Source organism: Halomonas sp. AOP30-A1-24, assembly GCF_052378165.1.
Classification (GTDB): Bacteria; Pseudomonadota; Gammaproteobacteria; order Pseudomonadales; family Halomonadaceae; genus Vreelandella; species Vreelandella citrativorans.
On the sequence record NZ_JBQSXL010000006.1, the window covers coordinates 1 to 115,343 of the forward strand.

Sequence of the window (115,343 nt, forward strand, 5' to 3'; positions counted from 1 at the left end):
AGCTTCAACCCTCGCGCTTTGCGCCGCTCGGCAAGCTGGGCGGCGGAAAACAGCAGCAGCTTGTCTTTATCTCTTGGGGTTAATTCCATAGGGCGCCTCCATCAGAATCGATTAAGTTAACCAAATACGTGGAATATGGGCCTCGCGCTCAATCCAGCGCGGGCGCAGCAATTGCCAGGCCTGTTCGCACAGCGCCCAGGCTTCATTTCGTGAGTCACCCAGATAGCGCAGCAATAAAACGTCCTGGCGCACCGTTACCGCCCAGCGTGGGTTATCCGGCAGGGCATTACGCAGCTCCTCAATCGCCGCTGGCGCATCACTCATTCCCACCGCCCAAAGCGTGGCCTGCACCGTAGCGCCGCCCTGCCCCCAGCGCCCCATAAAGCGCGGGTGTAACGGGTCTAACGGCTGGCGTTCTAGCCACAGCGGCTTGCCATCCAGCGTCAAACGAAAATACTGCTCAATGCGTCCTGATAAGTATGGCAACTCGCTCGCCGGGCGGCCCAAGGCCATGACTTCCCAGCCTAAACAGCGAGCACTGCCGTGAAGATCAATATGGGTACGCTGTTCGCCTTTAGAGCCATCAAAGGCAATGGTTTCCTGAGGTAGCCACTCAAGCGTTGCGCCATCGGCGACCTCAAGTTCAGTGCGCTGGCTCCAGGCCACGCCTTGGCTATCGGCCTTATAAAGCTTATTCGCCGCCGGGGTGGTCAACAGGGCATGTGCGCCCTGCTCGACGTGAGCCTTGATGGTGAGCGCGTCGCCGCTGACCAATCCGCCGGGTGGGTGCAGTACGTAGATATGGCACGCCTCCTGGCTGCCTTCAGGATAAAACGGCCGCTGGACCCGAAGTGGCCCTTGGTGGCGTGCCTGGATTAACCGCGTGGCGCCATCGCGCTTGGCAAAACGCAGCGCCAGTGAGGCCGCCCAGTGGCGTTCCTGGTCAAAGCGGTGGCCGGAGCCCGCAAGCGGTGGGGCGAGTTCGCGCAAGGTCATGGAAGACAGTCGCATCCTTTTGAATAGGTCATAGCCTTTCAAATGCAAGGAATGCGCCAAAATGGGGAAAAGTGGACTTTTACTATCGCTGCAAAGTTTTAGCCGTCATAACCCATCAGCACTAACGGCTTTTTGCACCAAAAAAGATCATTAAAAGGGTCGGCCGCACCAAAAATAACAAGTAGTTAACCGCCCCTTGTGTGGCAAAAGACCACACGCCCAACACTTCTTATTTGGGAACTTTCCGATACTATTGGGCCATCCTCCGTCAACAGCTTGTCTGTTGCCCACCAAGGTAGATGGCTTCGTGCAGTTACAATGCTCAGCAAACAAGCTCTGGTATCGCATTGCGCTTTGTATGGCGTTTGTGGCGATGCAGCTGCTGTTAGTTGGGCCGCTGATTTCACAGTATCAGTCCGATGGGCAACATCACGCGCATCACGAAGCTAGTCATCACTCTAGCCATCAAGGCGGCGGTCATCATCAACATACTGCCCCTCAAGCAAGCCACCATCATCATGCGGGCCATGCTGAAGAAGTAGAACCGATATTCAACTGGTTCCACCAATGTGGTTACTGTGCCATCTGGCAACAGTTCCCAACGGCGCATACCTCTCTCCCTCCGATCAGCTTACAAGCGTTTATTACGCATAATAAGCTGCTGACGCAACCGACGCAGGCTATAAAGTCCTGTGATAACTACCCCCACGCGCTAACGCGCGCTCCGCCCTTTTTTCGGATCGTGTAACGCCACATCGTCAGCCTTTTTAGCCTGAAGTTTGCTTCTGGCTGGCGTCTGTCTACACCCAAAAAAGGGATCATCATGCCGCATCTAACTATTGGGCATGGCGTCGTTACGCCTGCCCGCTTAAAAAAACGTTTTCAACGACACGTACTGACATTAAGCGTCGCTGCCGCATCGAGCGTTGTTGCTCAAGGCGTATGGGCACAGGCGACTGCCGCTCACCACGAGCATCATCATGCGTTAAACACGATGGTCGTGACCGCTGTACCGCTAAGCTCACCGCTCACGGTGGAAACCGACCCGCGTATACCGCGGCAACCGGCCCCTGCCAGCGACGGCGCCGACTATCTTCAGACCATCCCTGGGTTCTCTGCCATTCGCAATGGCGGCACCAACGGTGACCCGGTGTTCCGTGGCATGTTTGGCTCACGTCTTCGCGTGCTGACCAATGGCAGCCAAATGCTAGGCGCCTGCCCGGCAAGAATGGATGCGCCTACGTCTTATATCTCACCTGAAAATTACGACAGCCTCACCGTCACCAAAGGGCCGCAGTCCGTTCTGTGGGGCCCCGGCGCTTCAGCGGCAACGGTGCGCTTTGACCGCGGCCCGGAGGAGTTCGATGAAGCCGGTGTGCGAGTGGATGGCAGCGTCATGCTGGGTACCTATGGGCGCTTTGATCGCCGCATTGATGCCGCTTTAGGCAATAAAGACGGCTACCTGCGCATTACCGGCAATCAATCCGAAGCTAATGACTATCAGGATGGCGATGGCAACGCCGTGCCCTCGTTATGGGATAAGTGGAACGGTGACATAGCGCTTGGATGGACACCCGACAACGATACCTGGCTTGAAGTCACCGCAGGCCGAGGAGACGGCGAAGCGCGCTATGCCGGGCGAGGTATGGATGGCAGCAAATTTCTGCGCGAAACCGTGGGCATCCGTTTTCAGCGCGAGAATTTAGGTGAACACTGGAAACGTCTGGAAATGCAGGCCAACTATGCCTATGCCGACCATATTATGGATAACTTCACGCTGCGCTCACCGGGCAGCATGGACATGGGTGGTGGCATGGACATGGGCAGCGGCATGGACATGGGCGGCGGCATGGACATGGGTGGTGGCATGGACATGGGCGGCGGCATGGACATGGGTGGTGGCATGGACATGGGCAGCGGCATGGATATGGATGGCGGTATGGACATGAGTGACGGCATGGCCATGCGGCTAGACCGTCGCACCCGCAGCGCGCGCGTCGCATCAACGTGGGAGTGGGAAAACACCACGTGGACGGCCGGTGTCGATGTCGAGCATCAGGTACATCGCAATCTGGATGGCGAACACTGGCAGCCCGACTACGAGCAGACCCAGTTTGGCGCCTTCAGCGAAGTCACCCGTTTTATCGATGAACGTGACCGTCTTATTGGCGGCGCCCGCGTAGACCGCTATCGCGTCAGTGACGAAAGCCTGGACACAGCTACCGCAGGCCTCACCCGCCGCGACACTCTGCCCAGCGCTTTTATCCGCTATGAGCAGGATTTAGCCTCAGCACCGGTCACCTGGTATGCCGGGGTCGGGCATGTGGAACGCTTTCCCGATTACTGGGAATTGAGCTCTAGTCAGGCAGGTCCGGCCGGTAGTTTGAATGCCTTTGGCGGTGTTCAACCCGAAAAAACTACCCAGCTGGATATCGGCGCGCAGTACAACGACCAGCGCTTAAGCGCATGGGTGTCCGGGTATGCAGGATACGTTCACGATTTCATCTTGTTTGATTACAACACCGCGGGCATGAGCGGTACTCAAATCGATAACATTGATGCTCAGATTGCGGGTGCCGAAGTGGGCGCTAGCTATCAACTAACCGACAACTGGGTAAGCAATGCCTCGCTGGCCTATGCCTGGGGGCGAAATGCCAACGACGATGAGGCATTACCACAGATCCCACCGCTGGAAGCCAAGGTCGGCCTGTCCTATGCACACGATGACTACTCTGTGGGTGGCCTATGGCGTGGTGTTGCGGCACAAAACCGTATTGCGCTCGAAAAAGGCAATGTCGTCGGCCAGGATCTGGAATCGTCGTCAGGCTTCGGGGTGTTCTCGCTTAACGGCGCCTATCAAGCAAGCAACCACCTAACGCTAAGTGTGGGGGTGGATAACGTTTTCGATACCACCTACACCGAACACTTGAATCTAGCGGGTAATGCGGCCTTTGGCTATCCCGCTGATTTGGATCGCGGCATTAATGAGCCTGGCCGCATGGTGTGGGCACGGGCCGACTTCAGTTTCTGATTCACTCAGGTGCTCAGTAGAGCACCTGTTTACCCTTACCGCTTAAACCACCAGGCTAGATGCTTGGTGGTCTGGAGAGACTTCATGTCGACCACGTCACCCCCACAAGAAGGTCAACGCAAGACCTTCGACCTTTATCGCGCCGTTTGGCGCTGGCACTTTTACGCAGGCTTACTGGTTCTGCCGTTCATGATCACCCTGGCAATTACTGGGGGCCTTTATCTTTTCAAGGACGAACTGGATGCACTCATACACGCTGATGTGAAGCGCGTAGCCGTTCAAGAGGCGACGCTCCCTCCCTCTACGCTGGTAAGCGCAGCCCTTACGGCTCACCCTGGCACTGCCGTAAAATTCACCGACCCCGCCACGCCGAAAAGCTCGGCGGAGATCACAGTGAATACTGCCTCGGGCGAGCGGTTAGCCGTTTACGTCAATCCGTATACTGCCAATGTGCTGGGGGCGCTGGATGACCGCGGCACGGTGATGTGGACCGTTCGCTATCTGCACAGTTTGAAATACTTTGGACCTACAGCGCGCAAACTGATTGAAATAGCCGGCGGCTGGGCAACCCTGCTAGTGCTCACCGGCATTTACCTCTGGTGGCCACGGCGTAAAGGCAAAGGCGGCGTGATTAGCGTGCGCGGCAAGCCAAAAAGCCGCGTGTTCTGGCGTGATCTGCATGCCGTGCTGGGTATTTTTGTCGGTGGGTTTATCGTCTTTCTGGCGATCACCGGAATGCCTTGGTCGGGCGTGTGGGGCGCGCAGGTTAATCAGTGGGCTAACGGTAACAATTTCGGCTACCCCTCTGGTGTGCGCGTTGAAGTGCCCATGTCGGAAGAGCGTTTAAACGCGCAAAGCCCGACAAACTGGTCACTCGAACAGGCACAAATTCCAGAATCCACACAGGGACCAGGCCAGGCAACGAGCATTGGCCTTGACGGCGCTGTCGCCATCTTCGATGAGCTGGGATTGCATCATGGCTATGCGGTCAGCCTGCCCACCACAGAGACCGGCGTGTACACCGGATCAGTCTATCCTAATGACCTTAGCCAACAGCGCGTGGTGCATCTTGATCAGTACAGCGGCGAGCGCTTGATCGACATGAGCTACTCCGATTACGGGCCCCTGGGTCGCTGGTTGGAATTTGGTATCAACGTGCATATGGGCCAGCAGTTTGGTCTGGCCAACCAACTGCTCTTTTTGACCGTGTGCGTGGCGATTATCCTGCTGGCGGTATCGGCCGCAGTAATGTGGTGGAAGCGCCGCCCCTCACGCGCAATGGGCGTACCGCCACTACCGGCAGACAAACGCGTTTTCCGGGGTCTGATTGCCATTCTGGCGATAGGCGGATTGATTTTCCCGCTGGTAGGCGCGTCGTTGATCGTCATGCTGCTGCTTGATTGGCTGATTGTGCGCCCGCTCCAGGAGCGGAGGCTGGTTAACCAGCCAAGGTAACACCTCAGTTTCTATCACTCCCTCTTTCTGGCCCCCTTGGGGCCAGAAGCTCAGGTTTATCTAAATCTCAATTTACGCCTCTCGCTCTATCTTTCCCGCTACTCACACGCGCCACAGAATAGCCACTATCGGTATGCCTTCAAGTATCGAACGATGCCAGCGCAAGACCCGTTGATGCCTTGGCCAACTAAAGCGATACATTAATAGCGCATTTGCGCTTATTGCCTCATAAACTCATGCCTATTTCAGTCTACCTCAGCACGTTTATCCGCTTGACATTAAATTATTTGCGCCACAAACTTAGCCGAGGCTATACTTGTTTCCACAGCGCAAAATGATTACACGGAGTAACACTGCTTCGTCTACTATCTACCTCATGTCGAGTCTGGAGCTTAATAATGGCAACAAAACATGCTGTGATTCTATTGGGAATGCTGCCTTTCAGTACCTTGGCAGCGGCTGATGAAACGCCCCTCAACGTGGTGGCAACCATTGGCATGATTGCCGATGTGGCACAGGAGGTAGGCGGCGAATGCGTTAGCGTCCAGGCCATGATGGGCCCCGGGATCGACCCGCATCTTTTCCAGGCCAGCGCCAGCGATGTTTCGCTGTTGCGCGGCGCCGAACAGATTCTTTACTCGGGCTACGCCCTGGAAGGCCAGCTGGGTTCGGTGCTGGAAAATTTCTCTTCGCGCACCCCGACGCTTGCTGTCGCGCCCTCTTCGATCGACCCTTCATCGCTGATTACCGCGCAGGATATCTACGGCATCGATCCGCACCTGTGGATGGATGTTTCGCTTTGGGCGCAAACGCTGCCGACGCTAAGCGATACCTTTATTGAAGCGCGCCCCGACTGCGCGGATACTATTGAGGCCAACACCGAACGATACCAGACCGAACTGTTGGCGCTCCACAAGTGGGTCAAGGAGAGTATCGCGACCATTCCCGAGAGTCAGCGCGTGCTGGTGACCGCCCACGATGCGTTTAGCTACTATGGGCGCGCCTACGATATCGACGTTGAAGGTATTCAAGGCATCAGCACCGAAACCGAAACCGGCATTGCCGATATCCGCAACATGGCGACGAGTGTGGTAGAGCGCGACGTACCGGCGGTGTTCGTTGAAAGCACCATCAATCCGCGCACCGTCCAGGCGGTGATCGACGCGGCCAAGCAGCGTGGCCATGACGTTGTGGTTGGCGGCGAGCTTTATTCCGACGCCATGGGCGATGACGGTACCGTCGACGGCACCTATATGGGTATGATCTACCGTAATACCCAGCATATCGTTAACGCACTCGGCGGCACACTTTCCCCACTGCCCGATGAGCTCAACGACTGGGCAAGCGAGTGGCAGCTCGACCAACAGGGATAAAAGGGCATACTCTCGATGGTAACATCTGCAAGTGCCGAGCCCGCTCTCAGCATCAACAATTTGACCGTGAGCTATCACAACCAGCCCGTGCTTTGGGATATCAATCTCGATATCCCGGCGGGCGTGATGGCGGGAATTGTCGGCCCCAACGGCGCAGGCAAAAGCACGCTGATCAAAAGCCTTTTAGGGCTGGTGCCATCGCTTTCCGGCGAGGTGCTGGTGCACGGCAAGCCTTATGCCGCCCAGCGCAAGCGAGTGGGCTACGTGCCCCAGCGCTCGAGCGTGGATTGGGACTTTCCCACCACCGCGCTCGATGTGGTGACCATGGGCCTTTACGGGCGCCTTGGCTGGTTCAAGCGCCCCGGGCGCCGAGAACGTAAAGAGGCGATGGACGCGCTCGACATGGTCAGCATGAGCGAGCTTGCCCACCGCCAGATCAGCCAGCTTTCCGGCGGCCAGCAACAACGCGTGTTTCTGGCCCGCGCACTGGTGCAACAGGCCGACGTTTACTTTCTGGACGAACCCATGGCCGGGGTCGATGCCACCACCGAACGGGCGATCATCGATATACTGCGCCGCCTGCGTGATGCGGGAAAGACGCTTATCGTCGTCCACCACGATCTGCAAACTGTCGGTACCTACTTCGACTGGCTATTGCTACTGAACGTGCGCGTGATTGCCAGTGGCGACGCCAAAGACGTTTTCAAGATCGACAACCTCCGCCAGGCCTACGGCGGCCAGATCGCGCTGCTGGGTGACCACGAGTCATTAACGTTTCCCGCCTCAAAAGTGACCTGACCCATGCAGTGGCTCGAACTTCTATCGGATTATACCTTTCAAAACGTGGTGATCGGCGCCTCGCTTCTGGGCCTGATCAGCGGCCCCTTGGGCTGCTTTGCGGTGCTGCGCCGTCAAAGCCTGCTGGGCGACGCCATCTCCCACGCGGCTCTTCCGGGAATATGCCTGAGCTTCATCATTACCGGCAGCCGCGATATTGGCGGCATCATGATCGGCTCGCTTGCTACCGGCTCTCTTGCCGCGCTGATCATGCTGCTGCTCACCCGCAAAAGCCGCCTGAAAACCGATGCGGGGCTAGGCGTTTGCCTGAGCCTCTTCTTTGCCGTTGGTATCGTGCTGCTCACCTACATTCAAGGCACCAGCAACGCCGCCCAGGGCGGGCTTGAGGCCTTTTTATTCGGCCAGGCCGCCGCCACGCTGCGCTCGGATCTGTGGGTGATGGGTGGCGTGACGCTGGTAACGCTTTCGCTGCTCGCCGCCTTCTGGAAGCAGGCCAAGCTGGTCACGTTCGACGCCGAGTACGCCCGAACGCTTGGCATGCCCGCCACGGCCATCGAGGCGACACTGACCGCCATGGTCGCACTGGCGGTGGTGGTCGGCTTGCAGATGGTCGGCGTCATTTTGATGGCGGCGATGATCGTTGCCCCGGCGGCGGCCGCGCGCCAGTGGAGCCGCCACCTGGGCACCATGCTTGCCATCGCGGCGGGCGTGGGTATCGTCAGCGGAGTCTCCGGCGCGACGATCAGCACGCTGTCGCGCGGGCTTGCTACCGGCCCGCTGATCGTACTAACCGCCACGGCCATCGTGCTGCTGTCGCTGGCGCTGGCGCCAGGGCGCGGGCTTTTATGGGGCATCATGAAACACTACCTCCAGAAAGCCGAGCTTCAAAAACGCCAGCTTCTCTACACGCTATATAAACACCCGGCCCGGCCTGCATCACGGCGTTTATCGCTGAGCGCACGGCTCACCCTTGCCCTGTTAAAACGCCAAGGCTACCTGACCCGCTCACAAGGTGAAGCGGACTGGGGGCTGACGACAACAGGGCAGGCAAAAGCGCGCCAGGTGGTCGCCACGTTCGAGGAGGTCGCGCCATGATCGCAGAGCTTCTCAACAGTACCGCGCTTCCCATCATTCTGGTCGGCGCCATGGTGGGTATCGCCTCATCAGCGGTGGGCACGTTTTTGGTGCTGCGCGGCAACAGCATGCTGTCGGATGCCATCAGCCATTCGATCGTGTTCGGCATCGTGATCGTCTGGATACTGACCAAGCAGCAGAGCGGGCCGGTGCAGCTCATCGGCGCCGCGCTGACCGGGCTTTTGACAGTATTTCTCACCGAGGCGCTGGCCAATACCAAGCGGGTGAAGCAGGACGCCGCCATCGGACTGGTGTTCCCAGCACTCTTCTCCATTGGCGTGTTACTACTCAATATCTACGCCCACGACGTGCATATCGACACCCACACCGTGCTGTTGGGTGAAATCGGGTTTGTCTGGCTGGATACCGTCGAGCTTTTCGGCCTGCCGATTCCCCAGGCGCTGGTCTCGATGAGCGTAATGACGCTGCTCAACTACGCGTTTATCGGGCTCTTCTATAAAGAGCTGAAGCTCGCCACCTTCGATCCCGCGCTGGCCAAAACCTTTGGCTTCATGCCGACGATCCTGTTCTATGTACTTTTGATGCTGACCAGCTCCACCGCCGTGGCGGCCTTCGACGCCGTGGGGGCGGTGCTGTTCATCGCCTTTGCCATTGTTCCCGCCTCCGCCGCCTATTTGCTGACTGACCGCCTGTGGATGATGTTCATTTTCGGCGCGCTGATCTCGATCGCCTCGAGCATTTCCGGCTATTTCCTCGCGGTGCATTTCAACGTCTCCATCGGTGGCATGATGGCGGTAATGACCGGCGTATTTCTGATACTGGCCTTTTTGGGCGGGCCGCGCTACGGGCTGATTACCCAAATGCTGAAGCGCCGCCGGGCGCGGCAGGCGCCGATGGAGCCGCCTTCATTGTTTTGAAAGGCTAAACGCCAGACCAGGGCGCCACTTGCAACGACGAAGACGCACGCTTTTATAAAGGCCCTATCCACGTGAGCGCTCGTTCAGTATTACTAGCGCACCAGTAATAAGCGCTCGCATACCTTCCTCTAATTCCGCCTCCATTTCGGCCTCCTCCAGGCCGCGGCTCGCCCCCTCGACAGGCTCTTTCCCCACTACCGAATAAATCGTATCGGCGACGGAAAAGCATTGAAAAGCTATAGTCGCCAGAAGCCAGCGAGCTTGCTCCTGGGAGATATCATAAACCTCAGCAATATGGTTTTGATGTGCACGAATTTTTTCAATCATGGGCTGAGTGGCAGCCAAGCGACGGATCACATAGGGCGTTAATCCTGGGTGAGCTTTGACAAACTCGCTTATCGATGCGGCAAAAGTGGATAGATACTCTTTCAATTCCCCGGGCGCATCATTGGAAGCTCGTGGAATATTCCAACGTTGAAATATTTCTTCGGCCACTAAGCATTTCAGCGCCTTTAAATTGGGCACATGCTTATAAAGCGCCATATGGCTGATGCCTAGCGCGCTGGCCACCCCGACAAAGGTGATGTTGGGTAGGCCGATTTCGATACCCGCATTCGCAATACGCTCAAGCGTGATGGTAGGCGGCCGCCCGCGTGCTTTAACTGGCTGTTGCGTGGTCATATTGCATCCTTAATCGCTGACGTTCCTTATCTAGCCACTCACTCACTTTAGGGTCAATTAGTTGATTGGCATGCAATTATATTAATTAGTTTATTGCCATGAAACTAATTATCTATTAGCCTATTTAAACGCGACTAATTCTCGTTACAAACTACTGCTATGCAGGTTCGATAATCCCCTATGGCCGAGTCATAACGCTTCATGAGCACGCACGATACATCGAGATCCCAAGGTAAGAGCCCCATCAGCCAAGTGTTGGCCCCTATACGCACACGGCTTTTTGCCGCGGCAATGCTGGCGGGCATCGGCACGATATTAACGATGGTGCCGCTTGCCGGTATGGCACATATCGCCAAGATTCTTGTGTCTGATCCAGGCGCCGCCTGGGAGTTATCAACCTCCAGCATGCGTGAAATCGGCTGGGTGGTAGCAGCCAGCATCGTGAGCCTCTTTGTCGGCATGGGGTGCATGTTTCTCGGCGAGCTGGTAGCGCACCTGGCGGATAACAAACTCACCTACCAGCTACGCTTGGCTGTTATGCGACGCTTGTCCCAAGCACCGCTTGGCTGGTTTACCAGCCGCGCATCCGGCGACGTAAAACAGGCGATGCAAGACGATATTGCGACGCTGCACAGCCTGACCGCGCACTTTTACACGGCGGTAGGACGCGCGTTTGGCGCCTTACTGATCTCGGTGGTCTACCTGATCATGCTGGATTGGAAAATCGCCGTTATTACGTTACTGCCTCTTCCCGGTTTCTTTCTTTTCCTGCGCCGACTCATGCAAGCCAGCAAAGCCAATATGGGTGAGTTTATTGCCCAGCTTGAGCGCATGAATAACGCCATTAATGAATTTGTCTGCGGCATTCCCGTCGTCAAGGCCTTCGGTACGACCGGACAAGCCTATCGTGGCTACCAAGCAGCAGTGGATAGCTTTGCCCATGCATTTGAGCAATTTACCCGCCCTCTGGTCGCTTCTATGGCACATGTTCATGCGATGGTGACAACGGTGACGATATTGGGACTGGCGCTCACGGTTGGCATATTTTGCGTCGCCAACGGCTGGTCAGAACCGGTCGATCTGTTGCCATTCATTCTAGTAGCCCCCGGTATCTGTGCTCCGTTACTGCTGCTGCATACCTTGCTGCACGACTTAGGCAGTGCCGTTGGCGCCGCCCAACGCGTCATGGCACTGCTTGAAACGCCGGTATTGCCATCAATCCCCTCCAGTGAGTGCCAGCTCCCCAACGATCATGAAGTTCGCTTTGAAAATGTCAGTTACGTCTATAACAATGCCCAAAACGGGCTATCGAACCTGCACTTTACTCTTGCACCTGGCAGCGTTACGGCGATTGTTGGCCCTTCGGGGGCAGGCAAATCCACCCTGGCACGCCTGATGCTGCGCTTTTTTGACCCCACCCATGGGCGCATTACGTTAGGCGGGGTGGATCTGCGCCATCTTGAGATGTCAACGCTCTACCAGCGGATTGGTTTTGTTCTGCAGGACGTGCGTCTGATCCATGCCAGCATTCGAGACAACATTGCGTTGGGCCGCCCTTCGGCCAGCCAACAGGAAATCGAGGATGCCGCTCGCGCGGCGAATATTCACGAACGTATCGCCGCACTCCCTAACGGCTATCGATCGATGGTTGGCGAGGATATTCAACTGTCAGGTGGCGAGCAACAGCGCGTCAGTATTGCCCGCGCCATGTTACTTGATCCGCCTCTATTGGTGCTGGACGAGCCGACAGCAGCGGTTGACGCCAGCAATGAGCTGGCCATCCAGCAGGCTCTGTCGCGTTTAACCCGGGGGCGGACGCTTGTGATTATTTCGCATCACCTAAAGTCGATCATCCACGCCGACCATATTCTGGTACTCGATGGCGGCACGGTTGCTGAGCAAGGCAATCACGACCAGCTACTGGCCAGCAATGACCTTTATGCTCGCCTTTGGGCACTGGAAGAGAAAACAAACTCACTGGAATCGAAGGTGGCAGCGTGCTGAAAATGCTCAATCAACTGCTTGGCGAAGACACCGCGCTCTTGCGTCGCTATCTCGGTCTGGTCACTGTCTATGGTGTGCTAAGCGGTCTGACCATCTTGGCCCTTATCCCTCTTCTCTATTACCTCCTGATTGGCCAACTCAGTGTGGCCACCACATGGCTAGTAGTGCTGCTTTTCGGCATCCTAATCTGTTGGGGAGTGCGATGGCACGTGGAGCAGGCAGGCGTCCGTGTCGGCGTCGCCATCTTGCAGTCGGGCCGCCATCGCCTTGGCGAACACGTGATCCATCTGCCGGTTGGCTGGTTTACCGCGACAAATACCGCGCGCCTTAGCCATGTAACCACGCAGGGTATGATGGCGGTGGCCCAGCTTCCTGCTCACGTCTTTACACCGGTGATCAGCGGGCTTGTCACGCCTATCGTTCTCCTTGCCGCGCTATTGGTGTTGCATGCACCGCTGGGCATTGCGGCGCTGGTCGCGCTGCCGCTACTTTTGGGGGTTTTATTACTCACCGCCAAGCTTGCCCAGCATGCCGACAGGGCCTTCCAGCAACACTTTTCTGATACCAGTCAGCGCATGGTCGAGTTCGCCAGTGCCCAGACAGTCTTACGCGCCTTTAGTGGGAACAACCACAGCACACGCTTCTTAGAACAGGCCATGGAACAACAGCACCGCTCGGGAACAAGGCTGGCTTGCCTATCGGCACTTTCGGCGCTGCTCAATGCCTGGGCAGTGCAGACAGTCTTTGCCGTGCTGCTGATCGTCACAACCCTGTGGATCAATACGCTTTTGGAAGGATCACTGACGGCAGCGAGCATTATAAGCGTCATCATTGCGCTGGTACTGGTAAGCCGGTTCGTCGAACCGCTGCTGGACATCGCTCAACACAGCGACATTTTGCGTAGTGCAAGGGGGCAACTCGAAGAGATCCAGGCGATTTTCGACGCTGCCCCCCTAACCGAGCCAACGGTCCCTCAGCCACCGCGCGATGCCTCCATCGAATTGAGAGCCGTCCGCTTTCGCTATGCGCCGCATGAGCCCGACGTGCTCAACGGGGTTAGCCTATCTATCACGCCCGGTAGCATGACCGCATTGATCGGTGAGTCAGGTTCAGGCAAGACCACTCTGGCGCGCCTGGTCGCGAGATTTTTCGATGCAGATCACGGTAGTGTGCTCGTCGGCGGCGTGGACGTCCGCGATATGTCTAGTACCCAGCTGGCGGATCACGTCAGCCAGATCTTCCAGGAGAGCTACCTGTTTGCCGGCAGCATTGCTGACAATATTCGCTTTGGCCATCCCGACGCCAGCGATGCCGACCTGATGGACGCCGTGCGTCTGGCCGGTGTCATCGAGATCGTCGAACGCCTGCCCCAAGGATTGGACACACCAGTGGGCGAGGGAGGCGCCCGCCTTTCCGGCGGCGAACGGCAGCGTATCGCCATCGCCCGAGCACTCATTAAGAATGCGCCCATTCTGCTGGTGGATGAAGCGACTGCCGCACTGGATGCGGAAAATCAAGCCATCATTACCCAGGCGCTGGTGCGACTGAGAGGCCAACGTACGCTATTGGTGATCGCCCACCAACTCTCTACGGTGAGCATGGCTGATCAGATCATCGTGCTAGATGACGGACGCATCATTGAGCAAGGCGCGCCCGATGAACTGCTCGCTCAGCAGGGGCGATACGCCACGTTTCTTGACCAACGCCAAACCACCAAAGGGTGGCGCATCACCCCGGATAAAACGGGAGAAACCTCACAGTGATGCGCGTGTATCTGCCTCTCCTGTTTGTATTGCTGTGCGGGATGTCATTACTGACAGGCGCGCGGCAGATAAGCGGGTACCAACTTATCACCCTGTCAGATGATGCTTGGTTGACGTTGACGGCCAGCCGACTGCCGCGCCTGATCACGGTGTCCTTGACCGGAGTGGGCCTCGCGATTTGCGGTGTGATTTTGCAGCATATCGTGCGCAATAAGTTCGTGGAGCCCGCCACCTCGGGTGGGCTTGATGCCGCCAAACTGGGCATTCTCGTATCGCTGTCTCTAATGCCTACGGCTGGCGCTGGATCACGAATGCTTGCAGCCCTGCTCTTCTGCTTCGCTGCGAATGTTGTCTTTATCGCTATCGTTCGCCGCATCAAGTTCACCAACACGGTACTGGTTCCCGTCATCGGTTTGATGTACGGCGGCGTGCTAAGCGCCCTAGCCGAGTTCTACGCCTACCGCCTTGACATCCTCCCCTCCCTCAGCTTGCGCTGCCGCCTTGCGGCGGAAAGGAAGGGGATTCCCAGGTCGTTACCTTCCTGGTTCCTGCTTCGATGTTCGTTGCCTTCAATGCCTTGGCACTGCTGGTCTTACACAAACTCCACAGGCGTACATTCCCGAGTGCCCCTCGGTATGATCTTTCAACCATCTGCACCGGCTAATAGCGCGGTGCCTGCTTGCAGAATGTTGCGGGCCGCATTCACGTCGCGGTCGATGCCCTGAGTACCGCAATCTGGGCAGTCCCAGGTGCGAACATTCAGCGGTAGTGATTCCAGCACAAAGCCGCAGCTATGGCAGCGTTTTGAGCTTGGGTACCAGCGATCAATCTGGACAAACTGCCTTCCCGCCCAGGCCGCCTTGTAGTCAAGCTGGCGAACCAACTCCCCCCAGCCAACATCACTGATGGCGTTAGAGAGATGGCGGTTTTTGACCATGTTCTTCACCTGCAAACTCTCCGCTGCAATCACTTGGTTCTCGTTAACGATCTGGCGGGTGAGTTTATGCAGGTGGTCACGGCGCGTGTCAGCGATCTTGGCGTGACAGCGAGCGACCTTTAACCGTGCCTTGGCTCGGTTGTTCGAGCCTTTTTGCTTACGGCTGAGGCGCCGCTGCGCCTTCGCTAGCTTTCGGGCATAGCGGGCAGTGTGGCGGGGATTATTCACCCGATGGCCGTCACTGGTCACGAACAGGTCTTTGATCCCCAGGTCGATACCGACCATCTTGAACGTAATTGGCAGCGCCTCAGTGTCTACCTTGCACAGACAGCTAATGAAGTAACGGCCTGCTGCATCCTTGGATACCGTCACTGTGCTCGGTGCCGCAGGCAGGTCGCGGCTCCAGCGGATGTTTAGCGGTTCACGGCACTTGGCGAGCGTGATCTGCCCGTCACGGTACGAAAATGCCGAACTGGCAAAGGTGGCTGACTGCCGGTGCTTCTTCGATTTAAAGCTGGGGTACCGCGCCCGCTTGGCAAAGAAATGCTTGAACGCACTTTGTTGATGGCGCAAGCATTGTTGCAGTGGCACCGAACTAACCTCGGCTAGAAAGGCGGTGTCCGGCTGCTTCTTTAACTGTGTTAGGAACGCGCTGGCATCGTTATAGCCGATCTTTTCCTGACGCTGATAAAACGCGTCGGTGCGATAGCGCAGCACCGCGTTCCAGACAAACCGCACGCACCCAAACGTCCGCGCCAGCAAGGCTGCTTGCTCAGGCGTGGGATAGAAGCGGTATTGGTAGGCGCGTTCGGCTTTCATGCTTTACACTTTAGACGAAATATTGTAAGGATGCAAAACACAAGGCGTCCTGGCGGACGCCGCGCTATCCATCCTCGCACTAAAAGTACGAGGTTTTCCGCGCTAACTGATAAGGTCGTCGCGGTTATTTCCGCTGTTTGGGTTGTGCTCGAATCCGGGGCGTTTTGAGCCGGGTTTAGCTGCTGGGGCAGGCTTGCCCCCTGCTTGTCCTCCTGCGGCCCCTGTAGCGGCCGGGGAGGGGCTTTGCGGGGTGATTTGCCCTGCGCCTTTCCTTTGGTGTCCATCGTCTTTTGCTCCCGTGATGTACCGGACGACGTAACGGTTGAACTGGGAGTAGCTGATACCTAGTTCATCCTCGCCGCCGCAGTCGTCATAGACCGTGCGCTGTTCGTTACCGGCCTCGATCAGCGTCTTGAACTGATCGAGGCGAGCCAGAAACGCGACACGTCCCGCGCCCCGGCGGGGCTTGCTGCTAGGCGTGTCTGCCATGCCTGTTTCCTCCTATTGACCGCCGCGACTCAATCGCGGACGGCCCATCATACACGCTAATGCGATTCTGCGCGAATCAGTGCGATTGAGTGCGACTGTACGCGATTCTATGCGATTGAGCAAGCCATTTAATGCGATTGTACGCGATGATATGCGATTCTATGCGATTCGTCGGCTTTTCCGGCCTTTGGGCCGGTTCTGGGTGGATCGTTTAGCTACTGTCGCATACAATTGCATAGAACTAGACGGCAAGATATGTGTTGTACGGGTACGGGCAAGCCCGTCCCCATCCAACACCGCCCCTTATTCGCCTTCGGCTCAACGGTATCTTGCTCTGCGAGGCCCACAGCCGCTGCCGCGTCTAAGAGCGAAAAGCAACAACAGGAGCGCAGGCAATGCCAGAGAACACCAAAGAAAAGGCCCAGCCTCGGCGGCGCGGTAAGCCGATAGAGGTGTGGGTGACAGACGACGAGAAAGCGACCATCACAGAGCGCGCCGAAGAAGCGGGCATGTCCCGTTCGGGCTACCTGCGCGCCCTTGGGTTGAACACCCCAATAAGGTCGGTCGTTGACCTGGCCGCCGTTGCGGACTTGGCCAAGGTCAACGGCGACCTTGGGCGGGTCGCTGGGCTGCTGAAACTTTGGCTCGCAGAGAAACGCGGCCAAGCTTGAGTAAGTCCGCAATCGCCTCATCGTTGCTGTGTGCCGCTTAGGGTGTCATTTCGCCCCCAGCCGGAACCGACCCCGCACAAGACGTTGGCTCCCCCGAGACCTTGATCCACTTACCCTCAGTGATCGAGACCTCGCATTCATCTGTCATCGCCTCAACAATACACCGCGCAAATGTTTAGGGTACAAAACACCTGCAGAAGTCTTTCGGCAGAAACTCTTCGCAAACAGACATCGTTTTGCGTAAACTCAAACCGAAAAGTCGCGCTTCAGCCTGACCTCACACGCCGGAATATATTGCAGACTTCAATGCTCGTTTTGGCAAGGAGCCGCGCAATCCTAAGGATATGCATCGACCGCTGGCCGCGCATGAGAACATCGATGGTGCGATGTGCCGGAAGGAAGTACGGACACTGTCGCAAACACTGACACTGCGTTACGACAAGGTGCTGTTCATCCTGGAGCCGACGGAGTTTGCAAAGCGGCTGGCTCGACAAAAGGTGATTGTCTGCGACTATCCGGATGGCCGTCTGGAGATCATGTATGGTACGGACACCCTGCCCTACAGAACATTCGACAAGCTTCGTTCTGTTCATCGCTCGCCTGTTGTCGAGAACAAGCGACTGGATGACATGCTTTCGATTGTGGCCGAGATGCAGGCAGGCCGGGAACTGCAACGCAGCCAGAGCGGTCCCCGTCGCACAGGTCAGACGAACCATTTGTTTGGCGTGCCTGATGGCAGTGTCGGGAACGGGTATCAGAAGCGCGAGCGCAAATCGCGCACCGCTTACATGAACGATCCTGACGTTATTGCGCGCCGGGAAAAAGCGTTGGCTCGGTTGGCTGCGACGGAGTGAAATGGCCAGATCAATGACATTTGGCACTCTCAGAGCTAAAGCCGAAGGGCACCTATCGACCCGCCCCCATTCCTCGCTTGCAACTCTGACCAGCCTCTCGGAATGGGGGCTGAACGTCAGCACCTGTCGCATCTCTATCTTGCTGGAGATAGCGTATCCCTAACTTGCCAAAACACATTATATAACCGGGGTACATTCTATTTTAAACTGCAACATGCCAATGAATTCATGTGGTTAGCCATGGAGGAAATTGGATGTCGAATTGCTACTCACAGATCACATTGGCGGAACGTCGCCGGTTATTTGAGCTGAAACAGCTTAAACTCCCTCTCGGCGATATTGCGCGGCTGATGGGCCGTCATCGCTCGACGATCTATCGCGAGATCAAGCGCAACAGCTTTTGGGATGCCGAGATTCCAGACTATAATGGCTATCATAGTGTTTTTGCCGACAACATCAGCAAAGACCGCAGAACGCGGTTGCGCAAGCTCAGACGTTACCCAGAGCTGCGCAAGTTCGTCATTGAACAATTGGAAGCACACTGGTCACCAGAGCAGATCTGCGGCCGACTGATTAGCCATGGTCTGAGCGCGATACGTCTATGCGCAGAAACGATCTATCGCTTCATTTACTCAAAGGAAGAATATGCGTTAAAGCTGTATGAGCATCTGGCCGAGATGCGCACAAAGCGCTGCCCACGCGGCACCAGAAGATCGCGCAGCTCCCGCATTCCAGAAGCGTTTCGCATTCATCAACGTCCTGATTTTATTGGCAATCGTCTGCAATTCGGCAATTGGGAGGGTGATTTGATCATCTTTGATCGTGACCTCGGAGAAGCCAATGTCATGACACTTGTTGAACGCAAAAGTCGTTACTTCGTCATCATTAAAAACAGCAGTCGGCACTCAAAGCCTATCATGAACAAAATCATTCAGGCCTTTGCAGCGCTGCCTTATCATGCACGCCGCAGTTTTACCTTTGATCGTGGTTCCGAGTTTATGGGTTATAGGGCTTTGGAGGATGGAATGGGGGCAAGAAGCTGGTTTTGTGATCCAAATTCACCCTGGCAAAAATGCACTATTGAGAACATCAACAAGCGCATCCGACGGTATTTACCCAGCAATACGGATCTGGCGCAGGTCAGCCAGGCTCAGTTAACCGCCCTCGCCCATAAGCTCAATGCGACCCCGCGCAAGTGTCTTGGATTTAAGACACCCGCAGAGGTGTTTGCTAAACTTTTGCAGGAAGCAGCTTAATCAGATACCCTCACCGCCGGCATAATGCAGTTGGGGTAACTTTTCCACCTCAAGGAAATCCCCGAGCCGTAGGGCGGAGAGATCTCAAGGTTCCACGATGTCAAATTCGAAGCCTTCATCCTGCTGCAGGAGACAGACCGGAAAATAGGCTCGCTGATCAAAACGATATAAAAAGTCTCTTCAATGGGTTTGCCAAACTGACTCAGACCTGTGCTATGTTTGATTTAGCGTTAACATGTCATGCTGTGTGTATGGAATAATCGGCTACTGCGCACAAGGTTTGAATGGGGCGGCAGGTATTTTTTGCCGACGTGCATGTTTGGCGATCCGCAGGAGAAGCGTGAGTGAGTGATAAGACCGCGACAGTCCAGTCAAGACATCGGGCATATGAGAGTTTCATCAAACTCTTGCTGGCGGGCGATTTTCATCCCGGCCAGTTCGTTTCGCAACGGCAACTTGTCAGTATAACAGGGCTTCCGCTCGGCGCGATACGGGAGCTTATTCCTCGCTTGGAGGTGGAGGGCCTTATCAAGACGGTGCCACAACGCGGTTTACAGATCGCGCATGTCGACCTCAATCTCATTCGTGAGGCATTTCAATTTCGTCTTTTCATTGAGCGGGAAGTTGTCGCTGTTTTCTGTCAGGAGGCGTCAGCGGAAATCTTGCTGTCCCTGCGCAGGGAACATATCGACTGGAACCTGCACGATACGATCATCGGTTCGCTGAACAACGAAATCATTTGGCGTAAATATCAGACCAACAATATCAAGATGCGTCTCATCAATCAGGAGCGTTTTCGCATCGCTGGCCGCGTCATTCCTGTCATGGAAGAGCATCTGAAAGTGCTGGAAGCCATTGAAACGCGCACTCCGCAATTGGCAATGGATGCGATAACGGTCCACATCAACAATGCGCGCTCACTGGCGCTGAAGATTTAACGAGACCGGCAAATTTGGAAACGGAAAAGGGCCATGCTTCAAGCGCAGCCGCCGTCGCTGCATGATCGCCCTCGTGTCTCACATATACGAAGCAAGGGGCGTGTATTTCGGTCGTAAACGGAAAGACTGGGAAAAGTGGAACCCGTTTTCCCGAAAAGAAAAACGAAAACAAAAGAACCCAGAGTCTGTCTGGGTCATAATGAACCAGACAGACTCTGGAAGAGCTGCGTGTCGGAGTGTAATTTCGCAAGATTATGTACACCCATCGGCCAGGGGATCAGGCGGAGGGTACCGGGACCGGATCGTGCACCTATTCCATGTATAAATTTTTCAGACCGAGCCTCTCACGCAAGGTGGATGGGCCTGTCTTTTCCGGTAACATACCGGCCTGCCGCAAAAGCGGCATGACCTCGTCTATAAAACCGTTCAGGCATGTTCCGGCAAGGCTGAAGCCGTCAATGATTCCAGCACCATGCCACTGGGTGATCCTCTCGGTCACAGCTTCCGCGGTGCAGGTGTTGGTAGAACCTAGAACGGGCATGATCCGCACGTCTGCGCGATCCCTTGCATGGCTTTTCAGGCGGAGGCTCATCTCGTCCGCGAATTTTGCGGTCGCTTCGAGGTCCATCGCCTCGGCAATCACGACATCGGCAAAGCGCGCCGCCATATCCATGTCATCCTCCGTCACCACGCTGTGAAACAAGACCGGCCTGCCCTGCGGCGGGCGCGGAACGTCCAGCGGCCCCTTGACCGAAAAATAGTGTCCACGATGGTCGATGGGGCCGTTCCCCTCTCCGTTGACTTTCACTCGCCCGTCAGAACGTATGACGATGGCATCCGGGGACCAGCTATCCCATAACTGGTGGACCACTTCGAGAAATTCCGCATCCCGTGCGGCAACGGCCTCGACAGGCGGACGGCTCAAATCGCCATATTGCTCCTGTTGCTGATCTGCCGACGGCGTGATGTGCCAGCCAGCCCTGCCCCGGCTGATATGATCGATGGTCGCAAGCCGCCGCGCAACGTTATAGGGCTGGCTGGTGCGCGGGGAGACGGCGGCGGCAAGACCGATGCGATCGGTTGCAGCCGCCAGCGCCGCAAAAGCCGTAAACGGCTCGTATGGAAGGAATGCACATCCTTCCCGCACCAGGCCCGCATTGTTCGCATCCCTGAAGACGAGCGCGTCGATCCCGCCCGATTCGGCGCGTTTCGCCAGTGTCAGGAGAGTTTGGAGAGCGCCGGGACGCGCGGAAACGCCATCCACCGCGGCGAGACTTTCCGGCCCGAGAATATAATTGAAATGAAGCTGTTTCATATTTTCAATGTCCCTTTGCAGCGAAGCGCCGGTTGTCGGGGCGCGCCAGACCGAAATGGTCGCGCAGCGTCGTTCCCGCATAGCGGGTGCGATAGAAACCGCGCCGTTGCAGGATGGGGACCACTTCTTCGACAAACAGGATATTCGCCTCAAGAGAAGGCCACATCAGCGTGAAGCCGTCGCAGGCAAAGCCCGTAAACCATTCGCTGATGAGGTCGGCCGTCTCAAGCGGCGTTCCAGCGAAAGCCAGATGCGCGCCCTGTTGCAGCACCTGACGCGGGGTCAGGCGATGCTTGCGGATCATGTCGAGATAAAGATCCGATCTTCCACGCATTCCGTTGGTGAATCCCTGCTCGGGCAGCAGATCGAGAGGGATCGGCTCGTCGGGCGGCAATTGCGAAAGGTCGATGCCGACCATTTCCTTCATGCGCGCGCCCGCATTTTCACCCGCGCCCTGTCGCGCCGCCAGAAGGGCTTCGGCCTCCGTGCGGGTTTTCGCAACGATCGGCATCAGGCCCGGCAGGATATTGAGTTGATCGGGCGTGCGTCCGAAAGCGGCCATGCGGCGGCGAATATCGGCATAAAATTCCTGTGCGATGGAAAGGACCGGCTGGGCGGTGAAGATGACTTCCGCCCAGCGTGCGCCGAAATCCCGTCCCGCCTGCGACGAACCCGCCTGCATGCGCACCGGGCTGCCCTGTATGGGGCGCGGTATGTCGAGCGGCCCCTGAACCTCGAACCATTTTCCACGATGATCGAGGGCCGGAACGTTCCCGGGTGAGGCGTGGAGCATGCCCTCAGGCGTACAGGAGAGCGCATCTTCATCGAGGCTGTCCCACAGCGCGGTTACGACCTCGATCACCTCATGGGCACGCTCGTATCGCGTATCGTGTTCGAGATGTTCGTCGCGGCTGTAATTGGCGGCGACCGTGCCGATGGCCGTCGTCACCATGTTCCAGCCCGCGCGGCCATTGCTGAGGCGGTCGAGGCCTGCGAACATGCGCGCGAGATTATAAGGCTCGTTATAGGTGGTCGAAACGGAGGCGATCAGCCCGATATGCCTGGTCACCGTGGAAAGTGCTGAAAGAAGGGCTATGGGTTCCAGCGAAAAGCCCGGACGGTAGGTGTAGAAATCGGCGATGAACATGGCGTCCATCAGCCCTTTCTCGGCCAGTTGCGCACGCTCCTCAAGCTGGCGCATATCGAAAAGACGGGACGGCATATCCCCCGCAATGCGCCATGCCAGATCGAGATGATCGATACAGGAATTGAAATGAAGCTGTCGGTTCGGATGGCTCATGTGCGCATACTCCGGCGGATAAGATAGATGAGATAAGGGGCGCCGATCAGCGCAATGACGGAGCCTGCGGGCAGTTCCCCCGGCGCAATGACGAGCCGGGCAGCAATATCGGCGAGCCCGAGAAGAAGCGCACCGACCAGCACCGAAACGGGCAAGACCGCGCGCAGGGAATGGCCGCATAAAAACCGCGCCAGATGCGGCGCCAGCAGGCCGACATAGCCGACAGGCCCGGTCTGCGAAACGCAGATGGCGGCAACCGTGACGCCCGTCGCTCCGGCGGCGAGCCTGACGGGCGCGATCGCAGCACCAAGGCTGCGCGCCGTGATGTCGCCGAGCGAAAGCAGTTCGAGTTTCGTCGCCACCAGCATCGCACAGATGAAACCGGCAAGAAGCGTGGGAAACAATATCTGCACCGTGGACCAGTTGGCCCCGTAAAGTCCGCCGATGAGCCACACCATCGGATTGTCGGTAAAGCGGGTCTGCATGACCAGTATCTGCACGAATGCGCCGCAAAGGGCGGAAACGGAAATGCCGATCAGGATGAGAAAGGTCGGTGTCAGCCTCGTGCGCCATGCAAGGATATAGACGGTGGCCGCCGCAAGCATTCCACCGGCAAGTGCCGCCATGCCGATGCCCGTCGCGCTTGCTGCGGGAAACAGCGCCACCATGAGAAGAATGCCTGCCGTCGCCCCGCCATTGACCCCGACAATCGACGAATCCGCCAGAGGATTGCGCAATGCTGCCTGAAAAAGCGCGCCGGCAAGGGCGAAACCCGCACCGGCAAGACAGGCTGCGAGAATACGCGGGCCACGCATGTCCCAGACGATCTTCTGCATGAGCGGCGCAGCCTTGCCGGAGAGTGCCTGCATGACCTGCATTCCCGACAGCGGCAGACCGCCGACGAACATGAGACCCGCAAGCAGCGTGAGGCCGATGAGGAGCAGAAGGGCCAAAAGCAGGATCGTGGGGGAAACATGTCCGGCTCGGCCGAAATCGAGCGATGAAGCCGCATTCATCTGCCCGCCCCGGCTGCGGCGCAGGACGAGCCACAGAAGCCATGGCGCACCGAGGGCTGCCGTAATGGCCCCCACGGGCGGTGCGCTGGTCAGGCTTCCAAGCATGTAGGTGATGCTGTCGGCGGCAAGCAACAGGCTGCTGCCCCAGAGTGCCGCGGCCGGTATCAGCGCGGCATGCCGTCTGACCCCCGCAAGCTTGACCAGATGCGGCGCGACAAGACCGACGAAGCCGATGGGACCGGTGGCGGCGACGGAAGCGCCCGTCAGCACCAGCACGACGATCAGGGTCGCGGTGACGAGCAATGCGTGTTTCTGTCCGAGGCTTCTGGCCGTATCCTCGCCGAGCCGGGCAATATCATATGCGCGCGACAGCGTGAAAGCCGCAATGAGGCAGAGGACGATCCATGGCCAGACGAGTTGCACATTGCTCCAGCCGTTCTGCCGCAGCGAACCCGCACTCCAGGTAATGAGAAACCGCGCCTCGCTCTCGTAGAGCAGCAGCAGCGCGCCGGTTATGCTTGAAATCGTCATGGCGACGATCAGTCCAGCAAGAAGAATGCGCAGCGGCGTGGCGCGAAACCCGCCCGCCAGCAGATAGACCATCAGCACGGCAACCAGACCGCCGCAGACCGCGACGGCGATGGGCATGAAAACGATCAGGGCCGGTGCGAATATGGTGGCCAGCGCAATGAAGAAAAAACTTCCCGCGCTGATGCCGAGAATGCCCGGCGACACCATCGGATTGCGCAGGATGCTCTGCATGAGCGCGCCGGAGACGGCGAAGGCGCTGCCCGCAAGCACCCCTATGGTGGCGCGCGGCAGGCGAAAGCCGCTGACGACGTCGCGCAGCAGATCGTCATTATACGCAAAGGAGCGGATGATGTCGCCAACCCCGATCCGGGCCTCGCCATGCGCCATATTGAGCGCGAAAGCGGCGACGAGCGCCATGACGCCCGCCCCGATCATGCCCAGTTCGCGCAAGCATTGCCGCGGCACGCTCACGTCAGAAGCGCCTTGCGGACATCGCGCAGAAACAGCCGCGCGCTCAGCGGGCCGTTGTGGATCAGCCGGTAGGGAATGGGCTGAAAGCGGTTCTCGCGCACGAAACGCAGATTGCGCCACACCGGCGTCGCCATGAGATTGGCCACACCCTTCTCATTGAAGGGCATGTAGAGAAAATCGGCATCCTGCAAGGCGATCAGCGTTTCGGCGGTGGTGACGTTGAAGCCTTTTTCGAGATAGCGGTCGTCATCATAGGCATAGGCGAAGCCGCAACGCTGCAAAAGCTGCGCCGGCAGCGCATTGCGATTGAAGAGCATGATTTCGGCCCCTGTGACGCCGGCATTGACATTGCCCAGCACGACAGGACGCTTGTCCAGCCCTTTCGCGACGACACTTTGCTTCATTTCCGCAAGCGTTTCATCGAGAGACGCGAGGAAATCGCCGCATTCCGCTTCCCGTCCCGTCAGACGCGCGACGGCACGCAGCGTCTCGACCATATTCGCCATCTGGTCGGGTTTTCCGGCTGGATAGGAAAGGAATGCCGCCACCGGCGCGATTTCGCCAAGCAGGGTGCGACTTTTCTGGATGCTGTTGGCGCTGCCGAGGATCAGATCCGGCTCAAGCGCCATGATGAGTTCGATATTGGGTGCGGAAGACAGACCGAGATCGGTCACCTCGTCCGAAAGCCGGGGCTCGGCATCGCCGGTGAAGCGGCGATAATTGGCGGGGCCCGTCATTCCGACCGGTTGCAGGCCCAGCGCCAGAAGAAATTCCGCACTCTGCTGGTCAAGCGCCACCACCCGCCGCGCCGGCTGCGCCAGGCATGTTTCACCCAGTTCGCTCACCGCACAGACGCGCGCCGCAAAAGCCCCTTGCGTGGATGCGGCGAAGGCGGCGAAGGCGGCAAGCCCGCAAGCGAAGCTTCTTCTCGACATCATCATCAGATTTTGCGCGGGATACCCGGTACTTCTAGTGCCGGGAGGGATAGCGCGTCGCTCGCAGAGCGACTCGGTTACGCCACCGCCTGTCCCGCTCCTCCTTTTAGTTGGTGGATAGTCGGGGTGAGGTGATAGCCGTAGCCATCACCGCGTTGTATCACGGTGCAGTGTTTGTGCGAAATGCCCTGCACGGCACCCTGGTCGGTCTGGATATTGAAACTGCCGGTTTTGCGCACCGCGACGCGGCCCGTATAGGTACCGGCCTTTTTGCCGCTAGGCACCACGGCTTTCACTATGTCGCCGGTTTGAAAGCCCCGCACCTGCTTCTGGCGCATCAGATAGCCACGCGGAAAACCATATTTCGTCAAGCGGGTGCGCTGGTAGTTGCCGCGCCCGGTGCATTTGATCGTTAGCGTCGGGGCTGTCCAGTCGTGCAACCTGCCGAAAGCGCCCACACAAGCCGCATCCAGGGCGTGAGTCTTAGGAATGCCGAGTCGCTGACGGTTGTATTTAGTGCGACCACCGCTGGCGACTGCCACCGGCAGTCCCGTCGTTTTAAGCGCATTAAACAGTGCCCAGCGCGTGGCATTAACCGCACTGGCATCGCGCAGCGGTTGCTTGAGCTGGCGTTGTACCCGCTCCAGCCGTGCGTCCGCTGATAAGCCGTTAGCCTTGAGGCGTTTTCTCAGCCCCTTGTCACGGGAGAAAAAGTCCGCCAACGGCAGCGAACCCTTAGCCTGATTGCAGGGGTGGCAGCTAAGGGTCAAGTTGCTGACCCGGTTGGAACCACCGCGTGAACGCGGCACCACATGCTCAATCTCCAGCGGTGTGTCGCCGGTGCCACAATAGGCACACTCACGGCCCCATTTTGCCAGCAGGTACTCGCGTACCTCGTAGCCCAGCAAAGTACCTTGCTGGTACTCGACCCCGCTAATCTCCGGGTTGTCGAGCTTCTGGGTATCAAAGCGCACCAACTCCTGGCTGATGGCCGTGACGGGGGCTAGCTTGCTGAGTCGTTCTACCCAGGCCATGACCGTATCCACTCGATGTTGCAGGCTGGGGGCCAGCCAGCCTTTGGGCTTGGTGCGATTGTTGAAGCGCGGGGCGCGATAACGCAGATTCTTTGACCGGCGACGCCGCCGAAAGCCACGGCGCTGCTCCAGTGACTTCTTGATCTGATAGCCACGATGCACCAGGTCAAATAAGCACAATACATGCCGTTGCGGGCCGTCTGATTCGGTGCTGTCCGTTTCACGCATCAACGCCAGCCCGGTCGTTTTGCTGCCAGGGTCGATGCCCAGGCGAAGCGGTTGCGTGTCACCACCCACCCGATCTTTCAGCCGGATCGTGAACGGATAGCGCTTATGTACCACGGCACGACCACGCGCCAACAGCAACCGGGCGCGCTTTTCGCTGCACGGCATCAGTGGCCGCTTGTGTTTATCCCATACGAAAACCGCCATGCGATTTCCTCCTAATCAATGCCCTTACGGGCCTGGTGTCGCAGGGCTTTCGCCCCGTCTCCCCTCGGGAAGGTTGATAACCGGCTCCTGCCAACGATATGGCTATCGGCAGCGATCAAGACCTTCGGCGTTTTACCCTGCGCCAGCATGATCCTGACCTTTCAGAGCGCCAAACTGAGGAAGCATTTGGCGGTGAGTCTTGGCGACCTGTTATCAACGTAGCGGGTTGGCTACCGCTTTCCCTGGTCAACCGGGCTTGCTTTTACAAGCCTCCGGCTTCAGCCGGAGGTAATTGACTGCGGCACACTTCTTTCCATAACGATCTGTTCTTCGGCGTTTTGTGCGGGGACGATCTGTCTGGGAACGAACCATGGGCATCCCGAAACGGGATCGTCATGTATTTCCGCCTCGATCTCGAAAACCCGGTGCAGGATCGACGGGGTGATAACGTCCCGCGGTGCACCGTCGGCGACGATGCGGCCATCGCGCAGCGCAACGATGCGATCGGAATAGCGCGCCGCCAGATTGAGATCGTGCAGCACCATGACGATGGTGCGGCCATGCGCGCGGTTGAGTTTGCGCAGCAGTTCGAGAACGTCGAGCTGATGCGCGATGTCGAGATAGGTCGTCGGCTCGTCGAGAAACATGATCTGCGTCTGTTGCGCCACCGTCATGGCGATCCAGACCCGCTGCCGCTGCCCGCCCGAAAGCGCATCCACCGGCGTATCGCGCCACGGTGCGACGCCGGTCATAGCCATGGCGTGCTCGACCGCCGCCCGGTCTTCCTCCGTCGTCAGGCCGAAAAGCCCCTGATGCGGCGCACGGCCATAGGCGACCAGTTCGTGAACATTCAGGCCCTCGGGAACGACCGGCCCCTGCGGCAGGATCGAGAGCCTGCGCGCGATGTCGCGCGTCCGCATCTCTCGAATATCCCTGCCATTGAGCAGAACCTGTCCACCCAAAGGGTCGAGCAGCCGACCCAGCCCCTTGAGCAATGTCGATTTGCCCGACCCGTTGGGGCCGACAAGCGTCGTCACCGTGCCTTTCGCGATGGAAAGACCGACGTCATGAACGATGGTTTTCGTCTGATAGGCCAGATCGAGGCCTGCGGCCGCAATCGAGGTCTGGTCCGGATCGACTGTCATGGCGTAAACACCGGCACCGGCGGTTCGTCCGAACCGCCGGTGCGCTCCTGTCAGAATTTGATATTGAGGGAACCGATGATACTGCGCCCGTCGACATAATCGCAATAGCTGGCGCTGGTGCAGCCGCCGACAGCTTTTTTGTCGGCAAGATTAGTCACCGACACCGCCAGTTTCGACCCGTCTAGATTGGGCGAAAGCCTGCCGAGCTCGTAGGCCAGCATCGCATCGCCCAACGTATAGGCCGGAATGGGCTTGAGATTGTCGTCATCGGCATACATGCTTCCGACATAACGCACGCCGCCACCCAGCGTCAGGCCGTCGAGAACGCCTTCGCGGAAGGTGTAGTCGAGCCAGGCCGAGGCCATATGATTGGGCGTATTGGTCGTCCTGTTGCCCTCATAGCCGTCATTGCTGCTGGTAACCTCGGCATCCATATAGGTATAGCCGAAGGAGGCATTGACCTTCTCGGTCAGGCTGATCTTGCTTTCAAGCTCCAGCCCGCGCACACGCACTTCGCCGGTCTGTACCGAAAAATTGCCGCAATCGGGCAGATTGGGCGCCGCCGCGCAGGTATGCTCATTGTCGGCCGTGGTCACATTCGTCCGCTTGAGATCATAGAGCGAGGCGGTGGACACGCCATTGAACCATTGCGGTTCGTATTTCAGACCGATTTCCCATTGCTTGCCTTCGGTCGGCTTGAAAGTCTCGCCATAATAATCCGTACCGGAAGTCGGCTCGAACGATGTCGAATAGCTGACATAGGGCGCAAGACCGTTATCGAAGAGATAGAGGAGACCGGCGCGGCCCGTCAGGGCATCGTCACGCGTTTCCGTTGTCAAATCGGTGAGAAAATTATCGTTGGTGGTGTTCGCCCAATCCTGACGCAGGCCGGTCAGCAGGCGCCAGTTGCCCAGAGACATCTGGTTTTGCGCATAAACACCATATTGCTCCAGCACGACATTGTTGTCAGTGCGGCGCGCCAGCGTGGGCAGGCTATAATTGCCGTAAACCGGATCGAACAGATTGAGATCGAGACTGGAATTGGTTCCGGAGAGTGAAAGATTGTCCGAGGAAAACCGGCGATAATCGAAACCGGCGATCAGTTCGTTGCGGGTATCACCAATGTCAAAATCATATTTCAGGCTGTTGTCGGCTGCGATGCCGCGCGTGGTCGCCGCCTGATTAAGCGCCGGCCGGCTGACCGTTTTCTGATCGGCTTTCAAGGCACCGAGTCTGAAGGAGGTCGAATTGACATCGACATAGGTGAAACGCAGGTTCTGGCGAAATTCCAGATCCTCGTTCAGCTTGTGCCTGAAATCCGAACCGACATAATATTGCTTGCGGTCGTAATCGCAGAAAGTTGGATCGCAGGTATAGATCCCGCGCGGAAACTGACCGTTGATATTGGGCAGGATGGTTCCGACCGCAGGCAGATAGCTGCTCGAATTACCTTCCGGATCGCGCTGCAACGCCGCCCTCACCGTCCAGTTCGTGTCCTCCGAAGGACGCCAGGTGAAAGACGGAGCGATGGCGTAGCGCTCTGTCTCGCCATAGTCCGAATCGAGATCGGCCCTGCGGCCGACGCCGGCAATGCGATAGCTGAACGTTTCATCCGCGGAAACGCCGTTCCAGTCTATGGTCGTTTCAAGGTGTTTGTCGGTGCCGACACTAAAGCCGATCTCGCGGTCGTTATTGCCCAGCGGGCGCTTGGACACCATATTGATCAGGCCGCCGGAACCGTTCTGGCCATAAAGTACCGAAGCGGGCCCCTTGAGAACCTCCACACGCTCCAGCAGAAACGGGTCCACCTGCGCGACAGCGAGCGTACCCGAAGGTGTGAGCTGGGTTCCGTCAAGGTAGATATTATTGATGCTGTAGAAGCCGCGAATGCGGATTCGGTCGAAATAGCTGGTGCTTGGCTGGAATTCGGTCACCACACCCGGCGTATAGCGCAGCGTTTCCGCAAGCTTGGAGGGTTTCAGCGTCTCGATCTGCCGTGCCGTCACCACATTGATCGTCTGCGGCGTTTCCAGAATGGGCGTGTCGGTCTTAGTCGCGGTCGCGGAGCGATGCGCGACGAAGCCTTGCGCAGGGCCCCAGGCGTTCTCGCCCTGCCCGTTGACCACGATGGTCGAAAGAACGGTGGACCCATCGGGCGCAATGCCTGCGCTCCCCTCCCTCGGCAGCGGTTCCAGAGTGACGGTGTCCGAAGATGTGAACCGATAGGAAAGGCCGGTGCCTGCCAGAAGACGGCTAAGCGCCTCCTCACGGCTCATATTGCCACGCACCCCTTTCGTCTGCTTGCCGCGAACCAAATCGGCCGGATAAAGAACCTGAAGATTGGCATTGTCGCCGAAGCGCGAAATCGCAGCCCCCAGGGGACCGGCAGGCACCGAATAAGAGGCCGGGACGGTTTGCGCCATGCTTTGGGTGGCGTAAAGCGTAACCGCCAGTAAAGCCGAGGACGATGCAAGAAGGGCAATCGCCATCTTTCGCATATGCGCCTTCATGGTCCCGACGGTCAGAAATCCGGTTTGCCGCATCATTTCCTTCTCCCTCTCCTGTCTGTTTGCAGCCCGCTCGGGATGCTTTCAGAAGGAAGACGTATTCCGCGGCATTCCACCTCACCCTAAATATGAAAAAAATTATCAGGAATTATGCGGATGACGTTTTGACTCAAAACGGGATTACGTCCCACGCAGCAAAACGAGATAATCCGTAAGCCTCACCGCCCTGACCGGCAAGGTCTCGGTTATTGTGGTCAGCACCGCATCGGGTTCGGCAATATTGAAAATTCCGCTCACGCGCAGATCCATGAGCTTCGCATCGAGAATACGAATCGTACCGCTGCGGTAGCGGTTCACATCGGCGACGACCTGCTGCAACGGACGATCCTCGAAAATCAGCTTGCCGCGACGCCAGGCCAGGTCGCTTTCCACATCGACACGCGCGATTTGCTGCATACCGCCGGGGCCGTAGGAGACGCTCTCTCCCACGTTCAGGACAGCGGACGACCCGTCCGGCGCGGTCACTGAAACCGCGCTTTCCTCCACCGCCACGGAGGCATTCCCACCCCATTCGTGCACCGAGAACCGGGTGCCGAGCGCCGTTGCCGTACCGGAAGCCGCCTCGACGACGAAGGGACGATGGGCGTCCTTCGCGACAGCGAAAAAGGCCCGTCCGCCAGCGTCAGGCTCCGCTGCTCGCCGGTGCCGGTGCTGTAATCGGCGAGAAAACCGGCCGGTAATCCATTAATTGCCGTAACGGCCGCAAGACCCGCCGCGGTGGCAAGTCCGCCTGCAAGGAAGGCACGGCGGCCTGGCCTGCGCCCGAGCGGCGGCTTGCGCATGGTGAGCGGCAATCGCGGATCGGCCACCTTATCGAAATCGGACCATATACCGGAAATGCGCTCATATTCAGCGCGGTTGTCATCGGAAGCCGCAAGCCAGCGTCTATGGGCGCGCAACTCGGCATCGCCCGCATCGCCCGAATTGACCCTGACAAACCATGCAAGGGCTTCGTCTTTCGCCTTCTGTTTTGACAATATGCGTTCGTAGCCACCGCCGTTCAACGGGTTTTCCTCTCGAAATGAGGTTCCCGGCAATTGCCGGTCTTAACCCTGTTGACGAATCTGCAATCGCTACACCTCATCATCGCACATGGCTTTTTCATCAGTTCAGCCTTTCATCCAGTCTGGCTCGAGCGGTCGCAAGCGCCTTGATGATGAGTTTTTCCACGGCACTTTTCGTTATTCCGAGCCGCTCGGCGATCTGCGAATGGCTGAGACCGTCGAACTTATGCATGAGAAAAACCTCCCTCTGCCGGGGCGGAAGATTTGCAACGACGTTTTCGAGAATGGCGATGCGTTGGCGGAAATCGGCCGTCTGCTCCGGCGAGGCATCTGCGCAAAGTGAATCACGATCGCCCAGTGGCTCGAAATAGCGCGTTTGCGCGCTTTTTCTGCGCAAATGATCGATGGCGATATTGTCCGCCATCCGGAACACATAGGCCCGCAGATTCTGCACATCCATATCCGGCGGCATTTTTTCGGCACGCAGATAGGTATCCTGAACGACGTCGTGAATATCCGTGGCTGTCCCGAAGCGGCGCGCAAGATGCTTGACCAGATCGCCATAGCTTTCCGTCAACACCTGAACGATCGTTTTTTTCTTATTTTCAGCCACGTCGACAAGACCGGAAACAATGAGTGGGAGGAAGAGACTATCTTGGCGTAAGCCTCTTAGACGTAAGCTCTGTCTCCGTCAAACTGGATTATCATCGTCATATTTCAGCATACAGATACGACTGCGTGAGAAATGCCTGCCTTCATCCGGCTTTACCCATCAGACCGCCTGCCAGTCCATGCGGCGGATAACGATCTTTTCCACTTCCTAAATTGGCCATTAAGATCACGCCGACACCGATCACCAGCAACATCGACAATCGAAATCGGCGCGCTTGCAAAAAGGTTGTGCACCGGCGGGTAGATAGGTGAAGGCCAGTTGCGCCAGCACGACGACGCCAATGGCCGCGAGAACGACCGGCGTCCGCTTCATGCCGACAAAACTGAAAGACGAGGCATGAAGATAACGGATTTTGAAAAGATAGAAGATTTCCATCACCACCATCGCATTGATAACTGTAGTGGTCAACTAATTCCGGACAGTTTGTTAAGTCTTTTTTCAGCTAGCTCCGGTGGCAGGCCGGCGTTGTAGCTGTGCGGACGCTGCCTGTTGTAGTAGCTCATCAGATAGCGGCCTATGTCTCTCGTTGCTTCATACAGGTCGCGGTAACCCTGCTTAGGCATCCATTCGCTTTTAAAGCTGCGGAACACCCGCTCCATTGGGGCGTTATCCCAACAGTTCCCTCGGCGGCTCATGCTCTGAACCATTCGTTTGCGCCATAGCTGCTGCTGATAAGCCAGGCTGCTGTACTGGCAACCTTGGTCGGAGTGGAACATCACGCCTTTGGGCTGGCCTCGCAGGTTATAAGCCATGTTCAGTGCTTTGATTGTCAGCGCGCTATCAGGCGACTGCGATGTGGCCCAACCGATTACCCGTCGGGCATACAAGTCAATGACGACCGCCAAGTAAGCCCACTGCTTACCCACCCACACATAGGTGATATCACCGCACCAGACCTGGTTGGGAGTCTGAACGTTAAACTCACGCTGCAGATGGTTTTCAACCATCGGATGTGCAGCGCCCGCCGCTTTGTAGTTATGGCGGCCTGGCTGTTTGCTGGCCAGCCCGGCCTCTTCCATGAGTCGAGAGACTTTATAACGGCCCACCATCAGGCCCATTAGTGCCAATTGAAAAACAACCGTTCGGCTGCCCGCCGATTGGTTGCTGGCATTGAACAGTGCTGCCACCGTTGCGCGCAGGTGAATCCTTTCAACATCGATTAGATCTTTTCTTTGTTCCTGTTCGTAATACGTGGAAGCAGGTAAGCCGAACAGGCTGCAAAGCGCACGAACCGGCAAACGGTGTTTGAACGAACCAATCAGCGCTTGAGCTTGAACTCGTCCGTCATCAAGAGCGCGGTAGCCTTTTTTAGGATGTCTTTCTCCAGCTCAAGACGATCAACGCGCTTCTGAAGCTCTTGGATCTGCCTTTGCTCCGGCGTTAGCGCTTTGCGTCCCTCGGAGATGATTCCCAGCTTTTCCTTCTTGTACTGGTCAATCCAGCGACGCATCGCTGTGGGCCCAATATCCAATGCATCACAGGCTTCTGTAACGGAATAGCCTTTGTTTAGTACCAAGTTCACGGCTTCAAGCTTGAACTCCGGGGTAAACGCTCGACGTTGATTCAAAATAGACACCTCATTCATGGCGCTACTATAGCGCCTCTATGGAGTGTCCGGATTCATTAAGCCACTACAAACCAGTGTTCTGGCGACATCGAGTTCATATCCACGGCTCGCGGCATACTGGGGTCGTTTGCAGGAGGGGGCGGAATCCTACGCTAAGACTTTGGCCAGCGATATTCTCCGGTGAGATTGATGTGCTCCCATCCGAGAGGTGAGACGTGAGCCAGAACATCGGGCGATATCAGTTTTCCATCGCGTTTCTGGTTAGCGACGACTTCACCCAGCTTCATGGTGTTCCAGAAGATGATAATTGCCGCGAGCAGGTTCATGCCAGCGATTCGGTAGTGCTGGCCTTCGGCGGAACGATCGCGGATTTCGCCCCGGCGATGGAAGCTGATGGCCCGCTTCAGCGCGTGATGTGCCTCGCCCTTGTTGAGCCCTATCTGGGCGCGGCGTTGCAGATCGGCATCCAGAATCCAGTCGATCATGAACAGGGTGCGTTCGATGCGGCCGACCTCGCGCAAGGCCGTGGCCAGTTCGTTCTGCCGCGGATAGGAAGCGAGCTTACGCAAGATTTGGCTGGGCGCGATGCTTCCAGCGGCAATCGTAGCGGCGATGCGCAAGATATCAGGCCAATTCCGCTCGATTATGGCCTGATTGATCTTTCCGCCAATCAAGGTCTTCAAATGCGTCGGCGCGGACGAAGGATTGAATGCATATAGCCGCTTGGACGGAAGATCGCGAATCCGCGGGGCGAAGCGGTAGCCGAGAATGGCACATGCGGCAAATACGTGATCGGTAAAGCCACCCGTGTCGGTGAAATGCTCGCGGATATTGCGACCGGCATCGTTCATAAGCAGACCATCGAGGATGTATGGAGCTTCGCTCGCCGTTGCAGGAATCACCTGGGTTGCGAACGGCGCATACTGATCCGAGACATGACTGTAGGCTTTCAGGCCCGGGGTATTGCCATATTTAGCGTTGACCATATTCATGGCCTCACCTTGCTCTGTGGTGACAAAGAACTGACCATCGCTCGAAGCCGACGTACCCATGCCCCAAAACCGGGCCATGGGTAACGCCGCTTGCGCTTCGACAACCTTGGCCAGCGCCCGGTCGTAGGCTTCGCCTTCGACATACCATCGCCCTATGCGGATCAACTCCCAGAAAGTGTGGGTGTTCGTCGCGTCGGCCATCTTGCGCAGGCCGAGATTGACCCCCTCCGCAAGGATGACGTTCATCAGCCCGATCCGGTCAGCGCAAGGCGCTCCGGTGCGCAGATGCGTGAACGCTTCCGTGAAGCCAGTCGCTGCATCCGCTTCCAACAAGAGATCGGTGATGCGCGTGGGCGGGATCTGCTTGTAGAGATCAAGCACTAGATCTTCGGCGCCTGTCGGCGCGGCGGCTTCGAGCTTCTCAATATGCAGGACGCCGTTTTCGAGCGACCCGCCGGGAATCGTGCCCGAGCGTGCCGCACGGCCAAGCTCGCGCAACCGCATGTCGAGGCGAGCGTGCCGGTCTGCCAGCCATTCCTCCGGCCGCAATGGTACGGCGAGACGGCCGCTTTCCGCCACGGCTTGCGCCGGAACAAGTGCGTGTTTCAGATCGCCATAGCGCCGGGACTTGGCAAGCCAAACGTCCCCGGAGCGGAACGCATCGCGCAAATGGAACAGCACCGCGATCTCCCAGAGGCGACTATCACCAGCCGTCTGGGCACGAAGATGGCGATGCCATTTGGAGCTCGGTCGCAGGAAGCAGGTCAGCGCGGGATCGTTCAAACTAGTACGCAGGGCCGTCACCGCTTCTAGAAGCGGCAGCGCGACTGGCGCAGCCCGCAAATCGAGCAAGCGCAACATGCGAGGAGCGTACCGGCGGAAACGGTGATAGCCGTCGAGCACATGATTGAGCGGATCGGCAGTCATGGTGGCGGTTAGCCTGGCAGCCATCGCGACAAGAGTTTTAAATCCATCCCACCCTGATCCGCTCGCGATAACGTCGTTCAGCGACTGGCCGTCATCTCGTGCATCGACCAGGGCCCCTCCAATTGCAGCGAAGGATTTCAGGGTGTCGCGCACCGCGTTCGCCTCGTCAGCGACCTTCGCTTGGCAAATGCGCTCCGACGCCCGGTAGAGACGGCCGACGATCCGGTCGTGGGTTTCGACCACGGCATCAGCAAGCATCGCCTGCCATTCAGACGCGCACACCGCCAGAATCGCAAGCCGCCTGTCTTCCGGGAGATCACGCATGCCGTCGGCGTAATACCGTTCGCCCTGCCTGCGCAAACGCGTCACCCGATGAGCAGGAACACCAGCAAGCATATCCTCGGGAAGATCGACACGTTGCAGATACTCGAGCCGGTCGAGCAGCCGGTTGGCCGACGACGAGTTCGAGCCGAGCTCGAACTGACGCAGCCATACGAAACGGGTCACCCGATCGTCAGCCGTCTCCTCTAGCAATGCCAGTAACTGTTCCCGGATAGGCATGGACAACCGATCGGCAATCCGCGCCTCGATTTGCCGCTCGGCATCGACCAGAGCCGTGGCGCAGAGGCGCTCGATCGTGGATGTCGCGGGAAGAACCGTGCGGGTGCGACGGCATTCAGCCACAAAGCGACGGGCAATATCCTCGTTCGACACCGCTATCTCGGCTTCCCGGAACAGCCAGTCCTTCAATTCGCGCGCACCACGTCCAGAGAATGTGCGGAATCCGTAGAGCGCCCGCAACTCCGCCAGATGCTCATGTCGCGTCTCCTCACGGGCGGCATAGTCAACCAGATCCTCGGCATGCAAGCCGAGTTGTGCGCCGATAAATTCGACGACCTCTGCTGGAATCAGTTCGCCGGGTGCCAGCACCCGACCGGGATAGCGCAGGACGCATAATTGCAGGGCGAAGCCGAACCTGTTGTGTGGACGGCGGCGAAGCTTGATGTGGCCGAGGTCTTCATCACTCAACGTATAATGCTTGAGTAAATCCACCTGCGAGATTGGCAGACGCAGCAGCGCGTCCCTTTGCCGATCAGTGAGAGTGACGCGACGCGGCATCCATGTTCCTTTATCAAAATTCGAGGATGTTCAAGACGCTTTGTTTATGAAGCTGGTTGAGATACATTTCCAGCGATCAAATCATTTGTGGCAAACGCACCGCCTCAAACCACCGTTTGTGTAACAGGGAATAACAGGCAATGAACCAACGTGACCCGGATGAGAACGGTTGGCTTAGCTCTTCTCAAGCGTGGATCGACAGAATGCCAGATGCCGGCGATTTCGCGCGCGAGTTCATCCTCGACAAGCCGATGCTGGAACGAGCCGAATTGTCGGGCGCGGCAAAAATGTTGGATATCGGCTGCGGCGAAGGACGGTTTTGCCGTATGGCAAAGGAGATCGGTATCGATGCTGTCGGAATTGATCCAATCGAACCGTTTATTGAAAGAGCACGAAACCGTGATCCAGCTGGTAAATATCTCAACGCTTTTGCCGAGAAATTGCCTTTCTATGATGAAGAGTTCGACCTCGCAGTATTCTACCTGAGCCTTATCGACATTGACGACATACACACGGCGGTTCGAGAAGCCACTCGCATTCTCAAGCCCGGCGGAAGAATTCTGATCGCAAACCTGACAAGTTTCTGCACTTCCAATGGCACAATTGGGTGGATCAAAGGCGAAGACGGTCGTGCGTACCATCCTCTTGGAAACTATTTTGGTGAACGGGCAGAGTGGTTCGAATGGGATGGCTTGCGAGTGCGAAACTGGCATCGCCCCTTGAGCACTTACATGTCTGCATTGCTTGATGAAGGCTTGAAACTGACGTTCTTCGATGAACCGAGACCATCTAGGGGTCCACAAGACAGGGTGCAAAGGTATCTCACGACGCCATTCACCATGGTCATGGAATGGCGGAAATGTTAATCGGCTATGGACGCATTTCCAAAGCTGATGGGTCTCAGTCGCTCGACCTGCAACGCGATGCCTTGAGCGCTGCCGGCGTCGAACAAAACAAGATCTATGAGGATCGCGCTTCCGGCAGCCGTGAGGATCGCCCTGGTCTGACCGCCTGCCTCAAAGCATTGCGTGACGGCGATGTGCTGGTTGTCTGGAAGCTTGACCGTCTCGGGCGGTCTCTTGCCCATCTGGTCAACACGGTGAAGGATCTGTCTGATCGCAATATCGGTTTGCGGGTGCTGACCGGAAAGGGCGCTCAGATCGACACCACAACAGCATCCGGCCGCATGGTCTTCGGCATTTTCGCAACCTTGGCCGAGTTCGAGCGTGACCTGATCCGCGAGCGCACCATGGCCGGTCTCGCTGCTGCAAGAGCGCGCGGTCGCAAAGGGGGCCGAAAATTTGCCCTCACCAAAGCACAGGTCCGTCTCGCACAGGCCGCCATGGCGCAGCGCGACACTTCCGTTTCCGATCTTTGCAAGGAACTTGGGATCGAGCGCGTCACTCTCTATCGCTATGTCGGCCCGAATGGCGAACTAAGGGACTACGGTAAGCGCGTTCTCGGCTTAACGTAGGATTTCGCCCCCTCCCGCAAACGCCCCCAAGATAAACCGCGACGACCAGCGATAGGACAGCGGCAGACTGTCGAGCATGTCGAGAATGCCGGGGTACGAGTTTCCGGGGAAACCTTCGATAGCCACACACGACACAAACTTGTCGCCGACCTTGGGCGTGTCGCCCGGCCACAGCGTGGGATAGCCAAGCCACGCATCCAGATACATCGGGCAGTCAGGAATACGCAGCGCGATAGGTTCGTCTGTCAGCGTGTAATGCAGGTAGTTCACCAGTTCATCACTCTGATAGGCGTCTTCGCCCTCGCCCACTGTAATCGTCGCCATACGGCGCATATGCAGCAGATCGCCGACACCATCGTGCAGGTCATCGAGCTTTTTCTTGAAGTCCAGTAGCAGGCGGTCGGCCGGGTCGCTGTCGTCTACGCCATCATCGTCGTAGACCATTTCGGCCAATTTCGAGTCGCGGCGACTTGGCGGGAGGTAGGTCAGAATCAGCGCATATTCACTCTCGAATAGCGATTGATCCTTGACGAAAGTTGACCGCCGTTCGGCGTCAATCAGAGCCGTGATCGGCTCAGGGAAATGAGATTCATCCGGGGCCGGATAGCCCGGCGATGCCAGCCGGGACGCATCAGTCCAAACCGACCAACCAGAGCCGAAGCGCGCCAGATATTGATTGACCAAGGCGGTCAGGTAGTTGCGTTCTGACGTGGTGGCGGATGCTGCATCATCACCACGAAAGAAGAAACCAGCCATCAGCGAGCCGTCCTTGCCCAGCACTACGCCTTCATCAATCAGCGCGGCGTAGTTGAGCAGGTCGGGCAAGCCAGCGGCTTTGCTACGGAAGGGTGCTAACGCAAGCATGTCCGCTCCTTATCAGTAGATACGTGGCGACTTGGCCACACGATGGGGCCGTGAGAACGGCCCGTAATAGTTCCCGTACTTGAGCTGGCGAACGTAGACCTTGCTCATGTTCGGGTCAGCCTTCGCCATCTTGCGAAGGCCGTAGACGCAAACCAACCAGATGCACGTTCCGAGGATCGTGGCGGGCCAGTTCATGGCCGACACGATCAGGCCGCCCGCAACAAGCATGGAGAACAGCATTAGCTCGCGCTCGCCACCCCATACCTGTTGCGGCCGGTGCAGTGCCCGGTGGAAAGGCGTCAATCTACGCGCTTCCTCGACTTGCATTAGCGACCCCCTGCACCCGGCAGTGCGGCGGCCTGCGCTTTCGATGCGCTGGCCAGATCGTCAGCGGTGATTGCTGCGTCAGCCGGGATTACTGCGCCCGAGAACATGGTGCCGGTAAGCAGGTTTTTGGCGAAAACGATGATGCAGACAACGAGGATCACGTAGATGATGCGGCGGGTAAACTCGGAGATTTCACCGCCCCAAATCAGGGTCGCGCCGCACGCGATGATGCCGAGCAGTGCAATACCGAAGGCCACGGGGCCGCTGATCGACTGGACGAGCTTGGCAATCGGGCCTTCCCACGGCAGACCCGAGCCGCCGCCCTCGGTGGCGTTTGCCGCGTGCGCGGGTTCGGCACCAAAGAGAAGGGCCACGCACAGAGCGGCCATCAGCCAGAAGTAAGGGCTTGTCAGTACGGCCCGAGCCTTCGATGCGAAGGTTGGAGCCGACGACGCCACAGGCGAAGCGAACAGGGCATTTGTAGTCATGTGATGATTTCCTATATCGGTTGGGTGATGTAGTTGGTGCCGTCGTGTCCGCTAACGGTTACGACTTCCTTGATGCGCCGACCCGTGGCCGTCTTTTCAATCGCAATGATTAAATCGACGGCCTCAGCGATCAGTGCTTGCATCGGCGCTGCCGTGGCTTCCGCCACAAGCTGTTCCATACGGATCAGGCCAGCATTCGCCGAGTTTGCGTGAACAGTGGCCGCCCCGCCGGGGTGGCCAGTGTTCCATGCCTTGAGCAACGCAAGCGCCGAGCCGTCGCGGGCCTCGCCGACCAGAATCCGGTCAGGGCGCAGGCGCATGGTTGCTTTCAGAAGGCGGGTCATATCGACGTGATCGACAGCCCGCAATGGGACTACGTTCGGGGAGCTACATTGCAGCTCGCGCGTGTCCTCGATGATGACAATACGGTGCTCAGGGGTGACGGCATCAATCTCGAAGATGATGGCGTTAGTGAGCGTGGTTTTGCCGGTTCCTGTACCACCCACAACAAGGATGTTGCGGCGTTCACGAACGGCTTTCTTGATCGCGGCGCACTGCGCCTCGGTCATGATCCCCGAACTGACGTAGTTGGGCAGGGTGAATACGATGCTCGCCTTCTTACGAATGGTGAAGGTCGGGCCGGTGACGACTGGCGGTATCAGCGCCTCGAAGCGTGAACCGTCAAGCGGCAACTCGCACTCAAGAATCGGGTTTGCCGCCGTGATGTTGGTACGCAGCGACGACGCCACGGTGCCCATCAGCGACTCGGCCTGCGACTTGGCCATCGTCCCGATTCGCTCCATTGGTGCCCCGAGCCATTCGCACCAAAGCGAACCGTCCGGGTTGAGCATGATTTCAATTACTTTTGAGTCTTCCAGCAGCTCACAGACCTGCGGCCCGAGTTCACGACGCAGCTTTTCAACAATGCGGCGGTCGTGCTCGGCCCTTTGGTTGGCGAGATTAGAAGTTCTCGGGTCGGGAGATTTTTCGTCCATTCCTTTCGTCCTTACCGGTTGTCACGATAGCGTAAGGCCGATCAGACCTCACACCGCAATGATAGTCTAAACACTATCACTCGAACAAGGCCGAATGTATCCAAAAGCAAAAAGACCCCACGGGTTTGTGGGGTCTAGTTGGCAGAACCGGACGAAAGGTGTTGAAGCGCGGGAGGGTGCTACGAGGGTACTAAAAGCTGCCACAGGGGCATATCGACGCAGTGTGCAAGTTTGGCCATGTTGTCGATGGTGATAGCCATTTTCCCTGTCTCGATTTCGCTTACCCATGACTGCGCAAATCCCGTCTTATCCCTGACGTCTCGTTGACTTAGCTTCGCAGCGATACGGGCCTTCCTGAAGTTTTTGGCAAAAATCAGGCGTTCCGGCGCTACTGGTTTATCGTCGGTTTCTTGTTCTATATCGGTGTCGCGTCGTCTAGGCATTCGGCTCGGCACCTCCCCTTTCTATGGTGAATTAAGCGGGCTGTAGTGACCTAAACGGCACACAACACGCGCATGAAATTGCCGTATGTTAGCAAAAAGGTTGCCCGAATCGGAGCCTTTTTGTCTATGGCCTACCTCAAGGAATGCACCAAAAAGGGAGTATTACTATAGTGGCACAGGTGCCAGCACCACGCTTTTGACGAATGCGCTATTATGCAATAATGACTTTCGCAAAATCCAACCATGCTGGACAGTCTCAAGGGGGTGAGGCATGATTACGTTTGATTCTGATGCTGTCATCGACCCGGTATCGTTCAAGGAAGTGCTGGCCGCCGGTGGCGTTCACGCGGCTACCATCGGCAAGGCCGACAAAGGGCTAGTCGTGGTACTGCGGATCGCTAAGAAAGACCGCATTCTTGGGCAGTACCGTGGTGGCCCGCGCTACTTTTCATCGCTGGACGGTGCCGGGTCGGTACTTGTGCAGCATGGCATTTTACAGTGGGAAACCGACGCTCAGGGCTGGGTGCCTCGCACCTTGGCAAGAGCAAAACGTGACAACGGCCGATAGGCATCGGCGGTTAGTTGACCAGAAATGCAAAAGCCCCGTTTGGCGACGGGGCTTTGGCGAATAGCAGAGCGACTTACAGAACCGTTTGGCGACGGGAACCGGAACAGACGCCCTTGGTGGGGTAAATTCAGGTTCATTCTAGTAGTTCGCTTTGCCTTTGACAAGAGGCGCGCCCGTGTGGTGCCCCCGAAAGGCAGGAGCTTATGGCAAGTTCACAACTTGCGCTGTTCAGTTCTCAGGACGAGGCGGACTTGTACCACGACAGCAACAGGAGCGGGTTTTTCTCGCTTCTGGTTGACGTTCGCGGCGACAAGCGCCAGTCCTCCCACCGTTTGACGGACATGGCCACCGTGCTTAGTTTGGTGGACAAGACCCGCGACACTTGGATGTCACAGGCCGAGTTCATCCGGCCCAACCGGCGCGTCGTGAACCTCTCGCGGCTGGGCTTGCTGTTCACCGACCTTGATACCTACCGCGTGCCCGCGCTGGCCGGTCGCTCACCTGACCAACTGGCCGCGTCCGTCCTGTACTTCTGCGCCGAGGAAGGCGTACCGCCACCGTCAGTGCTGATCTACAGCGGCCGGGGAATACAAGCCAAGTGGTTGTTAGAGGGCACGATTCCACGTCAAGCCCTGCCCCGCTGGAATGCCTGCCAACGCTACCTTGTTGATCGCCTCGCGCACGTCGGGGCCGATCCGATGGCCAAGGACGCCAGCCGCGTGCTGCGCACCGTCGAGACAGTCAACAGCAAGAGCGGCGAAGTCTGCCGAGTGGTTCACGTTCAAAACGGCCACGATGGCCAGCCTATCCGCTACAACTTCGAGTATCTGGCCGAGTCCCTGCTACCGACAGCCCGATGGACTATCGAGCAGCAACGGCAGGAGCAACAGAAACAGGCCCAGCAGCGCGCAACGAGAAAGCCTTTCCTTTTGGTGCCCGGCGGCAAAGCCGACCATCTGCGCGGATTCTCCGGCCGACAGCTTGCGTGGGATCGCCTCGAAGACCTGCGCAAGCTGGCCGAGCTGCGCGGCGGCGTCGGCGAAGGCAGCAGGATGCAACACCTATTTTGGCGGTTGAACTTCCTGCTTTTGTCCGGTGCGACCAACAGCAAGCAGATGTACCACGAAGGGGCCGCGCTGGCCCGCGAACTTGATCCGCAATGGAATAGCCGCTCGAAAGAGCTTATGACGCTGTTCAGCAAGGCCAAAGCCTACGAAGCAGGGGAGAAAGTCAGCTTTGGCGGCAAGGACTACTCGCCGCTGTACACGCCGAAGAACGACACCCTGATTAACCTGTTCAGGATCACCGCAGACGAACAGAAGCAGCTAAAGACCATCGTCAGCCAGGCCGAGGCCGCAGAACGCCACAGGAAGCGCGAGGAAGACCGTAGACGCGCTGCCGGGAAACGTACCTTGAGGCCGCCAACGCCAAGCAGGCGCAGGCACAGGCCCTCAGCCGTGAAGGATTGAGCGTACGGGCCATCGCAAAGCAAATGGGTGTCTCAGCTATGACGGTATCGAGGTACTTAAAAGCCCCTCAAATCGAGTGTAACAACTCCGTGCGTATTACTAATGGCGAAGCCCCCGTGCTTTTGACGGCGGCCCGTTCGCGGTGATACAGGCCCTTGGGTGGGGGTGTAACAAGTCCGTGCGTATTACTAATGGCGAAGCCCCCGTGCTTTTGATCGGCGCAGCCGGGAGTAGCCCCGTGATGAAATATCACGAGTAGCCCGCAAGGCCGTTAGGCCGCGCAGCCCCAGCAGGGGGCGAAGGCTTTGGCCACTGATGACAGGTAACGTCGGTGCAGTTCGATAGGGAGTGGTAAGCGATGCGCTCAAGGCGATTTGATGATGCCCGGATCAACCACTTGCGGATTGTGCCGGTGCTCGCCGTGCTCGATGCGTTGGGCTTGTACTGGAAGCGTGACGCCACGTTTCAGCCGGTTAAGGACAAAAACACAGTGCGCGTGCATGTCTCGCTTGGGGGGGCCGTGGTCGAGCTGCTGGCCACAGGGGCGAAGTGGTACGACGTGCAGGCCGACCGTGGCGGTGGCGGGGCGATTGATTTGGCCATGCACTTGCTGCGCCTCGATTTCGTCAACGCGGTGAAACGCTTGCACGCGATACCGTAACCCTAGATCGCGTACCGTCGCGCAGAATCGCATTTAATCGCGTAGAGTCGCACTGCATAGGGTGCTGCTACGTGAAATCTGGCACCAACTGCTGCTTTGCGGCGGCGACAAGCGCAAGCAGAACAGCGACATTGACCGCGCCTGCGCGTACTGGCGCGACTGGCAGGAACGAACAGGAGATTGAACGATGAAAGACAGATCACACGACGCGGCGATGGCCGAGGTTTTCCGCAGCGATCCGGCCTACGCGGTCGAGCTGCTGAACAGCATCCTTGAAGACGGCGAGCAAGCCGAACTGTTGATTGCCCTGCGCCAGATGGCCGAGGCGTTCGGCGGCGTGCGCAGCGTGGCCAAGTCGGCCGAGCTGAACCCGTCGCAGCTCTACCGCACGCTGTCGGAGAAGGGCAACCCCGAGGTGCGCAGCCTGACCGCGATCCTGCGCGTCATGGGCCTGCGTCTGGCCATCCAGCCCATCCAACCGGCGGCCGCGACCCACTGACCACCCTTCCCTTTTGGTGCCCAACAAAAAGCCCGCTATCGAGCGGGCTTGTTTGTTTCTGGCCGGTTGTATTACTTGGCGTCTCGCGTAGCCCTGAACATCAGCTTGAACATCGAGCAGGCCGGTGGCACCAGTAGCGACAGAACCCCGATCACGAACAGAACTTGCGGGGTGGCAAATCCGGCGATGTGAGAGTGCGCGATGACTTCAATCAGGCTTTCAAACGGCACGTTCGGATCAGACGGCGCAACCATCGACAGGTTGATGCCCAGCCACAGGCCGAAGATGCCGGGGAACAGCCAGAACCCGAAGTAGTCGGCAATGTCCGAGGCGATCTTGAACAGCGCGAACACGATCAGGGCCGGAACCATCATCAAGAACAGCAGGATTTCAAACAGTGCAGCCAACATAAGCGATCCCTCTAAGTAGTTGTTGCGTCAAAGAAAAAATGATCCAAACAACACGCCGAGCACGAATGGCAGGATGCCGGACGATCCTCGACGGGGTTCCCGAGCTTCGAGAACCTTCCGGCGCAGCTCGCGGCGGCGATCCTTGAGGGCCTGCCGTTCTGCTGCGATCCGGGCCGCTTCGTGGGCCTCGCGCTGCTCTGTCAGGTACTGCTGCCACCCTACAGTAGCTATTCGAGCTGCGACATTACCAAGCCCGCTCACGACGGTGGCAGCGATCAGCCAAACACTGAACCCCATAATCCACCATATGATGCTTTGCATGAAATTTGTCATCGACAGCAGCCCTGTCGCGTCGGCAGGCGTGACGCTGCCCTGCGGCTGCGTGGTGTTCGCTAACCACTCAAATACAGGTATCGTCACGTTGCCAATGTCACCCATTGCAAAGCGGATCGCTTGCCACGCGACTACCAGTCCGCCGACCGACGAAAACACGTTGATGGCTTTGCCACATGCTTTCCGGTTCATTTTTACCTCTCATTTCTCCAGTACGTCACGCCGTCGTCGCACAGGTAGCCAGTCTGATCGGGCGACCGATCCCCTGCGATGAACGCCACGCTGCCGCGTGTAGTGATGCCGACGCCGCCGTTGCTATGACCTTCGCTTTTGCCCACTACCTTGCAGTTGTGCGCAGCCTTGAATGCCTCCCATTCGTCCGGCTTGGGCGTGTAGTTGTCCCACATGGCCGAAGCCATCAGCGCGATAGCCAACACTGCCGGGGTAATAGGAAGCACGCCATTGCGGAGTGCGCCCCACGTGATCCAGCCAGCGCAGACGGCCAATGCCAGAACGAAGGGGATCACCACCCACGGGCTGTACTGCGCCGGGTTGATTCCGCCATCCATACCTATTCCCTCAATGTCGAGGCACCGGGCCGAAGCCCGGCCGCCTCATTTCAGTAACACCACCACCAGAGCGGCTACGGCGACCAGTGCGGCCACCCCGGACAATACGGCAGCCACCACCGCGCTTGTCTTCGCCACCTGCGCATCGCGGCCGTTGGCCACCGCCTCACGGCTGGCGGCCTGCACCTCTGCGACCTGACGGCGCAGGTCTTTACCTACGTCCTTGACCACCTCGGCAACCGACTGGCGCAACTGGTCGCTGACGTAGTTGGCCGAGTCGGTGATGATCTTCCCGGCCGTTTCCTTCGACTGCTCGACCTGCTGTTGCAGCGTCACGGTCAACGTGCGGTTGGCTTCATCGTACTGATCGGAAATCAGATCGAGGTAGCGGGCCAGCACTAGCTCGTTGACCGTGACCGTGACAAGAATGGGGTCATCCTTGCCAAGCAGTACGTTGTGGCGTATGGCGACCTCTTTTCGTATGTCGTCAAAGTCGATCATCACGACCCCCTTAGATGATCGTGTCGAGCTGCTGGAAGATCGAAGACTTGACTTTATTCAAGCGCGACTTGGACATAAGGCCGAAGTCAGGTGATTGCTGAATTTCGTCAAATGTCAACTTACTGTCGAGCATAAGTTTCACGTCTTCGCCGTAAGTGCTGCCAGTCTGGCGAGCAATGCGGACAATGCCATGCACGCGGTCTTTGTTGGCTTGATAAACTTTCATTTCCTCGAAAGTTTTGCCATCGGCTTCAATGTCGCCAAAGAACTCATTCAGCCAAACAACCAAGCGCGCATCGCCCGGCATTTGTTCGCACAGCGAAGCAAAGCCGCCCAAAGTATCGCGCAGCGCCTGCCCACCAGTAATAACGGTGTGGATATAAACCTGCTTGCCATTTTCGGCGATCAGGTTAATTGCATCGTTTTCTGCCAGATAGTAAGACAGCGGGATAAACGAAGCCGCGCCGTTATCGACCACGAAATCAGAATCTTGTTCTACGATTTGTTCAATCAGTCGGTCGAAATTACGTTCTACCAGCGAGCCGTCGCGCATCAGTTCAAGGCGTTGAGTATCCAGAGCCTTATAACCGGCAAGAGTGGCATTTACCGGGTCGGTATCATATACAACCAACGGGCGAGTTTTGCCCTTGATATATTGTGCGATAACGGACGCGATCAGCGATTTACCGACGCCGCCTTTACCTTGCAGAATGTAATGAACTTGGCGGATAAGTTCGTTCATGGTTGAAGGGGTAGTGTTATTAGCCATATTTTGTTCACTCCTGTTAATTGACATCCTCCCCTCCCTCAGCTTGCGCTGCCGCCTTGCGGCGGAAAGGAAGGGGATTCCCAGGTCGTTACCTTCCTGGTTCCTGCTTCGATGTTCGTTGCCTTCAATGCCTTGGCACTGCTGGTCTTACACAAACTCCACAGGCGTACATTCCCGAGTGCCCCTCGGTATGATCTTTCAACCATCTGCACCGGCTAATAGCGCGGTGCCTGCTTGCAGAATGTTGCGGGCCGCATTCACGTCGCGGTCGATGCCCTGAGTACCGCAATCTGGGCAGTCCCAGGTGCGAACATTCAGCGGTAGTGATTCCAGCACAAAGCCGCAGCTATGGCAGCGTTTTGAGCTTGGGTACCAGCGATCAATCTGGACAAACTGCCTTCCCGCCCAGGCCGCCTTGTAGTCAAGCTGGCGAACCAACTCCCCCCAGCCAACATCACTGATGGCGTTAGAGAGATGGCGGTTTTTGACCATGTTCTTCACCTGCAAACTCTCCGCTGCAATCACTTGGTTCTCGTTAACGATCTGGCGGGTGAGTTTATGCAGGTGGTCACGGCGCGTGTCAGCGATCTTGGCGTGACAGCGAGCGACCTTTAACCGTGCCTTGGCTCGGTTGTTCGAGCCTTTTTGCTTACGGCTGAGGCGCCGCTGCGCCTTCGCTAGCTTTCGGGCATAGCGGGCAGTGTGGCGGGGATTATTCACCCGATGGCCGTCACTGGTCACGAACAGGTCTTTGATCCCCAGGTCGATACCGACCATCTTGAACGTAATTGGCAGCGCCTCAGTGTCTACCTTGCACAGACAGCTAATGAAGTAACGGCCTGCTGCATCCTTGGATACCGTCACTGTGCTCGGTGCCGCAGGCAGGTCGCGGCTCCAGCGGATGTTTAGCGGTTCACGGCACTTGGCGAGCGTGATCTGCCCGTCACGGTACGAAAATGCCGAACTGGCAAAGGTGGCTGACTGCCGGTGCTTCTTCGATTTAAAGCTGGGGTACCGCGCCCGCTTGGCAAAGAAATGCTTGAACGCACTTTGTTGATGGCGCAAGCATTGTTGCAGTGGCACCGAACTAACCTCGGCTAGAAAGGCGGTGTCCGGCTGCTTCTTTAACTGTGTTAGGAACGCGCTGGCATCGTTATAGCCGATCTTTTCCTGACGCTGATAAAACGCGTCGGTGCGATAGCGCAGCACCGCGTTCCAGACAAACCGCACGCACCCAAACGTCCGCGCCAGCAAGGCTGCTTGCTCAGGCGTGGGATAGAAGCGGTATTGGTAGGCGCGTTCGGCTTTCATGCTTTACACTTTAGACGAAATATTGTAAGGATGCAAAACACAAGGCGTCCTGGCGGACGCCGCGCTATCCATCCTCGCACTAAAAGTACGAGGTTTTCCGCGCTAACTGATAACATCCTGCAAAGCATGCAGGGCTGGCTGCTGGGAGATTTTTCAAAGATCGTCCAGGGCCATTACGAAATCATCTACCTAATCCTGCCGGTCGTTGTGCTCGCCTACGTCTACGCTCATCGCTTCACGGTGCTGGGCATGGGCGAAGACATGGCGACGAGTTTAGGCGTGAACTATCTCGTCACCTCCGCCATTGGGCTGATGCTGGTGGCCATTACTGTCTCGGTCACGGTCATCGCGGTGGGCGCCATCCCCTTTGTCGGATTAGTGGTTCCCAATCTGGTAGCGCTCTACTACGGCGATAACCTGGCTCGCACCCTACCCGCCGTAGCACTGTCGGGGGCAACACTGCTGCTGGTCTGCGACATTGCGGGACGCCTGCTGATCTATCCCTTTGAAGTGCCCATCGGCTTAACGTCGGCTTGTGTCGGAGGCGTGCTGTTTCTGATCCTGATTGTCAGGAGGGCACAGTGATGACTATCAAAGCTCGCCACACCGTTTGGGCGGCCGTGATCGCTCTTGCGCTCGCTTTTGTCTTTGTACGCTCCGGTTTCGACTTCGAGTATGTGATACCGAAACGACTTGAGCGCTTGGCCACCATGGTGATCGGTGGCATTTGTGTCGCCTGGTCCGCCATTACGTTTCAGAGCCTTACCGGTAACCGGATATTAACGCCTGCCATCATGGGCTATGAGGCCGTCTATCTGCTGTTTCAGGCCCTGTTGATGCTGGTGCTGGGCACCCACAGTCTGATGGTGCTCGGCGAGCATGGCAACGCCGCACTCTCGGTCCTGCTGATGCTTGGCTACTCCTGGACGCTGCATCGATGGCTGTTTAGAGACGGCAGAGACAATGTCTATTTCCTGCTGCTGGTAGGACTGGTACTGACAATGGTCATTACCACTTTCACACAGTTCGTTCAGCTCAAAATGAGTCCAGGCGAGTTTTCCATTCTGATGGGTTACAGCCAAGCCGCTTTCGGTAACGCCAGCACCACACAACTGCTATACGCCACACTGATCGTGGCCGCGATTTGTCTGGTGGGACTGAAAAGCCTCCCAATGCTAGATGTGCTCTTGCTGGGCAGAGAGCAGGCCATGTCACTTGGCATCGATTATCGACGCTGCGTGCAACACCAGCTCTTTCTGATCGCCTCGCTGGTGGCTGTATCGACCAGCCTGCTTGGCCCCACGGCGTTCATGGGCATTTTCGTGGCCAATACGGCCTATGCGCTTGCAGGCACTTACCGTCATCGGGTCACGCTACCGGTGGGTTGTGCCCTCGCCATCGCCCTTTTCATCCTCGCCCAACTGCTGGTCGAACATCTCTTCAACTACACAACCACCGTCGGCATCCTCGTCAACCTCGTATGTGGGGCTTACTTCCTGTCGCTGATGGTGCGTACGCGAGGCGCAGCATGATCACGGTTCAAGACCTTCATAAAACCTACGGCGACCGTTCGGTGCTATCGGCGATCAATCTCTGCTTTCCATCAGGTCAGTTGACGTCCCTGGTGGGCCCCAACGGCGCGGGTAAGACGACGCTTCTGATGATGCTCGCGAGACTACTTAAGCCCTCTCGGGGGGATATTCGACTCGACGGCTCCCAGGTAACGCGCATTCCCATCAGCGAGTATGCCAGGCAGGTGGCCACGCTACGCCAGACGCCTGAGTTCAACCTACGCCTGACCGTCGAGGAGTTGGTCGCCTTTGGCCGCTTTCCCTATAGCCGTGGCACACTCACTCGGCACGACCATCGTGTGATTGACGACGCCCTGTCGTTTCTATCGCTGACGGCACTACGCGGTGCTTATCTGAACGAGCTCAGCGGCGGCCAACGCCAGATGGCGTTCCTGGCCATGACCATTGCACAGCAAACCGATTACCTGCTGCTCGACGAGCCACTGAATAACCTCGATATCAAACATGCCGTTCAGATCATGCAGGCTCTTCGCCGTCTCTGCGACGAGCATGGACGAACGGTCATCCTGGTCGTTCATGACATCAACTTTGCCGCCAACTACTCCGATTACATCGTCGCCATGAAGGATGGGGAAGTGCACTGCGATGGCAACGTCACCGACGTCATCACCGAACGGCGCTTGAGTGAGCTTTACGGACTGAAGTTCGACATCGCCCATAACGAACGCGGTTATCTATGTAATTACTTCAAGCCCTCAGGAAACCTGGAATGAAACGATCTCTAAACAACCGCTTGGCACGCCTTCTCCCACTCGCCTTGGTGGCGTTGCTACAAGGGTGCGATCAGCCCTCAGCCAACAATATGTCCGCACAGGAGGCCATAACACCGATCACGATTCACCACGCGCTGGGAAGCACCGTGATCGATCACCGTCCACACCGGGTAGCGGCATTAGACATGAATGAAGTCGATTTTCTGGATCAGTTGGACGTTCCGGTGGTGGGCATGCCAAAGGACTTTATTCCCCATTTTCTGGAGAAGTATCGAGACGACCCGACGATTGAAGATCTGGGCGCTATCGTACGCCCTAACCTTGAGCGAGTGCATCGCGCTAACCCTGACCTCATTCTTATGACGTCGTTACAGGCCAACGACTATAACGAGCTGACTCAGATCGCACCCACGCTGCACTTTGACGTGGATTACCGCAACAGTCAGACCAACCACATTGACGTTGTCATGGATCATCTCATGGATCTTGGGCAGATCTTTGGCAAACAGAAATTGGCCCGTCAGCGGGCAGCCGAGCTGGTTCATACCGTCGAGGAGGTCCGGCGTGTTACCCAAGGCCGCCCTGAGAAAGCCCTTATCCTGCTGCATAATAATGGGGCCTTCCACTCCTTTGGCGTGCAGTCACGCTACGGCTTCATCTTCACTGAATTCGGCGTTGCCCCCGCCGCTCCCGACATCGATACCGGCCTGCACGGCCAGCCGGTTTCTAGCGAATTCATCCAGCAGGCCGACCCCGACATCATCTATGTCGTGGATCGTACTGCCGTAATGGAGCACCGGCCCACCATGAGTACCGACAGCCTGGCCAACCCCCTATTACGCCAAACTAACGCCTGGCGAAATGACCGGGTGGTCTTTGTCGACCCCGAAGCCTGGTATGTCACCGCCGCCAGCGTCAGCGCTCTGGCGATCATCGCGGATGACATTATCGACGGCTACCGGCACTAGCAGACCATAGCACTAAAGCACTAAAGCACCTAAAAAAACGCTTTCATCGACTGCTTCAATGCGCCTTTTAACAGGCGCTCAATTGAAGCGGTGTAGTTCCTCTGTGTTTAAAAATGGAGATCGACATGCCCTTACATTGCCACCACCGTCCCCTACAGCCGACGAGAGCACTACATTGCGCCTCTTGCTCAAACCCTTTATCGCTCGTCAGGAGCGCATTTCTGCTCGCTCTGAGCGCGAGTGCTGTCATGCTGCTGTCTTCACAAGCTCTCGCACAGGCCCAGGAGACCGAGACCCGCAGTACTACTGCCCTAGCACCCATCACCGTACACGGAGAAGCGACATCCGTTAACGATACGTATGCCGGCGGCCAAGTCACCTACAGCAACCGGGCGGGCTTCCTGGGGAAAAGAGACTTCATGGAGACGCCTTTCAATGCCATCAGCTATACGGATCGCTTTATCCAGGATCAACAAGCTCAGAGTATTACCGATGTAATTGCAGCGACGGATCCGAGTGTCTTCAGCAACGGCGTCACCAGTGCCTGGAGCGAAACCTATTCGATCCGTGGTTTTGACGCCAGCACACGTGACGTCACGTTCGGTGGTCTGGCCGGGATGGCCCCCTACTACCGTACGTCTCCAGAAATGTTCGAGCGTATCGAGGTGCTCAAGGGGCCTTCGGCACTACTCAACGGGATGCCGCCAGGTGGCTCCGTTGGCGGTGCCATTAACCTGGTTCCCAAACGGGCTGGCGATGAACCGTTGACGCGTTTCACCACCACGTATATGTCCGACGCCCAGATTGGCGGGCACCTTGATGTCGGCCGACGCCTGGGTGACGACCAGCAGTTTGGCGTTCGCGTTAACGGCGTATACCGCGACGGCGAGGGGGCTGTGGATAACCAGACACCAAAGGTTCAAATGGGCTCTCTGGGGTTGGACTGGCGCGGTGATCACGCTCGACTATCAGCCGACTTGTACAGTGCGGACGACCATATTGATGGACCCGCTCGAGGTATCAACCTGGCCCCCGGCCTGGCAGTTCCGACGCCTCCCGCCCCCGATACACTGATCAACCCGGACTGGGCCTTTGCCGACACGCGCGACAAGGGGGCCATATTGCGTGGCGAATTCGACTTTACCGACGAGATCATGGGGTACGCGTCAATAGGTCAAAGCGAAACCAATTACACCTACAACGGTGCCATGTCAGCCCAGGTGCTTGATGATCAAGGCAACTATCGCACAAGCGTTGGTCAGCTTGCCTTCGATGTCGAAAAAACATCGGCGGAAGTCGGGGTTCGCGGTCACTTCCAGACCGGCGCTGTCAGTCACGACATCAGCGTCAATGCCACCCATTATGAGCACGAGCAGCACGATTACGGGCGCAGAAGCGTTCCCGATGCGGACTGGATCACCAACCTATACAATCCGCAATGGGGCCCCGCCGCTGATTTCATTACACCGCACATCATGCATACAGAGCTACGCTTGAACAGCTACGGTTTGGCAGACACGCTCTCGTTTGCCGATGATCGCATACAGCTGACGCTCGGCGCCCGACGCCAGGAAGTGGTGAGCGACACCTACAGCGTGATGACCGGCACACGTATCTCCCGCTATGATGAAAGCGCGGTCACACCCGCCGCAGCACTACTTTTCAAAGCGACCGACCAGGTATCGCTCTACGCCAACTATATCGAGGGGCTCAGCCAGGGGGCCACGGCACCTATGACTGCCGCCAACGCTGGTGAGGTGTTCGAGCCTTACAAGACCAAACAGAGCGAGGTTGGCGTGAAACTTGATCTGGGTGATTTTTCACACACGCTTAGCCTGTATGAAATAAAGCGGCCCAGCAGCTACACCGACCTGGCAACCAATATCTTCTCGGTTGGGGGCGAGCAGCGGAACCGAGGAGTGGAGTGGAGTTTCTTCGGCAGTCCTCTCAGCAACCTGCGCCTGATGGGGGGCATCGCTTATGTAAACCCAGAAATCACGCGCGCCGCGAGCGATGAAGAACAAGGCAATCAGGCAACCGGCGTACCAGACCTGCAAGCCAAGCTAGGCACTGAATGGGATCTATCCGTAGCACCAGGGCTGACACTGACCGCTAATGCCACCGCGATGTCAGAGCAGTACATTAATAGTGACAACTCCCTATCAGTACCCGGACACACTATTTATGACGTTGGAGCACGCTACGCCTCTAACCTTTCCGGCTATCCACTCACACTGCGTGCCACTGTTAACAATGTGACCGATAAAACGTACTGGGCAATGCCACAACTCTCAAGCCTCGCATTAGGCGCCCCCCGCACCTTTATGTTTTCGGCCTCACTGGACTTCTAGACGACTGTAACAAGCGGTGCTAATGCCATAACACCGAATATTTTTCACTACTAACTCCGTAAAACCTCCCCACCTACGCTCGCCGAGCGGGCGTAGGTGTGGATAACTTAAACCGTTAGGTGCTGCTTGATCAGCTCGTTGGAAAGCTCGCTGATATCACCTTTGGCCACCGGGCGGCCGCGGTCCATTATCACAAAGCGGTCGGCGTATTTGCGCGCAAAGGGCAGCTTCTGCTCGACCAGCAGCACCGTTAGGGCGTCTTCGGCAATCAGCTGGCGAATCACCTGGCCAATTTGCGCGACGATATTGGGCTGAATGCCCTCCCCCGGCTCATCCAGAATCAAGAGTTTGGGCTCGATTACCAGCGCTCGGCCAATGGCAAGCTGCTGCTGTTGCCCGCCGGATAAGTCACCGCCGCGGCGGTGCTTCATCTCCTTGAGCACTGGAAACAGTTCATAGATACGCTCGGGGATTTTTTTCAGCTTGTCACTGCGTGCAGCAAGGCCGGTACGCAGATTCTCTTCTACGGTGAGTAGCGGGAAAATCTGCCGCCCTTGCGGTACAAAGCCAATGCCCAGCCGTGAACGTGCTTCCACGGCTTTTTGGGTTAACTCAACCGCTTCGCTGCTCGACTGGTAGCGCAACTGGCCACTTTTTACCGCCACTTCACCCATGATGGCTTTCATCAGCGTGGTTTTACCCACTCCGTTGCGGCCCATCACGCAGGTGCACTGGCCAGCGGGTACGTCCAGGTCCAGATCCCAAAGTGTATGGCTTTCCCCATAAAACTGGTTGAGCTTTTCAATTGCCAGCATCAGGCAGCCTCCTCATCGTCAGCACCCAGGTACACTTCGACTACGTTGGGGTCGCTTGAGACCTGATCCATGCTGCCTTCGGCCAACACACTGCCTTGGTGAAGCACGGTCACTTTGCGGGCAATTGAGCGCACAAAGCCCATATCGTGTTCCACGACGACCACCGACTGCTTACCCGCCAAACCGGTCAGCAGTTCGGCTGTACGCTCCATTTCCTGCTCGGTCATACCGGCGACCGGCTCATCCACCAGCAGTAACCGTGGGCGCTGCATTAACAGCATGCCGATTTCCAACCACTGTTTCTGACCATGAGAGAGAATGCCCGCAGGCTGAAAGCGCAACTGAGTCAAACCAATGGTCTCCAGCACTTCGTCGATGCGGTCTTTGATCTCACCGGTCATACGCGCAGTCAGGGTGGGAAAGATCCGTTTGTCGGCGGCCATGGCCAGCTCCAGGTTTTCGAACACGCTCAGTACTTCAAACACCGTGGGCTTTTGAAACTTGCGCCCGATCCCGAGGCTGGCAATTTCCGGCTCGTTCATATTGAGCAGGTTATGACGGCTGCCAAACCATACGCTGCCCTCAGTGGGCCGCGTCTTGCCGGTGATAATATCCATCATGGTGGTCTTTCCCGCCCCGTTGGGGCCAATAATGCAACGCAGCTCGCCGTCGTCGATGGTCAAATTCAGCTTGTTGATCGCTTTAAAGCCATCAAAGCTCACCGTGACGTCTTCCATATACAGAATCGGGCCGTGGCGTACGTCCACCGGGGAGGCGGCTGGCGCTATAAAGTCAAATACCCGGTCGCGGGTTTTGAATGACTGCAGCAAGCTCATGCAATAGCCTCCTTGGTGCCTGCGTTATCGGATTCAACAGCGCGACGGCGCTTGCGCAACAGCCCCGCCACGCCCTTGGGCAGCAGTACCGTGACGAGTACAAACATTGCGCCCAAAGCAAACAGCCACGCATCAGGCATGACACCGGTGAAAATAGTTTTGGCATAGTTGACTAGAATTGCGCCGATCACCGCGCCGTACAGCGTGGCCCGACCACCCAGCGCCACCCATAGCACGATCTCAATCGAGAACAGCGGCGAGAATTCGCTAGGGTTGATGATGCCCACCTGAGGTACGTAAAGCGCGCCTGCCAGGCCCGCGAGCATCGCGGACACCACAAACACGAAGAGTTGAAAGCGCTCTACCCGGTAGCCGATAAAGCGCGTGCGCGCCTCGGCGTCGCGAGTGGCCACGCACACACGCCCCAGCTTGCTGGTCACGATCGCCCGACAGAGGATATAACCCAGCGCCAGCGCCACGCCGGTGGCCAGAAAAAGTCCCAGACGAGTATCGTTGCTGCGCAGGTTGAAGCCCAAAAGTTCGCGGAAGTCGGTCAGCCCGTTATTGCCGCCAAAGCCCATCTCATTGCGGAAAAATGCCAGCATCAGCGCAAAGGTCAACGCCTGGGTAATGATCGAGAGATAAACCCCCGTCACCCGCGAGCGAAACGCCAAAAAGCCGAACACCAGCGCCAGCATACCCGGCGCCAGCAGCACCATGGCAAAGGCGAACCAAGCCATATCAAAGCCCTGCCAGTACCAGGGCAGACTTTCCCAGTTTAGGAACACCATGAAGTCCGGCAGCACCGGGTGGCCGTAAGTGCCCCGGTCACCAATCTGGCGCATCAGGTACATGCCCATGGCGTAACCGCCAATCGCAAAAAACGCCCCGTGGCCCAGGCTAAGAATGCCGAGATATCCCCACACCAGATCAACCGCCACGGCCAGCAGCGCGTAGCTTAGGTACTTGCCAAACAGGTTCACCGTGTAGGCATTCACATGCAGCGGGCTGCCTTGAGGCAGTGCCACGTGGAGTACCGTCACGACCAGCAGCGCGGTGAACAGTACTCCTAAAAAGACCTGTGTGGCACGCTCACCAAACGGGCGGGTTAGCCAAAACTGGCTTGAAGGTAGTTGTGACATCATGGGTTAGCCCTCCGCAGCCCGGCCCTTCTGCGGGAAGAGTCCACGCGGGCGTTTTTGAATAAACAGAATGATAAAGACCAGCACGATAATCTTGGCGAGTACCGCGCCCGCCCAGGGTTCCAGCACCTGATTGATCACCCCCAATGACAGCCCGGCCACGAGCGTCCCCCAGAGATTGCCCACACCGCCGAACACCACCACCATGAACGAGTCGATGATGTAGTTCTGGCCGAGGTTCGGGCCGACATTGGTAAGCTGGGAAAGCGCCACGCCGGCAAGGCCGGCTACACCAGAGCCGAGTGCAAAGGTCAGGATATCCACACGGGTCGCGCGAATTCCCATGGAGCGTGCCATAGCGCGGTTCTGGGTCACGGCACGTACTTCAAGGCCCAGGCGGGTGCGGCGCATGATCAGCATCAAACCGGCAAACACCACCAGCGCAAAACCCAGTACCACCATGCGGTTTATGGTCAGCGACAGCGCGTCATTGATAATGAGCGACCCGCTCATCCACTCCGGAGTAATTACCGTGCGGTTGAGCGGCGAGATCACCGTACGCACCAGCTGCTGCAGGATCAGACTGATACCGAAGGTGGCGAGGAGCGTCTCCAGCGGGCGGCCTTTCAAAAACTGAATCACGCTGCGCTCAATGGCAACCCCCACCAATGCGGCGACCAGAAAACCTGCCGGAATAGAGAGAATCAACGCCAGCCCCGGCTGGCCGGGCAACAGCTGTTGCATCATCCAGGTAGTGTAGGCGCCCAGCATCATCAGCTCACCGTGGGCCATGTTGATGACGCCCATCACGCCAAAGGTAATCGCAAGACCAATGGCGGCCAGTACCAGCACTGACCCCAGGCTCAAGCCAAAGTAGAGCGTTTCAACCCCACGGTTGATTTTCAGGTTCTGTTCCACGCTGGCAAGCGCGGCGCGGGCGGCATCCGCAGCTACGGTGTCGTCGCCATTGGCCGCACGACTTAGCGCAACTCTAGCGCGTGGATGAAGGCTTCCGGTTAGCGCTTCGATACCCGCCATTTCACCCTGCTCAGCACGGTAAATGGCGACCGCTTGGCTCAGCCGATAACGTACCTGGCTATCCTTTTCTTCCAGAATGAGCGCATTGATGGGTTCAAGCAGCTCACCATCGACTTCACCCAGCAAACGTTCGGCAGAGATACGGCGGCGATCCAGATTGGGCGAGTAAAGGTCCACCACAGCAATCGCGCTGCGCAGCTGGTTTCGCAGGGCGTTATTGATGCCCACGCGGTCCAGGTCGCGGCGTGACATCTCACCCAGCGGTTCATTCGTCAAGGCGTCGGCCACCGGCCACTCTCGGCCACTGTTATCGAGTACGACAACAAACTGACCATCGTCGGCACGCTGCAAGCGGCCATCCAGCAGAGCCTGCAGCCAATCACGGGCGCGCTCGTCGTCGCTTTGCAATATGGCGGTAATCGCCTCGCCTTTATCGCGGTAGGAATCGACATCCAGCGCCTCAAGAAGCTCAAGCGCGGCGTCATTATCAGAAGTATCGGGGCCTGTCTGTGCCTGTACGTTGAGTGTTATGCCCAACAACACAGCGCACAAAAACCCCCAGGAAAGGAAACGCCTCATGGGGTTGTTCCTTTGGTGGTCAAGGTGGAGAGTTAGCGTGCTCCCTTGCCGCCCGATCAGGCGGGCGGCAAGGGGTGGCCAGTATTATTCGGCGAGCGCCGCTTCGGCTTCTTCAGTAGCGGTGCTGCCACCGCATGAGCCGTTCACAACGTTGAAGTTGCCGCACTCCATGGGCTTGCGCCAATCGGCAATCAGGTCGCGCGAGCCGGGCAAGTAGTCGGACCAGGCATCGCCGGCAACGGTTGAGGGCGTTTGCCAGACGATATCGAACTGGCCATTGTCCTGCACTTCGCCAATCAGTACCGGCTTAGTGATGTGGTGGTTGGGCATCATCGCCGCATAGCCACCCGAGAGATTGGGCACACTCACGCCGATAATGGCATCCTTCACCGCGCCTACATCGGTGGTACCCGCTTTACGCACCGCCTCGGCCCACATATTGAAACCGATGTAATGGGCTTCCATTGGGTCGTTGGTGACCGCTTCTTCATTACCGGTGTGCTCAATCCAGGCGTCGATAAAGTCGTAGTTGTCATCGGTATCCACGCTCATGAAGTAGTTCCAGGCAGCCAGATGGCCAACGAGCGGCGCAGTGTCGATACCGGAAAGCTCCTGCTCACCTACCGAAAACGCAATCACTGGAATATCAGCGGCATCAATACCCTGGTTGGCAAGCTCGCGGTAGAACGGCACGTTGGCGTCGCCGTTGATGGTCGAGATCACCGCGGTAGACTTGCCCTCTTCACCGAAGCGACGAATCTCGGAGACGATGTTCTGCCAGTCGGAGTGGCCGAAGGGCGTGTAGTTGACCATGATGTCGTCGCCTGCCACGCCGTGCTCATCTTTCAGAAACGCTTCGAGAATGCGGTTGGTGGTGCGCGGATAGACATAGTCGGTACCCACCAGAGCAAAGCGCTCAATGCCGACTTCGTTAATCAAATACTCGACAGCGGGAATCGCCTGTTGGTTGGGCGCGGCACCGGTATAGAAGACGTTTGCAGACGACTCTTCTCCCTCGTACTGCACCGGGTAGAACAACAGACCATTGAGTTCTTCAAACACCGGCAGCACCGCTTTACGTGATACCGATGTCCAGTTGCCGAACACCACGTCTACCTCATACTGGGCCAGCAGCTCGCGGGCGCGTTCGGCAAACAGCGGCCAGTTGGAGGCCGGGTCCACTACCACGGCTTCCAGCTGACGACCCAGCAGACCACCGGCTTCGTTCTGCTGCTGGATCAGCATTTCAACAGTGTCTTTTAACGTCGACTCACTGATAGCCATGGTGCCAGAAAGGGAGTGAAGGATACCCACTTTGATAGGGTCATCATTGGCTGACGCATGAAACGATACCGAAAGGGCCAGTGCAGAAAGACCCAGCAGTGCCTGTTTTTTCAAGTTCATGTTTCGCATCCCCAAGCTGCAAGCGGGCAGCTAGATATTTGTCATTAATCAGGTGTACTCAATTGCCTGAAAGCGCCTGTAACTCGTCCTGCACATTGCACGATGCGTTCCACACTTTAAAAAAACATAAAAAATTCAACCATATAAAAAGTATACAAGTTGTTTTACAGGAGTTTTCCATCTTTGATTCAGGGTCTTAAAGCACTTCATTGGTGCTAAAGCGGTCTGATTCGCACGATAAAAGTGCATAAAAACTGTCCATTTTTATCCTTTTATCGCCAAGCTTCTGTTTTTAAAACATTTAGCATTTTCTTGGCCTGTGGTTTGCAAAATGACTTGTATACAAGACCATGGATAACCAAGGGCCAAACATGATGACCACACGCGGCTGGACACTCGAACAATGGCGGCAGGCATATAACGAGGGCGCAACCCCGGGAGCCTTACTCGGTGAATTGATCACGCAACTGGCCAAACTTGATAGTGCCGACAATGCCTGGATTTCACTTCTCGACCAGGAGGGGCTGGCTCATGCCCTGGCAGCACTTCAAACACGTCTGGACGAGGCAGACGGCAAGATAGACAAGTTGCCGCTTTACGGCATTCCGTTTGCGGCGAAAGACAACATTGATGCCACCGGGTTTGCCACCACGGCGGGCTGCCCGGCCTACGCCTATCAACCCACCCGTGACGCTGCTCTGATTGACAAGCTGCGCGCCGCGGGCGCAGTACTCATCGGCAAGACCAATCTGGATCAGTTTGCCACCGGCCTGGTGGGTACCCGCTCGCCGTTTGGTGCCGTGGCCAATAGCTTCAATCCTGAAGTGGTGAGCGGCGGCTCGAGTTCTGGGTCGGCGTCCGTGGTGGCACGCGGGCTAGTGCCATTCTCACTGGGTACCGACACGGCAGGCTCCGGTCGCGTGCCCGCTGGCTTAAATAACCTGGTCGGGCTTAAACCCACCAAAGGCCTGTTCAGCATTGATGGTGTAGTACCGGCGTGCCGCTCGCTGGACTGTGTCTCCATCTTCTCGTTGACTGTCAATGATGCCGGGCAGATCGCCGAGCTAATGGCCGGCTTCGAGCCTGCCGACGCTTTCTCACGCAAGGCGCCAAGCGCCCTCCCCCTGGATGCCCCGGCCATACGCCGTCCTGGCCCGCTAGCCAGGCTTGCCATTCCCCAGTCGCCCCAGTTCTTCGGCGACGTGGTGGCTGAAAAGGCATGGCAAACGGCCGTGGAAAAATGGCAAAAGCTTGAAGGGGTAACGCTCGTCGAACTTGATTTTGCCCCCATGCTTGAACTGGCCGCCCTGCTTTATGAAGGGCCGTGGGTAGCAGAGCGCCACGCCGCCGTGGAAACCTTCATGGCCGAACATGCCCAGAACATGAATGACGTGGTGCGCGGCATTATTAGTAACGCGGGTAAATACAGCGCCACCGATACGTTCAAGGCGCAATACCGCAAGGAAGAGCTGGTTAGGGTGATCGATAATCTTTTGGATGATATCGATGGCCTGTTAGTCCCCACCGCCCCTACCGCGCCCACTATCGAAGCGGTTAATGCTGACCCGTTAACGCTCAATAGCCAGCTCGGCACCTATACCAACTTCGTTAACCTGGCCGATTTTTGCGCATTGGCGGTACCCGCCGGGTTCCGCGACGATGGACTGCCTTTTGGCGTTACCCTGGTGAGCGGCGCCTGGAAGGATCGGGAACTGCAGACCCTGGCCAGCCGCTGGCTAAATGCCCACCCGACGCCGCTGGGTGCCACTGACCAGGCACGCCCGCCGGAAACCGTTCATACCACCCTTGCCGTCCCCACCGTTCAGGTCGCTGTGGTAGGCGCTCATCTTTCCGGCATGCCGCTGAATACCCAACTGACCGAGCGCCATGCCTGGCGCGTGGCGTCCACGACAACGTCCGCCAATTACCGCTTGTTTGCCCTGCCCAACACCGTACCGCCCAAGCCCGGCCTGCAGCGCGTTCACGAAAACGGTGCCGCCATCATTGTTGAAGTATGGGAAATGGCCGCGTCGGAATTTGGCTCGTTTGTCGACCTGATCCCCGCGCCGCTGGGTATCGGCAGTGTCGAGCTTGCCGACGGCCGCTGGATCAACGGCTTTATCTGCGAAGGGCATGGAACCACAGATGCTCAGGATGTCACCGAGTTTGGTGGCTGGCGTGCCTATATCAAGGCGCAAACCTCCCACGCATAACGAGGCTATGACTCATGTTCAACAAAGTATTGGTTGCCAACCGCGGTGAGATTGCCGTACGTACCAACCGCACGCTTAAGGCGCTCAGTGTCGGCAGCGTTGCTGTCTATTCCCATGAAGACCGCCACAGCCTGCATGTGGAAAGCGCCAGCGAAGCCGTGGCCCTTACAGGCAACGGCGCCAGTGAAACCTACCTGGACAAGCGCCAGATTCTTGATGCCGCCCGAAAGACCGGCGCGCAGGCTATTATTCCCGGGTACGGCTTTCTATCTGAAAACGCTGACTTTGCCGACACCTGTGAGCGTGAAGGTATCGTTTTTATCGGCCCCACGCCTACACAGATGCGCGAGTTCGGACTAAAGCACCGCGCCCGTGAGTTGGCCGAAGCGGCAGGCGTGCCGCTAGCCCCAGGCAGCGGCCTGCTTGACAGCGTAGAAGAGGCGCTTACCACCGCTGACCGCCTGGGCTACCCGGTAATGCTCAAAAGCACCGCGGGCGGCGGCGGGATTGGCCTGACGCGCTGCAATAGCGCCAAAGAGCTGCAAGACGCTTTTGAAACCGTTCAACGCCAGGGCAAAAATTTCTTTAACGACAGCGGCGTCTTTCTTGAGCGCTTTATCGCCCGTGCCCGCCACGTGGAAGTCCAGATTATCGGCGATGGCCACGGCAACGTAGTGGCATTAGGTGAGCGTGACTGCTCACTGCAACGCCGCAATCAGAAAGTCGTGGAAGAGACGCCGGCCCCCAGCCTGCCCGCGGCCACCCGTCAAAAGATGCTGGATGCGGCCGTGGCGCTGGGTGAATCGGTCAACTACCGTTCAGCGGGTACCGTTGAGTACATCTACGACGCCGAGCGTGATGAGTTCTACTTTCTGGAGGTCAACACCCGACTGCAGGTAGAACACCCAATCACCGAAGCCGTGACCGGCCTTGACCTGATCGAATGGATGCTCAAGATCGCCGCGGGCGACCACCTGGACCTGGCTAATGTTACGCTCAGCTTGAGCGGTGCGGCCATGGAAGTGCGCATCTATGCCGAAAACCCGTTAAAGGATTTTCAGCCCTCGCCCGGTGAATTAACCGACGTACACTGGCCCGGTGATGGCGTGCGTATCGACACCTGGGTCGAAAATGGCAGCCAGGTATCCGCTCACTACGACCCCATGATCGCCAAGCTGATCGTGCATGGTAACGACCGCGCGGATGCTCTGGCCAAGCTGCGTAAAGCACTGGATGAAACCCGCCTGATGGGTATTGCCACCAACCTTGACTACTTGCGTCAGGTGGTCGCCCAAGCGAGTTTTGCCGAAGGCAAGGTCTCGACCCGCGCTTTGGAAAGCTTTCACTTTCAACCCTGCGTTGCCGAGGTAGTCTATCCAGGTACTTACACCACGGTGCAAGACTTCCCGGGACGGGTCGGCTACTGGAACATCGGCGTGCCGCCCAGCGGCCCGATGGATGACTTCGCCTTTCGCATCGCCAACCGGATTGTCGGCAACCACCCAGAGGCTGCCGGGCTGGAAGCCACGCTGATAGGTCCAAGCCTTACGTTTCATCAGGCGACCGTCGTGGCGCTGACCGGCGCCGTCACCGACGCCACACTCGACGATACTCCGGTGGATTTCTGGACGCCTATCCACGTCACCGCCGGCCAAACGCTCGTGGTGGGCAAAGCCAACCGAGGGTGTCGCACTTACCTTGCTGTGCGTGGTGGATTTGATGTACCAGTGTATCTTGGCAGCCGCGCTACCTTTGCCCTTGGCCAGTTTGGCGGTCACGGCGGGCGACCGCTGCGCCCAGGCGATCTGCTCGGCATCAGCCAGCCGGGGTTACCTGCCTGCACCACGCCAGCGCCCACCCACGACCCTGCCCCCGTTGACCCGGCGCTCATCCCGAATTACCCGAGCCACTGGGAAATAGGCGTGCTCTACGGCCCGCACGGCGCGCCCGACTTCTTTACCGAAGACTCCATCGAGCACTTCTTTCAACAGGACTGGGAAGTCCATTACAACTCCAACCGGTTGGGCATTCGCCTGAATGGCCCTAAACCTGAATTCAGCCGGGCAGATGGCGGTGAAGCGGGGCTACACCCTTCAAATATTCATGACTGCGAATATGCGATCGGCTCGATTAACTTCACGGGTGATATGCCAGTTATTCTGACCCGAGATGGCCCCAGCTTGGGTGGGTTTGTCTGCCCGGTTACCATCGCCAAGGCCGAGCTGTGGAAAGTGGGTCAGGTCAAACCCGGCGATACTATCCGCTTTGTCGCCATCGACAACGCCACCGCCGTCAAGCTCGCAGAACGCCAGGAGCTGGCCGTCAAGTACCTGTCCGCGCCGCCTGCCGTGACCCTAAACAGCGCCGACCTGGCGCCGTTCAACGGCCTCTCGGCCACCGTGCTGGCTCATCTTGCAGCGACCCAAGAGCGTCCAGCCGTCACTTACCGTCAAGCAGGCGATCAATACATCCTGCTGGAGTACGGCCCTAACGTGCTGGACTTGGGCGCCCGAATGCGCCTCCACGCACTGATGGAGGCGATTGCCGATATCCAGCCGCGTGGTCTGCTTGAGCTTTCCCCCGGCGTGCGTTCGCTTCAACTGCGCTACGACCCGCTGACGCTGACCCAGCAGGCATTGATGACCTACCTGCTCGACCTGGAAGCCACCCTGCCACCGACCGACGAGCTGAAGGTGCGCAGCCGGGTGATTCATCTTCCCATGGCGTTTGAAGATAGCGCCACGCTCGAAGCGGTGGAAAAGTATCGTCAATCGGTGCGCGACACCGCCCCTTGGCTGCCCAACAACGTCGATTTCATGCAGCGCATCAATGGCCTCGCCAACCGTGACGAGGTCAAGGATGTGCTCTATTCGGCGCGTTATTTAGTGTTGGGGCTAGGCGATGTGTATTTGGGAGCGCCCTGCGCCGTGCCCCTGGACCCTCGACATCGGCTGCTGACCTCCAAATACAACCCGGCGCGCACCTATACCGCCGAAGGCACGGTCGGCATCGGCGGCATTTATATGTGTATTTATGGCATGGACTCGCCCGGTGGCTATCAGCTGGTGGGGCGCACTCTACCCATCTGGAACAAGCATCTAAAAAACAAACAGTTTTCAGAAGGCGCCCCCTGGCTACTGCGCTTTTTCGATCAGGTGTGCTACTACCCGGTCAGCGAGGATGAACTGGATAACCTGCGCGATCAGTTTAGGGCGGGTAAGCTAACCATCGAGATCGAGGAAGATACGTTTGACCTGAAATCACACCAGACATTTTTAGATGCCCACCAGCAGGCCATCGCCGAATTTCGCGCCCTTCAACAAGACGCCTACGCAAAAGAGGTTGCGCTATGGCGTGAAAGCGAAGAGAAGGCCCTGGACCGTTTGGCCAAAGCGCCGCCCCCCGCAGAGGCAGATGACCTGGCTGGCTATGGCGAGCTGATCAGTGCCGAGATTGCGGGCAATATCTGGAAGTGCCTTGTGCAACCCGGCGATAGCGTCATCAAAGGCGATCCGTTGGTGATTGTTGAAGCCATGAAGATGGAATTTGAAGTCATGGCGACACACTCTGGCACAATAAGCGCTCTGCACGTCACCCCGGGCCGAGCGGTAACGCTAGGGGAGCCGCTGCTGAGTATTGAAGTTTAAGGCATTCACATTGCTGCTGGCGTGCCGTCGCATCATGCGGCGGCCTCTCTCAATAAGGCCTATTGCCATGGCGTTGCGTAAATCATCCATCGCTGACCGTGTCTACGATGCGTTGAAAGACGATATTTTCGAGTTTCGCCTTCTTCCCGGCGATAAATTTAGCGAAGGCGATATCGGTGACCGGCTGGAGGCAAGCCGAACCCCGGTGCGCCAAGCGCTTTTTCAGCTCCAGCGAGAGGGGTATGTCGATGTGTTCTTTCGCAGCGGCTGGCAGGTGAAGCCGCTGGACTTCCAGAAGATCGCTGAACTCTACGACCTACGCATTACTCTGGAACAGGCGGCCGTTCACAAGCTTTGTGCCCTGCCTGAAAAGCCGCTGGTGCTGCGAACTTTACGCGATATCTGGAATCCCGCCAGCCACGCTGATCGGGCGGTGGGCAGTACGGTTCGTGCACTGGATGAAAGTTTCCATGGCGATTTAGTGGTGGCCGCTGGCAATCAGGAGATGAGCCGTATTCATCGTGAAATTACCGAGCGCCTGCGCGTCATTCGACGCCTGGACTTCACCCGCGATGATCGGGTTGATGCCACCTATCGCGAACACGCCGCCATTCTGACGGCTCTTGACGAAAACGATGCTCAGCTCGCCGCCCAACGCCTGGGGTCGCATATCCGAAGCAGCCATGGCGCCGTTCAGGAAATCACTATGGAGCGCCTTCGTGAAGCTGCCGAAGAGCAGCGCTAGCGCTTAAAAAAGCGCCCTGGGTTAACCCAGGGCGCTTATCAGCCACGCGTCCAATGTTGAGACAATACCGTCTACTCGGCAATAGCGCGTTTACGACGCTTCTTCAGCAGCGGTAAGCCAAGTGACAGTAATGCAATTACCAGCAGCGAGAGTGAAATGGGCTTATCAATAAACGTCATCCAGTCACCGCCGGAGATCTGCAGCGCACGGCGCATGGATTCTTCCATGATATTGCCCAGAATCAACGCCAGGATCAGCGGCGCCGCCGGGAAGCCAAACAGACGCATGCCCAAGCCCAACAGACCAAAGCCCAACAGCAGCAACAGGTCAAACACGCTAAAGCTCATGCCATACACGCCGATCATGCAGAAAATCAGAATCAGCGAGAGCAGCAGCGGCTTGGGCAGGTCGAGTATTTTGGCAATCAGCGGGATCAGCGGCAGGTTCAAGACCAGCAGGAAGATGTTACCGATATACATACTGGCTACCACGCCCCAGAACACATCCGGGCGTTGCTCAAGCATCATCGGGCCGGGTGTAACGCCCATCACCAGTAGCGCGCCCAGCAGTACCGCCGTGGTGCCCGAGCCCGGTACACCCAAGGTTAAAAGCGGTACAAACGAGCCGGTACACGCCGCGTTGTTGGCTGCTTCCGGCGCCGCAACGCCTTTAATATTACCCTTACCGAAGGTGTCACCGTCTTTGGCAAGACGCTTTTCCATGCTGTAGCCCAGAAACGAGCCAATCGTCGCCCCCGCGCCCGGCAGTACGCCAGTAAAGAACCCAAGTACAGAGCTACGGCTGACAGGGCCTGCAATCTCTTTTACTTCACTTCGAGTGAGTTTTAACGAACCAATGGCATTACGCGGGGCTTCTTTACCGCCACCGCCGCGCAGCAGCATGTAGAACACTTCGGCTAACGCAAAGATACCCAATGCCACGACCAGGAAGTCGATGCCATCCAGCAGTTGAATAGAGCCAAAGGTAAAGCGCTCGGTACCGGTTTGCAGGTCGATGCCCACAATCGAGATGATCACCCCAACCACAGCGGCAATGAGGCCTTTGATCAGCGACTTATCCGACAATGAGACCACGGCGGTTAAGCCCAGCACCATTAATGCAAAGTACTCAGCAGGGCCAAAGCTTACCGCTACCTTGGAGAGCAAGGGCGCGACCAACATCAAGAAGATAACCGAGACGGTCCCACCCACAAACGAGGAGTAGGCGGCAATGGCCAGCGCTTTACCCGCCATGCCTTTCTTGGCCATTGGGTAGCCATCAAAAGACGTGGCGACCGTACCTGCAACGCCCGGGGCATTGAGCAGGATAGAGGAGGTGGAACCACCGAAAATGGCGCCATAGTACACCCCTGCCATTAGGATCAAGCCGGATGACGGCTCCATGGCAAAGGTGATGGGAATCATTAAAGCCAGCGCGCTGATCGGCCCAAGGCCGGGCAGCATGCCGATGATCGTACCGGCAAACACACCGGCAAAAACGTAAGCGATATTGATAGGCTCAAGCGCGATGCCGAAGCCGTACATCAAATTATTTAAGGCATCCATGGGATCTACTCTCTTAAAAACTAGCTTAAAAACCAGCTTAAAAACCAGCCCAGAAACGGCGCAGGAGGCATTAGCAAGTCGGCGTTAGAAAGGGATAACACCGGTCGGCAAGTAAACGTCCATCACCTGTGTCATCGTCAGATACAGCGCCAGCACCACCCCTAGCGATGTCACCAGATTGACCACATGACGACGATAGCCGTAGTAAGCCGTTAACCCCGTGCACAAAAGCGTTGAGGCCAGTACAAACCCCAATGGCACCAGCAGTAGCGCATATGCGGCAATGGCCAGTGACGTAACAATCACGCGTCCCCATGGCGTCATCAGCAGCGGGCCTTGTTGCGCGTCGTGATCAATCTCATCGGCACCGGCAAGCGGTGAGGGTTTCTCGAAAAACAGAAACACAGAGAGAATCAGCAGCGAAAAGCCGAGCACTTTAGGGAACAGGTCAGAGTCGACCGGCCGCGGCAAGGGAAAGGTAGGGATTTGCCATGCCATGGCGATATACGCAGCCGCCACTAATGCCAACACCAGCGCTAACCACTGATTGGTATTTAATTTCGTCATTGGAGTTTCTCCGAGGAGCACGTACCTAATCGTCACGAACAGGCATTCCCGGCGGCACAACGAGGCCACCGGGATAACACGCTATAGCACTATAGGTTATTTATTGACGCAGTAGGCCCAGTTCGCTTAACACGCCGCTGAACTGCTCTTGCTGCTCATCAAGGAAGACACTGAACTCTTCACTGTTCTGGTAGGCATCGATCCAGCCCAACTGGTCGCGAGCTTCCTGCCAACCATCAGTTTCGAGCATTTCGGCAAACAGGTCCTGATAGTAGGTCACTGCTTCTTCCGGCATATCCGGGGTGCCCATTATGCCGCGCCAAATATCGAAGGTGTAATCCACACCCTGCTCTTGATAGGTTGGCACTTCGGCCAGACCGCCACCCAGGCGCTCCGGTGAAGAGACACCTAGCGCACGGATCTGGCTGCCTTCACCCAGTTGCCCCACCGACTCACCGGCACCGGTAATCACCGCTTCAATATGACCGCCCATCAGGTTGGTCATGGCATCGCCACCGCCGGAGAACGGAATGTAATTGACACTTGATGCCTCAAGGCCCGCTGCGGATGCCAGGCCCGCAATAGAGATATGATCCATGGAGCCAGGTGCACTGCCGCCGCCTACGCTTAAGCTGGGATCTTCCTTGAGCGCATCAAACAGGTCGTTGATCGTCTCGTACTCAGAGTCCGCCGACACCAGCACAATGGAGTAGTCAGTGATCAGGCGAGCAACTGGCGTGAAATCAGTGTGGTCATAGCGTGAGGCACCGGCCAGAGGCACCAGAATAATCGGCGGGCTGGTGGCAAACAGCTTATGCGGATTACCGCTATCACGAGCGATTTGCGCCCAAGCCACGGCACCGCCGCCGCCAGGTACGTTAATAGCCGCATAGTTCTCGTCAGCAAGCCCTTCTTGCTGAATAACGCGCGATACAGTGCGTACCAGCGTATCCCAGCCGCCACCCGGATTGGCGGGTGCCACGAACTCAACCGATTTGCTCGGTGTCCACTCTTGTGCCTGAACAGAGGTCGTCATGCCTGCCAAGGCAGCCATCGGTAGAGCGATCACGGCTAAGCGCTTCAAGGAAAGTGCGGTCATTTGGCGTTCTCCACATATATATGTTGTTGTGTGGTCCACTGTTATTATGTCGTGGTTACGCCGCGAACGTTAGAAGACGCTGCCCCTTTACGGCAAGCTTGTGAACATAAAAAACAAAATGTTCTTTGTGGGCATTTTGTTCATTTTGTTCACAGAGCACGCCAACCAGCCAACCTAAAGCGACTTGAGCCAGCTATGGGCTGCCTCAAGCAGTTGATAGCGCCGCTCTGGCCGACCCACATCACCATAGCCAAGTTCAGCACTGACTCTTTGTTCAGCCACCAAAAACTCCAGGTAGCGCCGGGCCGTTGAGCGGCTAGCGCCCATAATGCGGGCAACCTGCATGGCGGTTAGCGGCGCCGCCTCGGCGGCCATGGCCTCCCCCACTCGGCGCAGCGTTAGCCGGTCGATGCCTTTGGGCAGCGCGCTGGACGTCGGGCGCGGCGCCTCGCCTGGCTGCAGCCTTTTAAACACGTGATCCAGCTCGTCCTGGTTCATCTCATTACGCCCTGAAAGCGCCTCGCGCTCACGACGAAAACGCGCCAGCATCTGCCCCATGCGGGCAGCTTCAATCGGTTTGATCAGATAATCAAATACGCCCCCACGCAGCGCCTCGCTGATGGTTTCTACCTCACGGGCAGCGGTGACCATCACAATATCCACATGGGTATAGTCACGCCTGATCGCCCATAGAAGCTCCAGCCCTTCCACATCAGGCAGATAGGCGTCCAGCAATACCAGGTGGATAGCGGCAGCCTGTTCCGCCATTAACGCCTTGGCTTCGCTACCGTTACGGGCAACGCCTGCGATATAAAAGCCTTCGTCCTGTTCAACAAACGCTTTATGAATATCGGCAATGCGAAAATCATCTTCGACAATCAGAATGCCGTATTGAGCTGCAGGCATGCTCACTCCTCTTACGGTCGTCATTATTATGGTGAGTCGTGCGTATCAGGTTCAGCGCATAGCGAGCGGTCCAGCACCGCAATAAAGCAGGCTCCGCCCAGTTCGCTCTCCTCAAGCGTGATGGCTCCGCCATGCTGGCGACACAACCTTGCCACCAGCGCCAGGCCGATACCGCTGTGCTTGCCCGTTTTGGTAGAAAAGCCTTCCTCGAATATCGATTCAGCATGTTCAGGGAGCACGCCTGGCCCATTATCCTCTACTTCGAGCAGCAATTGCTCCCCCAGGTCGGTGAAAAACAGCCGCACGCTGGGCATACTGCTATTGGGGCCATTAAGCGCGGCATGGCAGGCATTATCCAGTAGATTACCGACCACGCTCATCATGACTTCTTGTCCAGTGGGCGTTAGTGGGCAGGAGAGCGAGCTCTGCTCGTCGATCTCAAGCGTTACGCCCAGCTCGCGCGCCCTGGTAAGCTTACCCAGCAACGTGCCGCTGAGCACTGTGTCGGCAACATGGCGCATCAAAAAACTCATTTGCGCCTGAGTCCGCTCGGTTTCCTGATAAATCAGCGCCAGCGCTTCATCGATGCGCTCAAGCTGGAGAAGCCCTGAAATGGTATAGAGCTTATTGGAGAACTCATGCGCCTGGGCGCGCAGCATATCCACATCGCGGCTTGCCTGGGTAAGCGCTTGGGAAAGGTCGACAATTTCGCGGCGGCTACGAAACGTGGCCACTGCTCCTTCAATTTCACCCTCATGCAGAATGGGCACCCGATTGACGATGGCCGGGTGATCGCCCAGCCACATCTGCTGGTCAAACTCCTGCTCACCGTGCTTCAGCACTTCCAGTAAACGGGTGTTAGGCACCACGTCCTGAATCGGCAGCCCCAGTATGACGTGCTCATCGGGCAGGTTAAGAAAGCGTTTGGCCTGCTGGTTGACCAGCGTGATGTGGCCATCCCGATTAACCGCCAGAATACCCTCGTGAATGGACTGCAGAATCGCTTCTTTTTCCATCGCCAAGCGGGCGATTTCATAAGGCTCCAGCCCCAAAATGACCTTTTTAAGGTGCTGGGAAAGCCAGTATGCCCCGGCAAACCCCAGCACAATCATCAGCCCGACCAGTGCCCAACCAAAGCTTGTGTAACGGGCAACATCCATCTCGACCCGATCCATCATAAAGCCGACGGAAACGAGCCCGATAATATTGCCCTCTTCATCCCAAACGGGCGTTTTTCCGCGCATGGCGGTGCCTAACGTGCCGGTCGCCTCGGACACGTAGGACTGCCCATAAATCAGCGCCTGGTCGTTATCGCCGCCCACCATCGCCTCGCCAAGGCGCTCAGGCACGGGGTGTGAATAGCGGATCGACTGCGCATTACCCACGACCACATAGCGCGCTCCGGTTTCTATACGCACCCGTTCTGCCAGTGGCTGAATAATCATCGCCGGCTCGGGAGTCGCGAAGGCGCTAACGATTTGGGGCATACCGGCCACTGTTTTCGCCACCGCCAACGCCCGCTCACCCATTTGATGGTTGATGATATCGGCCTTACGATGATTGAGATATGCCCCCTGAGCCAGTAGCATGCCGGCCAGCAGCAACCCCACCAACAACATCACTTGCAAACGGAAACTGCGTTTATACCAACGCCGTTTAGTACGCGTACGGCGCCAGCGCTGTAATTCAGCTAAGGTACGGGGGCGGGAATTAGTCATGGTGGAACTCAAAGTGCGTGACAGCGTCATTATGACATGCGCGGTAAGGGGGCGTTAATCGCCATCTTTTATGTCATTAGGGAGGCGCTGGGTGTTCAGCATATTTAAACGCGTTATTTCGTCGAGCAGTTACCTGTTTGCCAGTACTGCTTTTTTAAGCGTTGTGCTTGTCAGCCCCGCGGTCGCTAACCCTTTTTATGCACCTCCGCCGCCTACCGACGACGCGCCGGTTTTTAGTGGCGATGCTGAACTTGGCTTTACGCACCTTTCCGGCAACACCAATAGCCAGACGCTAATTGGCAAAACCCGCCTGACCTGGCTAACCGGCAATTTTATTCACTCGCTGCGCGGCGAGGTGCGCAACGTGAGCAAGGATGGCGAAACCAGCGCCGAACAATATTTGCTCGCTGCCCGCGAGCGCTACGATTTTAAAGGCCCGCACTATGTCTTTGGATTTGCCCGCTGGGAGAAAGATCGCTTTGCGGGCTACGACCAACAGCTTTCCGTGATTGGCGGGTATGGGCGTCAGCTGTTAGAAGGCTCGCGCCATTCACTCTCGCTTGAGGCCGGTCCTGGTTACCGTAATGACCGCTTGCGGGAAGCTGAGAATGAACAGCTCGCGGTTGCCTATACCGCTCTGGTCTATCACTGGGGGTTTTCGGATTACGCCGATATTGATCAGGAAATGTCGGTGGAATATACCGATAAAAACACCACAGGCAGATCGCTAACCGCGCTCACCGCACGGCTCAACTCTCGCATGTCGTTACGCTTGTCGCATGAGGTTAAGCACAACTCTCAACCGCCGGATGATGCCAGCGAACGTACCGATAACACCACCAGCGCCTCGTTGCTGTACCACTGGTAGCAAAAGCGGCGATGGGTGCGAATGGCCCGCCAGTAGAAGCACTGTCGCTGTTTTCGCAGTGCTTCAATAGGGAGCATTGGCCTGTTTTCCAGCCTTTATTTTAAGCCTCCCCTTTAATCGCGTTCGACTTTGGTCTAGTGGCACGATATACTAGCGCCAGTTTCCTGTCCTCGCGCCATTCAATGAATGGCGCTTTTTTTTTGCTGCGCTTTCCGCATTTGCGCTGTTTCCTCATGTTCCACCCAAGGTGTTCTTATTGATGAACCAACCAACCTCCGGTGCTGAAAGCCCTAAGCACCCATCGCTTGGCGATCCCATCGTACTCACGCTAAGCATCGGATTTATCGTGCTTTTTCTATCACTTTCCTTTTACGACCTGGACCTTGTCGCCGACTCGATCAGCCAGGGTTTTGCCTGGAGCGCGCTGACCTTCGGCACCTACTTCCAGTTTCTGATGCTGTTGACGTTCTTTATCGCCATCGGACTTGTGCTGACCCCAGCCGGCAACGCCAAGATCGGCAACCTGGATAAACCAGAGCTGAGTACCTTCAAGTGGCTTTCGATTATCCTGTGTACGCTACTGGGCGGTGGGGGCGTCTTTTTCGCCGCCGGTGAGCCGATCTATCACTTCGTGAACGTACCGCCTACCTTCGACACCGACCCGGGCGTGGCCGCCGCGGTGCCCGGGGCACTGGCGCAGTCGTTCACTCACTGGGGCTTCGTCGGCTGGGCGATACTGGGTTCGCTCACCGCGATTGTGCTGGCCCACGCCCACTACGTGAAAGGCCAGCCACTGCAACCGCGCACCCTGCTCTACCCGTTATTCGGCGAGCGCGTGATGCGTGGTCCGTTGGGTGGCGTGGTGGATACCTGCTGCGTACTGGCGGTAGTAGCGGGCACCGTCGGGCCGGTCGGTTTTCTGGCTACCCAGGTCAGCCATGGCCTCGAGGTGCTGTTTGGGCTGCCCAACACCTTCGTTACCCGGCTTTTGGTTCTGGCGACCCTGGGCATGGTGTACGTGCTTTCCGCGGTCAGCGGTGTGCACAAGGGCATGCAGCTCTTGAGCCGCTTCAATGTCATGCTGGCGCTGGGCATCGGCGCGGTCATCTTTTTGTTCGGGCCGACACTGTTTCTGTTCAACAGCTACTTTGCCGGCATGGGCACGTATCTGGACGACTTCTTCAAGATGGTCACCACCACCGCGGAAACCGCACCGGCGGATTGGATGCAGTGGTGGATCGTGTTCTTCTACGCTTGGTTCATCGCCTTTGCGCCCTTGATGGCGATCTTCGTGGCGCGTATCTCCCGCGGGCGCACCATTCGCGAGATGATCCTGGCCGTGGCGGTCATCGCTCCCATCGCCACCACGGTCTGGTTCACGCTGCTGGGCGGCTCGGGCATTTACTACCAACTGACCGGCGTGATCGATCTGACCGATGCGCTGACGAACTTTCAGTTCGACATCGCCACGCTCGCCTTGGCCCAGGCATTGCCCGGCGGCACCTGGATGGCGCTGGCGATCCTGCTGCTGACGACCATCTTCGTGGCCACCACCGGCGACTCCATGAGCTACTCCATTGCCATGGTCGGTGCGGGCCACGACGAGCCCAGCCCGTTTCTACGCGCCTTCTGGGGCGTGACCATGACGATCATGGCCGCGGTACTGCTGGCCATGCGTGAAGGCCAGATCGCCGCGCTGCAGCAATTCATCGTGATTACCGCCGTGCCGGTATCTTTGATTCTGCTGCCCTCCCTTTGGGATGGCCCGAAAGCGGCGTTCGCCATGGCCCGGGAGCAGGGCATTATTGACAGCTAGCGACTCTGGTAAATCTTTCTCATCTGAATGTGATGTGCATGGCCTTATTGTATGAGGCCATGCATTCCCACATTGAATACAAACAATGCTAATTTTAACTAGCATTTTACAGCGTTAAGCTACGCCGCTCCCCTAGTTATAAGTAACTTATGAAATTTAATTTCATGTAAATGGTGCTTTTGTAATTAGCTGACAAGCAATTCTCACTCTGACTATGAGAAAATGGAATGCATACGCAACTTAATTTCTTTTGTCTGCTGCCCCGTGTGTGTGAACAATAGCCAGTCTATTTTCCGCTCTCTTTTCCGCTTAGTCACTCTTCACTCATAAAGCGAAGACTTGATCGAGCTATGGGCGCATCTGAATTATTAAAAATAATTTTATTAGCAGGAGTTAATATGAAACCTTACCTGTCCAAGGTCTGCTGTGGCTTAAGTGCTGGTCTTTTACTAGCGGGATGTAGTAGTGACAGTAAGCCTAATATCGCTATTGGGCCTCCTGCCAGTACAACGCAAAGCGTTTCCCAACTGCTGTTTGATGCCTACGGTATAGGCAAGGACAAATACAGCACGTATCAAGAGGGCTTTGGCGCTGCACTTGATGGCGTACAAGATGGCAACATTGATATTTCGATCGGCATTCTTGGTTTGCCTTCAGGTAGTATTGAAAACCTGCAGGCTTCAAGCGGTGACGCTCGACTATTGGGTCTAAGTGACGAGGCGATCGACTACATAGAAGCCAATAGTGCCTATAAGCGTTTCACGATTCCCGCAGGTAGCTACGACTTTCAGGACCAGGATGTAGAAACCATCACGGCCTACGCTGTCTTGGTCGGCAATACCCAGACGATTGATGAAGAACTCGGCTATGAGCTGGCGCGTTTGATGCATCAACACGCTGAAGAGAATACACACGCTCAGTCAGCCTTCATGACCCTGGAAAATGCCTTGAACGGCTCTGAAGGCCTGCCGATTCACCCTGGTGCCAAGCGCTACTATGAGGAGCAAGGGCTGACGGTCGATAACCCCGTGGCAGAGCTTGGTGATATCGAACCGAAAAGTGAATTCGTTCTGGGCACCGGTAGCCAAGGCGGTACTTACTACCCACTGGGTGGCGAAATGGCGACTATCTGGAATCGTTACCTGGATGGCCAGAATTTTACCAACATCGAAACCGGTGCCTCCATCGAGAACCTGGTCAGCATCCGCGATAACAATATGGACCTGGGGATGACGGTTCACGCCCCAGCGCAAGACGCCGTTGCAGGCCGTGGTGAGTTCGACGGTGGTGCTATCGATAACGTCGCATTCATCGGGCATATCTACCCGGAAGTCATCCAGATTGTCACTCGTGACCGCTCCGAGATCGAAAGTCTGGGCGACCTGGCCAATTAATTTGTGATCCCTTCCCGCCGCTGGGTAAACCAGCGGCGTCATCCGCATGAGGCTTAAACGTGGATAAAAAAAAACTCCTGACGAAGCATCGCTATTAGAGAAATATGATCGCGAGTCGCAGATACGCTCGCCGCTCCAATTAGGCAAATGGGCGTGGCTCATTACCCTGATGGGCGTATCCCTCACCTGCTTCCATCTATACACCGCGTATTTCGGCACGCTTCCCTCGCAGCAGCAAGGCGCGGTTCACCTCGGCATGGCCCTTGGGATGATATTCATCCTATTTCCTGCCACACGTGGCACTGGCCCTCGCCATGGTGTTCCCTGGTACGACATCGTACTGGCCTTCGCGGCAACCTTTGCAGCCTATTATAAAATCATTTTTTATGAAGAGGTGCTGCGCGCCCGGATTACCGGCTACTCTACGTTTGATCTCACCATAGCCGTGCTCGGCGTACTGTTTGTTCTGGAGGCAACCCGCCGTACCGTTGGCATGCCCATTGTCATCATGGCTACGTTAGCGATTCTATACGCGCTGTTTGGCAACTTGATTCCGAGTCCTTTACTCTCGCATCCGGGTTTTGCCCTTGAGCAGATCTCGCCATATTTATGGTTTAGAGAAAGCGGGGTATTTGGCACACCGCTGCAAATATCGGCGCGCTTTATCTTCCTGTTTCTATTCTTCGGCGTGGTATTGATGCATACCGGCGTGGGCCGCTTCTTTAACGATCTGGCGTTTGCTGCCACCGGCCGTTTTACCGGCGGAGCAGGGAAAGCAGCCGTCATGGCAAGCTCACTACAAGGCATGATTTCCGGAAGCTCAATCGGTAATACCGTTGCCTCGGGCTCGTTCACTATCCCGATGATGAAGAATGCTCGCTTCAAGCCTGAAGTCGCAGGCGCCATTGAAGCCTCAGCCTCAACCGGCGGGCAAATCATGCCGCCGCTGATGGGGGCGGCTGCCTTCATCATGGTGGAGTATGTGGGGGTCTCTTACCGGGAGATCATGTTTGCCGCGTTGATTCCGGCCATTCTCTATTTCACCGGTATTTTTATTGGCGTCCACTTTGAAGCCAAGCGTCACCGCATTCTGGGACTTCCCAAGGATCAGTTGCCCAGCAAGCGCAAGCTGATGCTGGAAAAGGGCTACATGCTGCTGCCGCTGCTGGTTATCGTGACCACGATCAGCATCGGGTTTACGGCTCAGCGGGCGGCCTTGCTGGGTATCGCCTGTGCCTTTGCGGTGAGCCTGGTGCGTAAAGAGACGCGACCTACCTTGAAAGGCGTTCTCAATATCTTTGAACAGGGGGCTCGCGTGGCCTTGCCGGTCATTGCCGCCGTCGCGTGTGCAGGCATCATTGCAGGCGTCGTGGGCATGACCGGCATGGGGGCGAAATTTGCAGCCGGTATCATCAGTCTAGCAGACGGCGTGTTGATACTTGCCCTGCTGTTCACCATGGTCGCCTGCATTGTGCTGGGCATGGGCCTACCCACCACGGCCAACTATGTGGTGACGGCCACCATCGCGGCACCAGCGCTGATCAACGAGTTTGGCCTGCCCCCCATGGCAGTACACCTGTTCGTGTTTTATTTCGGCATCATCGCGGATATCACCCCGCCAGTGTGCTTGGCGGCCTTTGCCGGCGCAGGCATCGCTCAGGCTAATCCGATGAAGACCGGCTTTACCGCCGTTAAATTGGCCATAGGGGCCTTTATCATCCCCTACGCATTTATCTATAATCCTATGCTGGTATTGGTAGACCCTACACCGCTTGGGTTGATCAGTGCGTTGGCCTTCTCACTACTCGGCATCATGGGCGTCAGCAGCGCATTACTGGGTTACTTTATTCGCGACTCCCGCGTATGGGAGCGTCTAGTGCTCTTGGCCGCCGGGCTTGCCATGGTCGTCCCTGAACTAATGACCAGCGGCTTAGGACTGATTGCCATGGCAGCCATTGGCTGGTGGCAGTCACGTCGAAAGGATGCTTTCCAGGATGCTCAGCCACTCGCTTCATGAGTTATGATCACCTCAACATTACCCCGGTGCTTGGCTGCCGGGGTGATTCACAGGTTATCAGGAGCATCCCCCTTGGCCTCACGCAACCTTCCTTCAACCGCCGCCATGCAGTGTTTCGAGGCGGCGGCGCGCCATATGAGCTTTACCCGGGCGGCCGATGAGTTAAGCCTGACCCAGAGTGCGGTCAGCAAGCAGGTCGCCCACCTTGAATCTACGCTGCAGCATAAGCTATTTCGCCGCGTAAGACGCACGCTTGTGCTGACACCAGAGGGCGCCATCTTCTTAAGCGACGTACGCAAGGTACTCGCCCAGATAGAGATGTCGACTCACGCCATCATGACTTATAGCGGCAATAGCGAAGTGCTTAAAGTGGCCACTTTGCCAAGCTTTGGCAGCCGTTGGCTAGCGGACAAGCTACCCCCCTTTTTAGCTGCAAACCCGGGCATTAGCCTGGAATTTCACGACAGGGTTGAAGACTTTGCCCTTGAACAACAAGATATCGATATTGCTCTGTTTTATGGTCACGGTAGTTGGCCTAATCTTGCTTGCCATAAACTGGTAGATGAGGAGATGGTCGCGGTTGCCGCTCCATCGCTTCTGGCTCAACACCCTATCCATACTGCGAGTGACTTGGCCCAGCTGCAACTACTTCACCTTTCTACCCGCCCGGATGCCTGGCACCACTGGTTTGCAGGACAACAGATCACCACTGATCGCAGCTACCACGGCACTCGTTTTGAAACCTTCCCCATGCTGGTACGCACCGCCATGGCAGGTGGGGGCGTTGCTTTAGTGCCACACTTTACCGTGGATGAAGAGTTGGCCGCCGAGCGCCTTGTACTCGCCTGGCCGCATCGGTTATACAGCGAGAGCGCGTATTATCTTGTTTACCCTGAGCACCTGGGTGAACTGGGTAAAGTACGCCGCTTCGTCGAGCACATTACGGCCAGTGCCGCTATTAATCCAAACGCTGGCAAATCCACTCGATAAAAACGCGTACTTTATAAAGTTCCGTCATATGTTCTGGATATGCCATGTAGTAAGCATCCTTGCTTTTTAACGAGAATTGCCAAGGAATAATCAGTTTGCCTTCGTCAAGCTCTTCTTGAGCTAGAAATTTCGGTACCAGCGCCACACCGCAGCCCGCACGCGCTGCGCGTAATGCCATATAAAACGTATCAAATCGCGGGCCGTGATAACTGTGTTCCGTATAGAGCGACTGCGCGTCGAACCATTCGTGCCACGCCTCGGGGCGAGTGGACACCTGTAATAACACCAAACCAGTTAGTGCCAAGGGGGTATCCACTCCCTTTTGCTTAATCGTCGAAGGTGCACAAACAGGAACCAGCTCCTCGTCCAATAGTTTAATGCACTCCGCCCTCGGCCATACCCCGTGGCCAAAAAAGAAAGCCACTTCAATACGCTCTTTTTGCATATCGAATGGCTCTGAGCGATTGGAAATATTGAGATTGATAGAGGGGTGCTGATGGCGAAACCCATTCAACCGTGGGATTAGCCAACGTGCTCCAAAGGTTGGCAAAGTTGCCACATTGAGCACGTCTGATTCCACCCCGTACGACTGCATATAGCGTGTCGACATCTCTACCTGAGCCAAAATTTTACGCGCCTCACCTAGGTACACAGCACCTTCCGGCGTCAGGTGAAGGCGCTTTCTCACTCGCCGAAACAGAGGGTGTAGCAAAGTAGTTTCAAGTTGCGCGACCTGCTTACTTACCGCGCTTTGCGTCAGGCTTAATTCATCTGCCGCACGAGTAAAGCTAAGGTGCCGTGCAGCTGCCTCAAAACAGTGCAAAGCCGTTAAAGACGGCAAATGATTACGGCGCATGCCAACCCCACTTAATGAAAAAAAAGAATGATATTTTTCTTAATCATCGTTTGAACGCTTGCTCAAAGCCTAGCAATACTGGCATCACATCCATGCGATTCAAAACATAATACGAGGTATAAGAATGATTCATTCTCTAATGGAAAAAATGGGCGTGGCAACTCATCAATATCAAGGCGGAGATCTTGTGGTGACCACGCCAGTCGATGGCAGTGAAATTGGACGCCTAAAAGTGGCCTCACAAAGCGAAGTGGATACAGCGATCGCCAACGCCGAAGAAGCCTTTCTTGCCTGGAGAAGTGTTCCTGCTCCCCGCCGCGGCGAGCTAGTTCGTTTATTCGGCGATCAACTACGCCAGCATAAAGAAGCACTGGGTGAACTAGTAACATGGGAGTGCGGCAAGATTTTGCAGGAAGGGCTTGGCGAAGTGCAGGAAATGATCGATATCTGCGACCTTGCCGTTGGTCAGTCACGACAACTGTTCGGTCTGACCATCGCTTCCGAGCGACCAGGCCACCATATGCGTGAAAGCTGGCATCCCCTAGGTCCGATTGGACTGATTACGGCCTTCAATTTTCCGGTAGCTCCTTGGGCATGGAATGCTGCACTCGCCCTGGTTTGTGGCAACAGTTTGCTTTGGAAGCCATCAGAAAAAACTCCCTTAACCGCACTAGCCTGTCAGGCACTACTGGATCGCGCTATTGAGCAGTTTGGTGACGATGCTCCCAAGCACCTAAGCCAAGTGATTATTGGCGAGCGAGAAGCTGGTGAGCAGTTGGTGGATGACCCTCGTATTGCTCTTATCAGTGCCACTGGCAGCACGCGCATGGGCCGTGAAGTAGGTCCCAAGGTGGCAGCACGTTTTGGCCGTAGCATTCTTGAGCTGGGCGGTAATAACGCCATGGTGCTCGCTCCAAGCGCGGACCTGGATATGGCAACCCGTGCAATTCTTTTTTCAGCAGTAGGCACTGCTGGCCAGCGGTGCACTACCCTGCGCCGTCTGGTTGTGCACGAATCCATTAAAGACGAAGTGCTAGCCCGTCTGAAGAAATCCTATAGCGCCATTTCCATTGGCAACCCGCTTAAAGGCAACCTAGTTGGGCCACTGATCGACCACCAAGCCTTTGATGCAATGCAGAGCGTGCTGACCAAAGCGCGAGAGCATGGCGCTGAAGTGTTTGGCGGTGACCGTGTGGAGATTGCCGGTAGCGATAACGGCTACTACGTTGCTCCGGCGATCGTTGAGATGGCCGAGCAAAATTCGCTGGTGAGACATGAAACTTTTGCCCCCATTCTGTATGTACTTACTTACAAAGAGTTAGACGAAGCAATTGCCACTAATAACGATGTTCCCCAGGGTTTGTCATCGTGCATTTTCACTACCGACGTACGCGAAGCTGAAACGTTCGTATCCGCGGTAGGCAGTGACTGCGGTATTGCCAACGTTAATATTGGCCCGAGCGGCGCTGAAATCGGTGGCGCCTTTGGCGGCGAGAAAGAAACCGGTGGCGGCCGCGAATCAGGGTCTGACGTTTGGAAAAGCTATATGCGTCGCCAGACAAACACCGTCAACTACTCTCGAGAACTGCCTTTAGCTCAAGGAATTAAATTCGACTAAACCTCTCGCTATTGAGGGCCCTCACTTGTCGGGCCCTCACGATAAAATAAAAAGAAGGTGATTTATGCGTGACGATGTCCAAATCGGCCCGACGCCGGGTTTAGTGATGGCAATATTACCGCTCCTTGCCACCACTGCTATTTTGATTTTGCAGTTTTTTGTTTTCTCAGACTTCACCCCCCACATCCCATTGGCTTTCGGCATTATGATTTGCGCGCTTTGTGGGCGCATTCGCGGCGTACCCTGGCAAAGAATGGAAAACTCGATGCTTGAGGTAGTCAAACTAGGTATACCTGCGATTTTTATTCTCATGGCAGTTGGCATGGTTATCGGCACTTGGATTCTTTCTGGCACGGTACCAACGCTGATGTACTATGGCTTCCAACTTGTCTCCCCATCGTATTTTCTCGTTGCTACCTGCTTGGTAAGTGCTTTGGTATCACTTGCTACAGGCACCTCCTGGGGAACTATCGGCACCCTTGGGCTCGCCCTAATGGGGATCGGAGAGGGCCTCGGCATTCCCATGTATTTGACCGGTGGGGCATTGGTATCCGGCGCGTTCTTTGGCGATAAAATGTCGCCTTTGTCAGAAACCACCAATTTAACGCCAGCTGTGTGTGAGACAGATTTATGGACGCACATACGCAGCATGATGGCGACTACCGTGCCGGCCATGTTGATAGCACTTATTTTGTATATCTGGCTGGGTGCCAGCTATGGCGGACAGTTCGAGCACAGCACCGATATAGCCACATTTCGTCAAGCTTTGGACGACACTTTTACCCTTTCCTGGGTAACCCTGATTCCACCGTGTGTCGTTATCGCCCTGGCACTTGCCAAGTTTCCACCCTTCCCCACTATTTTCACCGGGGCAGCGCTAGGCGGGCTGGTTGCGATTGGCGTTCAGGGAGAAACCCTGCACGCAGTATTTGATGCCATGCAAAATGGCTTTAGCAGTAACACTGGCAATACCGCGATTGATGCTCTGTTAAGCAGTGGTGGCGTACTCTCAATGACGTGGGTCGTTACTTTAACGTTCTTTGCCTTAGGTTTTGCTGGCATGCTGGAGGCCTATGGCACCGTAGATGCAATTATTAAACAGTTGATGCGCTTGATTAAAGGGCGCTTTAGCCTGATCGCAACAAGTTCGGGCACCACCCTTGCGGTCAGCACCATCATCGGGGATGTCTATACCACGCTAGTACTGCCAGGCCGCTTACTGAAAGGGCAATATCAAGCGATGGGTTATAAAACATCAACGCTTTCACGCGCGATCGAGGATAACGGCACACTTTCATCTCCCTTGATTCCCTGGAATATGGGCGGCGGTTTTGTGGCATCCACCATCGGTGTCCCCACCTTGGCATATGCGCCTTTCGCTTTTGCTTGCTGGTTATCTCCCTTGTTCGGCCTACTTTGGGGGTTAACCGGCCGTTTTATTCCCCACGAGGATGCCGCCGCCCCCTCCAAAACGACGCTCTCCTCTCAACCAACAGCGTAACAAACAAGGTCGGCCCTTGAGCCGGCCTGCGCTTTTTTCAGGAGATATTATAAAATGCAAACCGCCCTCTCCGAGCGCTGCCTTTGGCTGCAAACAAGCACAGAAGAGCCTTTCCAATACCCGTCACTCGGCCACCATGAAGAAGCGACTGTCTGCGTGGTGGGCGGAGGTATAACAGGCCTTTCCACAGCGCTTCATTTGGCAGAAAAAGGTATCAAAACGACGCTATTAGAGGCAGGGGATATCCCCAGCGGTGGGTCAGGGCGCAATGTTGGCTTAGTCAATGCAGGGCTTTGGATTCCACCCGACGATATCGTAGCCGCTCTGGGTGCAGAGAAAGGCGAGCGTGCGAATACCGTGCTGGGCGGTGCTCCCGCCAAAGTGTTCGAGACTATTGAACGTTACGGCATTCAGTGTGACCCGACACGAGAAGGCACACTTCATCTTGGCCATAATGCCAAAGGAGGCCAAGAGCTTGAACGTCGCCGGGATCAGCTACAAAACCGTGGCGCCCCCGTTACCTTATTAACCGGTGACGCCTGCGAGCAGATCACCGGGACAGCAAAAATTAAAGCGGCGCTGCTGGATAAGCGGGCAGGCACGCTAAACCCCTGCGCTTATACACGTGGGCTTGCCCGTGCCGCTCATAATCTGGGGGCTACGCTTTACTGCCAAAGCGGTGTTACGGGCATTGAGCGACAAGGAGACCGTTGGCGCGTATTGACTCACAACGGTAGCGTAACGGCCGATAAAGTCGTCATAGCCACAAATGCTTACACAGAAGATGCCTGGAACCAGGTTCGCAAACATTTTTTTATTGGTCACTACTACCAGCTTGCTTCAGAACCGCTAAGCGGTGATGCTGCCGATGCAATTCTTCCCGAGCGCCAAGGCGCCTGGGATACCCGTACCGTGCTAAGTAGCATACGCCGTGATAAGGAGGGCCGGCTGCTGCTTGGCAGTCTGGGTAAGGGCGAAGGTAAGCCACTTAGTTATCTTAGTTGCTGGGCGGATACCATTCAGAATCATTACTTCCCAGCGCTTGGCAAAGTACGTTGGGACTACACATGGACGGGTAAGATCGCGTTTACGCCTGACCATACGCTGCGCCTGTTTGAGCCAGCCCCCGGCATTCTAGCAGCGACAGGCTATAACGGGCGTGGTGTGACTACGGGTACCGTTGTGGGTGAAGGCTTTGCCCACTACATAGCCAGTGGCGACGATAGCCTGCTGCCCCTGCCAATTTCACAGCCCAAGCAAATCAAAGCGCGCCCGCTATGGCGCTGTGCTTATGAAAGTGGCTTTGCGCTATATCATGCGGGCCAGTGCTTAAGAGTACTGATCTAATCCAAGCTACATTAGCCGTATGCGCCCTTAAGGGCGCATACTGTTAGCATGGCGCCTCATACGGATGCAGTGGAGCTCATTTGGGCCAACACACGCTGTTTAGAAGCCTGTTCCCGTTCGGCATAAAGAGCCAGTTCATCGGTCACCGGGGCGCCTAACGCCTCTTCAAACGCTTCACGATTGGCATTGCCAGCATAGGCTTCGTTTTCGCCGCCGCCCAGGTTTGACTGGAAGATACCCGCCGCACTGACCGGCAAGAAGTCTTCATAGGTAATCGGCTGTGCTTCCACCAGACCTTTGGCAATTAGGGCGTCTATATCGGTACTGGCATCACCTGTAGCAGCTTTTCCGGCTTCTGTGAGGTGATAGTGGAAGTAGGCCAGACCTTCGCGGCGCATTGCCTCATCGCTGTCCGGCATGGTGGTAAAGACCTTATCCATAACGGCTTGGTGAGCGTTGTTATCCAGCCCGATGGCTTGCTTGCGGCCTTCGTTAAGCAGCTGATCATAAAGCGCGCGCCCTTTCGGCGTTAGCGCCATGCCACGCTGCTCAATTTCGCCAAAGCGAGCAGTGTGCGTGCCTTGGTTATCGCCTGCAAAGCGGATCGACTCCTCTAACGCTTTAAAGCTTGTCTGACGCAGCAAAATGGGCGCTTCACGGCGCGGCGGGCCTTCGATGACGGCCTTCGGGTTCATACCGACGCTTGGCATGCGGCGCTGCACTTCATCGATATCCAACGTGCGCGGCGTTAAATGGTTGATATGCGGCCCACGAAAGCACACTACATCGGCGATCAGGCGGTGTTCATCGCTCAGCGCTTGATAAGTATCCAGATCGACCGTGGCATCCTGGTGCCAACGAAACGTTTCCAAGGCCTCGGTAACAAACTGATCTGCTTCCTCTGAGGTTAACCCGCCTTGTGACTCAAAGCGTTCAATCAGCTCACGCACATTGGGAGTAAAAATATTTCGTTGGGCGAGGATTTCCTCAGCACGCTGGCGCAGCAGCTCACTATCGATAAGTTCCAGGCGCAGCAGCGAGGTAAAAATACGAAACGGGTTACAGGCCAGCGCATCATCCTCAATAGGGCGAAACGCGGTGGAGTGAACCGGCACCCCAGCTTCAGAAAGATCGTAATAGCCCACCGGATACATGCCCATCACGGCAAACAGGCGGCGCAGCATGGATAGCTCTTCGGCTGAACCCACGCGAATCGCTCCGTGGCGTTCTACGCTCAGGCGCGCAAGCTCGCCCTGGGCCTCCAGTCGACGGCGTAACTCTGGCTGCTGGCTAAGCGTCTCCTGATTCACCTGCTCAACCAACTTTAGTAGCGTGCCGTATTGGGGGACTTCCGTTTGGTACATCACCGACATGGCTTTGGAGAAACGGTCTCGAATAGCATTGGTGGCTAAAAACACGGACTGGGTCATTTCACAGCTCTCTATGCATATTGTTACGGTGAAAAGGAATGCTCGATTTCAGCTGCACTAATAGTGCTTGAAGGGGGTGTTGTAAGCTTATATGCGAAAAACGCTTCACCTGGCTGCGGCACGAATACCCCGTGGCCAGCAGCCTGTCGGTGTTTTCCTCTGCCTCGACCTGGGGTTGCCAGGATTGGGCATAGATGGTTCTGGACGTTTCGGCGTTGCGCGTCTCATGACCGTAGGTGCCGGACATTCCACAGCAGCCGGTATTGACCAACTCCAACGGCAGGCCGAACGCGGCAAACACCTGCTGCCATGCCTTCGGGCTTCCGGGGGCGTTGGTTTTTTCGGTGCAGTGTGAAAGCAACTTAAAACCAGGGGCATTGGGGGTTAGCGGTCGGGGCATCAAAGTGGGCAGTCGGATAGCCAGCCACTCCTGCAGCATCAATACCTCGGGCACGGCGGCGGGCCCCAGGGCTTTCACGTACTCCTGACGGTAGGTCAGCGTCATCGCCGGGTCGATCCCCACCATGGGCACCTCAAACTCGCTTAAGGCGCGCAGACGCTTGGCCTGCTTTTCGGCCGTACGCTCAAACGCGCCCAAAAAGCCCTGGACGTGTAGCGGTTTGCCGTTGGCGCTATAGGGCATCACCAACACGCGCAGGTTGAGCCGTGAAAGCAGTTCGACCACGTCCATGACCAGTTTGGCTTCAAAATGGGTGGTGAACGCATCCTGAACCACAATCACGCTCTGGGCGCGCTGCGGGTCGGTAAGCAGTGCAAGCGAGGTAGGCGTGGCTTCCGCCACGCCCCAGGCACGCAGCTGCTTTTTAACGCTGGCGCGGGAGAGCAGTGGCGAGTCGCTCATGCCCACACTACGGCGCATCAGCGTTTCCACCCAGCGCTGGCCGATCAAAGCGTTATACAGCGGCGCTGCCCGGGCAAGCGTGGGCAGCATGAACTCTGTGCTGCCTATCACGTAGTCGCGCAGGGGGCGTAAATAGCGCCCGTGATAGACCTCTAAAAACTGTGAACGGAACTGCGGCACATTGACCTTGATGGGGCATTGCCCCGCGCAGGACTTGCACGCCAGGCAGCCTGCCATGGCGTCGTAGACCTGGTGAGAGTAGTCATGATGCTGCTGGCGGCTGAACGTGTTCGCCAGGCGTTTCGGGAAGTGTCTAACAAAGCCCCATCGGCCTTCCTCCTTTTTCTTGCGCGACTCTTCCACCACGTCAATGCCCGCCTGGGACTGCAGGCGCAGCCATTCACGCATCAGGCTGGCGCGCCCCTTGGGCGAGTGAATACGGTTGCGGGTCGCCTTCCACGACGGGCACATGGGGTCGTCCACATCGTAGTTGTAGCAGGCGCCGTTACCGTTGCAGTACACCGCTGCGTCATAGGCCTGCCAGGCGCGCTCATCAATGGTGCGGTCCAGCTGGCCGCGCATCGGCACGGCGTCAATCCTTAGCAGGTTCGGGTCGCTGTCTTTGGCGATCAGCGCGCCGTCTTCTGCCGGTGAAGCGATCTTGCCAGGGTTAAGCTGGTTAAACGGGTCAAACGCGGCCTTGACCCGCTGCAGGCTGGGGTAGAGCTCGCCAAAAAACCTGGGCGCATACTCGGAGCGTACCCCTTTACCGTGCTCCCCCCACAGCAGCCCGCCGTATTTTTGGGTCAGGGCGGCGACTTCATCGGAGATGTCCCGAATCAGCGCTTCCTGGGCCGGGTCTTTCATGTCCAGCGCGGGGCGCACATGCAGCACCCCCGCATCAACATGCCCAAACATGCCGTAAGCGAGCCCGCGCGCGTCCAGCGCGGCGCGGAACTCGCTAATAAAATCGGCCAGATGTTCTGGTGGTACGGCGGTATCTTCAACAAACGGCAGTGGGCGCTTCTCACCCTGCACATTGCCCAAAAGTCCCACCGAGCGTTTGCGCATGCCGTAAACCGTGCTGATCTGCTCACGGCCTTCGGCCAGGGTATAGCCCAATCGCGTGACCGTGGCATCCTGATTCAAGTGACGCGTAAAGGCCTCAACCTGTTCGGCCAACGCAGCCGGGTCGTCGTCGCTAAACTCGACCAGGTTGATACCCCGAATCGGTGTGTCGCTCTCGGGGAAGAACTCGGCCACGCTGTCCCACACAAAGTCGGCCATGGCGAGCGTGAGCACCGTATCGTCGATGGTTTCGATCGACACAGGCCTGGCGCTGGCCATCAGTGTCTTGGCATCGCGCAGCGCATCCATAAAGCGGGTATAGCGCACGTTAACCAGGGTGGCGTGTTGGGGGATGGGCAGTACGTTCAACACGGCTTCGTTCAGAAACCCCAGCGAGCCTTCCGAGCCACACAGCAGGCTGTTGAGATCAAGCGCATGCTGGTCGTTGCGCAGGTGGGCCAGGTCGTAACCGGTCAGGCAGCGATTAAGCGGCGGAAAGGTGGCCTCGATCAGTTCGCGCTGTTGATCAATAATGCTGGCCGCTGTGCGGTGCACCTGCCCGACAATACCGTCCTGCTGGCAGGCCTGCTGTTCCTCATCGGCACTGAGTGCCCGGCTATGCAGATGCTGGCCGCCCAGCAGTACCGTGTCGAGTTCCCGTACGTGATTGCGGGTTTTTCCGTAAGCGCAGCTACCCTGGCCGCTGGCATCGGTCGAGATCATGCCGCCGATGGTCGCTCGATTGGAGGTCGAGAGCTCCGGGGCAAAAAACAGCCCATAGGGCTTTAAGGCGGCATTCAGCTGGTCCTTCACGACTCCCGCTTGAACGCGCACGCGACGGTTCTCGACATCAATGTCCAGCACCTGATTCATGTGCCTGGAGATATCCACCACGACGCCATCGGTGAGCGACTGACCGTTGGTACCAGTGCCGCCGCCTCGCGGCGTTAACACCACCTCGCGGTAAGGCGCTTCAGCGGCCAGTTTGGCCAGGCATTCCAGGTCTTCTGCATGGCGGGGAAACACCGCCGCCTGGGGCAGACGCTGATAGATCGAGTTGTCGGTTGCCAGCACCGTGCGGTGGGCGTAGTCAGGGGCAATCTCACCATCGAAGCCGCGTGTCTTAAGGGCTTCCAGAAAGCGCTGGTATACCGCGCTAACACCTTCACCGGCTTCCATGGCGATCATGCGCTTAGCGTCTCCAGCGCCTGTTCAATAAGGCTTAGACCTTCTTTTAATATTTCTGGCTCGGTGGTGAGCGGGGGTAATAAACGTAGAATATTGCGTTTGCGTCCGCTGGGCATCAGCAAAACACCGGCGTTACGTCCAGCGGTTAATAGAGCCGCCAGATGCTCAGCCCCTGTGGCATTTTGCGTATCATTAAAAACAATGCCCCGCATCGAGCCAACGCCCGTCATGGCTCCCAGCATAGGAAAGCAGCCGCTTGACTGCCATGTTTGGTAAGCCTCAACTATCAGCGCTTCCTGCCGCTCTCCCCAGCAGGCAAACGCCTCCTCCTGCATGATGTCCATGACGGCCAGTGCTGCTGCGCATGCCACTGCATTGCCTGAGTATGTACCACCCAGTGCACCTTTGGGTAACGCATCCATCAGCTCTACCCGCCCCGCTAACGCCGCCAGTGGCAACCCCGAGGCGATGCTTTTGCCCATCAACAGAAGATCTGGCTCAACGCCTAAATGTGAAAAGCCGAAGCGCTTACCGCTACGCCCGAATCCTGATTGAATTTCGTCAAATATCAGTATGATATTGTGTTGATTACAGATTTCGCGCATTGCCTTGGCGAACTGAGGGCACAGTAGACGAAAACCACCTTCTCCCTGGATAGGCTCAACGATCATGCAGGCCACTTCATCGGCGGGTATTTCAACTTCAAATAGCCGCTCCAGCGCGGCAAGCGCCTGCTCATCGGTCACACCGCTATCACGGCTCGGGAAAGGTAGGTGATAGACAGGCCCCGGTAAGGCGCCAAGGCCTGACTTGTACGGTTTAACCTTGCCATTCAAGTTCAAGGCGGCCAGCGTTCGGCCATGAAAAGCATCGTCGAAGGCAATAACTGCTTGTCGACCGGTGACACCTCGAGCAACTTTGAGAGCGTTTTCGGTTGCTTCTGCACCGCTATTGGTGAGCATGCAGGAGAGCGGATAGGAGACCGGTACAAACTGGTTTAATGCGTCTACTACCGATAGATAACCCCGATGTGGCACTGCATTAAATGCAGAATGCATTAACGTTTCTACCTGGCTTTGAACGGCTTCCACTACTGCCGGATGGCTATGACCAAGGTTAAGCACGCCGATGCCGCCGATAAAATCGATATAGCGCTGGCCTGATTCATCCCAAACCTCCGCATTACGCCCGCGGGCTATACAAATAGGGTGTAAAACGCCTAACGCAGCACTTACATGAGGAAGATCCATTGCCATTGCTTTTCTGCCATTCAGGGTGAATGACGCTATCAAAGCAAATTATCAGGCGAGATCACAAACGAAAAAAAACGCCTAATGCATGCCAAATTGGAATGCATAAGCAGAGAAGCACGCACTCTAAACCGTCATATCGAAAGGCAGGTCAAAAAAGGAATGGATAACGTTTATGAAATGGCAGAGCAACGCTACAGGCTTTCCAGCAAACGCAGGATCATCTGCGGCTGCTGGTTGGCCTGGGCGAGAATCGCCATGCCCGCCTGCTGGAGAATTTGTGCGCGGATCAAGTTGGAAACTTCCCGGGCGTAATCTGCATCCTGAATGCGCGACTGGGCCGCTGATAGGTTAACGATATTGTTGTTGAGCCCGTCGATGACGCTTTCAAAGCGGTTTTGCATCGCACCAAAGTAGCTACGCTGGCGATCCACCCGCTTAATGGCGTCGTCCATCACCTCCATCGGGTTGGACGTACCATCCGAAAGCACGCTGAAGTCACTAAGCCCCAAGGCATTACGGCCCATGCCTTCCATGCGAATGCTGATGGTATTGCCTGAGTTGGCCCCCACCTGGATAGTGAGATCGCGCTTCTCAAACAGATCAATGCCGTTGAAGCTACTCTGCCCGGCGACACGGTCAATTTCGTCCAGGAGCCCGTCGATCTCGCCCTGAATGGAAACGAGATCTTCATTGCTATTAGTGCCGTTAGCGGCCTGCACGCTCAGCTCACGAATGCGCTGCAAATTATCATTGATCTGATTCAGCGCGCCTTCGGCCGTTTGCACCAGCGAAATTCCATCATGGGTATTACGAATGGCCTGATTCATGCCGCGGATTTGCGCGTTCATACGATTGGCAATCGCCTGCCCGGCTGGGTCGTCCTTGGCGCTATTAATACGCAAGCCCGACGATAGCCGCTGCATAGAGGTCTGAATCGCTTGCTGGCTACTGCGCAAATTGCTCTGCACCCGTAGCGAGGTCACATTGGTATTTAGGCTGAACAATTCAGGCCCTCGTTAAGTGCAAGGCGCAATACGCAGGTCTGACTTGCCAATAACGACGTCAGTGACGTATTTATCGGCCTGAACGGGTAAAGCATTAATTATTTTTACCGCTCATGCTTTATCGTTAATGAGCGCCCACTAGCGGCCAACACTTCATCGATAGGGAGCCTGACGTAATCATACTCAAGGTATCCCTGATCCATTAACTCGCCATTCCACGCCACAATATCCAGATCCATGGTTCGTGGGCCTGATTTATTCAGACCTCGTACGCGACCCAAGCGGTTCTCGACCGCTTTTAAATACAGCCGAAACGCTGCATAGGGAAGCGGCGTGCGCACCAATAGCGCGGCATTGAGAAAATCGGCCTGCTGTAAAAAGCCAACAGGGGAGGTACGGATTGGCTGAGAGTGCGTGACCAGGTCGCATTCGCTGTTTAAAAGAGACAACGCTCGTGTGACATTCAGCTCAGGTTCAATATTCGAGCCTATCGAGATTAGGCATTCATGCAGCCGTGTATCTCGCCCGGCTCGTAACGCCGTTGTTGACATAACGATTACTCAACTAGAGAGAAGTCGAAATATTCTTAATCACTGTAATGATCATACCTCAGACTAGCGCTATGCTCTAAGTGTGCAAGCAACCAAACAACTAATAACAAACGCAAGATAAACGAAGCACGCCATATAATGATTAAAGACAGGGATAACAATGACGACTAAAGCAGCATTAGTGACCGGGGGTGCTACCCGTTTGGGACGGCATTTTTCAGAAGCATTAGCAGAAGCGGGATACGATATTGCACTCCACGTTAATAGCTCACGAGATGAAGCTGAAGAGGTAGCACACACTATCCGCAGCAAAGGGCGCGAGTGCGAAATACTGCCCTGTGATTTTTTGCACGATCCGCTGGATACACTGATTGAAGCCGCTATACGGCGCTTTCCGCATTTAGATGTGCTGGTTAATAGCGCCTCCACTTACCAAGCCGCATCCATTGCTCAAACGGACATGGCACTCCTGGAGACGCAGTTTCGCGTCAACCTATTTACCCCGCTGTTGTTAATTCAACATTTTGCTAACGCGGTGTCTAACGGCTGTGTGGTGAATATCATTGACAATAAAGTGGCCTATCATCAATACCCTTATGCGGCGTATTTGTTGTCTAAAAAGGGGCTGAAAGAGATGACCCAAATGGCCGCACTCGAATTCGCACCGCGTATCCGGGTCAATGGTATTTCCCCCGGCGTAGTACTGCCCACTTCCCAGCGTAGCCACGACTATATTGCATGGCGTCTGGAAGGCATCCCCCTTAACCGGCAAGGAACGCCCGCCCATTTAACAAAGACGCTGTACTACCTGCTGGAAAACGATTTTGTTACCGGCCAAGTGTTATGTATCGATGGAGGTGAGTCGATCTACCTGGAAGGCAGGCATTCGGAGAACTATCTAGAGTAACAACCAAATTAACAGCCACTCCAAAACATTTTTAACAACGTAGAACGCAGTGGGGCCGCCCAAAGGCGGCCCCAAAACGCAAAGTAGGTGTGCTAACGCTTAAGCATTAGACATCGTCACCCGTGGGTAGATTTTGCTCAGTCGTCTCACTAGACTTATCTTTCCGGCGAGGTGAAAAACGGTCATCTACCTCACTTTCACCTGCCTTTGGCTGCCCAGCAGGGCTACCGTCGATAGTAAAGTCCTGTTGCATAATGCGCAGGTTGGCAGGCGGCGCTGAACCGGACTTGTCCTGACCGAAGTACATCGTGGTATGCGGGAACGGTATCTCAATGCCCGCCTGATCAAAGCGCAGCTTGACCAGACGATTATACGCCCGACCAACACCCCACTGATCGCCCGGCGTGGTTTTGATAACCACACGAATATTGACGGCGCTGTCGCCCAGGCTTATAACACCGGCGACCGTCAGATCAGCAAGGATCTTGTAGCCATACTCTTCGCTGGCTTTCAGATCATTAAAGGCAAGCTGGAGCTGCTCAATCGCATCGTCAATGCTCTCACGATAAGCAATGCCGTACTCCCCAACATGGTTACCGTAGTCGCGCATGTAGTTAGAAACGGTGTCAACGCTTGAGAAGGGAATGATGTGATAGGTGCCCGAAAGGTCCCGAATACCTACCGAACGAATGCTTAATCGTTCTGCAGTCCCGGTGATGCCCCCCAGCGTTACCACATCGCCTGTATTCATGGCATTCTCGATCTGAATGAAGACCCCGGTAATAACATCCTGTACCAGCCTCTGCGCACCGAAACCAATAGCTAAACCCAGTACCCCGGCACCGGCAATCAGCGGGCCGATGTTAATGCCGATTTCGGACAGTAGGATCATCCCGGTAATCGTGAGCATGGCGATAGCCAGCGCGTTGCGGAACAGGCTCAGCAGCGTTTTGGCTCGAGGAGAGGGCTCACCACCGCCGGTTTCCGGGTTGAGCTTATGCTCAATCAGGCTCGCAAGCCCTAACCACACGCCCAGCGCAACAATCAGAATCAAGGCAATGCTGACCAGTCGCCCTACCAGCATCGTTCCGCGTTCAGAAGCGTACCAATTGGCTAAATTGAACGCACCCCAGGCATCCAGCACCACCATGATAACGACGACCAGGATGATGGTGCGTAGCACACGCAGCGCGTTGGGAACGTAGCTGTTAAGACGCGGCTCAAGCAGCGGCAGCTTACGACGCAAATCGTCCGACAAGCGAATGCGATGCCCAATCGTTTGGGTCAGGAAAGTCGATACCAGAAGCCCTATAACCACCGCAGCCAATGTTTTCAGTGTTGCAAAAAGCACGAAAGGCAGTGCATCGCCAGGACGCGTCAGTATCAAAACGAAGACCATTAAGAAGTAGGTCAGCGCAAAAAAGTGCCAGGTACGTGCAAAGAGCTGAAGCGATACACGGCTTGCCACCATCGACGTATTGGCCGCCGCATCATTCAAGTGCCCCCGGATGCGAATACGGTTCTTGAGCACCACACTGACCGCATAAACAAAGGCCACAATCATAATTAATGTGCCAGCCGCTTGGCCTACGCTGGCAGCCAGGTAGAAATTGATCAGCGGCACGGCAACCATTAGTCCGTAACCGACCATGCCGATAAGACGTGCTATCCAACGGTTCCAGTAGGAGGCTTCACCGGTTGAAATTGGCAACAATCGCAGGCCTTCGTAGTGTGAGGAAAACAGCATCCGCATCACTGCTTTCATCAACTCAATGACCAGGAAAGCATTGAGAAACAGCGAGGCCCGTGTGGAAAGCTCGCCCGTTTCACCAATCGCGAACGTGGCCACCAGGTTACCGCCCACGTACGCAAGTCCCACCAATATAAAGTCAATAAGTGCCGCAATAATGACGCAGCAAATCAAGCGCAGCACTGGCGTCATTCCGGTGCCATTGAGCGACCATTTGCTCACCCGGGTAAAGGCAGACTTGGCCATCCGACGCAGTGCGAAGAAAATCACGAAGGTCGCAACGATCACGAGGCCCAGATTAATCGCGGCCTGGACGAAAGCTGACGAATCAAAAGCACTCGCGCCTTGCCCGGTAAACAGGTTACCCATGATGGAAAAAGCTTGCTCAATCTGCAGGCCAATATTACTGACAACATCGCTTGTCAGCTCTGCCAACTGGCGTGGCAATGAGACATCCTCTGGAGCCAAATCGCTTCCTTGAGCGGCGGCTTCAGGGGATAACTCAGCCTCTAAACCGGCGGGCAACGCGGATGCCTGTTGACGTAATACATCAATTAGCTCTTGGCGCGACTGCTCATTTTCGAGGAGATCAGCAAGCGCTTCGTAAGAAGCGGGCACTTCCGCTGGAGGCGATGCAGGATCACTTTCAGCCGTCGTCGTTTGGGCTAATGCTGGCGTGGCAAAAAACACAAGCAGTGTCATTAGCCAAATGCCTAGCCAGGGAAATATACGTAATGGCGTCACGCCTTAACCTCCATTTAGATAAATGCTTTATTAAATTTAATTGTTAGCCCGCTTTATGCAAACACAAATGTGCTCACCGAGCATGTTGATAACATACAAAGCCCACAGAGTAACATGGGAACATAAGATGATTTGACCGTTAACACTACGAATATGAGAAGTAGCAGCGCGTTACTTAATTTGACAAAGCGGCAATAGCCACTGGTGTGCCAGAACCAGCACAACCGCGTAGCGGGCGCCTTTTGCAACTAAAATCCATAAAAAGGCACGCCACCAGGGAAGCCGAAACAACCCGGCCAGTACCGTCAGTGGGTCGCCCACCACCGGCAGCCAGGAAAGCAGCAGGCTGGCCTCGCCAAGCTTGTGGTACCAGCGCTCGGCCTGGGCAAGGCGTTTAGGCGATGCAGGGAACCACCGGCGATCCTGAAACTGACGTGCATAGCGGCCCATCGCCACATTGACCAGACTGCCCAGCGTATTACCAGTGGTCGCTACCGCCCAGAGTAAAATAGCCGGCTCCCCCAAACACCAAAGTCTGGCAAGCCAAACTTCAGAGCCGCCAGGCAGCAGGGTCGCACTAACAAACGCAACAAGGAAAAGACTCAGCATGTAACGGGTAGCCGAACGTTACTGCGGCACCTGCCCCCCAAGTTGAGCGGTAATTTCATCGGCGACCTGGCGCACCAGCTTACCCAGCGCCAGCAGGCGTGCTTCAGGGATACGCGCCATGGGGCCTGAAACAGAAATAGCCGCCAGCGGCGTGGCGTGCTCGTCGAAGATACAGGCCGCGACGCAATGCAGGCCAATGGCGTGCTCCTCGCGGTCACAGGCAAAACCTTGATCACACACCTGGTGCATTTCGGCGGTCAGTGCGTCTGGACTGCACAGTGTATTGTCGGTAACACGGGTGAGTTCACGGTTATCCAAAAAGCGAGCGCGTTCGTCAGTGGGCATCCATGCCAACAGCGCTTTACCCACGCCAGAGGCATGCAGCGGGGCGCGTGAGCCCAAGCGGGTAATCATGCGCATCATTTGAGGCGATTCGTGCTGGGCCAGAAATACCGCCGTATCCCCATCGCGGATCCCTAAATTGGCAGTCTCGCCGGTTTCAGCGGTTAAGCGGCGTAGAAAGGGGCGGCTTGATGCCACCACATCGCGAGCTTCTAAAAAGCTGTTACCGATACGGAAGGTTTTGACGTCAATACGCCATAAGCCCTGCTCGTTCTCCTGGCTAACAAACCCCTGGCTTTGCAGAGCCTGGAGCAAGCGGTGGGTGGTAGAAGGGGCTAACTCGGCTTTTTCAGCCACGTCTGACAGCGCAAGCCCTAGTGGGCTTGCCGCTAAAAACTCCAGTAACGTTAAGCCGCGTACCAGCGACTGGCTATGCCCGCCACTCGCTTTAGCGGCATTTGCCGGACGCCCGACCGTCCTACGCTTGGCTTCACTCACCCTGCTCTCTCCTAAAGGCGTAAAGAGTAACAGGATAACGTGCCGCAAAGGCCGCTGTCGCGTTTACGGAAACGAATTCCACTAATGGAGGAAGCTAGCGAATGGCAGAACATCGCTATAGATAGAAAACGGCCACAGGCGTGGCCGCCGACATTACGCCACTCCTTGGCGCCGCTATCAGGCCTTCTCGCGATGGTTATAACCCAGCGGATGGGGCTGGCCACGCTCTTTGGCAAGATCAATTTGGCGCTGACGCTCACGGGCGGCGGCGCGAGTTTTCTCGGGCAGCGAGTTGATGCAGTGTGGGCAGCTAATCCCAGGCTCGTAGGCTGATGACTGCATGTCGTCTTCGGAAATCGGCATACGACAGGCGTGGCACTGTTCGAACAGGCCTTCACTCAGGTCGTGACGCACGGTAACGCGGTTATCGAACACAAAGCACTCGCCACGCCATAACGACTGCTCTTCCGGGACTTTCTCCAGATAGTTCAAAACGCCGCCCTTGAGGTGGTAGACCTCGTCAAACCCCTCTTTGAGCATAAAGCTGGAGGCTTTTTCACAGCGAATACCGCCGGTGCAGAACATGGCGACTTTTTTATGCTTCTCTGGGTCGTAATGCTCACGCACGTAGTCGGGAAACTCACGGAACGTGGTGGTTTTTGGGTCAACCGCGCCTTCGAAGCTGCCAATCGCCACTTCGTAATCATTGCGAGTGTCGATCACCAGCACTTCGGGGTCTGAAATCACCTCGTTCCAGTTTTCAGGCTCAACATAGGTACCAACGGTGTTGTTAGGATCAATGCCTGGTACGCCCAGCGTCACGATCTCTTTTTTGAGCTTAACCTTGGTGCGATAGAACGGGGTTTCGTCGCAGTAAGACTCTTTATGGTCGATATCGGTCAAGCGCGGGTCAGCGGTCAGCCAGCCAAGCAGTGCATCAATACCTTCGCGAGTCCCCGCGACGGTGCCATTGATGCCCTCTTTAGCGAGCAGCAGCGTGCCTTTAACATCATGATCGACCATGGCTTGGCGCAGCGGCTCACGCAGCGCTTCAAAGTCATTTAACGTAACGAATTTATACAATGCTGCCACGACAATACGCGGCATATCGCCAGCTTCAGAAACAGGTGCAGACATAACAAGCTCCAGTAGTCACCCTCGTAAAGGGCGGACCGGGTTAATAAACGCGCATAGTCTAGCGCAAACGGCGCAGCGCTTGAATCCTGCCAGATTGACGCAGGTCACTCGCGGTTTAAAAATTCGTCGATTTAATCGACGTTATCGTGCAGAAACCTTCACCCCACGCCGTGCGGTTTCAGGCGTATATTGAGCGCATTCCTTCAACAGCTACTCCTTCAACACAACTGGGAGCACACCATGAAAATTCGTCGCGCGGATGAGCGGGGCTATGCAGACCACGGCTGGCTGCGTTCGTACCATACGTTCTCGTTTGCCAATTACCATGACCCCAAGCATATGGGCTTTCGCGCCCTACGGGTGATCAACGAAGACCGCGTCGCCGGTGGTCATGGCTTTGGTGCCCACCCGCACCGGGACATGGAGATTATTTCCTACGTGCTGGAAGGCGAAATGGAGCACAAGGACAACATGGGCAATGGCGAGGTCATGCGCCCGGGCGATGTACAGCGCATGTCAGCGGGCACCGGCGTTGTGCACAGCGAGTTTAATCACTCCAAAGAGAACGGACTGCACTTCCTGCAGATCTGGATTGAGCCCAAAGCGCTTGGCATTAAGCCCAGCTACGAGCAGAAAGCATTTCCAGCCGCAGGCCGCCAAAACCAGTGGCGCCTGGTAGCATCACAGCAGGGCCGTGAAGGCTCAGTGAGCCTGAACCAGGACGTTAATCTTTATGCAGGCTCATTTGATGCAGGCGACAGCGTCAAGACACCGGCTACGCGCTATGCCTGGCTACACGTGGTAAAGGGCGCGGTCGAGGTCAATGGTGAACAGCTCAGTACCGGCGATGCCGCTGCGTTTGAGCCTGGCGACGCGATCAGCGTGACCGGCCAGGATACAAGCGAAGTACTGCTGTTTGATCTTGCTTAGCCCTTTTACTCAGTGCTACCCGCCTTAACAACCCAAACGGCCCCCTTTCGGGAGCCGTTTTTTTACGCCATCAGCCCAGTGTTTTGCGTTGTCACCAAGCCTCGCAGCTGCCAATCAATCCTAGCTATTGTGCGCTGAGTAAAGTGCACGGATTTTCAGCGTGTGCTCTACCTGCCTCAATGCTTCCAGCGCTTGCGGACCGTAAGCTTTGTCGACATCAATGACCACATAGCCGACCTTATCGTTGGTCTGCAGGTACTGGCCCGAGATGTTAATGCCGTTTTCGGACAGCACGCGGTTAATTTCCGACAGTACGCCCGGCACGTTGTCATGAATATGCAGCAAGCGGTGCTTATCGGGGTGGGCAGGCAGCGCCACTTCGGGGAAGTTGACCGAGGTGATCGTGGTGCCGTTATCCGAGTAGGTCGTCAGCTTTTCGGCCACTTCAATACCGATATTTTCCTGGGCTTCGAGCGTAGAGCCACCCACATGCGGGGTCAGGATCACATTTTCCAAACCACGTAACGGGCTTTCAAACTCTTCATCGTTGCCCTTGGGCTCCACCGGGAACACATCCACCGCAGCGCCATTGAGATGGCCTGCTTTGATGGCATCCGCCAAGGGTTCAATTTCCACGACACTGCCGCGTGAGGCATTGATGAAGATGGCACCTGGTTTCATCGCAGCAATCTCTTTCGCGCCAATCATCCAGCGGGTAGAGGGCAAGTCCGGTACGTGCAAGCTCACCACATCCGAGCGGTTTAACAGCTCTTCAAGGCTGGTGACCTGGCTTGCATTACCCATGCCGAGTTTGGTGATGATATCGTAGTAGATAACGTTAAAGCCCAGCGACTCGGCCAGCACAGAAAGCTGCGCGCCGATGCTGCCGTAGCCAACAATACCCAGCGTTTTACCGCGTGCTTCGTGCGAGTTTTTGGCTGATTTCAGCCAGCCGCCCTGATGAGCACGGGCATTTTTTTCAGGAATGCCACGCAACAGCATGATCGCTTCTGCCAATACCAGCTCAGCGACCGAACGAGTATTGGAGTAAGGCGCGTTGAACACGGCAATACCACGTTTTAGCGCCGCATTCAGGTCCACCTGGTTGGTTCCGATACAGAAGCAGCCAACGCCGACCAGCTTCTCTGCCGCTGCAAACACTCGCTCATTAAGCTGGGTACGCGAGCGAATACCGATGAAATGTACATCACGGATCTTTTCGATCAACGATGCTTCATCTAGCGATGTCGGCAGATGCTCGATATTTTCATATCCGGCATTTTGAAAATTGTCCACCGCACTTTGGTGGACGCCCTCGAGTAGCAGGATCTTGATCTTGCTCTTTTCCAGGGACGTTTTAGCCATGGCTGAATCAACCTCTATGGTCGGCGGCGTGCGCCGTGTATCGGTTCACGAAAAGGCCGTATAGTAGCATACCGCACGCCCATCAGGCCGATACGAACTGATGAAATGTGTGCGTTATCAAGATGAAAACAGTGCAAGTCATACGCACAAAGCGGCCTGGGGCAGACGCCCCCCCCTGCCCTCGGTGTATACTGTGCGTTTGTCATGGCAGGCAACGCGCAGCCTTTTTGATGGGGCGCCAGAAAACAGTAGGCATTAACCAATGAGCGACACCACACCTTCACCGCAGGATTTTGCGGCCACGGTTGACCAGCTGGAAACCATCGTAGAACGCCTGGAGTCAGGCGAGCTGTCATTGGAAGATGCGCTGGGCGCCTTTGAGCAGGGCGTACGGTTGACGCGCGATGCCCAGCAACGCTTGGACAGCGCCGAGCTAAAAGTCCGCGCGCTGAGCGAAGATAGCGAAGGCCGTTTAAACGTCACGCCGTTTGCTGATAGTGAATCGCCCAAGGATGCCACTGACGAGGGTAAGGAGACGCCCCCATGGTAGCGACCAATGCCCCCTCATTGACCGCCTTACGTCAAGCCAGCAATGCCCGGGTAGATGCCACGCTAAACGCGCTTTTTAACGATCACGCCGTGGTCCCGCGGCTTGATAACGCCATGCGCCACGGTCTTTTAGTCGGCGGTAAGCGCTTGCGCCCGCTGCTTGTCTATCTTGCTGGGCAGGCGCTGGGAGCACGCGAAGAAGACCTCGACGCCCCGGCCGCCGCCATTGAACTCATCCACGCCTACTCATTGATTCATGACGACTTGCCCGCCATGGATGACGATGATCTGCGCCGTGGCCAGCCGACCGTGCATATCGCCTATGATGAAGCGACCGCGATTCTGGCAGGCGACGCGCTACAAACCCTGGCCTTTGACGCGCTGGCACGCACCGCTCACCCGCGGCTTGGCAGCCTGATCACGACGCTTACCACGGCGTCTGGCCGTGAGGGCATGGTGGCAGGCCAAGCACTGGACTTGGCGGCTATCGGCGGCCACCCTGACGTGGACGCCCTGGCGCACATGCACGCTCATAAAACCGGTGCGCTGATTGTGGCGGCGGTGCGTATGGGCGGGCTGATTGCCGTTGACGAGAGCGACCCGCGTATAAACGCCCTGACTCGCTACGCGCGCGCCATTGGTCTAGCCTTCCAGATTCATGATGATGTCCTTGATGTGACGGGTGACACCATGACACTCGGCAAAACATCCGGCGCTGACGCTGCACGCGCCAAGCCGACGTATCCCAGCCTGTTGGGGCTGGAAGGCGCGCAACAAAAAGCGCGCACCCTGATTGACGAGGCCATTGCCGCTCTCGCCCCATTAGGCGAGCAAGCCGCCCCCTTGGCCGAATTAGCCCACTATATGATCGAGCGCGACCACTAGATGCCCATGAAGCTGTTCGACGAGATTCCCCGCGAGCGTCCGGCAACGCCGCTGCTCGACTCTTTTGATCACCCCGCTGCGCTGCGGGCCATGAATACCCAGCAGCTTGCCCAACTGGCTGACGAGCTGCGTGCCTACCTGCTTTATAGCGTGGGCGTTTCCGGCGGCCACTTTGGCGCAGGCTTGGGGGTAGTAGAACTGAGCGTGGCCCTGCACCACGCCTTTCATACGCCCAAGGACCGCCTGGTGTGGGATGTGGGCCATCAGGCTTATCCGCACAAGATTCTCACCGGCCGTCGTGAAGCGATGCTCAGCATTCGCCAGCACGGCGGCCTGGCGGCATTTCCGCGCCGCGCTGAATCCGAATACGACACCTTTGGCGTGGGCCACTCGAGCACCTCGATTTCCGCAGCGCTCGGCATGGCGCTGGCTGCCCAGGCCAAAGGCGATAATCGCCGCGTCTGTGCGATTATTGGTGATGGCGCGCTCACGGCGGGCATGGCTTTTGAAGCGCTGGCCCATGCCGGCCACGTCAACGCTAATATGCTGGTCGTGCTCAACGACAATGAGATGTCGATCTCGGAAAACGTCGGTGGCCTGGCGACGTACCTCGCCCGGATGATGTCAAGCAAACCCTATCTAAAAATGCGCGAAGAGGGCAAAAAAGTACTTTCTCATCTGCCAGGCGCATTGGAAATTGCCAAGCGCACCGAAGAGCACATGAAAGGCATGGTGAGCCCCGCCACGCTGTTCGAGGAAATGGGTTTTCACTACATCGGCCCGATTGACGGGCACGACCTTGAGGCACTGACCGAGACGCTGCGTAACCTGCGCGAGCTGGATGGCCCGCAGTTTCTGCATATCAAAACCTGCAAAGGCAAAGGCTTTTTACCCGCCGAGGCGGACCAGATTGGCTACCACGCCATCACCAAACTTGAGAAAGCCAGCGTGGCGCCCGCCCCGCCCTTCAAAGCGCCATCCGCCCCCAAGAGAAAGTACTGCAACGTATTCGGCGACTGGCTGTGCGATATGGCCGCGAGCGATTCACGCCTGATAGGGATTACCCCCGCCATGCGCGAAGGCTCCGACCTGATTCGTTTCTCCAAAGAGTACCCAGCTCGCTACTTTGATGTAGCCATTGCCGAACAGCACGCCGTGACGCTCGCGGCGGGCATGGCCTGCGAAGGCATGAAGCCGGTGGTGGCGATCTATTCAACATTTTTGCAGCGCGGCTATGACCAGCTCATTCATGACGTAGCGGTGCAGGAGCTGGACGTCACCTTTGCCATCGACCGGGCAGGGCTTGTGGGTGAAGACGGCCCCACTCACCACGGCAGCATGGATTTGTCCTTTTTACGCTGCGTACCCGGCATGGTCATCCTGGCACCTGCCGATGAAGCCGAGTGTCGCGCCATGTTGAGTGCGGCCTATTATCATCCCGGCCCTGCGGCAGTGCGTTACCCGCGCGGCACTGGCCCCGGCGTGGAAATTCCTGAGCACCTGGAATCGCTTCCGATTGGCAAGGCGGAGGTACGCCGTCAGTCACAAAGCGATGGCGTGCGCATTGCGCTACTCGCGTTTGGCAGCCTAAACACCGCAGCCGCTGAAGTTGCCGAAAAGCTCAACACCACGCATATCAATATGCGCTCTATCAAGCCGCTGGACCGCGACACGGTCCTCCACGCGGCCGACGAGCATGAGCTTCTAATAACGCTTGAAGAGAACGTCGTTGCAGGTGGCGCGGGAAGCGCTGTTAACGAACTGCTCAACGCTGAAGGTGTACAGGTAGAAGTGCTCAATCTCGGCCTGCCCGACGCATTTGTAGAGCACGGCACGCCGGATGAATTGCTGCGGGACTGTGGTCTGGACGCAGAAGGCATCGAAGCCGCCATTCGCCAGCGGCTGCCTTCACTCTCAAGTTAAAAGCAGCACCGCGACTGATCGACAAGCACCCTCAATAGCGAGATAAGCGCCGCTCTATTACGGGCGGCCATCGCAAAGCAAGTGCCAGACAATGGGCGCCAAGCCACCGGGAAAGAGATGCTGGTTTAAAAACCGAGTTCATCCAGCAAATCATCCACCTGGTCCTGCCCTGACACGGCATCCACTTTGCCTTCGCTTACCTGCGGGCCATTGCGCAGTTTGGCATGCTCATCGCGATTATCATCAATGTTCACCCCATCGGTGACGTTAGGAACATTGTCGACCAACACTTGAACAAGCTGCTCTTCAATTAGCTGGATAACCTCCATCATCTTCTTGATCACCTGACCGGTAAGATCCTGGAAGTCCTGAGCCATCATTATTTCAAGCAGCTCTTTCTGCGTAGACCCCGTGGCGGTCGGAAGCGAATCACTCAAATAGAGCTGCGTGTCCTTGATAAGCGATGGGTCGCTTTCTACAACGGCTAGAGCCGCCGCTGCCTGCCAGCGCGTATTAAGCGCGGCGCCCTCCTCCTCAAGCTTGTCTTGCACAGGTTGCGCGCGCTCAACGGCATTCAGTGCCCGCTCAGCCGCCTGTTCCGTCATTGAGGCCACATAGTTAAGCCGGTCATTGGCATCGGGTATGGCCTGCGCTGCCTGGCTGATCTGCTGATCCAGGCCCAGCTCCTTCATGCTATCCCGCAGCAGGCGGGTCAAGTGGCCTATACGATGCACCATCTCATCATTACTGTCTTTTTTACCCAGCACCGACGGCATGGTCGTGTCGTGGGCGTTGTTAACAGTGCTCATGACAATCCTCTTGTGGAAAAAACTTGTTGAATGTCGCTGTTGATGATCTGGTCACCATCAATATACGTATCCGCTATGGTTTTCAGACAGACAAGCGTTAAAGCCCGTTAACTATCTTCGGCGTACCCTCCTAAAACTTGAGCGTTTGCTTTATTTGAAAGCCCTTGTCTGGCGCTTTTAGACCTATTCAACGGATGGGATCACTCACGCAGCGCTAGCACGCGCCACCCAGCTTGGGAAAGAAGTAGTGCGAGGTGATCCCATGGCTGCCGTTATGCAGCATCTCAAGCGGCTTTTACCCCGTTCTCGAAGATCTCAAACCAGGAGTTCTATATCAGGGTCGCCCTATGTGCAGCCGGGGCAATCGAACCCATCGGGCTGATTGAGTTTAAACAGTGAACGGGCACGGGCGTTGGCCGCCTGCCGGGTTGTGATACTCAAAAACCCTGAGATCGTGTACCGTAGAGTTTTTTTGGGGCACTCGGGTGGAACGAGGGCATTGCGCTTCTCCAAACAAAAGGGCAGAAAGCCTGGCAACAAAAGTTAGCACGCTTTCTTTTACCGCCTTACGCAGCGAAAAACGCCGTTTGGTCAAGCGACAATAGCTGAAAATGCCGCCCTCAGCTGCAAACCCACGACTTCTGACGCTTAGAGAGAGCCATGTTACTACTGATTATATTTTTTGCCCTGGTGGGTTATGCCATCGGCGGCGCCACTGGCCTGTTAATTGGCGGTGTACTGGGCTGGTGGCTAGCACGACGCCTCGCCAAGCGGTTAAGAGAGGCGCGCATGCGCCTTCAGGAAGGCTTTTTAGAGTCGATTTTTTCCGTTATGGGCTGCCTTTGCCAGGCCGATGGCAAAGTGACCGAAGGCGAGCTTAGCGTTGCCGAAAAGCTGTTTGACCAGATGCATTTGCAGGGGGCGCAGCGGGCCAAGGCACGCGCTGCCTTTGAGCGAGGCCGTGCGGATAACTTTGATCTGGACGCTGAGCTTGCCAACGTCGGGCGCCTAACCCGCCATCAACCGGTTATGCGCCAGGTGTTTTTACAGGTTCAGCTGTCGGCTATCGCCGCTGACGGTGTCTTGCATCCTGAAGAGCATGAAATGATCGTGCGGGTAGCGCGGGGCATTGGCTGTAGTGAAGCAGAGGTACAGCAGATTGAAGCCATGCTGCATGGCGCAGCCGCCAACTCCCAAGGAGCCAGTGAAGAGGCACTTAAGGACGCCTACCGCGTGCTGGGTGTGAGTGAAGAGGCAAGCGATGCCGAGATCAAGAAAGCCTACCGTCGCTTAATGAGCCAAAACCATCCGGATAAGCTGGCCGGTAAAGGCTTGCCTGAAAGCATGCGTGAAGTGGCTCAGGCGCGCACCAGTGAAATCGGCAATGCCTACGAACGCATTCGCAAGGCGCGCGATAACCAAGCGTAAGCTGCTTATAAGATGAAGGTCAGTCCAAGAGCACGCTGCCCCGCAAAGGCCGCGTCCATCATCCTGCCAATATCGACATCCTGACACCAGGCCGCTAAATTGAAAGCGTCTTCTTTTCGCCAGCCTCGGCTGGCACCTTGTCAGGAGCGCGCCATGATCACGCTATACACCTACCCCCGCTCACGCTCGCTACGTGCCGCCTGGACGCTTGAAGAGCTGGGCCTTGAATACCAGTGCCAGCATGTTGCGTTGGAGAAAGGGGGAGGCCAAACCTCGGCGTATCTGGCACGTCATCCGGATGGCAAAGTACCGGTGCTGGAGGATGGCGAACTTACCCTGTTTGAATCGTCGGCCATTTGCCGCTACCTAGCCGAGCACTACGGTAACGGCAAACTACTGCCGACTAACGCCGCCGAGCGTGCCCAGGTCGACCAGTGGTTAAGCTTTATTGTGACCGAAGTCGAACAGCCGCTCTGGACCCAAGCCAAGCACACCTTTGCGCTACCTGAAGACAAACGCGTACCGGCCGTGATTCCTACCGCAGAGTGGGAGTTTCAGCGCGCATTGGGCGCTCTTGAACGCCGCTTTCAGGGCCAGGAAACGCTGCTTGGAGGCGATTTCACCTTGGCCGACCTGTTTCTCACCCATACGCTTTCCTGGGCCATTGGCATGCAGCATCGCCTGCCCGAGCCATTCTTGATCTACCACAAACGCCATACGCAGCGCCCGGGCCTGGCAAAAGCCGGTGAGCGCGAACAAGCTGCCGCTCAGTAAGCCAGCACCGCGTTTTACACCGTATGAGGCAGCACCGCTGCTACTACTGCAAAGTAGTGGCAGATGCTTCCTCCCACCACAAAGAGGTGCCAAATAGCGTGATTGTAGGGAATCGCACGCACGGCATAGAAAATTACGCCCACCGTATACGTAATGCCGCCCGCGGCCAGTAAGGCGATGCCGGTTACCGAGAGCTTCGCCGCCATTTCTTCTGATGCCAGCAGGATCATCCACCCCATCAGCAAATAAATAACCACGCGGAAAATCGACAGCCGCTGCGGCCACAGCAGCTTGCAGGTAATGCCTATCAGCGCCAGCGACCACACGGCGGCAAACAGTGCCCAGCCCGTTGGGCCGCGCATATTCACCAGTAAGAAAGGCGTATAGGTGCCTGCAATCAGCAAGTAAATCGCGCAGTGGTCCAACAGTTGAAAGCGCTGCTTCCAAAGCCGATGCGGGATACCGTGATAAAGCGTAGAAGCGGTATATAGCAATACCAGCGTCATGCCGTACAAGCCAAGGCTTGTCAGTTTCCAAGGGTCTACCTGAGCGGCAATGCTCGCCATGACCAGCAGTACCACTGCCCCAACAACGCTTAACAATGCGCCCACCCCATGGCTGATACTATGTAAGCGCTCTTCTAATGCACTGAACTCTTCAGACTTGACGCTGGCTGTGTGGCTCATATCCCCTCCACCGTGTGTTAACGGTCATGAGTAGCAGCGAACGACGCGGCTAACCTGGATAATAGAGTTCTGGATAATAGAGCCATCACCATAGCGCTGAAACATGACAAAACCCAAACACGGAAGGTACAGCGCTTGGGTTTTGTTTGGATGTTGATGAGCACCGTGAATAGGCAGTTAAATAAGTAGGTTAAATGGGAGGATAGGGCAGCGCGTTTCTATTCCACGGGGCGCTTCAAATCCTGCGGTGGCTGCAATCCGGCGTGATACCCGCCTGTAGGCGTGCCGCTTGGTTAAAGCTTGAGCCCAGCAGATATCCACGGCGGTCATCATGCCGGGCATAAAGTGATCGTAAAGATGAAGGTCGGAGCCGCAGATGGCGCAGCTGCTTACATTGATAATCGCGTCGCGGGGGTGTTCTATTTCGGGATCAGGAACTGTGTCATAGCGCACGTCGTTTTTGCCGTGCCAGCAAAGTGCTTTCATGATTGCTCCTCCTTACTCTTTTGCAGATAATTAGCATCCTGCTATGTATCAACACCGATCTGTACCAATATCGGTTTGTATCAACATAGCTCAGACGCTAGGCAAAAAAGTTTAAGAAAAAGCAATTTTTCGGGGTTTTAGCCGCATTAAAGCGTTATTTCAGCCCTTTCGCTCAATATCGACATCGCTTGCCTGGGTAAAATCACCCAGCGCCATCATATGGCCAAGCTTGCCTGCCTTGGTGGCAAGGTACTGTTCATTGTGTGGATTTAAACCAGTGGTGATGGGCAGCCGTTCGACCACATTGACGCCATCCCGGGTCAGCGCATCGACTTTACGCGGATTATTGGTCATCAGCTTAAGCGCGGTGACGCCCAAGTGGTTGAGCATCGGTACGCACAGGTCATAGCGGCGCATATCGGCGCCAAACCCGAGCTGTTCGTTGGCTTCTACCGTATCCGCCCCTTGGTCTTGCAGGTGATAGGCGCGAATCTTGTTGAGCAGCCCGATGCCGCGGCCTTCCTGGCGCAGGTAAAGCAGTACGCCGCGGCCCTCTTCGGCAATACGCTTAAGCGCTTCCTGCAGTTGATAGCCACAGTCGCAACGCATGGAGAATAGCGCATCGCCGGTCAGGCACTCGGAATGCACGCGCCCCAGTACCGGCGCGTCCCCCGTGAGGTCACCCAGCGTCAGGGCGATATGATCCTTACCGGTCGCGTTGTCTTCGAAACCGTGCATGGTAAACGTGGCCCAGGGAGTGGGCAGTTGGGAAGCAGCAATGAAGCGAATGGTCACAGGTTACCTCGCAGATTAACCAAACCAGTTAACCACAACAGTATGAGCAAAGTGGGCGGGTAGTTTATCAGGAAGCGAGCCATGCCTCACGGCTGTTACTCGCTAAAATTAAAGCAGAGAAGAGCAAGCGTGGTTCACCCTGTTCAGGCATATACATTTACCGCGCGTGGATTAAGATAGTACTACTCCACAGACAAGCCGTTTACCCGCAGCGTGATAACCGCTGAGACACCAGAATTTTCACCATCTGACGGAACATTATGCTGCTACTTATACTTATCACAGCGCCTTTTATCGCCAGCATAATGGCCGCATTAATGCCCGCCAATGCCCGTAATCGGGAAGCGTGGCTGGCGGGTGGCGTAACGCTTTTAGGGCTGCTGATTACCGGTTTTCTCTATACCCAGGTAGGCGCCGGGGAGGTTGTACGGAGTGAATTTGGCTGGCTACCCAGTGTCGGCCTAAACGTCGTATTGCGTATGGATGGCCTGGCCTGGTTATTTGCCATGCTGATCCAGGGTATCGGTTTGCTGGTGATTATCTATGCCCGCTACTACATGTCGCCTGCTGATCCCGTACCTCGCTTTTTTTCGTTTCTGCTCGCGTTTATGGGTTCAATGCTGGGGGTGGTGCTATCGGGCAACCTCATACAGCTGGTGCTGTTCTGGGAGTTAACCAGCATCACCTCGTTTTTGTTGATTGGCTATTGGCATCATCGCGCCGACGCCCGCCGCGGCGCACGCATGGCGTTCACCGTGACAGCAACCGGGGGGCTTTGTCTGCTGGTCGGTGTCTTGATGCTTGGCCATATGGTAGGCAGCTACTCGCTTGATGTTGTGTTGGCCTCGGGTGACCTCATCCGTAATCACGCGCTTTATCGGCCCATGCTGCTATTGGTCGCGTTAGGGGCGCTGACCAAAAGCGCGCAGTTCCCTTTTCACTTCTGGTTGCCGCATGCCATGGCAGCGCCAACACCGGTATCGGCGTTTTTGCACTCCGCCACCATGGTCAAGGCGGGCCTTTTTTTACTCATGCGGCTTTGGCCATCGCTGTCAGGAACGCCTGAGTGGAGCTGGATCATCATGGGGGCTGGCGTATGCACCATGTTGATTGGTGCCTTCACCGCTATTTTCCAACACGATTTGAAAGGCCTGCTGGCCTACTCAACCATCAGCCATCTGGGGTTGATTACCGTACTGCTGGGCATTGGCACCCCCTTGGCACTGGTAGCCGCGATTTTCCATACCGTTAACCATGCCACGTTTAAAGCCTCGCTTTTCATGGCCGCAGGCATTATTGACCATGAGACGGGCACCCGAGATATGCGCCACCTGCGCGGCCTTTATAAAGCGCTACCCTACACGTCCACGCTGGCAATCGTCGCCAGTGCGGCGATGGCCGGCGTCCCGTTTCTTAACGGGTTTATTTCCAAGGAGATGTTCTTTGCCGAAGCGCTAAGCGTTGGCTCCGCGCAAAACTGGGGGATGTCCATTGCGGCGGTGTTGATGGGGGTCTTTGGCGTTACGTATTCGCTTCGTTTTACCTACGTCTTCTTCGGCAAGCTGCCTGATGACTTGCCTCGCCAACCGCATGAGCCACCACGCTGGATGCGCTTTCCTGTCGAGTTTTTAGTGCTTTGCTGCCTAGTGGTGGGCATTATTCCAGGCCTGAGTATCGGCCCCTTCCTGAACGCCGCCGTTACCTCTGTATTAGGCGAGGCAACGCCCTACTACAGCCTCGCCGTTTGGCACGGTTTCAACCTGCCTTTGGCAATGAGTTTCGTCGCGTTAATCGGCGGTGTGGGGTTCTATATTTGGCTACGTGTCCGCTATGGGCTAATTCAAGCCACCCATGTGCCGTTGCTGGGGCGCTTTAACGGCAAGCAAGCCTACGAAAATACCATGCTGCGGATCTCATCCATCGCCTCTTTGCTGGAAAAAATACTCAGCACACGGCGCTTGCAGCCTCAGCTCTTGCTTATGGTGGTGATGCTTCTGGCGGCGCCCATTTTGCTGATACGCCCCATCTCGCTGCTTGCTCTGCCTGCCAATGGGGGATTTTCCTGGCTCTTTGCCGGGCTATGGCTGATGGGGGCAATTTGCGCTGTCGCGGCGGCCTGGCAGGCAAAATACCATCGCTTGGCAGCGCTTAGCCTGGTGGGCGGTGTGGGCATTATTACCAGCCTGTCGTTTTTGTGGCTATCGGCGCCCGACCTGGCGCTTACCCAACTAATGGTGGAAACCATTACCACGGTGCTGATCCTGCTGGGACTACGTTGGCTTCCCCCGCGTATCGCACCGCAGGAATTGAACATTACTACCACCAAACGCGCACTATTTCGCCGCTCACGCGATATCGTTATTGCGGTGTGTGCGGGGTTGGCAATGGCCTTGATCAGCTATACGGCACTGCTACGCACACCTTCAGAAGGCGGTATTTCTGACTTTTTCCTTACCCATGCCTTAAGTGAAGGCGGGGGAAGTAACGTGGTCAATGTGCTGCTGGTCGACTTCCGCAATTTCGATACGCTGGGCGAAATTGCGGTGTTGGCCATTGTCGCCTTGACCGTTTACGCACTGCTGCGGCGCTTTCGCCCCGCGCCTGAAAGCCTGCCCATTCCCGCTCAGCAGACCAACAGCGTTGATCCTGCAGCCGGGCAAACACCTGTCCAGCAAGTGGCAACAGGCTATCTCAAAATCCCCAGCGTCTATTTACGCTTGCTGCTGCCCGTGATGGGCGTCATCGCGGCCTACTTCTTTATTCGGGGCCATAACCTGCCCGGCGGCGGTTTCGTTGCCGGTTTGATCTTTGCGGTTGCGATTATTGTTCAATACATGCTGGCCGGTACGCAGTGGGTTGAAACGCATCTACGCCTACGCCCTCACCGCTGGATTGCATTTGGCCTACTGACGGCCTGCGCAACGGGCCTGGGCGCGTGGCTGCTGGGCTATCCTTTCCTGACCACCCACACCGCACACTTCACGCTTCCTGTGCTTGGCGAGGTGCACCTGCCGAGTGCATTCCTGTTTGATTTAGGTGTCTTTGGCGTGGTCGTTGGCTCCTCGATACTGATGCTTGTGGCGCTGGCACACCAATCTGTACGCAGCCACCGCTTACCCGCTACCACGGCGCCAGCGCCCCTCAACCCTCAACAGGAGACCCGCTAATGGAAGCTGTTATGGCCATGGCAATGGGCATCATGTTTGGCTCCGGGGTGTGGCTGCTGCTGCGTCCACGCACCTTTCAGGTCATTACGGGCTTATTGCTTATTTCGTATGCCGTTAATCTATTTATCTTCATCATGGGGCGTCTCTCCATCAATCAGCCCCCCTTAACGCTTGCCGAGGGCACTATTGACCCCGCTTTGTATGCCGACCCGATGCCCCAGGCGCTGGTCTTAACGGCTATCGTGATCGGCTTTGCCACCACAGCCCTTTATCTGGTGGTGATGATTGGTGCTCGCGGCCTTACCGGCACCGACCACGTTGATGGCAAGGAGCCCCATTGATGAGTCTTCCTTGGCTGCACCATTTAATGTTGGCACCTGTTTTACTGCCCTTGATATTCGGGGCAGGGCTGATCCTGGTGAATGAACGTCATCACCAAAAAAAGTTTTTTATTAACCTGGCCAGCACGCTGGCGATGCTGGCGACCTCTGTCGCACTGCTTTTGCTGGCGGACCACGAATACTGGCCCGATGGCATTGGCCTCTACCTCTCTGCTAACTGGACAGCCCCCTTTGGCATTGTCTTGTTGGTTGACCGGCTAACGGCGGTGATGCTGCTGCTTGCGTCAATATTGGCGAGCGCTTCTCTGATCTTTGCCATGATCCGCTGGAGCCGCATTGGTGTGCACTTTCACTCGTTATTCCAGTTTTTGTTAATGGGCATTAACGGGGCCTTTCTTACCAATGACCTGTTCAATCTGTTTGTGTTCTTCGAGGTCATGTTGGCGGCCTCGTATGGCTTGATACTGCATGGCTATAACAGCATGCGTATAAGAGCAGGCATGCAGTACATTGTGGTGAATTTGTTAGCGTCGTTTTTCTTCCTGATTGGCGTGGCCCTGATTTACGCGACGACCGGCACGCTAAACATGACCGACCTGGCGATGCGCTTGAGCATGCTATCGCCGGAAGACCTCATGTTGTTAAAAATTGGCGTGGTTATTCTGGCGTTAGCCTTTCTCACCAAAAGCGCCATGTGGCCACTGGGGTTCTGGCTGCCCACGACGTACTCGGCGGCCTCGCCGCCGGTGGCTGCCATGATGGTACTGATGACCAAAGTTGGCGTGTACGTGCTGATTCGGTTGTGGTTACTGCTGTTCTCGGAAGGCCCTGCCGCCGGTTTCGGCTTTGACCTGCTGCTCTGGGGAGGCCTTGTCACGCTTGCTTTCGGCACCATCGGTATTCTTGCAAGCCAGGAACCTGGCCGCATGGCAGGCTATGCGGCGGTCATCTCATCAGGCACGCTGCTGGCCGCCGTTGGTTATGGCCAACCGGCGCTTATCAACGTGGCGCTGTTTTACTTGATCAGCTCGACACTGGCAGTTGCCGCGTTTTTGCTGCTGATAGAGTTAATTGAGCGTATCCGCACACCGGGAGCCGCGATGCTGGCATTAACCATGGAGGCTTTCGCGGTGGAGGATAAGCCGGAGGAGCCCGTCGGCAAGGCGATCCCTGGCGCGCTGGCCTTTTTGGGGCTGGCCTTCGCCTGCTGCGCCCTGATTATTACCGGGCTGCCGCCGCTGTCAGGGTTTATCGCCAAATTCAGTCTTTTTCATAGGCTGTTGAATCCTACCGACCTGCTGATTGAGCGGGGAATCGTCACTTGGGTCGTTATTGCGCTGGTCGTACTTTCCGGGTTGGCAGGCATTATTTCGTTAATGCGTTTTGGGGTACGGACCTTCTGGGCTGTCCAGAACCCGGTCGCGCCTCATCTGCAGCGCTCCGAAGTCATGCCTGTCATCACCCTGCTACTGGCCTGCCTGCTGCTCACCGTTCAAGCAGGCCCGACGATGGCGTATCTGGAGCGCAGTACAGAAGCGCTCAACCAGTCTGAGGTCTATTTGAACCGTCTAGGATCAACCGCTGCGGTGGGCGGTACGTTCGGGGAGTCGGACCAATGACGCTGCGCTGGCTTCCCTCTCCTGCCTTATCGGGCGCCTTGTTAATCATGTGGCTACTGCTGAATCAAAGCACTGCGCCTGCACAGGTGTTGCTGGGCAGTGTCCTGGCCATTGCCGCACCGCTGCTCGCCAGACCACTGCGCCCACTCGCCCCAGCACCACTGCGTAAACCGCTGGTGTTGGCACGCCTGCTGTTTATGTCGATGATCGAAATCATACGCTCCTGCTTTAACGTCAGCCGCATCATCTTGTTCAATGCCAAGGGTGTAAAATCACAGTTCGTCCGAGTGCCACTGGATCTTAAAGACCCGTACGGCCTGGCGTTGCTTTCGTGCCTGATCAATTCAACTCCCGGCACCGTGTGGGTAGAACAGCTGCCAGACTCTAATGATTTGGCGCTGCATGTGTTTGACCTTCACGATGAACAGTGGTGGATCGACACGATTAAAACGCGCTACGAACAGCCATTAATCGAGATCTTTGAACATGAATAAAAGGCGTTCTGTATGACTACGCTGCTCTCTCTGGCAATTAATATCACGCTACTTAGCGTCTTGTTAGCCATGCTGCTGTGTACGGTGCGCTTACTGCGAGGGCCAACCGCGCAAGACCGTGTACTGGCACTCGATACACTATGGATGTGTGCCATGCTGTTTGCCCTGGCGCTGGGCATCCGGTTTGGCAGCGTGATCTATTTTGAGGCCGCGATGCTGATTGCCCTGACGGGCTTTGTATCAACCATCGCGCTTACCAAATTTCTTATGCGTGGCGAGGTAATTGAATGAACCCACAGCTGGAGTCACTACCGCTATGGGCCAGCCTGCCCATTACCCTGCTATTGCTACTTGGAAGCGCGATTGTACTGATCGGTGCATTGGGCCTTGTTAGACTGCCGCACTTCTTCCAGCGCATTCACGGCCCCGCCATTACGATCACACTAGGCACCGGCTCTATTCTGATTGCCTCCATGATCTACTTCTCGGCGCTACAGTCACGGCTAGTGATTCATGAGCTATTGATCACTGCCTTTGTGATGCTCACTGCACCGGTGGTGGCCATGCTGCTGATGCGCACCGCTGTTTATCGTGACCTGCGTGCTCGTGACCGCCGCCCAACCGTTAGCGCGAACGAGAGCAAGACAACGACCGAGGT

General features: G+C 56.6%; 102 protein-coding genes and 4 pseudogenes (1 of these 106 running past the window's edge). 50 read left to right on the forward strand and 56 right to left on the reverse strand.

Going from position 1 to position 115,343, the window contains the following annotated elements:
- The 3 genes from ACT3TJ_RS04695 to ACT3TJ_RS04705 all read right to left on the reverse strand — a co-directional run.
- Positions 1-89, reverse strand: an 89-nt coding sequence (locus ACT3TJ_RS04695; RefSeq protein ID WP_444665484.1) for an urease subunit gamma, incomplete at its 3' end; no start/stop codon positions are given.
- 22 nt (positions 90-111) lie between these two features.
- A complete protein-coding gene (locus tag ACT3TJ_RS04700; protein WP_087110721.1) occupies positions 112-996 on the reverse strand; it encodes an urease accessory protein UreD in 885 nt (294 codons plus the stop codon).
- A 403-nt stretch (positions 997-1,399) separates the two neighbouring features.
- Positions 1,400-1,606: a hypothetical protein gene (locus ACT3TJ_RS04705; RefSeq protein ID WP_442353111.1), complete on the reverse strand. Its 207-nt coding sequence runs from the start codon at positions 1,604-1,606 to the stop codon at positions 1,400-1,402.
- A gap of 213 nt (positions 1,607-1,819) precedes the next feature.
- Between ACT3TJ_RS04705 and ACT3TJ_RS04710 the strand changes: the two genes are divergently transcribed.
- The 6 genes from ACT3TJ_RS04710 to ACT3TJ_RS04735 all read left to right on the forward strand — a co-directional run bounded on the left by ACT3TJ_RS04710 (position 1,820) and on the right by ACT3TJ_RS04735 (position 9,665).
- Positions 1,820-4,027, forward strand: coding sequence for a TonB-dependent receptor domain-containing protein (locus ACT3TJ_RS04710; protein WP_442353110.1), 2,208 nt, complete (start codon positions 1,820-1,822; stop codon positions 4,025-4,027).
- Positions 4,028-4,111: 84 nt separating this feature from the next.
- Positions 4,112-5,482 carry a PepSY-associated TM helix domain-containing protein gene (locus tag ACT3TJ_RS04715; protein WP_442353109.1) on the forward strand — a complete coding sequence of 457 codons (1,371 nt, stop codon included), beginning with the start codon at positions 4,112-4,114 and terminating at the stop codon, positions 5,480-5,482.
- Between the two features lie 398 nt (positions 5,483-5,880).
- Positions 5,881-6,855, forward strand: coding sequence for a metal ABC transporter solute-binding protein, Zn/Mn family (locus ACT3TJ_RS04720; protein WP_087110713.1), 975 nt, complete (start codon positions 5,881-5,883; stop codon positions 6,853-6,855).
- Positions 6,856-6,870: 15 nt separating this feature from the next.
- Positions 6,871-7,653, forward strand: coding sequence for a metal ABC transporter ATP-binding protein (locus ACT3TJ_RS04725; RefSeq protein WP_087110711.1), 783 nt, complete (start codon positions 6,871-6,873; stop codon positions 7,651-7,653).
- Positions 7,654-7,656: 3 nt separating this feature from the next.
- Complete coding sequence (locus ACT3TJ_RS04730) at positions 7,657-8,748, forward strand: metal ABC transporter permease (protein ID WP_087110709.1); 1,092 nt, start codon at positions 7,657-7,659, stop codon at positions 8,746-8,748.
- Entirely contained in the window at positions 8,745-9,665 is a 921-nt protein-coding gene (locus ACT3TJ_RS04735) for a metal ABC transporter permease (protein WP_087110707.1), read from the forward strand. The genes ACT3TJ_RS04730 and ACT3TJ_RS04735 overlap by 4 nt, the downstream gene beginning before the upstream one ends.
- A gap of 63 nt (positions 9,666-9,728) precedes the next feature.
- Here the strand turns inward: ACT3TJ_RS04735 and ACT3TJ_RS04740 are convergent, their stop codons facing one another.
- Entirely contained in the window at positions 9,729-10,346 is a 618-nt protein-coding gene (locus ACT3TJ_RS04740) for a TetR/AcrR family transcriptional regulator (RefSeq protein WP_087110705.1), read from the reverse strand.
- Between the two features lie 201 nt (positions 10,347-10,547).
- Here ACT3TJ_RS04740 and ACT3TJ_RS04745 point away from each other — a divergent pair, with 201 nt between their 5' ends.
- Genes ACT3TJ_RS04745 through ACT3TJ_RS04755 form a run of 3 tightly spaced genes read left to right on the forward strand, consistent with a single transcriptional unit; the run spans position 10,548 to position 14,838 of the window.
- A complete protein-coding gene (locus ACT3TJ_RS04745) occupies positions 10,548-12,350 on the forward strand; it encodes an ABC transporter ATP-binding protein (protein ID WP_444621470.1) in 1,803 nt (600 codons plus the stop codon).
- A gap of 2 nt (positions 12,351-12,352) precedes the next feature.
- Positions 12,353-14,113, forward strand: a complete 1,761-nt coding sequence (locus ACT3TJ_RS04750; protein WP_225733845.1) for an ABC transporter ATP-binding protein — start codon at positions 12,353-12,355, stop codon at positions 14,111-14,113.
- Entirely contained in the window at positions 14,113-14,838 is a 726-nt protein-coding gene (locus ACT3TJ_RS04755) for an iron chelate uptake ABC transporter family permease subunit (protein ID WP_444621469.1), read from the forward strand. Before ACT3TJ_RS04750 ends, ACT3TJ_RS04755 begins: the two co-directional genes overlap by 1 nt.
- Here ACT3TJ_RS04755 and ACT3TJ_RS04760 read toward each other — a convergent pair.
- Together ACT3TJ_RS04760 and ACT3TJ_RS04765 are read right to left on the reverse strand one after the other, a co-directional pair.
- Positions 14,757-15,869: an RNA-guided endonuclease InsQ/TnpB family protein gene (locus ACT3TJ_RS04760; protein WP_074211468.1), complete on the reverse strand. Its 1,113-nt coding sequence runs from the start codon at positions 15,867-15,869 to the stop codon at positions 14,757-14,759. The two genes, ACT3TJ_RS04755 and ACT3TJ_RS04760, sit on opposite strands and share 82 nt — an antisense overlap.
- Before the next feature lie 102 nt (positions 15,870-15,971).
- A complete protein-coding gene (locus tag ACT3TJ_RS04765; RefSeq protein WP_192539748.1) occupies positions 15,972-16,358 on the reverse strand; it encodes a TraK family protein in 387 nt (128 codons plus the stop codon).
- 395 nt (positions 16,359-16,753) lie between these two features.
- On the opposite strand from ACT3TJ_RS04765, the gene ACT3TJ_RS04770 reads away from it, so the two are divergent.
- From ACT3TJ_RS04770 to ACT3TJ_RS04790, 5 genes and pseudogenes are all read left to right on the forward strand, one after another.
- Complete coding sequence (locus tag ACT3TJ_RS04770) at positions 16,754-17,029, forward strand: plasmid mobilization protein (RefSeq protein ID WP_225736347.1); 276 nt, start codon at positions 16,754-16,756, stop codon at positions 17,027-17,029.
- 73 nt (positions 17,030-17,102) lie between these two features.
- A pseudogene (locus tag ACT3TJ_RS04775) lies at positions 17,103-17,273 on the forward strand (IS30 family transposase); the annotation flags it as partial.
- 34 nt (positions 17,274-17,307) lie between these two features.
- Positions 17,308-17,883 (forward strand): annotated as a pseudogene (locus ACT3TJ_RS04780) (ISNCY family transposase); the annotation flags it as partial.
- Positions 17,884-18,137: 254 nt separating this feature from the next.
- On the forward strand, positions 18,138-19,139 hold the full coding sequence (locus ACT3TJ_RS04785) for an IS30 family transposase (RefSeq protein WP_444665482.1): 1,002 nt from the start codon (positions 18,138-18,140) through the stop codon (positions 19,137-19,139).
- Between the two features lie 344 nt (positions 19,140-19,483).
- Positions 19,484-20,077: a GntR family transcriptional regulator gene (locus tag ACT3TJ_RS04790; protein ID WP_192539744.1), complete on the forward strand. Its 594-nt coding sequence runs from the start codon at positions 19,484-19,486 to the stop codon at positions 20,075-20,077.
- A 310-nt stretch (positions 20,078-20,387) separates the two neighbouring features.
- Here the strand turns inward: ACT3TJ_RS04790 and ACT3TJ_RS04795 are convergent, their stop codons facing one another.
- The 14 genes and pseudogenes from ACT3TJ_RS04795 to ACT3TJ_RS04860 all read right to left on the reverse strand — a co-directional run bounded on the left by ACT3TJ_RS04795 (position 20,388) and on the right by ACT3TJ_RS04860 (position 37,105).
- Positions 20,388-21,392, reverse strand: coding sequence for an LLM class flavin-dependent oxidoreductase (locus ACT3TJ_RS04795; RefSeq protein ID WP_192539743.1), 1,005 nt, complete (start codon positions 21,390-21,392; stop codon positions 20,388-20,390).
- Positions 21,393-21,396: 4 nt separating this feature from the next.
- Positions 21,397-22,692: an NtaA/DmoA family FMN-dependent monooxygenase gene (locus tag ACT3TJ_RS04800; RefSeq protein WP_192539742.1), complete on the reverse strand. Its 1,296-nt coding sequence runs from the start codon at positions 22,690-22,692 to the stop codon at positions 21,397-21,399.
- Positions 22,689-24,710, reverse strand: coding sequence for an iron ABC transporter permease (locus ACT3TJ_RS04805; RefSeq protein WP_193063620.1), 2,022 nt, complete (start codon positions 24,708-24,710; stop codon positions 22,689-22,691). Before ACT3TJ_RS04805 ends, ACT3TJ_RS04800 begins: the two co-directional genes overlap by 4 nt.
- Complete coding sequence (locus tag ACT3TJ_RS04810) at positions 24,707-25,651, reverse strand: ABC transporter substrate-binding protein (RefSeq protein ID WP_193057284.1); 945 nt, start codon at positions 25,649-25,651, stop codon at positions 24,707-24,709. Before ACT3TJ_RS04810 ends, ACT3TJ_RS04805 begins: the two co-directional genes overlap by 4 nt.
- A 71-nt stretch (positions 25,652-25,722) precedes the next feature.
- Entirely contained in the window at positions 25,723-27,111 is a 1,389-nt protein-coding gene (iscB, locus tag ACT3TJ_RS04815; protein WP_193054916.1) for an RNA-guided endonuclease IscB, read from the reverse strand.
- 278 nt (positions 27,112-27,389) lie between these two features.
- Positions 27,390-28,256, reverse strand: a complete 867-nt coding sequence (locus ACT3TJ_RS04820) for an ABC transporter ATP-binding protein (protein ID WP_192539795.1) — start codon at positions 28,254-28,256, stop codon at positions 27,390-27,392.
- A 50-nt stretch (positions 28,257-28,306) separates the two neighbouring features.
- Positions 28,307-30,802 carry a TonB-dependent siderophore receptor gene (locus tag ACT3TJ_RS04825; protein WP_444665483.1) on the reverse strand — a complete coding sequence of 832 codons (2,496 nt, stop codon included), beginning with the start codon at positions 30,800-30,802 and terminating at the stop codon, positions 28,307-28,309.
- A 141-nt stretch (positions 30,803-30,943) separates the two neighbouring features.
- Positions 30,944-31,315 (reverse strand): FecR family protein, encoded by a 372-nt coding sequence (locus ACT3TJ_RS04830; RefSeq protein WP_264298799.1) that lies wholly within the window; start codon positions 31,313-31,315, stop codon positions 30,944-30,946.
- Positions 31,316-31,351: 36 nt separating this feature from the next.
- A pseudogene (locus ACT3TJ_RS04835) lies at positions 31,352-31,504 on the reverse strand (hypothetical protein); the annotation flags it as partial.
- Positions 31,505-31,671: 167 nt separating this feature from the next.
- A pseudogene (locus tag ACT3TJ_RS04840) lies at positions 31,672-31,860 on the reverse strand (FecR/PupR family sigma factor regulator); the annotation flags it as partial.
- A gap of 67 nt (positions 31,861-31,927) precedes the next feature.
- The gene (locus ACT3TJ_RS04845; protein WP_193057283.1) at positions 31,928-32,440 is read right to left on the reverse strand and encodes an RNA polymerase sigma factor; all 513 of its coding nucleotides are present in this window, start codon (positions 32,438-32,440) and stop codon (positions 31,928-31,930) included.
- A 240-nt stretch (positions 32,441-32,680) separates the two neighbouring features.
- Positions 32,681-32,908: a cation transporting ATPase C-terminal domain-containing protein gene (locus ACT3TJ_RS04850; protein ID WP_193054616.1), complete on the reverse strand. Its 228-nt coding sequence runs from the start codon at positions 32,906-32,908 to the stop codon at positions 32,681-32,683.
- Positions 32,905-34,070 (reverse strand): IS3 family transposase gene (locus tag ACT3TJ_RS04855; RefSeq protein ID WP_193054623.1). Its coding sequence is split into 2 segments (ribosomal slippage): positions 32,905-33,812 and positions 33,812-34,070, totalling 1,167 coding nucleotides; the frame shifts between segments, so codons are not numbered across the junction. The genes ACT3TJ_RS04850 and ACT3TJ_RS04855 overlap by 4 nt, the downstream gene beginning before the upstream one ends.
- A gap of 149 nt (positions 34,071-34,219) precedes the next feature.
- Positions 34,220-37,105: a Tn3 family transposase gene (locus ACT3TJ_RS04860; protein ID WP_140023314.1), complete on the reverse strand. Its 2,886-nt coding sequence runs from the start codon at positions 37,103-37,105 to the stop codon at positions 34,220-34,222.
- Positions 37,106-37,245: 140 nt separating this feature from the next.
- Between ACT3TJ_RS04860 and ACT3TJ_RS04865 the strand changes: the two genes are divergently transcribed.
- Together ACT3TJ_RS04865 and ACT3TJ_RS04870 are read left to right on the forward strand one after the other, a co-directional pair.
- The gene (locus tag ACT3TJ_RS04865) at positions 37,246-37,971 is read left to right on the forward strand and encodes a class I SAM-dependent methyltransferase (protein ID WP_024899850.1); all 726 of its coding nucleotides are present in this window, start codon (positions 37,246-37,248) and stop codon (positions 37,969-37,971) included.
- Positions 37,965-38,579: a recombinase family protein gene (locus tag ACT3TJ_RS04870; protein WP_024899851.1), complete on the forward strand. Its 615-nt coding sequence runs from the start codon at positions 37,965-37,967 to the stop codon at positions 38,577-38,579. Before ACT3TJ_RS04865 ends, ACT3TJ_RS04870 begins: the two co-directional genes overlap by 7 nt.
- Here ACT3TJ_RS04870 and ACT3TJ_RS04875 read toward each other — a convergent pair.
- From ACT3TJ_RS04875 to ACT3TJ_RS04895, 5 genes are all read right to left on the reverse strand, one after another.
- Entirely contained in the window at positions 38,571-39,443 is an 873-nt protein-coding gene (locus ACT3TJ_RS04875) for a hypothetical protein (protein ID WP_226912214.1), read from the reverse strand. The two genes, ACT3TJ_RS04870 and ACT3TJ_RS04875, sit on opposite strands and share 9 nt — an antisense overlap.
- A gap of 12 nt (positions 39,444-39,455) precedes the next feature.
- Entirely contained in the window at positions 39,456-39,770 is a 315-nt protein-coding gene (locus ACT3TJ_RS04880; protein ID WP_193054617.1) for a conjugal transfer protein TrbD, read from the reverse strand.
- A complete protein-coding gene (locus ACT3TJ_RS04885; protein WP_193054618.1) occupies positions 39,770-40,258 on the reverse strand; it encodes a TrbC/VirB2 family protein in 489 nt (162 codons plus the stop codon). Before ACT3TJ_RS04885 ends, ACT3TJ_RS04880 begins: the two co-directional genes overlap by 1 nt.
- An 11-nt stretch (positions 40,259-40,269) precedes the next feature.
- Positions 40,270-41,253: a P-type conjugative transfer ATPase TrbB gene (gene trbB / locus ACT3TJ_RS04890; RefSeq protein ID WP_193054619.1), complete on the reverse strand. Its 984-nt coding sequence runs from the start codon at positions 41,251-41,253 to the stop codon at positions 40,270-40,272.
- A gap of 179 nt (positions 41,254-41,432) precedes the next feature.
- Positions 41,433-41,696: a helix-turn-helix domain-containing protein gene (locus ACT3TJ_RS04895; protein ID WP_193054620.1), complete on the reverse strand. Its 264-nt coding sequence runs from the start codon at positions 41,694-41,696 to the stop codon at positions 41,433-41,435.
- Positions 41,697-41,967: 271 nt separating this feature from the next.
- On the opposite strand from ACT3TJ_RS04895, the gene parC reads away from it, so the two are divergent.
- The 5 genes from parC (at position 41,968) to ACT3TJ_RS04920 (ending at position 44,893) form a co-directional block, all read left to right on the forward strand.
- Positions 41,968-42,264, forward strand: coding sequence for a ParC family partition-associated protein (gene parC, locus ACT3TJ_RS04900; RefSeq protein WP_444621468.1), 297 nt, complete (start codon positions 41,968-41,970; stop codon positions 42,262-42,264).
- Positions 42,265-42,467: 203 nt separating this feature from the next.
- A complete protein-coding gene (locus tag ACT3TJ_RS04905) occupies positions 42,468-43,733 on the forward strand; it encodes a hypothetical protein (RefSeq protein ID WP_444621467.1) in 1,266 nt (421 codons plus the stop codon).
- Entirely contained in the window at positions 43,730-43,879 is a 150-nt protein-coding gene (locus ACT3TJ_RS04910) for a hypothetical protein (RefSeq protein WP_444280663.1), read from the forward strand. The genes ACT3TJ_RS04905 and ACT3TJ_RS04910 overlap by 4 nt, the downstream gene beginning before the upstream one ends.
- A 212-nt stretch (positions 43,880-44,091) precedes the next feature.
- Positions 44,092-44,394 (forward strand): hypothetical protein, encoded by a 303-nt coding sequence (locus tag ACT3TJ_RS04915; RefSeq protein ID WP_192539793.1) that lies wholly within the window; start codon positions 44,092-44,094, stop codon positions 44,392-44,394.
- Between the two features lie 187 nt (positions 44,395-44,581).
- Positions 44,582-44,893: a helix-turn-helix domain-containing transcriptional regulator gene (locus ACT3TJ_RS04920; RefSeq protein ID WP_192539792.1), complete on the forward strand. Its 312-nt coding sequence runs from the start codon at positions 44,582-44,584 to the stop codon at positions 44,891-44,893.
- A 71-nt stretch (positions 44,894-44,964) separates the two neighbouring features.
- Here the strand turns inward: ACT3TJ_RS04920 and ACT3TJ_RS04925 are convergent, their stop codons facing one another.
- The 6 genes from ACT3TJ_RS04925 to ACT3TJ_RS04950 form a co-directional block, all read right to left on the reverse strand.
- The gene (locus tag ACT3TJ_RS04925) at positions 44,965-45,303 is read right to left on the reverse strand and encodes a hypothetical protein (RefSeq protein WP_020309013.1); all 339 of its coding nucleotides are present in this window, start codon (positions 45,301-45,303) and stop codon (positions 44,965-44,967) included.
- Between the two features lie 27 nt (positions 45,304-45,330).
- Entirely contained in the window at positions 45,331-45,828 is a 498-nt protein-coding gene (locus ACT3TJ_RS04930) for a hypothetical protein (protein ID WP_192539791.1), read from the reverse strand.
- A 2-nt stretch (positions 45,829-45,830) separates the two neighbouring features.
- Complete coding sequence (locus ACT3TJ_RS04935; protein WP_192539790.1) at positions 45,831-46,205, reverse strand: hypothetical protein; 375 nt, start codon at positions 46,203-46,205, stop codon at positions 45,831-45,833.
- Between the two features lie 45 nt (positions 46,206-46,250).
- Positions 46,251-46,706: a conjugal transfer protein TraM gene (locus ACT3TJ_RS04940; RefSeq protein WP_192539789.1), complete on the reverse strand. Its 456-nt coding sequence runs from the start codon at positions 46,704-46,706 to the stop codon at positions 46,251-46,253.
- A gap of 10 nt (positions 46,707-46,716) precedes the next feature.
- On the reverse strand, positions 46,717-47,475 hold the full coding sequence (locus ACT3TJ_RS04945) for a nucleotide-binding protein (protein WP_226913600.1): 759 nt from the start codon (positions 47,473-47,475) through the stop codon (positions 46,717-46,719).
- Positions 47,476-47,673: 198 nt separating this feature from the next.
- The gene (locus ACT3TJ_RS04950; protein WP_074211468.1) at positions 47,674-48,786 is read right to left on the reverse strand and encodes an RNA-guided endonuclease InsQ/TnpB family protein; all 1,113 of its coding nucleotides are present in this window, start codon (positions 48,784-48,786) and stop codon (positions 47,674-47,676) included.
- Between the two features lie 30 nt (positions 48,787-48,816).
- Here ACT3TJ_RS04950 and ACT3TJ_RS04955 point away from each other — a divergent pair, with 30 nt between their 5' ends.
- From ACT3TJ_RS04955 to ACT3TJ_RS04975, 5 genes are all read left to right on the forward strand, one after another.
- Positions 48,817-49,371, forward strand: coding sequence for an iron chelate uptake ABC transporter family permease subunit (locus ACT3TJ_RS04955; protein ID WP_444621466.1), 555 nt, complete (start codon positions 48,817-48,819; stop codon positions 49,369-49,371).
- On the forward strand, positions 49,371-50,318 hold the full coding sequence (locus tag ACT3TJ_RS04960; RefSeq protein ID WP_087110697.1) for an iron chelate uptake ABC transporter family permease subunit: 948 nt from the start codon (positions 49,371-49,373) through the stop codon (positions 50,316-50,318). The genes ACT3TJ_RS04955 and ACT3TJ_RS04960 overlap by 1 nt, the downstream gene beginning before the upstream one ends.
- Positions 50,315-51,091: an iron ABC transporter ATP-binding protein gene (locus tag ACT3TJ_RS04965; protein ID WP_087110694.1), complete on the forward strand. Its 777-nt coding sequence runs from the start codon at positions 50,315-50,317 to the stop codon at positions 51,089-51,091. Before ACT3TJ_RS04960 ends, ACT3TJ_RS04965 begins: the two co-directional genes overlap by 4 nt.
- Complete coding sequence (locus ACT3TJ_RS04970) at positions 51,088-52,059, forward strand: siderophore ABC transporter substrate-binding protein (protein ID WP_172116955.1); 972 nt, start codon at positions 51,088-51,090, stop codon at positions 52,057-52,059. The genes ACT3TJ_RS04965 and ACT3TJ_RS04970 overlap by 4 nt, the downstream gene beginning before the upstream one ends.
- Positions 52,060-52,307: 248 nt before the next feature.
- Entirely contained in the window at positions 52,308-54,410 is a 2,103-nt protein-coding gene (locus ACT3TJ_RS04975) for a TonB-dependent receptor (RefSeq protein WP_303393867.1), read from the forward strand.
- A gap of 107 nt (positions 54,411-54,517) precedes the next feature.
- Here ACT3TJ_RS04975 and urtE read toward each other — a convergent pair whose 3' ends face one another.
- The 5 genes from urtE to urtA form a co-directional block, all read right to left on the reverse strand.
- Positions 54,518-55,225, reverse strand: a complete 708-nt coding sequence (gene urtE, locus ACT3TJ_RS04980) for an urea ABC transporter ATP-binding subunit UrtE (protein WP_087110689.1) — start codon at positions 55,223-55,225, stop codon at positions 54,518-54,520.
- Positions 55,225-56,061 (reverse strand): urea ABC transporter ATP-binding protein UrtD, encoded by an 837-nt coding sequence (gene urtD, locus ACT3TJ_RS04985; RefSeq protein ID WP_087110687.1) that lies wholly within the window; start codon positions 56,059-56,061, stop codon positions 55,225-55,227. The genes urtE and urtD overlap by 1 nt, the downstream gene beginning before the upstream one ends.
- Complete coding sequence (gene urtC, locus ACT3TJ_RS04990) at positions 56,058-57,206, reverse strand: urea ABC transporter permease subunit UrtC (RefSeq protein WP_087110685.1); 1,149 nt, start codon at positions 57,204-57,206, stop codon at positions 56,058-56,060. Before urtC ends, urtD begins: the two co-directional genes overlap by 4 nt.
- A 3-nt stretch (positions 57,207-57,209) precedes the next feature.
- The gene (urtB, locus tag ACT3TJ_RS04995) at positions 57,210-58,820 is read right to left on the reverse strand and encodes an urea ABC transporter permease subunit UrtB (protein ID WP_087110683.1); all 1,611 of its coding nucleotides are present in this window, start codon (positions 58,818-58,820) and stop codon (positions 57,210-57,212) included.
- An 84-nt stretch (positions 58,821-58,904) separates the two neighbouring features.
- The gene (gene urtA / locus ACT3TJ_RS05000) at positions 58,905-60,224 is read right to left on the reverse strand and encodes an urea ABC transporter substrate-binding protein (protein WP_140398999.1); all 1,320 of its coding nucleotides are present in this window, start codon (positions 60,222-60,224) and stop codon (positions 58,905-58,907) included.
- A 371-nt stretch (positions 60,225-60,595) separates the two neighbouring features.
- Between urtA and atzF the strand changes: the two genes are divergently transcribed.
- The 3 genes from atzF (at position 60,596) to ACT3TJ_RS05015 (ending at position 66,829) form a co-directional block, all read left to right on the forward strand.
- A complete protein-coding gene (gene atzF, locus ACT3TJ_RS05005) occupies positions 60,596-62,437 on the forward strand; it encodes an allophanate hydrolase (RefSeq protein ID WP_441678035.1) in 1,842 nt (613 codons plus the stop codon).
- Positions 62,438-62,451: 14 nt separating this feature from the next.
- Positions 62,452-66,084, forward strand: a complete 3,633-nt coding sequence (uca, locus tag ACT3TJ_RS05010; protein WP_441678037.1) for an urea carboxylase — start codon at positions 62,452-62,454, stop codon at positions 66,082-66,084.
- 67 nt (positions 66,085-66,151) lie between these two features.
- On the forward strand, positions 66,152-66,829 hold the full coding sequence (locus ACT3TJ_RS05015; protein ID WP_441678039.1) for a GntR family transcriptional regulator: 678 nt from the start codon (positions 66,152-66,154) through the stop codon (positions 66,827-66,829).
- A 71-nt stretch (positions 66,830-66,900) separates the two neighbouring features.
- Here ACT3TJ_RS05015 and ACT3TJ_RS05020 read toward each other — a convergent pair whose 3' ends face one another.
- The 5 genes from ACT3TJ_RS05020 to ACT3TJ_RS05040 form a co-directional block, all read right to left on the reverse strand.
- Entirely contained in the window at positions 66,901-68,394 is a 1,494-nt protein-coding gene (locus tag ACT3TJ_RS05020; protein WP_441678041.1) for a tripartite tricarboxylate transporter permease, read from the reverse strand.
- 84 nt (positions 68,395-68,478) lie between these two features.
- Positions 68,479-68,961: a tripartite tricarboxylate transporter TctB family protein gene (locus ACT3TJ_RS05025; RefSeq protein WP_087110671.1), complete on the reverse strand. Its 483-nt coding sequence runs from the start codon at positions 68,959-68,961 to the stop codon at positions 68,479-68,481.
- Between the two features lie 100 nt (positions 68,962-69,061).
- Positions 69,062-70,060 carry a Bug family tripartite tricarboxylate transporter substrate binding protein gene (locus ACT3TJ_RS05030; RefSeq protein WP_444621465.1) on the reverse strand — a complete coding sequence of 333 codons (999 nt, stop codon included), beginning with the start codon at positions 70,058-70,060 and terminating at the stop codon, positions 69,062-69,064.
- Positions 70,061-70,234: 174 nt separating this feature from the next.
- Positions 70,235-70,966: a response regulator gene (locus ACT3TJ_RS05035; RefSeq protein WP_087110667.1), complete on the reverse strand. Its 732-nt coding sequence runs from the start codon at positions 70,964-70,966 to the stop codon at positions 70,235-70,237.
- A 26-nt stretch (positions 70,967-70,992) separates the two neighbouring features.
- Positions 70,993-72,684 carry an ATP-binding protein gene (locus tag ACT3TJ_RS05040; protein ID WP_444621464.1) on the reverse strand — a complete coding sequence of 564 codons (1,692 nt, stop codon included), beginning with the start codon at positions 72,682-72,684 and terminating at the stop codon, positions 70,993-70,995.
- A gap of 91 nt (positions 72,685-72,775) precedes the next feature.
- Here ACT3TJ_RS05040 and ACT3TJ_RS05045 point away from each other — a divergent pair, with 91 nt between their 5' ends.
- From ACT3TJ_RS05045 to ACT3TJ_RS05065, 5 genes are all read left to right on the forward strand, one after another.
- Positions 72,776-73,552 (forward strand): DUF481 domain-containing protein, encoded by a 777-nt coding sequence (locus tag ACT3TJ_RS05045; protein ID WP_140398998.1) that lies wholly within the window; start codon positions 72,776-72,778, stop codon positions 73,550-73,552.
- Positions 73,553-73,811: 259 nt separating this feature from the next.
- The gene (locus ACT3TJ_RS05050) at positions 73,812-75,368 is read left to right on the forward strand and encodes a BCCT family transporter (protein WP_442352925.1); all 1,557 of its coding nucleotides are present in this window, start codon (positions 73,812-73,814) and stop codon (positions 75,366-75,368) included.
- 398 nt (positions 75,369-75,766) lie between these two features.
- Entirely contained in the window at positions 75,767-76,762 is a 996-nt protein-coding gene (locus ACT3TJ_RS05055; protein ID WP_172116944.1) for a TAXI family TRAP transporter solute-binding subunit, read from the forward strand.
- A gap of 160 nt (positions 76,763-76,922) precedes the next feature.
- Positions 76,923-78,779 carry a TRAP transporter permease gene (locus ACT3TJ_RS05060; RefSeq protein ID WP_444624377.1) on the forward strand — a complete coding sequence of 619 codons (1,857 nt, stop codon included), beginning with the start codon at positions 76,923-76,925 and terminating at the stop codon, positions 78,777-78,779.
- Positions 78,780-78,851: 72 nt separating this feature from the next.
- Positions 78,852-79,769: a LysR substrate-binding domain-containing protein gene (locus tag ACT3TJ_RS05065; protein WP_172116943.1), complete on the forward strand. Its 918-nt coding sequence runs from the start codon at positions 78,852-78,854 to the stop codon at positions 79,767-79,769.
- Here ACT3TJ_RS05065 and gcvA read toward each other — a convergent pair.
- A complete protein-coding gene (gcvA, locus tag ACT3TJ_RS05070) occupies positions 79,738-80,625 on the reverse strand; it encodes a transcriptional regulator GcvA (RefSeq protein ID WP_172116942.1) in 888 nt (295 codons plus the stop codon). The genes ACT3TJ_RS05065 and gcvA overlap by 32 nt on opposite strands.
- Before the next feature lie 124 nt (positions 80,626-80,749).
- On the opposite strand from gcvA, the gene amaB reads away from it, so the two are divergent.
- The 3 genes from amaB to amaA all read left to right on the forward strand — a co-directional run bounded on the left by amaB (position 80,750) and on the right by amaA (position 85,091).
- A complete protein-coding gene (gene amaB, locus ACT3TJ_RS05075) occupies positions 80,750-82,243 on the forward strand; it encodes an L-piperidine-6-carboxylate dehydrogenase (RefSeq protein WP_172116941.1) in 1,494 nt (497 codons plus the stop codon).
- Between the two features lie 64 nt (positions 82,244-82,307).
- On the forward strand, positions 82,308-83,744 hold the full coding sequence (nhaC, locus tag ACT3TJ_RS05080; RefSeq protein WP_172116940.1) for a Na+/H+ antiporter NhaC: 1,437 nt from the start codon (positions 82,308-82,310) through the stop codon (positions 83,742-83,744).
- Positions 83,745-83,798: 54 nt separating this feature from the next.
- On the forward strand, positions 83,799-85,091 hold the full coding sequence (gene amaA, locus ACT3TJ_RS05085) for an L-pipecolate oxidase (protein WP_172116939.1): 1,293 nt from the start codon (positions 83,799-83,801) through the stop codon (positions 85,089-85,091).
- A gap of 56 nt (positions 85,092-85,147) precedes the next feature.
- Here amaA and hglS read toward each other — a convergent pair whose 3' ends face one another.
- The 5 genes from hglS to folK form a co-directional block, all read right to left on the reverse strand.
- Complete coding sequence (gene hglS / locus ACT3TJ_RS05090; RefSeq protein ID WP_442353364.1) at positions 85,148-86,521, reverse strand: 2-oxoadipate dioxygenase/decarboxylase HglS; 1,374 nt, start codon at positions 86,519-86,521, stop codon at positions 85,148-85,150.
- A gap of 1 nt (position 86,522) precedes the next feature.
- Positions 86,523-89,639 carry a D-2-hydroxyglutarate dehydrogenase YdiJ gene (ydiJ, locus tag ACT3TJ_RS05095; RefSeq protein ID WP_444621463.1) on the reverse strand — a complete coding sequence of 1,039 codons (3,117 nt, stop codon included), beginning with the start codon at positions 89,637-89,639 and terminating at the stop codon, positions 86,523-86,525.
- Positions 89,636-90,889 carry a 2-aminoadipate transaminase gene (locus ACT3TJ_RS05100; RefSeq protein WP_444621462.1) on the reverse strand — a complete coding sequence of 418 codons (1,254 nt, stop codon included), beginning with the start codon at positions 90,887-90,889 and terminating at the stop codon, positions 89,636-89,638. The genes ydiJ and ACT3TJ_RS05100 overlap by 4 nt, the downstream gene beginning before the upstream one ends.
- Before the next feature lie 194 nt (positions 90,890-91,083).
- Positions 91,084-91,896 (reverse strand): flagellin N-terminal helical domain-containing protein, encoded by an 813-nt coding sequence (locus tag ACT3TJ_RS05105; RefSeq protein ID WP_193057123.1) that lies wholly within the window; start codon positions 91,894-91,896, stop codon positions 91,084-91,086.
- A gap of 104 nt (positions 91,897-92,000) precedes the next feature.
- Complete coding sequence (folK, locus tag ACT3TJ_RS05110) at positions 92,001-92,447, reverse strand: 2-amino-4-hydroxy-6-hydroxymethyldihydropteridine diphosphokinase (RefSeq protein ID WP_193054073.1); 447 nt, start codon at positions 92,445-92,447, stop codon at positions 92,001-92,003.
- A gap of 160 nt (positions 92,448-92,607) precedes the next feature.
- Here folK and ACT3TJ_RS05115 point away from each other — a divergent pair, with 160 nt between their 5' ends.
- Positions 92,608-93,354: an SDR family oxidoreductase gene (locus ACT3TJ_RS05115; protein ID WP_193057124.1), complete on the forward strand. Its 747-nt coding sequence runs from the start codon at positions 92,608-92,610 to the stop codon at positions 93,352-93,354.
- Positions 93,355-93,460: 106 nt separating this feature from the next.
- Here the strand turns inward: ACT3TJ_RS05115 and ybiO are convergent, their stop codons facing one another.
- The 4 genes from ybiO to trhO form a co-directional block, all read right to left on the reverse strand.
- The gene (gene ybiO, locus ACT3TJ_RS05120; protein ID WP_193057125.1) at positions 93,461-95,848 is read right to left on the reverse strand and encodes a mechanosensitive channel protein; all 2,388 of its coding nucleotides are present in this window, start codon (positions 95,846-95,848) and stop codon (positions 93,461-93,463) included.
- A gap of 171 nt (positions 95,849-96,019) precedes the next feature.
- The gene (locus tag ACT3TJ_RS05125) at positions 96,020-96,457 is read right to left on the reverse strand and encodes a YqaA family protein (protein WP_193054076.1); all 438 of its coding nucleotides are present in this window, start codon (positions 96,455-96,457) and stop codon (positions 96,020-96,022) included.
- 18 nt (positions 96,458-96,475) lie between these two features.
- A complete protein-coding gene (locus tag ACT3TJ_RS05130; protein WP_172116930.1) occupies positions 96,476-97,297 on the reverse strand; it encodes an IclR family transcriptional regulator in 822 nt (273 codons plus the stop codon).
- Between the two features lie 177 nt (positions 97,298-97,474).
- Positions 97,475-98,434, reverse strand: a complete 960-nt coding sequence (gene trhO, locus ACT3TJ_RS05135) for an oxygen-dependent tRNA uridine(34) hydroxylase TrhO (protein WP_172116929.1) — start codon at positions 98,432-98,434, stop codon at positions 97,475-97,477.
- Between the two features lie 240 nt (positions 98,435-98,674).
- Between trhO and ACT3TJ_RS05140 the strand changes: the two genes are divergently transcribed.
- Positions 98,675-99,364, forward strand: coding sequence for a pirin family protein (locus ACT3TJ_RS05140; protein ID WP_172116928.1), 690 nt, complete (start codon positions 98,675-98,677; stop codon positions 99,362-99,364).
- A 120-nt stretch (positions 99,365-99,484) separates the two neighbouring features.
- Here ACT3TJ_RS05140 and serA read toward each other — a convergent pair whose 3' ends face one another.
- Positions 99,485-100,729, reverse strand: a complete 1,245-nt coding sequence (gene serA, locus ACT3TJ_RS05145; RefSeq protein WP_172116927.1) for a phosphoglycerate dehydrogenase — start codon at positions 100,727-100,729, stop codon at positions 99,485-99,487.
- A gap of 262 nt (positions 100,730-100,991) precedes the next feature.
- Here serA and ACT3TJ_RS05150 point away from each other — a divergent pair, with 262 nt between their 5' ends.
- Genes ACT3TJ_RS05150 through dxs form a run of 3 tightly spaced genes read left to right on the forward strand, consistent with a single transcriptional unit; the run spans position 100,992 to position 104,086 of the window.
- Complete coding sequence (locus ACT3TJ_RS05150) at positions 100,992-101,279, forward strand: exodeoxyribonuclease VII small subunit (protein WP_172116926.1); 288 nt, start codon at positions 100,992-100,994, stop codon at positions 101,277-101,279.
- Entirely contained in the window at positions 101,273-102,163 is an 891-nt protein-coding gene (ispA, locus tag ACT3TJ_RS05155) for a (2E,6E)-farnesyl diphosphate synthase (protein ID WP_193057126.1), read from the forward strand. The genes ACT3TJ_RS05150 and ispA overlap by 7 nt, the downstream gene beginning before the upstream one ends.
- Complete coding sequence (gene dxs, locus ACT3TJ_RS05160; RefSeq protein WP_193057127.1) at positions 102,164-104,086, forward strand: 1-deoxy-D-xylulose-5-phosphate synthase; 1,923 nt, start codon at positions 102,164-102,166, stop codon at positions 104,084-104,086. It abuts the gene before it with no gap.
- 125 nt (positions 104,087-104,211) lie between these two features.
- On the opposite strand, the gene cheZ is transcribed toward dxs, so the two are convergent.
- Positions 104,212-104,895, reverse strand: coding sequence for a protein phosphatase CheZ (cheZ, locus tag ACT3TJ_RS05165; RefSeq protein ID WP_192527760.1), 684 nt, complete (start codon positions 104,893-104,895; stop codon positions 104,212-104,214).
- Between the two features lie 660 nt (positions 104,896-105,555).
- Here cheZ and djlA point away from each other — a divergent pair.
- Together djlA and ACT3TJ_RS05175 are read left to right on the forward strand one after the other, a co-directional pair.
- Positions 105,556-106,323, forward strand: coding sequence for a co-chaperone DjlA (djlA, locus tag ACT3TJ_RS05170; RefSeq protein ID WP_172116922.1), 768 nt, complete (start codon positions 105,556-105,558; stop codon positions 106,321-106,323).
- 153 nt (positions 106,324-106,476) lie between these two features.
- Positions 106,477-107,097, forward strand: coding sequence for a glutathione S-transferase family protein (locus tag ACT3TJ_RS05175; RefSeq protein WP_172116921.1), 621 nt, complete (start codon positions 106,477-106,479; stop codon positions 107,095-107,097).
- 14 nt (positions 107,098-107,111) lie between these two features.
- Here the strand turns inward: ACT3TJ_RS05175 and trhA are convergent, their stop codons facing one another.
- From trhA to ribA, 3 genes are all read right to left on the reverse strand, one after another.
- A complete protein-coding gene (gene trhA / locus ACT3TJ_RS05180) occupies positions 107,112-107,783 on the reverse strand; it encodes a PAQR family membrane homeostasis protein TrhA (RefSeq protein WP_172116920.1) in 672 nt (223 codons plus the stop codon).
- 177 nt (positions 107,784-107,960) lie between these two features.
- Positions 107,961-108,269 (reverse strand): hypothetical protein, encoded by a 309-nt coding sequence (locus ACT3TJ_RS05185; RefSeq protein ID WP_226912183.1) that lies wholly within the window; start codon positions 108,267-108,269, stop codon positions 107,961-107,963.
- Between the two features lie 159 nt (positions 108,270-108,428).
- On the reverse strand, positions 108,429-109,064 hold the full coding sequence (gene ribA / locus ACT3TJ_RS05190) for a GTP cyclohydrolase II (RefSeq protein WP_172116919.1): 636 nt from the start codon (positions 109,062-109,064) through the stop codon (positions 108,429-108,431).
- Positions 109,065-109,324: 260 nt separating this feature from the next.
- Here ribA and ACT3TJ_RS05195 point away from each other — a divergent pair, with 260 nt between their 5' ends.
- The 6 genes in view from ACT3TJ_RS05195 to mnhG are tightly spaced (at most 12 nt apart) and all read left to right on the forward strand, a layout consistent with a single transcriptional unit that may run on beyond the window.
- Positions 109,325-112,231, forward strand: a complete 2,907-nt coding sequence (locus ACT3TJ_RS05195) for a monovalent cation/H+ antiporter subunit A (protein WP_193057129.1) — start codon at positions 109,325-109,327, stop codon at positions 112,229-112,231.
- The gene (locus tag ACT3TJ_RS05200) at positions 112,231-112,572 is read left to right on the forward strand and encodes a Na+/H+ antiporter subunit C (RefSeq protein WP_172116917.1); all 342 of its coding nucleotides are present in this window, start codon (positions 112,231-112,233) and stop codon (positions 112,570-112,572) included. Before ACT3TJ_RS05195 ends, ACT3TJ_RS05200 begins: the two co-directional genes overlap by 1 nt.
- On the forward strand, positions 112,572-114,191 hold the full coding sequence (locus tag ACT3TJ_RS05205) for a monovalent cation/H+ antiporter subunit D (RefSeq protein WP_193057130.1): 1,620 nt from the start codon (positions 112,572-112,574) through the stop codon (positions 114,189-114,191). Before ACT3TJ_RS05200 ends, ACT3TJ_RS05205 begins: the two co-directional genes overlap by 1 nt.
- Positions 114,188-114,685, forward strand: a complete 498-nt coding sequence (locus ACT3TJ_RS05210) for a Na+/H+ antiporter subunit E (RefSeq protein WP_193054088.1) — start codon at positions 114,188-114,190, stop codon at positions 114,683-114,685. Before ACT3TJ_RS05205 ends, ACT3TJ_RS05210 begins: the two co-directional genes overlap by 4 nt.
- Positions 114,686-114,697: 12 nt before the next feature.
- The gene (locus ACT3TJ_RS05215; RefSeq protein WP_087110601.1) at positions 114,698-114,976 is read left to right on the forward strand and encodes a K+/H+ antiporter subunit F; all 279 of its coding nucleotides are present in this window, start codon (positions 114,698-114,700) and stop codon (positions 114,974-114,976) included.
- Positions 114,973-115,343, forward strand: the 5' portion of a protein-coding gene (gene mnhG, locus ACT3TJ_RS05220) for a monovalent cation/H(+) antiporter subunit G (protein WP_193057131.1). The gene runs 31 nt beyond the window's last position; the window shows 371 of its 402 coding nt (coding positions 1-371); its start codon is at positions 114,973-114,975; its stop codon lies off the right edge, out of view. The genes ACT3TJ_RS05215 and mnhG overlap by 4 nt, the downstream gene beginning before the upstream one ends.

Excerpts from the sequence above, each read along its gene's own strand:
- ACT3TJ_RS04700 (WP_087110721.1), bottom strand. The coding sequence starts at position 996 with ATGACCTTGCGCGAACTCGCCCCACCGCTTGCGGGCTCCGGCCACCGC.
- ACT3TJ_RS04705 (WP_442353111.1), bottom strand. The coding sequence starts at position 1,606 with ATGCGCCGTTGGGAACTGTTGCCAGATGGCACAGTAACCACATTGGTG.
- ACT3TJ_RS04710 (WP_442353110.1), top strand. The coding sequence starts at position 1,820 with ATGCCGCATCTAACTATTGGGCATGGCGTCGTTACGCCTGCCCGCTTA.
- ACT3TJ_RS04715 (WP_442353109.1), top strand. The coding sequence starts at position 4,112 with ATGTCGACCACGTCACCCCCACAAGAAGGTCAACGCAAGACCTTCGAC.
- ACT3TJ_RS04720 (WP_087110713.1), top strand. The coding sequence starts at position 5,881 with ATGGCAACAAAACATGCTGTGATTCTATTGGGAATGCTGCCTTTCAGT.
- ACT3TJ_RS04725 (WP_087110711.1), top strand. The coding sequence starts at position 6,871 with ATGGTAACATCTGCAAGTGCCGAGCCCGCTCTCAGCATCAACAATTTG.
- ACT3TJ_RS04730 (WP_087110709.1), top strand. The coding sequence starts at position 7,657 with ATGCAGTGGCTCGAACTTCTATCGGATTATACCTTTCAAAACGTGGTG.
- ACT3TJ_RS04735 (WP_087110707.1), top strand. The coding sequence starts at position 8,745 with ATGATCGCAGAGCTTCTCAACAGTACCGCGCTTCCCATCATTCTGGTC.
- ACT3TJ_RS04740 (WP_087110705.1), bottom strand. The coding sequence starts at position 10,346 with ATGACCACGCAACAGCCAGTTAAAGCACGCGGGCGGCCGCCTACCATC.
- ACT3TJ_RS04745 (WP_444621470.1), top strand. The coding sequence starts at position 10,548 with ATGAGCACGCACGATACATCGAGATCCCAAGGTAAGAGCCCCATCAGC.
- ACT3TJ_RS04750 (WP_225733845.1), top strand. The coding sequence starts at position 12,353 with ATGCTCAATCAACTGCTTGGCGAAGACACCGCGCTCTTGCGTCGCTAT.
- ACT3TJ_RS04755 (WP_444621469.1), top strand. The coding sequence starts at position 14,113 with ATGCGCGTGTATCTGCCTCTCCTGTTTGTATTGCTGTGCGGGATGTCA.
- ACT3TJ_RS04760 (WP_074211468.1), bottom strand. The coding sequence starts at position 15,869 with ATGAAAGCCGAACGCGCCTACCAATACCGCTTCTATCCCACGCCTGAG.
- ACT3TJ_RS04765 (WP_192539748.1), bottom strand. The coding sequence starts at position 16,358 with ATGGCAGACACGCCTAGCAGCAAGCCCCGCCGGGGCGCGGGACGTGTC.
- ACT3TJ_RS04770 (WP_225736347.1), top strand. The coding sequence starts at position 16,754 with ATGCCAGAGAACACCAAAGAAAAGGCCCAGCCTCGGCGGCGCGGTAAG.
- ACT3TJ_RS04785 (WP_444665482.1), top strand. The coding sequence starts at position 18,138 with ATGTCGAATTGCTACTCACAGATCACATTGGCGGAACGTCGCCGGTTA.
- ACT3TJ_RS04795 (WP_192539743.1), bottom strand. The coding sequence starts at position 21,392 with ATGAAACAGCTTCATTTCAATTATATTCTCGGGCCGGAAAGTCTCGCC.
- ACT3TJ_RS04800 (WP_192539742.1), bottom strand. The coding sequence starts at position 22,692 with ATGAGCCATCCGAACCGACAGCTTCATTTCAATTCCTGTATCGATCAT.
- ACT3TJ_RS04810 (WP_193057284.1), bottom strand. The coding sequence starts at position 25,651 with ATGATGATGTCGAGAAGAAGCTTCGCTTGCGGGCTTGCCGCCTTCGCC.
- iscB (WP_193054916.1), bottom strand. The coding sequence starts at position 27,111 with ATGGCGGTTTTCGTATGGGATAAACACAAGCGGCCACTGATGCCGTGC.
- ACT3TJ_RS04820 (WP_192539795.1), bottom strand. The coding sequence starts at position 28,256 with ATGACAGTCGATCCGGACCAGACCTCGATTGCGGCCGCAGGCCTCGAT.
- ACT3TJ_RS04825 (WP_444665483.1), bottom strand. The coding sequence starts at position 30,802 with ATGATGCGGCAAACCGGATTTCTGACCGTCGGGACCATGAAGGCGCAT.
- ACT3TJ_RS04860 (WP_140023314.1), bottom strand. The coding sequence starts at position 37,105 with ATGCCGCGTCGCGTCACTCTCACTGATCGGCAAAGGGACGCGCTGCTG.
- ACT3TJ_RS04865 (WP_024899850.1), top strand. The coding sequence starts at position 37,246 with ATGAACCAACGTGACCCGGATGAGAACGGTTGGCTTAGCTCTTCTCAA.
- ACT3TJ_RS04870 (WP_024899851.1), top strand. The coding sequence starts at position 37,965 with ATGTTAATCGGCTATGGACGCATTTCCAAAGCTGATGGGTCTCAGTCG.
- ACT3TJ_RS04875 (WP_226912214.1), bottom strand. The coding sequence starts at position 39,443 with ATGCTTGCGTTAGCACCCTTCCGTAGCAAAGCCGCTGGCTTGCCCGAC.
- ACT3TJ_RS04880 (WP_193054617.1), bottom strand. The coding sequence starts at position 39,770 with ATGCAAGTCGAGGAAGCGCGTAGATTGACGCCTTTCCACCGGGCACTG.
- ACT3TJ_RS04885 (WP_193054618.1), bottom strand. The coding sequence starts at position 40,258 with ATGACTACAAATGCCCTGTTCGCTTCGCCTGTGGCGTCGTCGGCTCCA.
- trbB (WP_193054619.1), bottom strand. The coding sequence starts at position 41,253 with ATGGACGAAAAATCTCCCGACCCGAGAACTTCTAATCTCGCCAACCAA.
- ACT3TJ_RS04895 (WP_193054620.1), bottom strand. The coding sequence starts at position 41,696 with ATGCCTAGACGACGCGACACCGATATAGAACAAGAAACCGACGATAAA.
- parC (WP_444621468.1), top strand. The coding sequence starts at position 41,968 with ATGATTACGTTTGATTCTGATGCTGTCATCGACCCGGTATCGTTCAAG.
- ACT3TJ_RS04905 (WP_444621467.1), top strand. The coding sequence starts at position 42,468 with ATGGCAAGTTCACAACTTGCGCTGTTCAGTTCTCAGGACGAGGCGGAC.
- ACT3TJ_RS04915 (WP_192539793.1), top strand. The coding sequence starts at position 44,092 with ATGCGCTCAAGGCGATTTGATGATGCCCGGATCAACCACTTGCGGATT.
- ACT3TJ_RS04920 (WP_192539792.1), top strand. The coding sequence starts at position 44,582 with ATGAAAGACAGATCACACGACGCGGCGATGGCCGAGGTTTTCCGCAGC.
- ACT3TJ_RS04925 (WP_020309013.1), bottom strand. The coding sequence starts at position 45,303 with ATGTTGGCTGCACTGTTTGAAATCCTGCTGTTCTTGATGATGGTTCCG.
- ACT3TJ_RS04930 (WP_192539791.1), bottom strand. The coding sequence starts at position 45,828 with ATGAACCGGAAAGCATGTGGCAAAGCCATCAACGTGTTTTCGTCGGTC.
- ACT3TJ_RS04935 (WP_192539790.1), bottom strand. The coding sequence starts at position 46,205 with ATGGATGGCGGAATCAACCCGGCGCAGTACAGCCCGTGGGTGGTGATC.
- ACT3TJ_RS04940 (WP_192539789.1), bottom strand. The coding sequence starts at position 46,706 with ATGATCGACTTTGACGACATACGAAAAGAGGTCGCCATACGCCACAAC.
- ACT3TJ_RS04945 (WP_226913600.1), bottom strand. The coding sequence starts at position 47,475 with ATGGCTAATAACACTACCCCTTCAACCATGAACGAACTTATCCGCCAA.
- ACT3TJ_RS04950 (WP_074211468.1), bottom strand. The coding sequence starts at position 48,786 with ATGAAAGCCGAACGCGCCTACCAATACCGCTTCTATCCCACGCCTGAG.
- ACT3TJ_RS04955 (WP_444621466.1), top strand. The coding sequence starts at position 48,817 with ATGCAAAACACAAGGCGTCCTGGCGGACGCCGCGCTATCCATCCTCGC.
- ACT3TJ_RS04960 (WP_087110697.1), top strand. The coding sequence starts at position 49,371 with ATGACTATCAAAGCTCGCCACACCGTTTGGGCGGCCGTGATCGCTCTT.
- ACT3TJ_RS04965 (WP_087110694.1), top strand. The coding sequence starts at position 50,315 with ATGATCACGGTTCAAGACCTTCATAAAACCTACGGCGACCGTTCGGTG.
- ACT3TJ_RS04970 (WP_172116955.1), top strand. The coding sequence starts at position 51,088 with ATGAAACGATCTCTAAACAACCGCTTGGCACGCCTTCTCCCACTCGCC.
- ACT3TJ_RS04975 (WP_303393867.1), top strand. The coding sequence starts at position 52,308 with ATGCTGCTGTCTTCACAAGCTCTCGCACAGGCCCAGGAGACCGAGACC.
- urtE (WP_087110689.1), bottom strand. The coding sequence starts at position 55,225 with ATGCTGGCAATTGAAAAGCTCAACCAGTTTTATGGGGAAAGCCATACA.
- urtD (WP_087110687.1), bottom strand. The coding sequence starts at position 56,061 with ATGAGCTTGCTGCAGTCATTCAAAACCCGCGACCGGGTATTTGACTTT.
- urtC (WP_087110685.1), bottom strand. The coding sequence starts at position 57,206 with ATGATGTCACAACTACCTTCAAGCCAGTTTTGGCTAACCCGCCCGTTT.
- urtB (WP_087110683.1), bottom strand. The coding sequence starts at position 58,820 with ATGAGGCGTTTCCTTTCCTGGGGGTTTTTGTGCGCTGTGTTGTTGGGC.
- urtA (WP_140398999.1), bottom strand. The coding sequence starts at position 60,224 with ATGAACTTGAAAAAACAGGCACTGCTGGGTCTTTCTGCACTGGCCCTT.
- atzF (WP_441678035.1), top strand. The coding sequence starts at position 60,596 with ATGATGACCACACGCGGCTGGACACTCGAACAATGGCGGCAGGCATAT.
- uca (WP_441678037.1), top strand. The coding sequence starts at position 62,452 with ATGTTCAACAAAGTATTGGTTGCCAACCGCGGTGAGATTGCCGTACGT.
- ACT3TJ_RS05015 (WP_441678039.1), top strand. The coding sequence starts at position 66,152 with ATGGCGTTGCGTAAATCATCCATCGCTGACCGTGTCTACGATGCGTTG.
- ACT3TJ_RS05020 (WP_441678041.1), bottom strand. The coding sequence starts at position 68,394 with ATGGATGCCTTAAATAATTTGATGTACGGCTTCGGCATCGCGCTTGAG.
- ACT3TJ_RS05025 (WP_087110671.1), bottom strand. The coding sequence starts at position 68,961 with ATGACGAAATTAAATACCAATCAGTGGTTAGCGCTGGTGTTGGCATTA.
- ACT3TJ_RS05030 (WP_444621465.1), bottom strand. The coding sequence starts at position 70,060 with ATGACCGCACTTTCCTTGAAGCGCTTAGCCGTGATCGCTCTACCGATG.
- ACT3TJ_RS05035 (WP_087110667.1), bottom strand. The coding sequence starts at position 70,966 with ATGCCTGCAGCTCAATACGGCATTCTGATTGTCGAAGATGATTTTCGC.
- ACT3TJ_RS05040 (WP_444621464.1), bottom strand. The coding sequence starts at position 72,684 with ATGACTAATTCCCGCCCCCGTACCTTAGCTGAATTACAGCGCTGGCGC.
- ACT3TJ_RS05050 (WP_442352925.1), top strand. The coding sequence starts at position 73,812 with ATGAACCAACCAACCTCCGGTGCTGAAAGCCCTAAGCACCCATCGCTT.
- ACT3TJ_RS05055 (WP_172116944.1), top strand. The coding sequence starts at position 75,767 with ATGAAACCTTACCTGTCCAAGGTCTGCTGTGGCTTAAGTGCTGGTCTT.
- gcvA (WP_172116942.1), bottom strand. The coding sequence starts at position 80,625 with ATGCGCCGTAATCATTTGCCGTCTTTAACGGCTTTGCACTGTTTTGAG.
- amaB (WP_172116941.1), top strand. The coding sequence starts at position 80,750 with ATGATTCATTCTCTAATGGAAAAAATGGGCGTGGCAACTCATCAATAT.
- nhaC (WP_172116940.1), top strand. The coding sequence starts at position 82,308 with ATGCGTGACGATGTCCAAATCGGCCCGACGCCGGGTTTAGTGATGGCA.
- amaA (WP_172116939.1), top strand. The coding sequence starts at position 83,799 with ATGCAAACCGCCCTCTCCGAGCGCTGCCTTTGGCTGCAAACAAGCACA.
- hglS (WP_442353364.1), bottom strand. The coding sequence starts at position 86,521 with ATGACCCAGTCCGTGTTTTTAGCCACCAATGCTATTCGAGACCGTTTC.
- ydiJ (WP_444621463.1), bottom strand. The coding sequence starts at position 89,639 with ATGATCGCCATGGAAGCCGGTGAAGGTGTTAGCGCGGTATACCAGCGC.
- ACT3TJ_RS05100 (WP_444621462.1), bottom strand. The coding sequence starts at position 90,889 with ATGGATCTTCCTCATGTAAGTGCTGCGTTAGGCGTTTTACACCCTATT.
- folK (WP_193054073.1), bottom strand. The coding sequence starts at position 92,447 with ATGTCAACAACGGCGTTACGAGCCGGGCGAGATACACGGCTGCATGAA.
- ACT3TJ_RS05115 (WP_193057124.1), top strand. The coding sequence starts at position 92,608 with ATGACGACTAAAGCAGCATTAGTGACCGGGGGTGCTACCCGTTTGGGA.
- ACT3TJ_RS05125 (WP_193054076.1), bottom strand. The coding sequence starts at position 96,457 with ATGCTGAGTCTTTTCCTTGTTGCGTTTGTTAGTGCGACCCTGCTGCCT.
- trhO (WP_172116929.1), bottom strand. The coding sequence starts at position 98,434 with ATGTCTGCACCTGTTTCTGAAGCTGGCGATATGCCGCGTATTGTCGTG.
- ACT3TJ_RS05140 (WP_172116928.1), top strand. The coding sequence starts at position 98,675 with ATGAAAATTCGTCGCGCGGATGAGCGGGGCTATGCAGACCACGGCTGG.
- serA (WP_172116927.1), bottom strand. The coding sequence starts at position 100,729 with ATGGCTAAAACGTCCCTGGAAAAGAGCAAGATCAAGATCCTGCTACTC.
- ACT3TJ_RS05150 (WP_172116926.1), top strand. The coding sequence starts at position 100,992 with ATGAGCGACACCACACCTTCACCGCAGGATTTTGCGGCCACGGTTGAC.
- ispA (WP_193057126.1), top strand. The coding sequence starts at position 101,273 with ATGGTAGCGACCAATGCCCCCTCATTGACCGCCTTACGTCAAGCCAGC.
- dxs (WP_193057127.1), top strand. The coding sequence starts at position 102,164 with ATGCCCATGAAGCTGTTCGACGAGATTCCCCGCGAGCGTCCGGCAACG.
- cheZ (WP_192527760.1), bottom strand. The coding sequence starts at position 104,895 with ATGAGCACTGTTAACAACGCCCACGACACGACCATGCCGTCGGTGCTG.
- djlA (WP_172116922.1), top strand. The coding sequence starts at position 105,556 with ATGTTACTACTGATTATATTTTTTGCCCTGGTGGGTTATGCCATCGGC.
- ACT3TJ_RS05175 (WP_172116921.1), top strand. The coding sequence starts at position 106,477 with ATGATCACGCTATACACCTACCCCCGCTCACGCTCGCTACGTGCCGCC.
- trhA (WP_172116920.1), bottom strand. The coding sequence starts at position 107,783 with ATGAGCCACACAGCCAGCGTCAAGTCTGAAGAGTTCAGTGCATTAGAA.
- ACT3TJ_RS05185 (WP_226912183.1), bottom strand. The coding sequence starts at position 108,269 with ATGAAAGCACTTTGCTGGCACGGCAAAAACGACGTGCGCTATGACACA.
- ACT3TJ_RS05195 (WP_193057129.1), top strand. The coding sequence starts at position 109,325 with ATGCTGCTACTTATACTTATCACAGCGCCTTTTATCGCCAGCATAATG.
- ACT3TJ_RS05200 (WP_172116917.1), top strand. The coding sequence starts at position 112,231 with ATGGAAGCTGTTATGGCCATGGCAATGGGCATCATGTTTGGCTCCGGG.
- ACT3TJ_RS05205 (WP_193057130.1), top strand. The coding sequence starts at position 112,572 with ATGAGTCTTCCTTGGCTGCACCATTTAATGTTGGCACCTGTTTTACTG.
- ACT3TJ_RS05210 (WP_193054088.1), top strand. The coding sequence starts at position 114,188 with ATGACGCTGCGCTGGCTTCCCTCTCCTGCCTTATCGGGCGCCTTGTTA.
- ACT3TJ_RS05215 (WP_087110601.1), top strand. The coding sequence starts at position 114,698 with ATGACTACGCTGCTCTCTCTGGCAATTAATATCACGCTACTTAGCGTC.